Genomic DNA, 113,191 nt, shown 5'->3' on the forward strand with positions numbered 1-113,191 from the left:
CTTCACCCGCATCGGCGCCAGCGACGACCTGGCCAACGGCCGCTCGACCTTCATGGTCGAGATGACCGAATCGGCCGCGATCCTGAACGGCGCCACCGAGCACTCGCTGGTGCTGATGGACGAAGTCGGCCGCGGCACCTCGACCTTCGACGGCCTGGCGCTGGCCTGGGCGATCGCGCGCCACCTGATCGACACCAGCCGCAGCTTCACGCTGTTCGCGACCCACTACTTCGAGCTGACCCAGCTGCCCGAGACCTATCCGAGCGCCGCCAACGTGCACCTGTCGGCGGTCGAGCACAAGGACAGCATCGTGTTCCTGCACGCGGTGCAGGACGGCCCCGCCTCGCAGAGCTACGGCCTGCAGGTGGCGCAGCTGGCGGGCGTGCCGCAACCGGTGATCAAGGCCGCGCGCAAGCACCTGGCGCGCCTCGAAGCGCAGGCGCTGGATGCGACGCCGCAGCTCGACCTTTTCGCGGCGCCAGTTGCCGAGGAAGAGATCGGCGAGGCGCCGGCGCCGGCGCTTGCGGCGGAACCACAAGACGACGGCCTGCGCGACGCGCTCGACGCGATCGATCCGGACGCGCTCACGCCGCGCGAAGCGCTCGAACGTCTCTACGAGCTCAAGCGCCTCGCCGCCTGATGCAAGCACGGCGCCGATCACTGCTGCTGGCAGCCCTCCTGTCCTTCACGTCGCTCGCCGGCGCCAGGGACAAGGTGGACAAGGCAGACAACAGCGCGCACCGGTTCGCGGTGATCGGCAACAGCGCAGGCAGCCAGGGCGACGACGACGGCGAGGCGCGCCTGAAACAGACGCTGGCCGATTCGTCCGAAAAATCGCTGGCCTTCGTCGTCATCAACGGCATCAAGGGCGAGAAGGAAAGCTGCGGCGACCGGCTGTATCAGCAGCGGCGCGACATCATCGAGCGCGCCCGGCGGCCGACCATCGTGTCGCTGGCCGGCAGCGACTGGACCGCCTGCCGCAACTCGGCCAACCGCACCAATGCGATCGAGCGCCTCAATCGCCTGCGCGAACTGTTCCACGGCGAGCCGGAGTCGCTGGGCCGCGTGAAGATCCACCTCACCCAGTTGTCGGCCAGCCCGCGTTTTCGCAGCTACGCCGAGAATGCGCACTGGAAGGTAGGCAAGGTGCTGTACGCCACCATCAATCTCCCGGCCAACAATAACCACTACCTGGAGGCGGCCGGCCGCAACAGCGAGTACGAAGACCGGACGGTCGCCAACCGCTTCTGGCTGAACCGCCTGTTCGCGATCGCGCGCAGCGACAAGGCCGAGGCGCTGGTGCTGTTTTCGGAAGGCGCGGTGCGGCCGTTCTATCTGGACCAGCCGGCGGGACTACGTGGTCTGCTGCGGCGCGATCCGGTGGAGAAGGACGGGTTCGAGGCGGTGCGACGCCAGGTGCAAGCGCGTGCGGTCAAGTTCGAGGGCAAGGTGCTGCTGGTCGACAGCGGCACGCCGCACGGCAAGAAGCCCGGGATCGAGTGGAAGGACAACCTGGGACAGCTGTCGGTGGGGACGAAGGCGGTCGAGGTGAACGTGAAGTTCGGAAAAGAAGCGACGTTCGCGGTCGAAGACGCGAAGCAATGAGCATCCGCGGCCCTGCATGACGCAGGGACCGCGAACGTATCCGTGATTACTGCAGCGGCTGGCTACGGAAGTGGTCGCCTTCTTCGCTGTCATCCATCTCGTGATGATGACCGCCGGCGCCATGCACGTGGCCGTGCTGGATTTCCTCGGCGGTGGCCGCGCGCACGTCGATCACCGACAGCTCGAAGCGCAGCGCCATGCCGGCCAGCGGGTGGTTGCCGTCCAGGACCACCTTGTCTTCGGCGATCTCGGTCACGGTGAAGATCACCGGCTCGTCGTCGCCGCCTTCGGCCACGCCTTCGAACTGCATGCCGACTTCGATCGGCTCCGGCAGGCGCGCGCGGTCTTCGACCTTGACCAGCTCTGGCTCGTAGTCGCCAAACGCATCGTCCGGTTCCACCTGGATCGTCGACGAATAACCGACTTCCTTGCCGTCGAGCTCTTCTTCGATCTTTGGCAGGGTGTTTTCGTAGCCGCCGTGCAGGTAAACCATCGGCTGCACGCCTTCTTCGATCAGGTTGTTCTGGGCATCCGACAGCTTGTAGTTAACCGTCACGACCGTGTCTTTGGCAATCTTCATCGCACATCCTTTCGTTGTAAGGCTCGGATTATACCCCCGATGGGTTCCGTGACTTGTCCGGCTGGTTATAATGACGCATGAAAAAATTACCGCTTCTCGGGAATATCACTCCCGCCGAGTTTCTGCGCGATTATTGGCACAAGAAACCGCTTCTGATCCGTGGCGCCATCCCCGGCTTCAAGCCCCTGCTCAAATTCGAAAAGCTGGCCGAGATGGCGCGCCAGAATCACGTCGAATCGCGCCTGGTCACCCAGAAGGACGGCAACTGGGACATGCAGCACGGTCCCCTGGCCGAGCTCCCTGCGCGCACCGAACCGAACTGGACGATGCTGGTCCAGGGCGTGAACCTCTACGACGAGCGCGCCGACGAGCTGCTGCGCCAGTTCCGCTTCGTGCCCGATGCCCGCCTGGACGACCTGATGGTCAGCTTCGCCACCGACGGCGCCGGCGTCGGTCCCCACTATGACTCGTATGACGTATTCCTTCTGCAGGCCCACGGCAAGCGCCGCTGGAAGATCGGTTCGCAGCAAGACCTGACCCTGGTCGAAGGCTTGCCGCTCAAGATCCTGGCCAATTTCAAGCCCGAAGAAGAATTCGTGCTCGAGCCGGGCGATATGCTGTACCTGCCGCCGCATTATGCCCACGACGGCATTGCCGAAGGCGAATGCATGACGTATTCGATCGGTTTCCGCTCGCCTTCGTTCCAGGAACTGGGCGAAGCCTTCCTGCAATTCATGGCCGATTCCATCGATTTGCCGGGCCGTTATGGCGATCCGGAATTGAAACCAGCCAAGAATCCGGCCGAGATTCCGCGCGATATGCTCGACACCGTCACCGAAGAATTGAACAAGGTGCGCTGGGACCAGGAAGACGTGACCGTCTTCCTGGGCGAAACCATGTCCGAGCCGAAGCACAATGTGTTCTTCACCGGTCCGGCGAAACCGCTGACCGTGGGCCGCTTCATGGAAAGCGCCGCCAAGCGCGGCATCAAGCTGTCCAGCAAGTCCCTGATGCTGTACCGCGGCAAGCATGTCTTCATCAACGGCGAATCGTTCGCCGTCGGCCGCGCCGACAAGGTGGTGCTGGACGTGCTGGCCAACGAGCGCCGCATTGATGGCGCCGTGCTGGACAAGGCCACCGACGACGTGCTCGAAGCCCTGTACACCTGGTATCAGGACGGCTGGGTCGAGCTGGGCTGAAGGACGAGGTGTCGGTGAGCGAACCACGCACGATTGCCTTCGACACCCGTCTCGACTGCGAGACGCACTTTCTCGCTTGCATCGAAGCGGCACAGGCCACCCTGGTCTTTGTCGATCCGGATGCCGCGGTCTTTCCACTCGGCAGCACCAGGACCGATACCGCGCTGCGGGCCTTTCTTGCCCGCGGCGGCCGGCTGCGCCTGGCGCTGCACGATCCCTCCCACGTCGAGCTCCACTATCCGCGCTTCTTGCGCCTGCTACGCGACTACAGCCACCTGTGCGAGTGCCGGCAAACGCCACGCAGCCTGCGCCAGCTCACCGATTCCTTCTGTATCGGCGATGAGCGGCACATCGTACGCCGCTTCCACAGCGACCACATGCGTGGCGAAGCGGCCTTCGCCCATCCTGCCGCCTGCGAACTGTCTCAACACCGCTTCGAGGCGATCTGGCAAGAGTCACATCTCGTATTGCAAACGTCCACTACTGGCTTATGAGCAGCCTCAATCGCTGACTGAAAAACGCCACATAGTTACATATTGCCGTGTTTCTTAGCCACGTTGCATCTTGTAACAATATGAAGCTTATTCGCCCGCAAATTTCTTTCGCTACGGCATGTGTTCGCTATTGCGAAACAGTAAAATTGTCTATAATATCAATCAGGAAGGTTCCGTTGCGTCTATGGCGTTAACGCTATTTGTGAAGGCACGAGAATTCCACAGAGAAATAATTACCGGTAATTATTAATCGCAACAAGTGTTCGACTCTTGTAAATACTAAGGAAAAATCATGAAAAAAACCCTGCTGATCGCCTCCCTGTTCGCTGTGACCCTGGCTGCTTGCGCTAAGAAAGAAGAAGCGCCAGTCGCACCAGCTGCTACCGAAACCCCAGCAGCTGCTGCACCAGCTGACGCAACCGCAACCCCAGCTGCTGACGCAACCGCACCAGCTGCTGCTGACGCTGCTGCCGCTGACGCTGCTGCTGCTGCAACCACCGCAACCGACGCTGCTGCTGCTGCTCAGACCTCGGCTGACCAGGCTGCTGACGCTGCTGCTACCACCAAGTAATTCGTTACTTCGGTAAGAAGAACCGGTCTGCGGACCGGTTTTTTTTCGCCTGTCGATATCACGACGGGGGCGATATCAGGTCGCCCCATGAAAAAACCGGCCACGCAGGCCGGTTTTTTCATGCACGAGGAGAAGGTTACTTCAGCTCGGTATGCAGCAGGTTCAGGATCTTGCCCGCGGTCGGCGAGGTATCCGCCTGGCCTTCGTTGTTCTGCACCGTGACCTTGCTGACGTTGGCGCCCTGCTCGGTCTTGACCAGCACGCGGTAGCGCTGGGCTTCCTTGAGCTCGTCTTCCGACTTGCCGCCCCACGAGAACAGGCGCTTGAAGAAGCCTTCCTTCTGCTCGGCCGCGTCCGGATCGACGTAGCGCACGAAGTAGATGCCCTGCACGCGATCGCGGTCTTCGACGGTGAAGCCAACGCGGTCGAGCGCCAGGCCGACGCGGCGCCAGGCGCGGTCGAAGCCTTCGTCGACCTCGACCGTGTCGCCCACCAGCTTGGCGTGCTGCGGCGCCACCGGTGCGTTGGCGACCGTCGCTTCGGCCGTCGCCACTTCCTTGCTGCCGGTCAGCATCGCGACCATGCGGCCCAGGAATTGCGATTCCAGGCCCGGATCGTTCGGGCGCGAAGTCCAGGTGGTGGTTTCGTTCTGCGGGCCGGTCAGGACTTCCTCGGCGCCGCGGTGGCTGACCCAGACCTCGGTCGAGCCGTCCGGCAGGCGCTCGAGGCGGGTGCGGAACTTGTCGCGCTCGCCAGTCGAGTAGGCGCGGTCGAACACGCGGCCGATGGCGTTACGGATGAAGTCTTGCGGGATCTTCGAACGGTTCTCGACCCAGGCGGTTTCCATGGTGCCGGTCGTGGACGACTCGGTCTCGATGGCGAAGCCCTGCTCTTCCCAGAACTGGCGCAGCTGCGGCCACAGTTGTTCCGGGGTCTGCTTGACCACCAGCCAGCGCTGGTCGCCGTTGCGCTGCACGCTGACGGCGTCGGTCGAGATCGGGCCGATCTGCTGGTTGCTCGCCACGGCGCCAGGCACGAAGCCGCCGCCCGTGCCGGCGGCAGCGGCCGCCTGGCCGGATGCGGTGGCGACGCCACGGCCGTCAGGGATGGCGTAGCGGTTGTCGCGCTGCAGCTTGGTCAGATCGGGCGGCACGTCCAGCGGCGCGGCTTTCTTGGCGCCCTTGTAGTCGACCTTGTCGCCTTCGAAGATGGTGGTGCAGGCCGCCAGGCTGAAAGCGAGCGCGGTCAGCGTCAGCACGCGCGCGGCAGCAGGAGCGGAAACCAGGGGCGAGAAGTTGGAACGCGCGGAGTTGAATCCCGAGTACTTGCTTTTAGTCATGTCGTTCGATATCAGGTCAGGAACCCGAACCCTTGCGGGCCCGGGATTAGGAATGAACGCCGGCTTCCACCAGGGCGGCGCGCACGGTCTCGTGGTACTGGGCGGACAGCGGCGCGAGCGGCAGGCGCAGGCCGGCCGGCATCTTGCCCATGTCGGCCAGCGCCCACTTTACCGGCACCGGGTTCGGTTCGACGAACAGCTTGCCGTGCAGGCCGAGCACGCGGTTGTTGATCTCGACCGCACGGGCGACGTCGCCGGCCATCGCCGCCACGCACAGCTCATGCATCGCGCGCGGGGCGACGTTGGCCGTCACCGAGATATTGCCGGCGCCGCCGCAGAACATCAGGGTCATCGCGCTCGGATCATCGCCCGAATAGACGGCGAACGATTTGTCGACCATCTTGAGCAGCTCGATGCCGCGGCCGATATTGCCGGTGGCGTCCTTGATGCCGACGATGTTCTCGATCGGCGCCAGGCGCGCGACGGTCTCGTTGGCCATGTCGGCCACGGTACGGCCCGGCACGTTGTACAGGATGATCGGCAGGTCCACGCTTTCCGCGATGGCGCGGAAATGGCGGTACATGCCCTCTTGCGTCGGACGGTTGTAATAGGGAACGACCTGCAGCGAGGCGTCGGCGCCGCATTCCTTCGCATGGCGGGTCAGCGCGATCGCTTCCGCGGTCGAGTTGCCGCCGGTGCCTGCGATGACCGGGATGCGGCCGGCGACGTGATCGACGGCCAGCTTGACGAGTTCGCAATGCTCTTCCGGCGACACGGTGGCGGATTCGCCCGTCGTGCCCACGATGACGATCGCGTCCGTGCCTTCCGCGACGTGCCAGTCGATCAGCTTGCGCAAGGAATCGCGGTCAAGACTGCCGTCTTCGAACATCGGAGTGACGAGTGCTACGATACTGCCCTTAATCATAATCTTGGCCGTGCCATTCAATAAAAAATCTGATTGTAGCGGATAGCCCGCCGCTATGGTTCATTCCTGACCACAATATGGTCGAGCCGGGCCTCGGTTTTGGCAAATGCCGGACCGGCCGCGCACAGGCGCTGCACCTGGGCCGGATGCGGCCGTTCCACATGGCCATCCTCGTAGGCCAGCACCTGCAATCCACCGTCTTGCGCCAGCCCCAGCAACTCGCCGGGCGCCAGCAGGAAGGCGGGATTGGATGGCTTGCCGTAAATCTGGTTGCCCTGCGCAAAGGTTTCGTAGATCAGGATGCCATCTGGCCGCAGGCTGGCCGCGATGTGGGCGAACAGGGGCCGGTGCAGGTAGTTGGTGACCACGATCGCCGCAAAACGTCCGGCCTCGAACGGCCAGGGCGAACCCTCGGCCTCGAGGTCATAGGCCATGGTCGTGACGTTGTCGCCCGCGCTGGCGGCCAGCGCCTCGGGCTTGAGGTCCAGCGCCAGCACCTGCAGGCCGCGCGCCGCCAGCAGGCGCGTGTGGCGGCCATTGCCGCACGCCAGGTCGAGCGCCTCGCCCGGCGGCGCCAGGGAAACGAAGCGTTCCACCCACGGCGACGGCGGCAGAGTCTGCATGTTCACGCGTGGCGCGTCGACTGGCATGGCGTCAGAACAGCACGAAAGTGAACGGCAGGACCATCATGTCCACGATCCAGCGGCCCAGCTGCATCACCGGCACCACCCAATAGCCCACCAGTTGCAGGAACACCAGGCCCAGCACGATGAAGAAGCCGTAGGGCTCGATGCGGGCGAATTTCCAGGCCAGGCTGTTGGGCAGCATGCTGGTCAGCACCCGGCCGCCATCCAGCGGCGGGATTGGCAGCAGGTTGAAGGCCATGATCAACAGATTCGTCAGGATGCCGGCTTCGGCCATGCGGCGCGGAAACGCCTCGCTGACGCCGAAGAACACCAGCAGCGCCGCGAACAGCAGCCACAGCGCGGCCATGATCAGGTTGGCGATGGGGCCGGCCAGCGCGACCCAGGCCATGTCGCGCTTCGGATTGCGCAGGCGGCCGAACTCGACCGGCACCGGCTTGGCGTAGCCGAACACGAAGGGCGTGAACAGATACATCATGATGGGGATCACGATGGTGCCCCAGATGTCGACGTGCACCAGCGGATTCAGGCTCATCCGGCCCTGGGAATAGGCGGTGTTATCACCGAAATATTTAGCGGCGTAGGCGTGGGCGGCTTCGTGCAGGGTAATCGCAAAAAGGACGGGCAGCGCGTAGACGGCGATGTTGCGTATCGTTTCATCCATAAGGGGGATTCTATCAGAGGGCGGTACGCACTTGTCCTGTGGAATTCTTAAGCCGGCATTACAGGCCGAAGGCCGCCGGATCGCCCCTGCCCTCGCGCACCAGCTCCGGTTCGGGGCCGGTGAGGTCGATGATGGTGGTCGCCTCCAGCATGCCGGCGCCGCCGTCGATGATCAGCTCGATCTGCTTTTCCAGCCGCTCGCGCACTTCTTCCGGGTCGGACAGCATATGGTCGTCGCCCGGCAGCTGCAGGGTGGTGCCGATCAGCGGCTCGCCCAGTTCCTCGAGCAGGGCCAGCGTGATGCGGTTCTCGGGCACGCGCAGGCCGATGGTCTTGCGCGACGGGTGCGACAGCCGGCGCGGCAGTTCGCGCGTCGCTTCCAGGATCACCGTGTACGGGCCCGGCATCGTGGCCTTGAGCAGGCGATATTGTGAATTGTCCACGCGCGCATATTGCGCGACCTCGGACAGGTCGCGCACCAGCAAGGTCAGGTGATGCTTGTCGTCGACGCCGCGGATGCGGCGCAGCTTGTCGACCGCCGTCTTGTCGTCCAGGCGGCATACCAGCGCATAGGCGGAATCGGTCGGCAAGGCGACGATGCCGCCGCTGCTGACGATCTGCGCCGCCTGCTTGATCAGGCGGGCCTGGGGATTCTCGGGGTGGATCTGGAAATATTGGCCCATCTAAACGTCCTTCATCTGTTAGCGCAGTTGCTGGAGCGCGGCGATGCGCTGCTCCATCGGCGGGTGGGTCGAGAACAGCGCGCCCCAGCCGCCGCCGCTGCCGGAAATGCCCGACGCGGCCATCGTTTTCGGCAGCGCGCCCGGTGCGAAGCCGCCCAGGCGGGCCAGCGCATGCTGCATCGGCACCGGGCTGCCCATCAGTTTCGCGGCGCCGGCGTCGGCGCGGAATTCGCGCTGGCGCGAGAACCAGGCAACGATGATCGAGGCCAGCAGGCCGAACAGGATCTCGAGCACGAACACGCTCGCGTAGTACCCGATGCCGGGGCCTTCGCCCTCCTTGCGGAACAATACCTTGTCGACGAAGAAACCGACCACACGCGCCAGGAACACGACGAAGGTGTTGACCACGCCCTGGATCAGGGTCAGGGTGACCATGTCGCCGTTGGCGATGTGGGCCACCTCGTGGCCGAGGACGGCTTCGACCTCGTCCTGGTTCATGCTCTGCAGCAGGCCGGTGGAGACGGCGACCAGCGCCGAGTTTTTAAAGGCGCCCGTAGCAAACGCGTTGGGCTCGCCGTCATACACGGCGACTTCGGGCATGCCGATGCCAGCGCGCTCGGACAGGCGGCGCACAGTCTGCACCAGCCATTGCTCGGTGGCATTGGCCGGCTGCTCGATGACGCGCGCGCCGGTCGACCACTTGGCCATCGGTTTACTCATCAGCAGCGAAATAAAGGCGCCGGTGAAGCCGATCACCACGGACAATACCGCCAGTTCGCCGACATTGATGCCTTGCGCCGAGACACCTCGGCCCAGGCCGAACAGATTGATCACCAGCGTCAGCACCAGCACGACGGCAAGGTTGGTGGCAAGGAACAGAACGACACGCTTCATGGCAGACATCTCCAGTGAGTTCATGACAGGATGCCAAGATTGGGCTGGACCAGCGAAAAATCAAGGGCACAGCCATTAGCGGACCGGGCCGTGGCGCCTGGGCATTATCTTTGCAGGAAGAACCGCAGCATCTCGCGCGAGGCGCAGGGGCCAAGCGCATCGGTGTGCGAGCCGGCCGCATCGCCACCCGCCCAGGTGTGGCCGGCGCCATGCACGATCCAGTGTTCCGCCATCGCCCTTCCCTCCTCGTCGCGCCAGATGCGCTGGGTAGCGCGGCGTCCGCCCTGCGAGGACTGCGTTTCGCTCGCATGCAGCGGCGTGGCGCGCAGGCCGGCGTGGGCGCCGACGAACTGCTTCAGCACCGCTTCGCCGTTGCCCAGATCGACCACGTGGTCGGCGTCGCCATGGAAGACGATCACCGGCACCGCCTCGCGCAGGCTGCGCGCGCGGCCCGGTTTCTTCATGGCTTGCAGGCCCGTGATCATGTCGCGCGCGCTGCCCGCCGGCAAGCCCGAATGGACGCCGATCGCGGCGAACAGTTCCGGATACTCGGCGCCGAGCACCGCCGCCATCGCGCCGCCGGCCGACATGCCGGCCACGAACACCTGCGACGGCTCGGCATCGTATTCCCGCACCACCTGGCGCGTCATGCCGGCGAGGATGCCGGGCTCGCCCGCGTCGCGCGCCTGGTGGCCCGGCTCGAACCAGTTCCAGCAGTGGGAACGGTTGGCGCGGCCATCCTGCTCGGGGTACAGCACCAGGAAGCCGAACTCTTCGGCCAGCGCGTTCATGCCGGTGCCCACCGCGAAGTCGTCCGGGTTCTGCGTGCAGCCGTGCAGCATGACGACCAGCGGCCGGCGGCCCTCGGCCGGTTTCGCGGGAATGTACAGCTTGTAGCGGCGGCTGCCCGCTTCGCCGCCGTGGCTGCCGGCGATGAAGCGGCCGGGCGCCGTTTTCCTGGACGCCGGTTGGCGGGCAGCGGGCCGGGGCGGGACGGAGCGCCCGGTCGTATGCCGGCTCCAGTCGGGCGCCGGGTTCAGGTCGACGAATTCCGGCTGGCGCGCAAACGCGCTGGCCGACGGGTGCGCCTCCGGGGTGGCGAGGCCCGCCTGCGCCAGCGCCTGCTGGATCACGGCGGTCGCTCCGGACACATCCTTGGCGCGCGCCAGGCGCGCCGATTCCAGCATCTGGCCGATAAAACGATCGAGGTTTTTCATGTCAACTCCCATAACGGGTGTAAATGCGGTCTGCCAGCGCTTGCCGGACCGCCGGAGCGGCAACGAAGGCGCCAAGCACGTGGATCGAGGCGATCGCCTGGACGGCAAGCTCGACCGGGACGTCGTCTTCGATCACGGCCAAACCCAGCACATTGATTTCAAGCTGCTCCCCCTGAGCCACGACCTGCTCGAGTTCGCGCAGCGAATAACGGTGCAAGCCCATGACGTAGCGCTTGCGCACGACGGCCTGGCGGATCACGTCGGCATGTTGCTGCAACAGGTTGCGAATTGCCGCGCGGACGAGGTCGGTACGATTGGAATAAAAACCTTCATCGACCAGCAGGTCGACCTGGGCCAGGTCGACCAGGCCGACATTCACGGTGACCTTGTCGCTGTCTGGCAGCCTTGCTTGTGAAAGTGCGCGCTTTGCCATCCCCACATACTCCTCTTATACTCCAATTGGAGTATCCTATGCCGATAACCGGTGGCGTACAAGCTTTTTCTGGCGCTGCACCGGTCCCCGCGTGCCAGCGGCGCAACATCGTCCTGCGCGCGGCATCGAGTGCATTACTGGTGTTCCGCTGAGCGAAAGTTCCTGGAGCCGGTTGGCGTTGTGAGAGGAATCAAGGTCGCACTCTCTCCTGCATACGCTGTATTGAAGTGCGTCGAGCGGTCCATTAGGCTCTCCTTATCACGTCACTCCGGGGGCTCATCATGGACTGCAAGTCGACTGATCGCATTGCCTTCAAGCAGCAGCTATTTGCCCGTGAAGAACTTTCCCGACGCTGGCCGGCACTGAACAAATACATCAGTTCCACGACCGCGCTCGAAGCGGCCTATGTCAACACCGAACAGCTGGTGGGCAACCGCCTCGACATCTCTCGCGGCACCGCCCAGGAAGCACTCGACTTCTACAACAAGGTGGTGCAAGACGGCCGCTATATCGATCGCCTGCTCGAAGCGCCGCAAGAAGTGGCCGAGAAACTGAAATTGCCGCTGTCCAAAGAAGCCATCGAACGGCTGGTCACCGTCAACCAATTGCTTCCACCCGGAAGCACGGTGATGAACATCGCCGTCGTGGCCGTCGCCGTGGCCGTGACCGTCGTGATCGTCAAGGGCATCGATCCGCTGGAAGAACTCGTCATCGACCAGCGCGGCCTGGTGAGACTGTAGGGCATGGAGACATCGGCGCCGAAGGTCGTGCTGGCCAGCCTGCCGTGGGCTACCTACGCCGAGCCCTCCCTGGGCCTGGCGACATTGAAAGCGGAGCTGGACAGAGCGGGCATTGCCTGCCGGGTTCGCCACTTGAACCTGCGATTGCTGCGGTATGTCAGTGCGCAATCGTGTTCGATGCTGGCCACGTTCTGGGGCATCAATGAGTTCCTGTTCACGGGATTACTCGACGGCGAACTGGACGACGAGCAAGCCGCATGCCTTGCCGAGCGCTGCGCGGTGCATGCGGCGACGGTCCAGCAAGACCGCTACCGCTCGACCGAAGCGCTGCTGCATCTCTGTCTCCGGCTGCGCGACGACGTCATGCCCCAGTACCTGGCCGAGTGCGCCGACGACATCCTGGCCTTGCACCCCACGCTGGTGGGGTTCACCTGCATGTTCGACCAGACCATCGCCTCGGTTGCCCTGGCACGCTTGCTCAAGATGCGGCGCCCCGACCTGCCCGTGATCCTGGGTGGCTATGCGCTCGAAGGGATACCTGGCGATAACGTGCTTCGCAGCTTCCCCTGGATCGATGGCGTGGCGCGCGGGGACGGCGAACCGCAAATCGCGCGCCTGGCCTGGGCTTCGGTGGGGAGGGACGACCTCGCCCGGATTCCCGGCATTCAGGTGCGCGCCGGGCCGGAAATCGTGCCCCCACCCGCCTCCAAAGGGCTGGCGGCTGAACTGAACCGCAATCCGCCCCCCGACTACACCGACTGGTTCGCCGACCTCGATGCCCTTCGGTCCGAAGAATCCATCACCGTCCACAGCAAGGTGTTGCCGGTGGAGGCGTCACGCGGTTGCTGGTGGGGCCAGCACAAGCACTGCGTCTTCTGCGGCATCGACGAGGAGACCCTGCGTTATCGCGCCAAATCGTCCGAACAGGTGCTGGCCATGCTGGACGCCATGCGCCAACGCTATGGCGATCGCATTTATCGTTTCTCTGATTACATCCTTCCGCGCCAGTACTATCACGACATGCTCGATCGGCTGGCGCAGACCTCCCCCCGGCTGCGCCTGATGGGAGAAATCAAGGCCAACCAGAGCGACGAGCGCCTGGGCCGTTTCGCGGCAGCGGGCTTCGTCGAGCTTCAACCCGGCATCGAATCGTTCTCGTCCGAAGTGCTCAAGCTGATGGACAAGGGGGTGCGCGGCATTCACAACGTCCTGACCCTCAAATCCGGCTACCGGCACGGGATTCAGATCAATTACAACATCCTGTATGGTTTACCCGGCGAGCAGGCGGCGTGGTATCGCGCCATGTTGCGTCAATTGCCCAAGCTGTATCACCTGACGCCGCCAGTCAGCCGCACCGAAACGATCGTCACCCGCTTCGCGCCGCTGCAAGCCGACCCGGCGCGCTTCGGCCTGTCGAGCAAGCCGCGCCATCATCGCTGCTATGACGTCATGTTTTCCCAAGCCTTCCAGGAAGAACATGATTTTCGGCTGGACGACTATGCCTATTATTTCGCTCGCGGCTTCGACTACCCGCAAGAACTCGGGACGCTCTATCGGATGCTGGTGGAGCAGGTCGACCACTGGAAGGCACAGCATCGCGACCGGGATGTCCATCTTTATTATGTCGATGATGGCGAAGCGCTGACCGTGCACGACAGCCGCTTCGGCGCCGAATGCACGCGGCGCTTCGACGGCCTCGAGCGGCGCCTGCTGCTGGCCTGCGATGACGCGACCCAGACACTGGATGCGATCGCACTGGCATTGCCCGAATTCCACCGGGACACCATCGCGCCTGCCGCCCAGTTGCTGGCGGACGAGTATCGCCTGCTCTGGCGTGAAGGCGAACACTATCTGTTCCTGGCGGTGCCCGAAGAAGTCTGGCAGCGCCATATCGCGAGCAACTGGCCAAAGAGCTGGACTGCAAACTACTGTTAGCCGGCGCTACCGGTTCACGCCAGCGCCCGTGCCGTCGCACCAGGCGAAGATGCCTGTTTCATTTCCTGACGGTACGGTGCGTGCGGGTGATTTCAGAACCAGTCGTGCCACACCGGCGTCACGCCAGATGGGAGCGGCGGCAGCTCGGCAAACTCGACCCGCGCCTCGCCCGGCGCATGGAAATCAGTGCCCCGCGAGGCCAAAAAGCCGTAGCGCCGCGCTACCTCGGCATAGGTCTGGTACTGGTCCGGCGTGTGGCTGCCGGTGACCACTTCGATGGTCTTGCCGCCCAGCTGGCGGAACTCGTCGAACAGCACGCCTTCGGCGGTGGCGCTGAATTTGTAACGCCCCGGATGCGCGATCACGGGAATGCCGCCGGCGCCGCGGATCCAGCCCATCGCCTCGCTCAGGGTGGCCCAGCGGTGCGGCACATAGCCGGGCCGGCCTTCGGTCAGGAAGCGGCGGAATACTTCGGAAGTGGTGTCGCACACGCCGATCTCGCACAGGAAGCGCGCGAAATGGGTGCGCGACATCAGGTCGGGATTGGCGACGTAGCGCAGCGCGCCCTCGTAGGCGCCGGGAATGCCGGCCTGCTCCAGCTGGGCCGCCATCTCGCGCGCGCGCTTTTCGCGGCCATTGCGGGTCGCGGCCAGGCCGGCGACCAGGGCCGGATTGTCTTCGTCGACCTGCAGGCCGACCACGTGCACGGTCTCGTTGGCCCAGGTGACCGAGATCTCGACCCCGGCCACGAAGCGCATGCCCAGCTCCCCCGCCGCCTTGCGCGCGGCCTTGATGCCGCCGACCTCGTCGTGGTCAGTGAGCGCCCACACGTCGACCCCGCCCTTGCGCGCGTAAGCCGCCACGTCGGAGGGAGCGAGTACGCCGTCGGAGACGGTGGAATGGCAGTGGAGGTCGACTTTCAGCATGGGGAAAATGAGGTATCTGGAACGACACATTGTACGCGCATTTGCCCGCACTTCACCGGCGCCTCACGCCGCGCGCAGCCGCTCGGCGAACGCACGGAATGCCGGCGTCGCGAAGCCGTCGCGCCAGACCAGGCAGGTGTCGAGGCGCCCCAGCGGCAAGGCCTTGAGCGCGGCCGGCGCCCCGCTCAGCGCCAGCACGCTGGCCGGCAGCACCGTCACGCAGGCGCCGGCAGCCACGCAGGCGATCATCGCGTGATACGAGTTCATTTCCTGCACCCGCCAGGCGGTGGCGCCGGCGATGCCCAGCCGCTCTTCGGCGAGGCTGCGGTAGGTGCACCCCTGCGGGAAGGCGGCCAGCGAGCGCGCCCTCACCTGCCGGGCGTCGTCGACGTCCGCCTCGCCGGGCGGAAGCAGCAATGACAATTCCTCGGCCCACACCGGCATCGACCGCAAACCCATCTCGGCAAGGTCTGCGCCATCGTCCGGGAAAGCGGCGAAGGCGCAATCCAGCGCGCCGGCCCTCACCTGCTCGACGATCTGACGCGAGGGGCCGGTGCGCAAGACCAGCTGCGTCGCCGGATGGTCGACGTGGAAGGCAGCGAGCACAGCCGGGAGGCGGCTGGCCGCCGTGCTTTCCATGCTGCCGATCCGCAGGACGCCGCCCGACGCGCCATCCGACACGACCTGGCGCGCCTCGTCTTCCAGCGCCAGCAGCCTCTCGGCATAGGCAAGAAACTGCTCGCCCGCCGTCGACAAGGAGATACGCTTACCCACGCGAACCAGCAGCTCGGCGCCGAGGTCTGCCTCCAGTTGCTGGATGCGTGTCGTCACGTTCGACGGCGCCCGCCCGAGCCGCGCGGCGGCCTGCGTCACACTGAGTTCCGCGGCCACGGCGCAAAAAATCCGTAAAGATTCAGTTTCCATATATCTTTTCTCAAAACAGAATGATACCATCACTTCATTCTCGATTTGAGAATACAAGTCAAGCGCGAAAGGAGCCAGCCATGCAGTCGTCCCACCCATTCTTCAGCCAGCTGTCCATCCAGCATCCGATCATCCAGGCGCCAATGGCGGGCACGTCGACGCCGCGGCTGGCGGCGGCGGTGTCGAATGCCGGTGCACTGGGCTCGCTCGGCATCGGCGCGAGCACGGCTGCGCAGGCGCGCGCGATGATCGAGGAGACCCGGGCGCTGACCGATAAGCCGATCAATGTCAATGTGTTCTGCCATGCGCCGGCCCGGCGCGATGCCGGCGTCGAAGCCGCCTGGCTTGCCCACCTGGCGCCATTGTTCGATGAAGCCGGCGCGGCCCTGCCAGCGTCGCTCGAGGAAATCTATCGCACTTTCAACGATGACGAAGAGAGTTTCCGGATGTTGCTCGCGCTGCGCCCGGAAGTGGTCAGCTTCCACTTCGGCCTGCCCTCGAGCGAGCGCCTGGCGGCGCTGCGCGCGGCCGGCATCCGCACCATGGCCACCGCGACCAACCTGATTGAGGCGCTGAACATCGAACGGGCGGGAGTGGACGCGATCGTGGCGCAAGGCATCGAAGCCGGCGGCCACCGCGGCATGTTCGATCCGGAGGCGACCGACGAACGGCTGAGCATGGCGGTGCTGGTGCGCCTGCTGGTCAAGCGGACAACGCTGCCGGTGATCGCGGCCGGCGGCATCATGGATGGCGCCGGCATCAGGGCGGCGCTGGACCTCGGCGCGGCCGGCGCGCAGCTCGGCACCGCCTTCATCCTGAGTCCGGAATCGGCGGCGAACGACGCCTACCGCGCCAAGCTGCAGAGCGAAGCCGCCGCCACCACCAGCTTGAGCGCGGCGATCTCGGGACGGCCGGCGCGCGGCATCGTCAATCGCTTGAGCGCCCACGGCGCGTCCGGCGTCCCGGCCGCCTACCCGGTCGCCTATGACGCGGCCAAGCAGCTGCACGCAGCGGCGGCAAAGGCGGGCAACCACGAATATGCGGCGCACTGGGCCGGACAAGGCGCGCCGCTCGCGCGGGCCATGCCGGCGGCGGAACTGGTGGAGACGCTGGTGCGCGAACTGCATGCCGCCGGCAACCCGGCCTGATGCGGACCAGCCTGCCCTCGCCCTGCATCTGATGGGCGAGTTGCAGCGCTATCGCGCGCAAGGCGGGCCGGTCGGCCCGGTGGCGCAGCGCTTCGTGTCCGCGATCGGGAGCACGGACGCCGTCTACGGGATCGGGGCGGATGTGCTGGAGCGGATGGCTGCGCTGGCGCTGGCGCCAGAGCCGCTGGAAGAAGCCGCGCTGCGCTGGATGCGCAACCAGTTGCCGGAGATCGTACGACGGGTCGTCTTGTTTAGTCCGGCACCAGCATGGAACGGATCGTCCCCTGCTTCGCCAGCACGTAGTCATGTCCCGCCAGCACCAGATTCGTGGTCGGCTGGATCACCTTGACGTTGATGAAGATGGTGTCGCGCGTCTCGGCATACGAACCCACGACCACCGCCTGCGCATTGTGCGTGCCGGCCACTTCGCCCAGCTCGCGGGTGAGCATCAGCTCGCCCTGGTTGCGCTTCAGGTAGACGCTGTTGCGCAGCTTCATTTCCAGCACCGGCAAGCCGCCCTGGGCCAGGCGGGTGGCGATCTGCTCCGACACCACGCGGCCCAGCATCGAGCTGCGCTCGAGCGCGTCGATGTTGACGAGGGTGGCCATGATCAGGGGCTGGTCGCCGCCCAGCTTGCCGGCCAGCTGGGCCTGCAACGCGTCGGCCGCGCGATAGTTGGCGGCGACGAAATCGTTCGCGCTCACCGAGGTGTAGTTGGGCTGCTCGACCAGCGCGCAGCCGCCCAGCAGCAAGGCCAGGCCCAGCGCGGCCGCCGATAGTTTCAATGTGCGCATAGTCGGCTCAATGGTCCTTGACCGCGAAGGTCTTCGATGCCGGCGCCGGTGGGGCCAGCTTCGCCGCCAGGGCGGCGTCGTACAGCGACACGTCTTCGTCGTTGGTGTAGTAGACCGAGGTATTGCGCGCGTAATAGCGCTGCTCGTCCGCCACCGAGACGGTCACGATCATTTCGGTCTTCGGCGTGTCGCCTGGCGCGAACTGGGCGGTGAACCAGCGATGCGCGTCGTAGCCGTAGATGCCGGCCGTGACGAGCCACTCGGGGCTGTGCTGGATGCTGGTCAGGACCCAGGCGCCGCTGGCCAGCGCGGTCGGCAGGCCGGCGTAGCGGTACTGCGGACGGTCGGCCGAGAAGGCGACCACTTGCGTGTCGAGTTCGATCTTGAGGGCGCCCGGCGCCGGATGCTTGACGACCACGAAGCCATCGTTGACCAGGGCCGTGATCAGATGCGTCTTCACGCCCTCGCCGAAGGTCGACGCTTGCAGCGGCTGCACGTACAGGGAGCGGCTCGGCGCCGTCTTCAGGGTCGGTCCCAGTTCGGTGGCCATATGGCGCGCGATCACGCCCCAATGGGCCGCGGCCTGTACCTTGAGCTGGTGGGTGCTGGGAAAATTGCTGGCCACGGGGGCCGGGCTGTAGGGCATGGCGCAGCCTGCGAGCAGCAAGCCGGCGGCGAGTGCGCAGGCGCCTCGGTAAGCCATCGTGAATCCTGTCGGTCTGTGGTGCGACCGGACTGGCGCACGCTCGGGGGCGACTGTATCACAGCAGTTTCCCACCGGCAATTTATCCCTTGAGGATGAGGTGTGATTACAACGGCAAATAGCGCACAGTCCGTCCCTTCACCGGGAGCGTGCCGATAACAAGCGGCCTTTTGTTGGCTCCACGGTGTGGCATTCGACACGTTAGATATGTGGCATGCATCAATTCACTGTTGAAGAGTTTTTTATTTCTACAATCAAGTAGTATTTATTGCTAACCAAAGGAATTGCCGTGCTAAGCTAATAACACTCTTCAGGACAAGGGGAATCCAAGGTGCACCAGCCGGACAACGCAGCGGGCAGGATATGAACCAGCCGAACCTTGACCCTGTCCGCAGCGGCCCGGCAACGGGGGCAGCCATGGATGCCCCCATCACGGCCAGGCGCCTCCCCTGGCGTGGACTCGCCGCCGCCGTGCTGGCCGGTGTCGCCATCGCTGGCTACTTTGCCTGGCCGCGCGGGCTGGAAGTGGCCCGCGCCGACGTGCACATCGCCACCGCCGAGCTCGGCGCGTTTCGCGACGAGCTGGTGGTGCGGGCCCAGGCGGTATCGCTGACCTCGGTGATGCTCGACTCGACCGAATCGGGCCGGGTCGAGGAAGTGATCGCGCGCGACGGCCTCGTCGTGACCAAAGGCGAACTGCTGTTTCGCCTGTCGAACCCGCAGCGCCACCTCGACTTGCTGGCCCGCCAATCCGAGCACGCCCAGCAGATTTCCAACCTCGCAAGCATGCGGGTCGCGCTCGAAACGAGCCGCGCCGACCACCAGCGCCGCATCTCCGAACTCAGTTATGAAACGGCGCAGGCGGGCAAGCACCACCAGCGCGCCGCCGAACTGGCTGCCAAAGGCTTCCTGTCGCCGGCCCAGGCCGAAGAAGCGTCCGACCGCCTGGCCCAGCAGCGCCACCTGCTGGCCGAGGCCAACAGCGCGGCGCGCACCGACCTGGCCATCAAGCAGGATGTGGTGCGCCAGATGCAAAAGGCGATCGCGGGCCTGGAAACCGGCCTGGCCCTGGTCGGCAACACGGTCAATGCGCTCGCCGTGCGTGCCCCGGTGGCCGGCCGCCTGACCGACTTCCGCCTGCAGGTGGGCGAAACCGTGCGGCCCGACCAGCGCATCGGCCGCATCGACGACCCGGCGCGCTTCAAGCTCACGGCCCAGGTCGACGAGTTCTACCTGACGCGCGTGGCCATCGGCCACCGCGGCAGCGTCGAAGTCGACGGGCGCAACTATCTGGTCGAAGTCAGCCGCATATTCCCGCAGATCAAGGATGGCCGCTTCGTCGTGGAGCTGGTCTTTGCCAAGGCGCAGCCCGGTTCGCTGCGCCCAGGCCAGAGCGCCGATACCCGCATCACCCTCGGCGCGGCCAGCAAGGGCCTGCTGTTGCCCAATAGCGCCTTCGTCAACGACAGCGGCGGCGCCTATGCCTATGTGGTGGCGGGCGATGGCCGCAGCGCCGTGCGGCGACCGATCCGGGTCGGCCGACGCAGCAATAGCCAGATCGAACTGCTCGACGGTATCGCTGCCGGCGAGCGGGTCATCGTGTCGAGTGTCGCCGCGTTCGGCAAGGCCGAACGCCTGCGACTGGTCGACTAGTCTTGCCCCACGCGGCCCGTCCGCATCGTCCAACAGGAGAACACATGCTCAAGCTTGTCAACCTCAGCAAGTCATTCATCGGCGGCGAGGTCAGAACGACCGCCCTGGACCATATTTCGCTCGACATCCAGGCCGGCGAATACGTGGCCATCACCGGCCCGTCCGGGTGCGGAAAATCGACCTTGCTGTCGGTGCTGGGCCTGTTCGAAACCTGTGACAGCGGCCAGTACTGGTTCGATGGCCGGGACGTCGCGGGCCACAGCGAGATGGCGCTCAACGCCTTGCGGCGCGGGCGCATCGGCTTCATTTTCCAGGACTTCAACCTGCTCGAAGAATTGACGGTGGCGGAGAACGTCGAGCTGGCACTCGCTTACACCGGGGTGTCGCGGCCGGAGCGGCGCGAGCGCGTGGCGGCGATCCTGGAAAAACTCGGCGTCGGCCATCGGGCCCGGCACCGCCCATCCCAGCTCTCGGGTGGCCAGCAGCAGCGCGTGGCCATCGCGCGTGCGCTGGTGGCGCGCCCCGCCCTGCTGCTGGCCGACGAACCCACCGGCAACCTCGATACCGGGCACGGCGATGAAGTGATGCGCCTGCTACGCCAGATCAACGAGGAAGGCACTACCGTGGTCATGGTCACCCACTCGCTCGAGCACGCGGCCCAGGCCGGACGCATCGTGCGCCTGCTCGACGGCCGGATCGAAGCCGCCTCCGCTGCCGCTTCCGATGATGCCGTCCTGGCGGAGGTGGCGCCATGAGACTGGATGATTTCCGGATCGGGCTGCGCCACCTGGTGCGCGAGCCGGGCTACAGCGCCATTGCCATCCTGGGCCTTTCCGTCGGCTTCGCGGCCTGCCTGCTGCTGCTCGGCTTTGTCCAGTACTCCTGGCGCTACGACGCCCACGTGCCGCAGGTCGAACAGGTCTACGTCGTCAAGCAGCGCTTCAACGTCGACCCCGTGGCGCCCTGGTTCGACCAGGCCCCGCTGCTGCTGCGCACGATCGCACGCGAGACCCCGGGGGTGGACGACGCTACCGCATTCTTCCGCCCGGACCCGCCGACCGTCAAAGTGGGCGCCACCCTGCACAAGATGCCGAGCCTGCTGGTGCTGCCCCATTTCACCCAGGTGCTGGGGCTGCGCGCGCTCGAGGGCGACCTGGACGCGGCCCTGACCCGGCCCGAAGGCCTGGTGTTGACGGCATCGACCGCCCGGCGCCTGTTCGGCGCCGCGCGTGCGCTCGGCCGGACCGTCCAGGTCGGCGACAAGGTGCTGCGCGTGGCGGCGATCGTGCCCGACCCGCCGGCCAATACCACCATTCCCTTCGAGGCCCTGTACGGCGTGGGCTCCGTCTTGAACGACCCGGGCATGCGCACCGAGCTCCAGACCGGCGAGCATGGCGCCTGGGGCCGCCTCCTGCTCCGCATCGAAAACCCGGATGCGGTGCCGCAAGTGGCGGCGGCGCTCCAGCGCGCGCTCGACACCGCGCCCGCGGTCCAGGGCGTGCCGCCGGACGTGCGCGCGCGCCTGGGCGAACGCAAGGTGATGGACCTGGCGCTATCACCGCTGCGCGAAGCGTATTTCGACCGTGACGTGGCGCGCAATCCCGTCTCGCCGCCCGGCGATCGGGGCGACCGCGCCACGGTGACCGGACTGGCCGTGGTGGCGCTGCTGATCCTAGTCATCGGCGCCATCAATTACGTGAACCTCGCCACGGTGCGCGTCCTGCGGCGCCAGCGCGAAATCGGCATGCGCAAGGTGCTGGGCGCGAGCGTGCGCCGGATCGTGCTGCAATTCATGGCCGAGTCGCTGCTGGTGTCGCTGCTGGCGACCTTGCTGGGCCTGCTGCTGGCCTGGTTCGCCCTGCCCCTGTTCGCCGAACTGGTCAACCGCAAGCTGGATGGGCTGTTCGCGCCCGCCAACGTGGCGGCGGCGCTCCTGATCGGCATCATGCTGGGCGTGGTCGCTGGCCTGCAGCCAACCTGGACGGCGCTGCGTGTGCGCCCCGCCCAGGCCCTGGCCGGACGCGCCAATACCGAGTCGCGCGCCGGTACGCACCTGGCAAAGGCGCTGACCGTGCTGCAGATCGCCACCGCCGTCGGCCTGGCCAGCCTGGCCATGGGCATCGCGCTGCAAACCCGCTTCGCGATCAATGCCTCGCCCGGCTTCGACGCGTCACCGCTGCTGATCGTGGACTTGCCCGAGCGCGGCAAGAAGAACGAGGCCGTGCGCGGCTTCATGACGGCGCTCGGCCAGCAGCCCGGCGTGCACGGCATGGTGCTGTCCGAGCACGTGGTCGGACGCTCCGGCAACGGCCTGATCCAGGACATCAAGCGCGACGGCGGCGCCAGCGTCTCGGCAGAAACGAAGATGGTCGACACCAATTTCTTCGAGGTGTATGACCTGAAACCGGTGGCAGGCCGCCTGTTCGATCCGCGCCTGGACCAGGAAAACGCGGTCGGGCCGGTCGTGATCAATGCCATCGCCGCGCGCCAGCTCGGCTTCGCCACTCCCCAGGCCGCAGTGGGCCAGACCTTGCTGCACCCGGGGGACGACGGCAAGATGATTCCTTATCGCGTGCTCGGCATCGCCCCCGAACTGCGCTTCCGCTCGCTGCACGACGAGCCGCGCGCCACGCTGTATGTGCTCAATACCGACTGGGCCGCCGTGCTCAGCGTGCGCAGCACCGCGTCGATGCCCGACGCCGAGCGCGCCGTGGCGGCGCTATGGAACCGTTACTTCCCGCATGCCATCATGCACACCGAGCGTGCGGGCGACGTACTGGCCGCCAATTATGCCGACGACCGCCGCCTGGCCCGGCTGCTGGCGCTGGCCACCCTGATCGCGCTGGCGATCACGGCCTTCGGCATGGTCGCGCTGTCGGCCTCGATCGTGCAGCGGCGCGCGCGCGAAATCGTGCTGCGCAAGCTCTACGGCGCCGGCCGCGCCCAGATCGCCATGCTGCTTGGACGCGAACTGGGCAGCCTGGTCGGGGTGGCCGCCGTGCTCGGCCTGCCGCTGGCCTTCCTCGCGCTCGGCCATTACCGGGCCGGCTTCGTCGAGCATGCGCCGCGCATGTATTCGATGCCCTGGCTGGCGCTGGCCGGGGTGGCGCTGGTGACCTTGCTGGCCACGCTGCGCCACACCTGGAGTGCGCTGACGATGCGGCCAGGCAAGGTGCTCAGGTGACGGCCAGGAATTCCTCGACCATGCTTGCCAGCAGTTCCGGCTGGTCATGATGCAGCATATGGCCAGCCTGCGGCACCATGCGCGGCGTCACGTCCTTCAGGTAGGCCATCCTGCGGTCGACCTCGGCGCGCGCCTGCTCCTTGGCGCCCATCCAGCGCCACATATCGGTGTCCTCGGCCTCGACCCACAGCACCGGCGCCGTGATCGCGCTCCAGCAAGCCATGATCTCGTCGACGTGGTACAGCAGCGGCGAACTCATTTTATGCGCCGGATCGCCCAGGATCTTCCACAGGCCGTCGCGGTCCTGCTCGGCCCAGTGGGCGGCCAGGAAGGCGGCGCGCTCGGGCGCCAGGCGCGGATTGGTCTTGCGCAGGCGCGCCGCCACTTCCTCCAGGCTGGCATAGCCGCGCATCTCGGGAGGATCGCGCAACTCGTCCAGCCACTTGGCCACGCGGCCCGGATACTGCTTCGGGTGCGTGGTCGGCAGGCCGAAGCCCTCCAGGTTGACCAGCTTCGCGATGCGCTGCGGCCGCACGCCGGCATAGATGCCGGCGATATTGCCGCCCATGCTGTGGCCGAGCAGGTTCACCGCCTCGTCCGGGGCGTAGTGGTCGAGCAGGACGTCGAGGTCGGCCACGTAGTCCGGGAACCAGTAGGTATCGAAGCCCGAACGCGCGCTCTGGCCGAAGCCGCGCCAGTCGGGCGCGATCACGTGCCAGTCGCCTTGCAGGCAGTCGACCATGAACTGGAACGAGGCCGACACGTCCATCCAGCCGTGCAGCATGAACAGCTTGGGCGCGCCGGGCGTGCCCCAGTGGCGTACGTGCATGCGCAGGCCGCGAACGGTCAGGAATTCAGAACGGGAGGGTTTCATGCTGTTCCTAAATTAGTACGGTCGTTCGGATGATTATACGGGCCGGCAGTTGAATTCGCGCGCCGCGGCCCCATCTGCCGGACTTCGGGACAGGACGGTGGCGGTAGAATAGCGGCATTTCCACCTCCGCGAGCACATCCATGGCGATTTACCAGCTGGGCGAGCATGCGCCCGAGATCGATCCGTCGGCCTTTGTCGCCGACACGGCCACCCTGGTGGGCAAGGTCACGCTTGCCGCGAATGCGTCGGTGTGGTTTGGCACCACGCTGCGCGGCGACAACGAGCGCATCACGATCGGCGAGAACAGCAATGTTCAGGAAGGCACCGTGATGCACACCGATCCGGGCTACCCGCTCGACATCGGCAGGAACGTGACGATCGGCCACCAGGCCATGTTGCACGGCTGCACGGTAGGCGACGGATCGCTGATCGGGATCCAGGCCGTGGTGCTCAACGGCGCGCGGATCGGCAAGGGTTGCCTGGTCGGCGCCGGCGCCCTGGTCACGGAAGGCAAGGAATTTCCCGACCACTCGCTGATCCTGGGTTCGCCCGCGAAGGTGGTGCGGACACTGACACAAGAAGACCTGCTGCGCCTGGAAGGCACCGCCGCGAGCTATGTGGCGCGCGGCCAGCTGTTCAAGGCGCAGCTCAAGAAAATCGGATAAAGAATGACGACTACGGATACTGGCACCACCAACAGGGACACCCTGCAAAAATTCATCTTCGACAATGCGGCCGTGCGCGGCGAGCTGGTCGAGATTTCGGACACCTGGCGCGAGATCCAGGCCCGTCATGCTTACCCGAAGGCGGTGCGTTCGGTGCTGGGCGAGATGGTGGCGGCCGGCGCCCTGCTGTCGGCCAACCTCAAGTTCAACGGCGCGATCGTGATGCAGATCCATGGCGACGGTCCGGTGCGCCTGCTGGTGGTCGAGTGCGACGCCGACCTGCGCATGCGCGCCACGGCCAAGCTGGCGCCCGACGTCGAGATCGCCGACGACGCCACCCTGGGCCAGCTGTTCAATGTGAACGGCAAGGGCCGCTTCGTGATCACGCTCGACCCGGCCGACAAGGTCCCGGGCCAGCAGCCCTACCAGGGCGTGGTGCCGCTCGACGGCGACGACATGGCGACCGTGATCGAGAACTACATGCTGCGTTCGGAACAGATGGACACGCGCCTGTGGCTGGCGGCCGACGACCAGGTCGCGCGCGGCCTGCTGCTGCAAAAGCTGCCGCGCCACAGCGGCAAGGAAGACCAGACCAAGCAGGCCACCGAGGCCGAAGACCTGGAAACCTGGAACCGCGCCGCCATGCTGGGCCAGACCGTCAAGCGCGAAGAGCTGCTGTCGACCGACATCTCGACCCTGCTGCACCGCCTGTTCTGGGAAGAGACCATCCGCGTGTTCGACCCGCTGCACCCGCAATTCCACTGCAGCTGCAACCGTGAAAAGGTCGGCAACATGCTCAAGATGCTGGGCCAGGAAGAAGTCGAATCGGCGCTGGCCGAGCTGGGCGAACTGGGCATCAACTGCGATTTCTGCGGTAAGCACTACGCCTTCGACAAGGTCGATTGCGCCCAGCTGTTCGCCAGCGACAGCCCGGTGCAGACCATGATGCCGCCGAGCGGCAGCACGCACTGAGATCGCTTGCGCCGGGAACGCCGGCGCACCGGTCCGGTCAGCGCACCGCGGCGCCCTCGCTCGACGATGTCGACAGCGATCAGTCCACGCCGTGGTGCCGCCGAACATTACGTCGGTTCAAGGGGGCGCATGGCAAATGCATCGAGCTGGGACGCGCTATCGGCTACATCCTGAAACCGTGGGCGAGCGCACCCTGCTCTCCGTGAAGGTGGGCCGCCATGGCGCCAAGCACCTGGCCGATCGTATTCTTGAGATAGACCGAAAACCTGGCGTCGCCCAGCGTCCGTGCACGTTCGCGATCTCCAGCTTGATACGCTGGCGTGGAAGGTCACGCCGCTCGGGAGACGTCTCGACACTGACCTGCCATTTGTCGACACGAACGTTCTCGTAGTCTGGCAGAGCAGCCATTTCCTTGGGTTCCTTAACCTCGACCAAGAGTCCATATCTTCCGCCCAGATGCTTTTCGATACAGGCTTTGATTGCCTGCATTTTTTGCGACGTGAAGTCGCGGCCTCCCGCGAAGTCGAGATCTTCGCTGAACCGGTTCGATCCGCGGCAGAGCCGCAAGGATGTCCCGCCCTGGAAGACCAGGTCATTGAGCAAACCGGCCCGGTCGAGCGAATAAAAGATATCGTAGTGGAGAATCTCTTTCTCGACGACGGGACGCATGGCCGTGCGGCCTGGCTGCTGCATTGCCAGGTCGACCAGATCATTGAAGTTTTCAGGCATCGGAAAGCTCTCTTGCGTCGATCATATTGGTGTTTCGCCCGGAGCGCATGAGGTCGGCAACAGCCGCCCGCCTCGTAGCGATACGCAGCGGGCGCCCTTTCATCGACGTCGTGCGTTTGACGAGTTCCGCTGGCGGGCGCTTGGTATGCGTGAATTCGATGACGCCGTACGGGGTCTCATATACGCCGTTTGCACCTGTCGTCATGAGGGTGATCCGGCTCACGGGAACTTGAGAGATAACACCGTACTCGGACAGCATCGACTCCCTGCTCACATACGAAAAATGACCGCGCCTCAAGACAGACGCGATGTCCTCGATGACCCGCCCCTTCATGGATCTGGCCATGGGATTGATATAGACGCCCTTCGCGACCCGCTCGAGGATTCCATCGGATACCAGTCGTTGCAAGGACTTTTCAAGGGCCTTTTCTTTTTCGCTCGGAAATGCCTTGGCAAGGTCGCTCTTGGAAAAGACGTACACGCCCCGCTGGTCCAGCACAGAAAGTGTCTTGATGGCGTCAATCTTGTTCATCGCTCGATTTTCCTGCCAACGGATCGTAGTGGAGGCAGCCAGGTTGCCAAATAAGTAGGTAGCCAAGAAGCCAGCCAAGCAAGTAGCGGGCAGCGTTAGGTATCATAATACCCTAATAAATATTAGGGTAGCAGACGACTTATCATGGTCCCTCTCCTTGTATCCGACTAGTGATGGTTTGCTGGAGCAGGCTTACTCCGCCTGATGTCCTACGACTTTTTCGCCGAAGTGGTAAGCTGATGCATCTTTGACACTGTTGCATTTTCGAACAGCGACACCATCTAGACATCACTGACTTACGGAGGAAGCACATGAACATCGATATTGGCATCAGCACCGAAGACCGCGCAAAAATCGTCGACTCGCTGTCGCACGTCCTGGCCGACAGCTACATGCTGTACCTGAAGACCCACAACTTCCACTGGAACGTGACCGGCCCGATGTTCCAGACCCTGCACGTGATGTTCCAGGAACAGTACACCGAGCTGTGGAACGCGCTGGACGACATCGCCGAGCGCATCCGCGCCCTGGGCCACTTCGCACCGGGCACCTACAAGCGCTACGCCGAGCTGTCGACCATCAAGGAAGAAGCGGACGTGCCGGGCGCGCAAGAAATGATCCGCCAGCTGGTCGCGGGCCAGGAAGCGGTGGCGCGCACCGCGCGTGCGGCCTTCCGCATCGCCGATGCCGCCGACGACCAGCCGACCGCCGGCATGCTGGCCAATCGCATGGAAGTGCACGAGAAGAATGCGTGGATGCTGCGCGCCTTCCTGGAGCAGGGCGCGGGCCATACCCAGGGTGAAGCGTCGTCGGATTCGAAGAACTGATGATGTGAGGTTGCGGTCCGCAGGGGCCGCAACCAGCGTTGAACCGGACGTGCAAGCGGCTCAATCGCCGCTGCGCCCACCACTCATATGCAAGTCGACCACCTTCATGATCTCGAGCGTGAGATCGAGGTCGAACTCGCCCGACGCCAAGGCAGCGCCCAGCTGCTCGCGCGGCACGCCGACCGCGGCGGCCAGCGCGCCCAATCCCGGCGCCTGCGACACCGCCTTCAACGCCGCGCCGACGACGGCGCCGTCGCCATCTTCGAAGGCATCTGCCAGGCAATCCGCGATCGCATCGAGCGAATCGAGGCCGGCGGAATCAAACGGGGAATGCTGTTCACTCATGGGGATTGACTAGTTGGTCGGGGTCGCGCCATGCTTGGCGCCATCCTTTGCCGGTGGCGGCGGAGGCGGCACGGTCATCGACTCGACCGGCTGCTCGTTCTTGCGCAGCACCTGCACGAAGATCTCGCCCTGCTTGATCATGCCCAGGTCGTAGCGCGCGCGCTCTTCCACCGCCCCCAGGCCTTCGCGCAGGTCTTCGACCTCCGAGGCCAGCTTGGCGTTGCGCGCGGTGAGCTGTTCGGTCTTGAGCCGCGTGGCATCGACCTGGCCCCGCATGTCGGCCACGGACAGCCAGCCGCCCTTGCCGAGCCAGAGTGGGTACTGGATCAGCACGAGCAGTGCGGCGAGGGCGATCGTGATCAGGCGCATGGCGGCAAAAAGGATGCGATCTGGCCGGAGAACAGGAAGCGCAAGCGCCCTCCCCGCCCGCCGGCCAGGTGGATTACTTCAGGTTGTAGAACGCGTCGCGGCCAGGATAGCTGGCGATGTCGCCCAGGTCTTCCTCGATGCGCAGCAGCTGGTTGTACTTGGCCATGCGGTCCGAACGCGACAGCGAGCCGGTCTTGATCTGCAGGGCGTTGGTGCCAACCGCGATGTCGGCGATGGTCGAGTCTTCGGTTTCGCCCGAACGGTGCGAGATCACGGCGGTATAGCCGGCGCGCTTGGCCATCTCGATGGCGGCGAAGGTCTCGGTCAGGGTGCCGATCTGATTGATCTTGATGAGGATCGAGTTGGCGATGCCCTTCTGGATGCCCTCTTTCAGGATCTTGGTGTTGGTAACGAACAGGTCGTCGCCCACCAGCTGCACCTTCTTGCCGAGCGCCGCGGTCAGCGTTGCCCAGCCTTCCCAGTCGCCTTCGGCCATCGCGTCCTCGATCGAGATGATCGGGTACTTGTCGCACCAGGTCGCCAGCATGTTGGTGAAGTCGGCTGCCGACAGGGCCAGGCCGCCTTCGCCTTCGAGCACGTACTTGCCGTCCTTGAAGAATTCGCTGGCGGCGCAGTCCAGGCCCAGGGCGATATCCTGGCCGGCCACGTAGCCGGCCTGCTCGATCGCCTGCATGATCAGCTTGATGGCTTCTTCATGGTTCGCGACCGACGGGGCGAAGCCGCCTTCGTCGCCGACGGCAGTGTTCAGGCCCTTCGAGTGCAGGATCTTTTTCAGGGTGTGGAACACCTCGGCGCCGTAGCGGATCGCTTCCTTGAACGAAGGAGCGCCGACCGGGATGATCATGAATTCCTGGATGTCCAGGTTGTTGTCGGCGTGCGCGCCGCCGTTGATGACGTTCATCATCGGCACCGGCATCTGCATCGCGCCCGAACCGCCGAAGTAGCGGTACAGCGGCAGGCCGGCTTCTTCGGCGGCGGCCTTGGCGACGGCCATCGACACGGCCAGCATGGCGTTGGCGCCCAGGCGGCTCTTGTTTTCGGTGCCGTCGAGATCGATCAGGGTGCGGTCCAGGAAGGCTTGCTCATTGGCGTCCAGGCCCATGATCGCTTCGGAGATCTCGGTGTTGATATTCTCGCAGGCCTGCAGCACGCCCTTGCCGAAGTAACGCTTCGGATCGCCGTCACGCAGTTCGATCGCTTCGCGCGAACCGGTCGAGGCGCCCGACGGCACCGCGGCGCGGCCCATCACGCCCGACTCCAGCAGCACGTCGCATTCGACGGTCGGGTTACCGCGCGAATCAATGACTTCGCGGCCGATAATATCAACGATAGCACTCATGTTTCTCAGTCTCCAGAAAGGGTAGAAATGGGTGACGGGCGCGCGTGCAGTCTGCTGGACCTGCGCGGCGCGCCGAAGTTGCGATTACTTGAACTTGGTTTCCATGAAACCGGTCTTCTTGACGATGCGGTCGATCTCGACGAGCGTGGTCAGGAGTTCCTTCATATGCCCCAGCGGCACGGCGTTCGGGCCATCCGACATCGCATTGGCCGGATCGGGGTGCGTCTCCATGAACAGGCCGGCGATGCCCGCCGCCACGGCGGCGCGCGACAGGACCGGGACGTGCTCGCGCTGGCCGCCGGACGAAGTGCCCTGGCCGCCCGGCAGCTGCACCGAGTGGGTCGCGTCGAACACCACCGGGCAGTTCGACTCGCGCATGATGGCCAGACCGCGCATGTCCGACACCAGGTTGTTGTAGCCGAACGAGGCGCCGCGTTCGCAGGCCATGAAGTTATCTTCCGGCAGGCCGGCTTCGCGCGCGGCGGCGCGCGCCTTGTCGATCACGTTCTTCATGTCGCCCGGGGCCAGGAACTGGCCCTTCTTGATGTTGACCGGCTTGCCCGAACGCGCGCAGGCGTTGATGAAGTCGGTCTGGCGGCACAGGAAGGCCGGGGTCTGCAGCACGTCGACGACGCTCGCCACTTCGGGGATCATCTCTTCGTCGTGCACGTCGGTCAGGACCGGCACGCCGATTTCGCGGCGCACATCGGCCAGGATCTCCAGGCCCTTTTCGCGGCCAGGGCCCCGGAACGATTTGCCCGACGAGCGATTGGCCTTGTCGAACGACGATTTATAGATGAACGGGATGCCCAGCGCCGAGGTGATCTCTTTCAGCGTGCCGGCGGTGTCCATCGCCATCTGGCGCGATTCGATCACGCAGGTGCCGGCGATCAGGAAGATCGGGTGCTCGAGGCCGACGTCGAATCCAGCGAGTTTCATGCTGCATCTCCTTGCAGTGCGGGCGCCGCATTGGCCGCGCCTGCTGCGGTATTGGTGTTGGAAGCCTGGTGCGCCAGCGCCGCCCGGATGAACGAGGTGAACAGCGGATGGCCATTGCGCGGCGTCGACTTGAACTCGGGGTGGAACTGCACGCCCATGTACCACGGGTGGACGTCACGCGGGAGTTCCATGATCTCGCACAGGTCTTCGTTCGGGGTACGCGCCGACACGGTCAGGCCGGCCGCTTCGACTTTCGGCAGGTAGTAATTGTTGCCTTCGTAGCGATGGCGGTGACGCTCGGTCACGACGTTGCCGTAGATCTCGGCCGCCAGCGTGCCCGGATTGACGGCGCAGGTCTGGGCGCCCAGGCGCATGGTGCCGCCCAGGTCCGAACTCACGTCGCGCTTCTCGACCTTGCCGTCGTGGTTCTGCCACTCGGTGATCAGGGCCACGACCGGCTGGTCGGTTTCCGGATCGAACTCGGTCGAGTTCGCGTTCGGCAGGCCGGCCATATTGCGGGCGTACTCGATCAGCGCGACCTGCATGCCCAGGCAGATGCCGAGGTAAGGGATCTTGTTTTCGCGGGCGTAGCGCGCGGCCATGATCTTGCCTTCCACGCCGCGCTTGCCGAAGCCGCCCGGCACCAGGATGGCGTCGTACTTGGCCAGGTGCTCGCAGCCGCGGGTTTCGATCTCTTCCGAATCGAGGTACTCGATATTGACCCGGCTCTCGGTGTGGATGCCGGCGTGGCGCAGCGCCTCGGTCAGCGACTTATAGGATTCGATCAGGTCGACGTACTTGCCGACCATGCCGATGGTGATCTCGTGCTTCGGATTTTCCAGCGTGTGAATCAGCTTGGTCCACATCGACAGGTCGGCCTTCGGCGCTTCGAGGCCCAGGGCTTCGAGGATGATGTCGTCCAGGCCCTGGTCGCACAGCACTTGCGGCACCTTGTAGATGGTGTCCACGTCCCACACCGAGATCACGGCCTGCTCTTCGACGTTGGCGAACAGCGAGATCTTGGCGCGTTCGTCGTCCGGGATGCGGCGGTCGGCGCGGCACAGCAGCGCGTTCGGCGAGATGCCGATCTCGCGCAGCTTCTGCACGCTGTGCTGGGTCGGCTTGGTCTTGAGTTCGCCGGCCGATGCGATGTACGGCACCAGGGTCAGGTGCACGAAAGCGGCGCCCTTGCGGCCCGAGCGCAGCGACAGCTGGCGCGCGGCTTCCAGGAACGGCAGCGATTCGATGTCGCCCACGGTGCCGCCGATCTCGACCAGCGCGACGTCGACGCCTTCGGCGCCGCGGCGGATGTAATCCTGGATCTCGTTGGTGATGTGCGGGATGACCTGCACGGTCTTGCCGAGGTATTCGCCGCGACGCTCCTTGCGGATCACCGATTCATAGATCTGGCCGGTGGTGAAGTTGTTCACCTTCTTCATGCGCGTGCTGATGAAGCGCTCGTAGTGGCCGAGGTCGAGGTCGGTCTCGGCGCCATCGTCGGTGACGAACACTTCGCCGTGCTGGGTCGGGCTCATGGTGCCCGGGTCGACGTTGATGTAGGGATCGAGCTTGAGCAGGGTGACTTTGAGGCCGCGGCTCTCGAGGATCGCGGCGAGGGAGGCGGCCGCGATCCCTTTGCCCAGGGAAGACACGACGCCGCCAGTGACGAATACGAATTTGGTCATTGTGCTGATGGTGCCGAATGGCACGCGCGGGAAATAGAAATTATACCTTAATCCTGCAAATACTTCTTCATATCAAGACGGCAAGTTCCCAAAAAACAGTGTCGTGGACCGTTCACAAAACCACTATTCCGAGTGCATTTTCGTTTCAGTTGGGCAATAATTGTAACCGGTCGGACGAGACAATATTTTACCGACAACATTTGTACAGACAGTTCTGGTGTCATAAGACAAACGCCGCACGGATGCCGCCATTCCGGCGGAAAAACCCTATCTCAATTACACAAAACATGGGCAATTTCATCAAACTCAACATCGGTACGCGCCTGGCCGCCGGCTTCGCCCTGACGCTTCTGATGACCGTCATCATCGCTACCGTCGGCGTCTGGCGCCTGAACCAGGTCGCCCACGAGACAGAGGCGATTCTGGCAGAACCGCTGGCGAAGGAGCGCATGATCGCCGAGTGGTATACCCAGATCTTCGCCGCCGTGCGCCGCACCGCCGCCATCGTCAAGAGCAGCGACCCGTCGCTGACCGAGTTCTTCAAGGAAGACTCGGCCGCCACCGGCAAGCTGTCGGCCGACCTGGTCAAGCAGATCGAACCGTTGATCAGCGGCGACGACGAGACCGCCCTGTTCAAGTCGGTGATGGAACACCGCGCCGCCTACAGCAAGGCGCGCGATGGCGCGGTCAAGGCCAAGGCCGAAGGTAACGTCGAACTGGCCGAACAGATCCTGACCCAGCAATTCAACCCGACCGCCAAGGCCTACCAGGAACGCGTGAAGGAACTGGTCGACCTGCAGCACAAGCGCATCGCCGCCAGCGCCGGGCTGATCGCCAGCACCGCGGCCCGCGGCAACGTCGTGATCGGCTCGCTGGCCGCCGGCGCCCTGCTGCTGGGCGGCGTGTTCGCCTGGCTGCTCACCCGCTCGATCACCCGCCCGCTGCGCCAGGCGGTGCACGCGGCCGAACAGGTGGCGGCCGGCGACCTGACGGTCGAGATCGACACCAGGGCGACCGATGAAACCGGCGCCCTGCTGCGCGCGCTGGGCCATATGAATACGTCCCTGTCGAAGATCGTCGACGAAGTGCGCAGCGGCACCCAGACCATCAGCGGCGCCTCGAGCGAGATCGCGGCCGGCAGCTTCGACCTGTCCAGCCGCACCGAACAGCAAGCCGCGGCGCTGGAAGAAACCGCCGCCTCGATGGAAGAACTGACCGGCACCGTGCGCCAGAACGCCGACAACGCGCGCCAGGCCAACCAGCTGGCGATCGCCGCCTCGAGCGTGGCCACCCAGGCCGGCCAGGCGGTCGACCAGGTGGTCGCCACCATGGGCTCGATCAACGATTCGTCGCGCAAGATCGTCGACATCATCGCGGTCATCGACGGCATCGCCTTCCAGACCAATATCCTGGCGCTGAACGCGGCCGTCGAAGCGGCGCGCGCCGGGGAGCAGGGCCGCGGCTTCGCGGTCGTGGCCTCGGAAGTGCGCACGCTGGCGCAGCGCTCGGCCGCCGCCGCCAAGGAAATCAAGCAACTGATCGGCGACTCGGTCGAAAAGGTCGACACCGGCACCAGGCTGGTCGACCACACCGGCGCGACGATGCGCGAAGTGGTCGACTCGATCCAGCGCGTGACCGACATCATGGGCGAGATTTCGTCGGCCAGCCAGGAACAGATCACCGGCATCGACCAGGTCAACCAGGCCATGGGCCAGATGGACAATGCGACCCAGCAGAACGCGGCGCTGGTCGAGGAAGCCACCGCCGCCACCGCGGCGCTGCAGGATCAGGCGCAGCGCCTGGCGCAGGTGGTCGATGTGTTCAAGCTCGATGCGCGGTATGTGAGCCCGGCGGCGCCGGTGGTTGCGGTGAAGCGTCCGCCCGCACGGCCGGCGTTGGCCAAGCCGGTGGCGCGTGCGGCGGCCAAGCCAGCACCTGTCGCCAAGCCGGCAGCCGCCAAGGCCACCGGCAAGCCTACTGCACCAGCCAAGGTCAATGAGGCAGAATGGGAAGAGTTCTGACCGTCTCTCGCCGCTAAATGAAGCCGCCGTCCCTTTTCAGGCACGGCGGCTTTTTCATTGGCTCCGGCTTTCCAGCTGTTCCCTCACGTAGGCCAGCCACCTGTCGTCTGGATTGGGCTGGCCGCGCACGGTTTCGATGTACTCGAAGCTGCGCCAGGTGGCGGGCCTGCCGCGGAAAATCAAATACATTTCGCCGATCTCGAAGTTCGGTCGCAGCACGCAGTCGGAATCGTTGTACAGGCGTCCCCCTCCACGTTCCCAGAACTTTTCATCACTGTGGTCAAGGGATGACGGCGGCGATCGCGTCTCTCCCGCCGCGCCAACGATAATGAACCGCTGTGCGGGGAAGCCCCGGATGCGCTCTTGCACTTCGAATTCGTATTCAACGGTCAGGCGTCCTCCACCTCCGCGGATCGATGTGGGCGTCGCTCTGACGACTTTGGCGACGGAGACATCCGTGGCCATGGCGATCTGCGCTTCAGGTGTGACCATCTGCTCGCGTGGAGGCGCGTAACAGGCGAGGCTGGATGGACTTGCCAGGATGCCGAGCAGCAAAGTAGCGTACAGTTGGCTCTTCAAGAAAGTTGTTGATGGCGGTGCGAACACTTTGCCTCTCCTGCTGGCTGGACAGTTCATGCTAGCAGTCGTCTGCCTCATCAAGATGCGCACACTGTCACATCCCGGCTGAAACAGACGCAACGCGTGTGTTGACATTCCATTCACCCCGCCGCATACTTGCCGCTGATGTTAGCGTTATCATTCAAGGCACGGTGGACGTTTCCTCTCCGTCGTCGCACAAAAATATACACGGAGACAAACCATGCTCAAGCGCGCGCCTGAAGCCCTGGTTCCTGAAGAAAAAAGCATCGGTCATGCTCTCGGCTGGCGCGAAAAGCTCAGCTATGGCGTAGCCGATATGGGCTTCAATTTCTATTGGGCCAATATCGCGACCTTCCTGCTGATTTTCTACACCGACACCTTCGGCATCTCGGCGGCCCAGGCTGCCACCCTGCTCGCCTCGATCAAGCTGATCAACGCCTTCACCGACCCGCTGATCGGCGCCGCCGCCGACCGCACCAGCACCCGCTTCGGCAAGTTCCGCCCCTATCTGGTCTGGATGTCGATCCCGCTCGGCGCCGCCGCCGTGCTCACCTACACCACGCCCGACCTCGACGCCGACGGCAAACTCGTCTGGGCCTACGCCAGCTACCTGGCGATGATGGTGTTCTACACCTGCGTCAACATCCCCTATAACGCGCTGTCCGGCGTGATGTCGGCCGACCCGCAGGAGCGCTCGACCATCAACGGCCTGCGCTTCATCTTCGCCTTCGCCGGCTCCACCCTGGTAACGGCCGCCACGCCGGCCATGGTGGGGTGGCTGGGCGGCGGCGACGATGAACGCGGCTGGCAGCTGACCATGGTCGCCTGGAGCATCGCCGCCGCCCTGATGTTCCTGATCACCTTCGCCAACACGCGCGAGCGGATCGCCCCGCCGCCCGGCCAGAAGAGCGACGTGCTGCGCGACATTCGCGACCTGGCCGCCAACCGTCCCTGGGTGGTGCTGTTCGTGCTGGCCCTGGTGATCATGGTGACCATCACCCTGCGCACCACCACCTCGGCCTATTACTTCAAGTATGTGGTCGAACGCCCCGAGCTGATGGCGAGCTTCGTGCCGACCTATATGATCTTCGCCGCCATCGGCGCCGCCTGCACGCCGCTCATGACCCGCTTCGTCGACAAGAAACTGCTCATGATCGTGCTGATGAGCGCGACCGCCGTTTTCTCGGCCGCCTTCTTCCTGATTCCCAGCGACCGCATCGACCTGATGTTCGCGCTGCAGGCGGCCACCGGCTTCGTGCTCGGCCCCAAGTCGCCGCTGGCGTTCTCGATGTATGCCGACACCGCCGACTACAACGAATGGACCACCGGCCGCCGCGCCACCGCCATGACCTTCGCCGCCGCCACTTTCTCGCAAAAGCTCGGCACCGCGGTCGCGGTGAGCGTGATCGGCGCCGTGTTCACCGCGCTGGGCTACGTGCCCAATGCCGCGCAGACGACCGGCTCGCAGGCCGGCATCGTGTGGCTGATGTCCTTCGTGCCGGCCTCGTTCGCCCTGATGGCGGTGCTGGTCATGTGCTTCTATCACCTCGACGGCAAGCTGCTGGCGCGCATCCAGCTCGAGCTGGCGGCGCGCAAGGCGGCGCCATGAAAACATTGGAGACTCCATCCATGCTGCACCCGCAAGACGACCGCTACGTGCTCACCAGCCCCACCGCGATGCCGCAGGCCGGCGGCTTCCTGTGGAACCGCAGGATGATGATCCAGTCGACCTGCCGCGGCTATGCCACCGCCCAGTTCATGCAGCCGGAGCCGAGCAAGTATTCGCATGCGCCGAACATGCAGGCCAAGTCCTTCATGCAGCCGGAGCAGCACTACTACGCCCACCATCCGGGCCGCTTCTTCTACGTGAAGGACGAAGACACGGGCGAGCTGTTCTCGGCGCCCTACGAACCGGTGCGCGGTGGCGTCGACCGCTTCGAATTCTCGGTCGGCCGCCACGACCTGCGCTGGACCGTCGAGAAGTTCGGCATCCGCATCGAACTCGTGCTCGGCCTGCCGGTGGACGACGTCGCCGAGCTGTGGTCGATGGAAGTGACGAACCTGTCGGACCGCCCGCGCCGCATCAGCGTCTATCCCTATTTCACGATCGGCTACATGTCGTGGATGTACCAGTCGGCCGAGTACCGCCACGACCTGGGAGGCATCGTCGCCTCCAGCGTCACGCCCTACCAGAAGCTGGAAGATTATTTCAAGAACCGCCTGTTCAAGGACCGCACGGTGCTGCTGTGCGAACAGGCGCCGGACGCCTGGGAAGTCGGGCAGATCGCCTTCGAGGGCGAAGGCGGCCTGCATGCGCCGTCCGCGCTGGCCGGCGAACGCCTGGGCTGCGGCGACGCGCGCTACGAGACGCCGGCCGCCGTGGTCCAGTACCGGCTGGCGCTGGCGCCAAACGAAGCGGCCACGCGGCGCTTCCTGTTCGGCCCCGCCTTCGACGATGCCGAGATCGCGTCCCTGCGCGACACATACCTGAGCGAACAGGGTTTCGCCGCCGCCGCGCGCGACTACGCGGCCTATATCCTGGAGGGCGAAGGCGTGCTGCGGATCGCGACCCCGGACCGCGAGCTCGACAACTTCGTCAACACCTGGCTCGCGCGCCAGGTCTATTACCACGGCGACGTCAACCGCCTCTCCACCGACCCGCAGACCCGCAACTACCTGCAGGACAATATGGGCATGGCCTTCGTCAAGCCGGCGGCGGCGCGCGCCGCCTTCCTGCATGCGCTGAGCCAGCAGGAAGCCAATGGCGCGATGCCGGACGGGATCCTGCTGTTCGAAGGCGCCGAACTGAAATACATCAACCAGATCCCGCACACCGACCACTGCGTGTGGCTGCCGGTATGCCTGCGCGCCTACCTCGACGAGACCGGCGACGACGCCATCCTCGATGCGCCGGTCGCCACCCACGACGGCGACGTGAAAACCGCGTTCGAACGCATCTCGCTGGCGATGGACTGGCTGTTGCAGCGGCGCGATGCGCGCGGCCTGTCCTATATCGAGCAAGGCGACTGGTGCGACCCGATGAATATGGTCGGCTACAAGGGCCGCGGCGTCTCGGGCTGGCTGACGGTGGCGGCGGCTTATGCGCTGAACCTGTGGGCCGACGTGTGCGCGGCGCGCGGCGACGCCGCTTCGCTGACGCGCTACCGCGCCGGCGCCGAAGCGATGAACGGCGCCGCCGAAGCCCATCTGTGGGACGGCGCCTGGTTCGCACGCGGCATCACCGACGACGACGTCAAGTTCGGCGTCGCCAGCGACACCGAAGGCCGCATCTACCTGAACCCGCAAAGCTGGGCCTTCCTGTCGGGCGCCGCCAGCGCCGATCGACGCGCGCTGATGTTGAATGCGATCGACGAGCAGTTGCGCACGCCCTACGGCGTGCAGATGTTCGCGCCGCCCTACAGCGGCATGCGCGAGGACGTCGGCCGCGTCACGCAGAAGCATCCCGGCTCGGCCGAGAACGGCGCCGTGTACAACCACGCCGCGGTGTTCTACATCTACAGCCTGTACACGATCGGCGAAGCCGACCGCGCCTTCGACGCGCTGCGCAAGATGATCCCCGGCCCCGGCCTGGACGACTACCTGCAGCGCGGCCAGCTGCCGGTGTTCATCCCCAATTACTACCGCGGCGCCTACAAGGAGTATCCGCGCACCGCCGGGCGCTCGAGCCAGCTGTTCAACACCGGCACCGTGGCCTGGGTCTACCGCTGCCTGATCGAGGGGCTGTGCGGCCTGAAGGGCGACCTGAAAGGCCTGACGGTGGCGCCGCAACTGCCGTCTGGCTGGGACGCCATGACGGTGACGCGGCGCTTCCGCGGCGCGACCTTCGAGGTCGACATCAGGCGCGGCGCGGTCGACCGGGTCGAGGTGACATGCGATGGTGTGGCCCTGCCTGCGGCCCGCATCGACAACATCGAAGCGGGCCGCACATACCGGCTCGAGGTAAGCGTGCCCTAAATTACTGCATCGTGTGCGTCTGCTGCTGCGTATCCACCGCGAACCCGCGTTGCGCGTCCCAGTAGGTGAACCAGTACCGCACCACGTCCCCGATCTTCAGCCCGCCCGCCGTGTACGTGTTGTTGGCGCCGCTGAGCTGCATCCGGACGTTCTGCTGCGGCCCATTGTTGACGGTGTAGTGCACGTCGGCCCAGCCGCCGGTGGTGGTGCGGAACTGCAGCATCGTCGACGAGGTCTGGCTGACCGAGGTCGGGCCGCTCGGCTCCGGCTGCGGCGTGGCGCCGCCGCCGCCCGATTCCCACACGATGTCGTCGATCGCGAACTGGAAGCTCGATGACGGCAGCGCGCCGTCGATGCTCGATATCATGAAGATGTCGTGGATCGACTGCGCCGCGACCAGGGGCCCGAGCAGGGTCGAGACAGGAATCGAGGCCTGCGCCCACTGCCCGTTGCGCGTCAATCCATAGGCCGTGGTATTGGCCGGGAAGTTGACCCAGTTCTGGTTCGTGTAGGTGTCGCCGATGCCGATCCTGAAGCCGACGTTGGCCGGGATCCGGATGCGGAACTTGACGGTGCCGTTGGCGCGGTAGTTGCTCAGGTTGCGCGCCTGGCGCGCCTGGATGCCGCCGCCGAACCACTGGCCCGGCGTGGTGTAGTTCCAGGCGATGACGTTGCTGCCTTCGAACGGCGCGGTGTTGCCGGCGCCGGTGGAGGCGACGTTCCACAGGAAGATGTCGGAACTCGTCCCCGCCACCAGCTTGTTGTTGACCGCCGTGGTGTCGGTGAACACGCCGAACTTGCCGGCTACTTCGGGCACGGTCTGGTCGCCCAGCTTCACCTGGCCCTTGCCGTCCATCTGATACACGCGCACGTAGTCGACGTACATGGTGGCGGGCAGCGGCGCCGTGACCTGGCCCGGGTTGGCGGCGTCGGTGAAGTTGCCGCCCACGGCCATGTTCAGCAGCAGGTAGAACGGCGCCTGCAGCGCGCTCGAATTGACCGGCAGCGGCGCGTTGTACATATTGTGCTCGACGCCGTTGTCGACCGTCGTGAAGCGCATCTGGCTCTCGTCCCAATAGAAGCGGTAGGTGACGAAGCGGTTCGCGAGCGAGTTCTGGGGCACGTACCAGTTCTTGGTCTGCCACGCGGTCGAGGCGGCGCAGCTTTCGTTGCCGGGCACGCAGGCGGCCTGCTGCCAGGTGATCACGTTCGAGCCGACGAAGTGGTTCGACGACGGCGCCCCGCCCTCGGCGCGGCCGGACGCCTTGTGGCCCATCTCCATGATGTCGATCTCGCCGTTGCGCGGCCAGGTCTGCGGACTGACGCCCAGCATCCACGCGGCCGGCCACAAGCCGGTGCCGAGGTTCGGCGTGGCCATGCGCACCTCGATCATCCCGTACTGCACCTGCACCTTGTTCTTGGTGTCGAGCCGGGCCGAGGTGAAGACATTGCTGCCGATCGTCTGGCTGCGCGCCTGGATCGCCAGCGCGCGCGTGCCCGATTCGAAAGGCACGTTGACGATGCTGGCGTTGTTGGGGCTGTAGTACTGCAGCTCGGCGTTGCCGTAGCCGCACAGGCCGATCTGGCAGCCGTTACCGTCCTGCAGGTTCCACACGCCAGTGTTCACGCTGCTGCCATTGAATTCCTCGGACCACAGCAGCTGGCCGATGACCGGATTGGTGACGCTGGCCGCGGCCTGCGCTGCACAGGCCAGCAGAGCACCTGTGACAAGCGCTGCGGGAAGCGAATGGAAAGGTTTCCATCTCGAGCGATGTTTCTGGTTCTGGTTGTTCACGTCGACTCCTCTTGTTCTCACTACAAGAAAATGCGGCCGTGCCAGGATGGCCGTGCCGCGCCTCGCCAACTTGCCGTTGGTCTCGAATGCATGCGGATTCGTGCGGAATAAGGAAATTGGAAACCTTTCCAAACAGGAAAGAAAAATATAGTCCGATTCCCGCAAGGCGTCAAACGGATGTGAACGTTTCGTGTGCGATTACCCCGCCGGCATATGCATGCGACGGGGTGGACGGCGGCGGGTCAAGACCGCGCGCTGGCGAGGATTTGCGCGACCAGCTGTTCCTGGGTGTCGCGGATGTCGAGGGTGATGCCGGCTTCGTCCGGCTGCAGGGGTTCGAGCGTATCCAGCTGGCTGTCGAGCAGCGATGGCGGCATGTAGTGGCCGGGGCGGTTGCTGACGCGCTCCAGAAGCAGGCCGCGCTCGCCGGCCAGGTGGGCGAAGCGCACGTCGCCGCCGGCGCTGCGCAGCAGGTCGCGATAGGCGCGCTTGAGCGAGGAACACGACAGCACTGCCCCGCCCTCGCGTGTGGCGAGCTTGTCGCGCAGGGTCAGGAGCCAGTCGCGGCGGTCGTCGTCGGTCAGCGCGATGCCGGCCGTCATCTTGGCGATATTGGCCTGCGAATGGAAGGCGTCGCCCTCGATGAAGGGCACGCCAAGCGCGGCGGCCAGCCTTTCGCCGATGCTGGTCTTGCCGCAGCCGCTTACGCCCATGACTACCCAGGCTGTCCCCTTGTTGCCGTCTTGCGCTTGTGTCGTCATTTCTTCATGTTAACGCTAACATCGATAAGGGCGATTGTAGCGTCTGCGCACGAAGGATGTAAAGCGGTCATGCACCACGGTTGGGCGGATGCGCGGCGCCGGTGCCTGTTAGTGAAAATCGCAGGCGTCGCCCTGCCGACGCTGGTCAGCCCAAAAAGCGCATTTCGTCTTTGAAATGAATGGCTTACCCCGACGCGATTCCAGATGGCACAGGTCTTGCTGTTGACAATGCTCAAGCATGGTCATGCCTGCCTCGCCGTTTCATTTTTTGCGTCATCACCACTACCAGGGGTCTTCGCCAATGAAAGATGAGAATCTGTACCGTCCTTATTCGCCCGAATCTTCCCTGACCGGCTGCGGCTGCGCTTGCGGCAGGCATGGTTCCCAGGACGAGCACGATCGCGAAGCGCAAGCCGCCAGGCTGCGGCGCGCCGGCGATGCCGAAGCGCTGTCCGGTGACTTCGTCGAGGCGGCAGCGGTGCGCGCCCTGTTTCCGCATGAAGCGACGCGCCGCAACCTGATCAAGGCGGTGGGCGCGCCGACGCTGATGGCGGCGATCGGTTCGCTGCTGCCGCTGGCCAGCCTGCAGGCCAATGCGATGGAAAAAACGGGCGCGCTCGAGAAGAAGGACCTCAAGATCGGCTTCATCCCGATCAACTGCGCCACGCCCCTGATCATGGCCGACCCGATGGGCATGTACAAGGCGCAGGGCCTGAACGTCACCCTCAGCAAGACCGCCGGCTGGGCGCTGGTGCGCGACCAGATGATCAACCGCGAGCTCGACGCCTCGCACTTCCTGGCGCCGATGCCGCTGGCGATGTCGATCGGCCAGGGCGGCACGCCGCAGCCGATGCGCGTCGCCACCATCCAGAACATCAACGGCCAGGCGATCACGCTCGGCCTCAAGCACAAGAACAACCGCGACCCGCGCAACTGGAAGGGTTTCAAGTTCGCGATCCCCTTCGAGTACTCGGTCCACAACTTCCTGCTGCGCTACTACCTGGCCGAGCACGGGCTTGACCCGGACCGCGACGTCCAGCTGCGCGTGACGCCGCCGCCCGAGATGGTCGCCAACCTGCGCGCCGGGAACATCGACGGCTTCCTCGGCCCCGATCCGTTCAACCAGCGCGCCGTGTTCGACCAGATCGGCTTCATCCACATTCTCACCAAGGACATCTGGAACGGCCATCCCTGCTGCGCCTTCGGCGCCTCGCAGGCCTTCATCGACCAGAACCCGAACACCTTCGCCGCGCTGTACCGCGCCATCCTGAATGCCACCGCGATGGCGCACAAGGCCGGGAACCGGGCCGAGATCGCCAAGGCGATCAGCAAGCCGGCCTACCTGAACCAGCCCGAGACCGTGGTGCTGCAGGCGCTCTCCGGCCGCTTCGCCGACGGCCTGGGCAAGGTGCGCAACGAGCCGGACCGCGCCGACTTCGACGCCCTGCCCTGGTATTCGATGGCGACCTGGATGCTGACGCAGATGAAGCGCTGGGGCTACCTGAAGGGCGACGTCAACTACAAGGCGCTGGCCGAGCAGGTGTTCCTGCTGACCGATGCGCGCAAGCAGATGGCGGCCCTCGGCATGCCGGCGCCGGCCGCCGCGGCAAGCGGCTACCGACCGTTCACGATCATGGGCAAGACCTACGACCCGGCCAAGCCGCAGGCCTACCTGGACAGCTTCGCGATCAAGCGCGCCTGAGTTGGAACGAAAGAATCCATGCACAAGCAAATGAAGTTCAAGGCGGCGCTGCTGTCGCTGGCGCTGCTGCTGGTCTTGCTCGGCGTCTGGCATATCGCCACCGCGCCGCGCGCCGCGGCGCCGGTGGCGGCGATGAGCGCCGAGGAAGCCGAGTACGCGGCCCTGATGGGACAGGCGCCGGTGGCCGCCGCGGATCCGGCGCCTGCCGCCGGCAGCGGCTTTCCCACGCCGTCGCAGTTCGCGCAGATAGCGGGCGGCCACCTGGCCGACCCGTTCTACGATCGCGGCCCGAACGACCGCGGCGTCGGCATCCAGCTGGCGCATTCTCTGGTGCGCGTCGCCCTGGGCTATCTGCTGGCGATGCTGGTGGCGATCCCGCTGGGCTTCGTGATCGGCATGTCGCCGCTGCTGTACCGCGCGATCGATCCGTTCATCCAGGTGCTCAAGCCGATCTCGCCGCTGGCCTGGATGCCGATCGCGCTCTACACGATCAAGGATTCGTCGATCTCGGGCATCTTCGTGATCTTCATCTGCTCGATCTGGCCGATGCTGATCAACACCGCCTTCGGCGTGGCCGGCGTGCGCAAGGACTGGCTCAACGTCGCGCGCACGCTCGAAGTGTCGCCGCTGCGCAAGGCCTTCCTGGTGATCCTGCCGGCGGCGGCGCCGACCATCATCACCGGCATGCGCATCTCGATGGGCATCGCCTGGCTGGTGATCGTCGCCGCCGAAATGCTGATCGGCGGGAACGGCATCGGCTACTTCCTGTGGAACGAATGGAACAACCTGTCGCTGGCGAACGTGCTCTTCGCCGTGCTCATGATCGGCGTCGTGGGCATGGCGCTGGACCTGATGTTCGCCGCCCTGCAAAAGAAGGTGACCTATGCCGAATGATCGCTTCGTCCAGGTCGACGGCCTGGCCAAGACCTACCGCGCCGGCCAGCCGCCGGTGTTCGAACAGGTGTCGTTCGCGATCGAGCGCGGAGAATTCATCTGCATCATCGGCCATTCGGGCTGCGGCAAGAGCACCATCCTGAACGTGCTGGCCGGGCTCGAAGCGGCCAGCGCCGGCACCGTGATCATGGACGGCCGCGAAGTGACCGGCCCCGGCCTGGACCGCGGCGTGGTGTTCCAGAACCACGCCCTGCTGCCGTGGCTGAGCGTGGAAGACAATATCGGCTTCGCCGTGCGTTCGCGCCATCCCGACTGGCCGCGCGACAAGGTGCGCGAGCACGGCGCGCGCTTCATCGAGATGGTGGGCCTGAGCGGCGCGGCGCGCAAGAAGCCGGCCGAGCTCTCGGGCGGCATGAAGCAGCGGGTGGGCATCGCGCGCGCCTTCGCGGTCGAACCCAAGATGCTGCTGCTGGACGAACCGTTCGGCGCGCTCGACGCCCTCACCCGCGGCACGATCCAGGACGAGCTGCTCGGCATCTGCGCGGCCACACGCCAGACCGTCTTCATGATCACCCATGACGTCGACGAGGCGATCTTGCTGGCCGACCGCATTTTCTTGATGAGCAACGGCCCCCGGGCGCGGATCGCCGAGATCGTCGTCAACACGCTGCCGGCCGACCGCAGCCGCGCCACGATCCACCGCGATCCCCAGTTCTACAAGATCCGCAACCACCTGGTCGACTTCCTGGTGCGCCGTTCGAAGATGCTGCAGCAGTCCGGCGCCGAGGGCGCCGAGCCCTCGGCGACGCGCATCGTACGTCCCGGCCTGGAAGACGATGCGCAGCCCCCTGTCCCCGACCATTACCGCGCACAGGCTTCGGCCTGAGCAACCGCCTTTACCACCACCACATCGATGGAGCCCAATATGATTTCATGCCGTGAAGACGTCACCAACATGATCTTGTCCGCCAAGGTCCGCAAGGGCATCAAATGGCGCGACGTGACCGAGGCCACCGGCCTGTCGAAGGAATGGACCACCGCCGCCTGCCTGGGCCAGATGACGCTGGACAAGCAGCAGGCCGAGGCGGTCGGCAAGATCTTCGAGCTGTCCGACGAAGCCATCGCCTGGCTGCAGATCGTGCCTTATAAGGGTTCGCTGCCCACGGCGGTGCCGACCGATCCGCTGATCTACCGCTGGTACGAGCTGGTGAACGTGTACGGCACCACGATCAAGGAACTGATCCATGAGGAGTTCGGCGACGGCATCATGAGCGCCATCGATTTTTCGATGGACATCCAGCGCGCCGAAGACCCGAAGGGTGATCGCGTCAACGTGGTCTTGTCGGGCAAATTCCTGCCCTATAAGACCTACTAGCGCTCGTCGGCTCAGGCGCTCTCGCGCTCGCGCAGGGTAAATCCCAGGTCGATGCGCTTGCGTTCGGGCTCCTGGCCCTTGATCACCTGCAGCAGCAGGCTGGCGGCCTCGAAGCCGACCTGGTAGCGCGGCGTGTCGATGGTGGTCAGCGACGGCATCATCCATGCCGATGCAGGGAGGTCGTTGAAACCGCAGACGGCGATCTCCTGCGGGATCTGGACGCCGTGGCGCTGGCAGTGATAGACGGCGCCGTGGGCCAGGTCGTCGTTGCAGCAGAAGACGGCATCGCAGTCGGGCATGTTCGCCATCATCTGCCCCATCAACTCGGCGCCGAGCGCGATCGTGGAGCGTTCCGGCACCATCAGCTCGAGCCGCGGGTCGGCCAGGCCGGCCTCGACCATCGCGGCCCGATAGCCGTCGGCGCGCCGCAGCGTACGCTCGTCGAGCTGGGCGCCGATGAAGCCGATGCGGCGGTAGCCTTTCTTGAGGAGGTGGCGCGTCATCTCCATGCCGGCCTCGAACTGCGAGAAGCCGACCGACAGGGCGCCGGGTTCGTCCGACAGGTCCATCATCGACACCGACGGCACCTGCGACGCTTCCAGCATCCTGGTCACGGCCGGGCTGTGGGCCTGGCTCGAGAACAGGATGCCGTCCGGGCTCGATTGCAGATAGGTGCGCAGCAGCTTTTCTTCCTCGGCCTGCGAGTAATAGGTATTGCCGATCAGGAGCTGGTACTGGCCCGGCGCGACGGCGTCGTGGATGCCCTCGAGGACGGCGGTGAACACGGCGTTGGAAAACGACGGCACCAGCACCACGATCACGTGCGACTGCGACGAGGCCAGCGCGCGCGCCGCGCGGTTGGGCACGTAGCCGAGTTCCGCCACCGCACGCTCCACCTTGACCCGGGTGACCTCGGAGACCATCTGCGGCTGGCTCAGCGCGCGCGAGGCGGTCATGATCGACACGCCCGCCATGCCCGCCACCTGCTCGAGCGTCGCGCGCCCCGTTCCCCTGCCCCTGCTGCGGCCCGTCTTATCCATTGTCATCCTGTCGTAGCGTTCTTCATCCCTGGTTCCATTCTATCAACAACGGACGGGCCTTTCGTGGCTGCCTTGGCCAGCGCAAAAAAGCGACCGAAAAGTCATCTATTGACTTTACTGATTTTATTGTTGTTTTTTTGCTGAATTATGCTTCGCCGCCGCAGACGACCTCCTCGGCCATGGCTATACTTTTCCTGCTATGTTGCCCTAATGAAAGAATTGCATGCGCCTGAACACCCCGGTCACCAATACCGAATACCAGCTCGCCGACGGCAAGACCATCGTCTCGACCACGGATTTGCAGGGCAATATCCGTTACGCGAACCCTTATTTCGTGCAGGTGAGCGGCTTTACCGAGGAAGAGCTGATCGGCGCGCCGCAGAATATCCTGCGCCATCCGGACATGCCGGTGGAGGCCTTCGCCGACATGTGGCAGGCGATCCGCGCCGGACGGCCGTGGAGCGGCATGGTCAAGAACCGCTGCAAGAACGGCGATTATTACTGGGTGTACGCCAACGTGACGCCGGTGCTCGAGAACGGCCAGGCGACCGGCTATATGTCGGTGCGCACCAAACCGACCCGCGAGCAGATAGCAGAGGCGACGGCGCTGTACGGCGAATTCAAGGCCGGCAACCCGCGCGGCCTGGTCTTGCGCAACGGCCGCGTCGAACACGGCGGCCTGCGCGGCCGCCTGGCGGCGCTGGGCCGGCTGCCGCTGCGCACCCAGGTCAACGGCGGCATGGGCCTGTTGACGTTGCTGCTGGCGGCGATCACGCTCCAGTGCTGGCGCGACGGCCTGCCGGCATGGGTCTTGTTGTCGCTGGCCGCTTCTCTGGCCATGGTGCTGGGCCTGTGGGCCAGCCTGCGCCGCAACGTGCTGGCGCCGCTGGCCGATGCATCCGGCTTCGCGCGCCGCCTGGCCGGCGGCGACCTCACCTGCCGCCTGGCGCCGCGCCGCGACGACGAGATGGGCCAGCTGGTGGCGGCCCTGCGCCAGTCGGCCGTGAACCTGTTCAGCGTGATCGGCGACGTGCGCGCCAACTTCGACGAGATCCGCCACGCCACCGGCGACATCGCGACCGGCAACCTGGACCTGTCGAGCCGCACCGAGACGCAAGCGTCGAGCTTGCAGGAGACGGCGGCCAGCATGGAGCAGCTCACTCACAACGTGGCGCAGAGCGCCGACAGCGTGAACGCGGCCAGCGACCTCGCGCGCCGCGCCGCCGCGACGGCCGGCAACGGCCAGCGCACCGTCACCGAGGTAGTGAGCACGATGGAAGCGATCAGCGCCTCGTCGCACAAGGTGCTCGACATCGTCGGCATGATCGACGGCATCGCCTTCCAGACCAATATCCTGGCCCTGAACGCCGCCGTGGAAGCGGCGCGCGCGGGCGAACAGGGCCGCGGCTTTGCGGTGGTGGCGGGCGAGGTGCGCACGCTGGCCCAGCGCAGCGCGGGGGCGGCCAAGGAGATCAAGGCGCTGATCGACGCGTCGATCCTCGACGTCGACAACGGCAACCGCCTGAGCGTGGCGGCCGGCGCGGCGATCCAGGAAGTGGTGGGCGCGGTCGACCAGGTCACCCGCGTGATGGACGAAATCGCGGGCGCGACGCGCGAACAGTCGGGCGGCATCGGCCAGGTGAACCAGGCGGTGACCCAGCTCGACGCGATCACGCAGCAGAACGCTGCGCTGGTGGAAGAAGCGGCCGCCGCGACGGCGACCTTGGCGCGGCAGACCGACGAGGTGTCGCAGGCCTTGCAGGTGTTTCAGTTGCAGGCAAACGCGCCGGGACGCAGCGCCCGCGCGGCCGCCGGCAAACACGCCATGAAATTGGCCGCGGCCTGATCAACAAAAATCCCTGCTGCGCGCATCCAGCCCGCCCAGCAGGTGCGACATATCGACCAGCCGCTTGGCCACCAGGTGGCGCACCTCTCCCTGGCGCTGCCAGATGCCGTACACCCCGAGCAGCGGCGCATTGAGCACCTCGCGCCGCTGCTGTTCGACCAGGGTCGGCCACACGATCACATTGACGTTGCCGGTCTCGTCTTCCAGCGTCATGAACAGCACGCCCTTGGCCGTGCCGGGACGCTGGCGCACCGTGACCAGGCCGCAGGCGCGCGCCAGCTGGCCGTCCTGGAAGTCCATCAGGCTTGAAGCCGGCATGAAGCGCTGCTTGAGCAGGCGCTCACGCAGCAGCGCCAGCGGATGGCGGCCGAGCGTCAATCCCTGCGCGCGGTAGTCGCCGACGATCTCTTCGCCTTCGCTCGGCGCCTGCAATGCCGGCGTCTCTTCGCGCGGCACGGTCGGGCGCAACAGATCCTTGTCGGGCGCCGCGCCCGAGGCCTGCCACAGGGCTTCGCGCCGGTGCCCGGCCAGCGACCGCAGGGCGTTGGACGCGGCCAGCACCTGCAGGTCGCCCCGGTCGAGATGCGCGCGCCGCGCCAGGTCGGCCACGCTGTCGAACGGCCGTATGGCGCGCGCCTGCTCGATGCGCTCGGCCGCCTCCTGCTTCAATCCGCGTTGCAGCGAGAAGCCCAGCCGCACCGCCGGCTGGCGCGAGCGGTCGACGGGGTCGTACTCTTCCAGCGCCGAATCCCAGCCGCTGACGGCGACGTCGACCGGCCGCACCTCGATGCCGTGGCGGCGCGCATCCTGCACCAGTTGCGAGGGACTATAAAAGCCCATCGGCTGGCTGTTGAGCAGCGCGCAGAGAAAAGCGGCCGGCTCGTGGCACTTGAGCCACGAACTCGCATACGCCAGCAGCGCGAAGCTGGCCGCGTGCGATTCGGGAAAGCCATACTCGCCGAAGCCCTGGATCTGGCTGAAGATTGCCTCGGCGAATTCCTGCTTGTAGCCGCGTTCGAGCATGCCGCCCACGATGCGCTCGTAGTATTTTTCGAGGCCGCCCTTGCGCTTCCAGGCCGCCATCGCGCGCCGCAGTTGATCCGCCTCGCCCGGCGTGAAGCCGGCGCCCAGGATCGCCACCTGCATCACCTGCTCCTGGAAGATCGGCACGCCCAGGGTGCGCCCGAGCGCGACCTTCATCTCAGGGCTCGGATATTCGATCGGCTCCAGCCCCTGGCGCCGGCGCAGGTAGGGATGGACCATGCCGCCCTGGATCGGGCCGGGACGCACCACCGCCACCTCGATCACCAGGTCATAGAAGCGGCGCGGCAGCATGCGCGGCAACATGCTCATCTGCGCGCGCGACTCGATCTGGAACACGCCGATGGTGTCGGCCTGGCAGATCATGTCGTAGGTGGCGCTGTCCTCGAGCGGGATGTCCTGCATCTCGAACACGTCGCCATAGCGCTGGCCGACCAGCTCCAGGCCGCGCCGCATCATCGACAGCATGCCCAGCGCCAGCACGTCGACCTTCATCAGGCCCAGTTCTTCGAGGTCGTTCTTGTCCCACTGGATGACGCTGCGATCGACCATCGTCGCGTTCTCGATCGGCACCAGGCGCGAAAGTTTTCCTTTCGCGATCACGAAGCCGCCCGGGTGTTGAGAAAGGTGGCGCGGGAAGTTCAGCAGCGACTGCGCCAGCGTGGCCCACTGGCGCGACAGCGGCGCCTCGGGATCGAGGCCGCTTTCGGCCAGGCGGCCCAGCAGATCCGCGCGGCTGTCGAACCAGTGGTGGGTCTTGGCCACCTTCTCGACGATGGCGAGATCGATGCCGAGCGCGCGCCCGCTGTCGCGCAGCGCGCTCTTGGGCCGGTAGCTGATCACCACCGCCGCCAGCGCCGCCCGCTGGCGGCCGTACTTGTTGTAGATGTACTGGATGACTTCTTCGCGCCGCTGGTGTTCGAAGTCGACGTCGATGTCGGGCGGCTCGTTGCGCTCGCGCGAAATGAAACGCTCGAACAGCAGGCTGGCGCGGGCCGGGTCGACCTCGGTGATGCCGAGGCAGTAGCACACCGCCGAATTGGCGGCCGAGCCGCGGCCCTGGCACAGGATGTGTTGCGAGCGCGCGTAGCGCACGATGTCATACACCGTCAGGAAGTAGTGTTCGTAGCCCATGTCGGCGATCAGTTCGAGCTCGTACTCGATCTGGGCCTGCACCTTGGCCGGCACGCCGTCGCGGAAGCGCCGGTGCGCGCCGATCCAGGTTTCGCTGCGCAGGTAGCTGCTGGCATCGTGGCCTTCGGGAACCACCTCATCCGGGTATTCGTAGCGCAGCTCGTCGAGCGAGAAGGTGCACAGGCGCGCGATGCGCACTGTCTCCGCCAGCGCCTCGCGCGAATAGATATTGGCCAGGCGCAGGCGCGCGCGCAGGTGCTGCTCGGCGTTCTGCGCCAGGCCGTAGCCGCAGGCGCCCACCGGCTTGCCAATGCGGGTCGCGCTCAGGGTGTCCTGCAAGGGTTTACGCGAGCGCACGTGCATGCAGACGTGGCCCAGCGCGACGATCGGCAGGCCATGCTGCCAGCCCACCTCTTCCACCGTGGCGCGGTGGGCGTCGTCGAAAGCGCGGTGCAGCTGGGTGAGGCCGAGCCAGGCGCGGCCCGGGAAGGTGGTGGCCATCCATGCCGCCTGGGCGTGCAGGCGGTCGACGTCCTGGGCTTCGTGGCCGGGGTATGGCGGCAGCAGGATCGCCAGGCAGTCGGGCATGTGCTGCAGGTGCGCGTATTCCTGGACGGGATTGGCCAGGTCGTCGGGCGTGAGCAGGTAGGTGCCCTTCTCGCTGCGCGTGCGGCCGATCGTGATCAGTTCGGACAGGTTGCCGTAGCCGTTGCGGTTTTGCGCCAGCAGGATCAGGGAGGGTGCCGGCGTCAGAGCGTCGTCGAGGCTCTTGAGGTGGAAGTGGGCGCCGATGATCAGGGGCAGGCCGGCGTTTTTCGCTTCGGCATGGGCGCGCACGACGCCGGCCAGCGAGCATTCATCGGTGAGCGCCAGCGCGAAGTAACCCAGCTGCACCGCGCGCGCGACCAGCTCCTCGGCGTGCGAGGCCCCTTGCAGGAACGAGAAGTTCGAGAGGCAGAACAACTCGGCGTAGGGGGGCAGCGCCTGGGGGGATGGGGGCTGGGCGGGGGTGGGCTTGGTCACGCTGGTGGGCTGTCAAACAGCCAATACTGTATAAAAACACAGTATAACCGAGCCGACCACGTCGGCGAAAAAACCTACGACTCAGGCTACTCAGGCGTGTGTGGGAAAGGGGCGCGGCATGGGTCCGAGGGACGCCCCTGAAGGATCTTGCACTCCCATCCGCGCACGCAGACTGGACACGCCACCACCGTGCGCACGGCGCATGACCTGCTGGTCGGCGCCAATCATGCGCTCATACGCCAGCATCAATGCCGTACCGCCCATTGAATTGATGTAATCGAGCATATCCATCGTGGTCTCGTAAGCCCAGCCAGAAAAGCTCTCGCCCAGTTCGCCCCCCGCCGCCGCACCGGCACTCGTGACGCCGCCCTGCACTTTCGTCAGGATCGTGACGATGGCCCACGAAATCGCCATCCATCCAGTCGTCGCAAGCGTCATGCGCAGCACCGGCATGAGAATGCCCGCTTCGTGGATCGCCTTGAGCACGCCGAGCAAGGCGCCGGCCGGCATTGCGCGGTTGCAGTCGATGGTTGCGATCAGGAACGCGATCTTGTTCATCACGCCAGGATAGCGCCGCAGAAAGCGGTACAAGGCAGGACCGATCTGCTGCTGGTCGCCAAGCAGCCGACCAAGACCGGCCGCTAGAAAGCAGCCGCCAGTGAGCTTCCACACCACTTTCACCAGCTTCATGTCGACCGGACCATCCATCATCGTCGCGCTGGCGAAGGTTTGCAGATGGCTGCCATTGCCGGCATGCGTAGGGCTCAGCAGCAGATTGAAGCAGGTGGAAAAATTGGGGTCGTAGCTGCCGTCCACCGCGATGGCGCCGCTCGCCGTCACCGCGATGAACGGCGCTACCGCTCCACCGACGACGCCGATATTGATGGCGCCATTGGCCTGGAGCGATGCCATCAACTGGAGTGCCTCCTGCGCGCTGCCGCCTGCACGCAGGAGGCCGTCGCTATTCGCGATCACGTAGCTGCCGTCACGGCATTGCAGGGTGATGGCGGCGGCATCCTGGGCCTCGGGTACGCCGATGGTAAACACCTCGGCCGCATCGCTCGAGGTCTCGAGCGCCGTGATCTGGCCGTCGGCGGCGATCGACCAGTAACCGCCTGCCGCGGTCTGGAGCTTGATCTCGTCGCCGGCGGCGAGCAGCCCGGCCAGCGAGACGTAGTTTCTGTCAGTGGTGAACGCGGGCTCGGGCTGCGTGATCGAGACCGGCGTATCTTCGGGCACGTTAACGCTCGAAACGGCCGCCACGCCCCAGCTATAGACCATCGAGAACGACTTGACGGCGGCCGGCCAGGTGTCGCCGAAGGTCAGGCTGTCGGCCGTGAACGACAGGCTTGCGTTTTCCACCAGCGCGGCGACCTTCTCCGTGACGTCGACCGGTCCGTAGGCGGCGGCGATGATGTTCAGGGCGCGGGGGTCGAGCGACGCCTGCCCGGCGGGAGCGGCCGGGTCGTAGTCGATGTGGAGAATCTGGTTCTCGGTGGTCGCGGCCATTTGCGGCTTGCGGTCGGCGTACTGGTAGACCACGTGCAGGGTCTTGCGCATGGCCGGCCAGCCATCGCCGAATACGCTGCTGGATGCGGCGACCGACAGCCTGCGCCGGCTCACGCTGGCGCGGACGATGTCGGTGACGTCCTTCAGGCCGTAGAAGGCGCTCAGGATGTGCAGCGGGGGACGGTAGCTGAGCGCATAGGGATTGCCCTCGACGACGATGTCGACGAACGGCACCTGGCCGCTGTAGCTGGCCACGATGACGAAGGTGTTGCGCTTCTCCTTGCTGGTTTCGCCGAGGGTGGTGCTGTCGGCGACCAGGGACAAGCTTCCGGTCGAATGGTCGGCCAGGTTGCGCACTGTCGCGCTTACGTCGGCGGAGCCGAAGCTGGCGCCCCACACGGTCAGCGCCGGCTGGGCGGTGCTGTCTTCCGAGGTTGAGGCAGGGGTTCGGATGGCTTGCTCGAACTGCTGTGCGCCGATGTTCAGCGTCTGGCCTTCCGAAGCCGTTGCCACGAACGTCGGGCCGCCGTCATAACGATAAACGACCGTCAGCGTCTTTTCGTGGCCAATCCAGGTGTCGCCGAACGCCCGATTGCTCGCCAAAACACACAGGGTTTCTGGAAAAGACTGACGGTTGACTTGCTTGATGACCTGAGCGGTAACCTGCTTGAGTCCGTAAGCCGCGCCAACGATCTGCAGAACGCCTGTGCTTTGGATAGCCATACTTGAATCTTCTTTCCGGAATGAATAATGCTTTGCGACAATTGCGATGGCAGGCGCGACGATCTTCCGTTACGCCCCCATTGTTGATACGCAATAGTTTGCAAACTCCGTGCCACGTTGAAACATGGTGTAGAAGCAACAGAATCGAGGATTTAGTCGACTAGCTATGCCTGTTGGGTGTAAAACAGCGGGTGTTTTTACATGTCAACGAAGAAGTTGACACGCCGGTTGCCTGAATCGCGAAGCTAGGAATGTGTATTCGGCAAGTTTCTTTCCCTGTAGTATTTACGGCGCCTGCGCCGACCAAACGAGCCGCAAATGACCTCCTCGCCTGACCTGCTTGCCAACCCCAGCACCGAGCGATATCGCCTCGGTAAGTTGCTTGGCAATGGCGGCTTCGGTGACGTGCATGAGGCGTGGGACCCGGCGCTGCAGCGCAGCGTTGCCATCAAGCGCCTGAAGCCTGACCTGGTGCGCGACCAGCCGGATAACCTGCTTCAGGAGGCGCGCCTGGCGGCCTCGCTGCGGCATCCTGCTTTCATCCAGATCTATTCGCTCGAAGACGACGGCCATAGCAAGTCGATCGTGATGGAGCTGGTTGGGGGGAAGACGCTGCATCAGCTGCTGGCCACGACCAAGCTGGCGTGGGATCAGATACTCGATATCGTTTGCCAGTTGGCGGATGCGATGGCGCAGGCGCATGCGGCTGGGTTGATTCATGGTGATTTGAAGCCGGCTAATCTGATGATCGAGCCGTCGGGGCAGGTCCGCATCATGGATTTTGGGCTGGCGCGCAAGATCGATCCGCTGGCGACCGAGTCGGGGGATGTGCTGCAGACGCAAGGGACGATTGCTTATCTAGCGCCTGAAATCTTGAATGGCAAGCATCCAAATACGCTCAGCGATATTTATGCTGTCGGTGTGCTGATGTACGAGATGATGCATGGGGAGAGGCCGTTTGCGCATCTGCATGGACTGGCCCTGGCCGCAGCTCAGGTACAGTCATCCTGTTCACAATGGAATTTTGCGGCAGACGCCGATCAAGGTATGGTCGCTTTAGTGCGTGCGATGTGCGCGCCAGACCCAGCTATGCGCATCCCAACAATGGAAGCAGTCAAGCAGGCTGCACAAACATTGCGCCAACCGGGTGCTAAAACGTCAAAATTATCTTCATCACCTACGACGACTAATACACCCGTGTCGCCACATGGTATTTGGCGGAGAGTCGGATTTGGCTTGGTAGCATTTATGCTCGTACTGGGAGGGACATATTTTGCACGCGTGGATAACTCGAGGCCCCAGTGGTTACCTCCAGCATCTAACGCTGCAAAAATGTCGAATGGCATGACAGCATTACGTCACTTCGACCGTGACGGCAGCTTAGATATCGCAATTGCAAATTTTAGTGGTATCTTGGAGAAGCAACCCAATCATGCCGCTGCAGCTGCAGGTATAGCGCTCGCATATGCTTTACGCTATTCGGGTGATCGTGGGGATGCAACTTGGCTAAAACGAGCAGACGCCAGTTCACAAGTAGCTCTCTCACTCGACGATCAGTTGGCACTTGGCTATGCCGCTATGTCTCACGTACGCGGACAGCAAGGTCGTTACGAAGAAAGCCTGCAACTTACTCAGCAAGCACTGCAGCTTGATCCATCCAATTTATTTGCCCTTAACTCCAGAGGTGAGGTGTTGATGCGAATGCAGCGCTACACAGAGGCTGAGCGCAACATTGAAATTGCACATAATGCATATCCAACGGAACGCTTGTTTGTCGATCAGTTAGGGGAGTTGCATGCGCGTAAAGGGGATTACATTAAGGCAGAGCAGGCCTTCCGGGATAGCATTCGATTGGAACCGGACGCAGTTTATGCTTATGCAAATTTGAGCGCAGTGCTGCAGCGACAAGGACGCGAGAAGGAAGCATTACAAGTGCTACAAGAAGGATTACAAGTTCGGCCGAGCGGAGTTCTTTATAACAATCTTGGAAATGCACTGTTCAATCGAGGCGATTACGTCGGCGCAGCAAAAGCATTTGAACATGCTGTCTCCGCCTCGAAAGGCAACAACATCGCATATTTACGATGGGCTAATCTTGCTGACACTTTACGCTGGATTCCAGGACGCGAGCGCGACTCTCAACAGGCCTATCGCAATGCAGCAATTCTAATGAAACCCCTACTCGAACACGCTCCAGACAACGCCACACTAACCTCGCGTATGGGGTTGTATTCCGCCAAGCTAGGTGACAAGGCCGCTGCATTAACTTTGAGTAAACAAGCAGTACTTGCCAAACCTGACAATCCAGATATCCGTTTCCGAGCGGCTGTCGCATACGAAGTAACAGGCAAGCGTGAGGCCGCATTGGCTGAACTAGCCAACGCGCAGCAACTTGGCTATCCGACAACACTGATCAGTACCGAACCTGATTTGTTGGCGCTGCGGAGTGATCCGCGGTTTGATTTACTTCGAATGGAAAGGAAATAATGACACAACCATTAATGACGTTGACCGCACGCTTCGATGTCAACCAAATAGACGACGGGGTCGATTGGGTTTTTGCTGATCTTGACTCGGCCATTGAAGCCCTTCACTCCCCAATTGAGGCACAATGGAATCGCGACATCCAGTTCTCAGCTGGCCAAGAATTCAAGATCGCCATTACAGCAAGCGATAAGGACAAAACTGGATTTGAGTCGTTAGAGGTCGTGGATTGCTGCCTGATTACCCGCCCCCATATCCTGTCCTGCGGACCGAATCAGCGCACCCGTTACGCTCCTCCTTCCCTCTTTGCATCCAGCAGCAGTCAGCAGCTCGGCGCCCTCTATAGAATTGAACCTTCGGCATTCACCGTACACAGTTCGGGGATCGATCCAGCGAAAGGAAAACGGATTACTCTACTATGGGACGGAAACTTGACTATAGGGCCTTATAACGGCCTGTGGGAATTGTCTTTTTATTTGACAGTTCGCATCAAGCGAAGTGGTGATGAGACTGAACAGCTGCGGGTATTTTACTTCGATCCTGAAACCGAGATTGGTAACGGTACATTCCCTCCAAACTAGTATCGAAAGATTTAAACTCTTTCGCTCAGACCTAACAGGCCAACATGACGCCGTAACGCCTCCGCCGGCGTCATAAGCCGCGAAGCACACCGCTGGAGATCCCCCTCACAAGCCTCCCAGGCCGCACGAATCTCTTCCTCCGAAATATTGGCAGGAAAACGAATCCGAGGGTGAGCCTCCAGCAATTTATAAACCGTCGGCCGCGAAATCCCCAGCATCCTGGAAGCAGCCAGAATTTGCCAATGACTCTTTTCCATCGCCTCCACAAGATCGTCATCGCTCAGCTCTGACACCTTGCGCCGCACCGGCCTTAAAGCAGCAGACGAAGAAGTTACAGCAGCATCGGGAGGAGCGACTACCTCCGCCACCACAGGCAGCCCCACCGCCTGTTCCAACACCGGCACATTCCCCGCTTGCAAATCCAGCGTCACCCGCCGCATCGCATGCCCCAGCTGCCGCACATTCCCCGGCCAGTCCCCATTGAACACCTGGCTCAGCAACTCGAACGGCAGATTCCACCCATCCCCTGGCGCCTCGGCCTCCAGAAAATGCCGCACCAACACACCAAGATCCTCACGCCGCTCACGTAACGCCGGCACCCGAATCACGAACGCCTCGAGACGCCGCCGCAAGGCCTGATTGAACCCACCCTCTCCCAGATCCTGGTCGGTCGCCGCAACGATCCGCGCATTCGACCTCGCATCCGCGCCCGCCCCAAGCGGCCGATACTCGCCGCTCTCCAGCACGCGGAGCAGCATGGCCTGCACCGACGCCGGCGTATCCCCGACCTCGTCCAGGAACAACGTGCCATCCTCGGCCTCGGCAAACCACCCGCGCCGAGCACTGGTCGCCCCGGTGTACGCCCCCTTGACCGCGCCAAACAATTCGGCCGCCGCCAGCGACTCATTCAAGGTCGCCATATTGATTGCAACAAACCGCCCGCTCCGACGCCCACTGAGGGCATGAATCGCCTGCGCCGCCACCTCCTTGCCGCTGCCGGTCTCGCCCAGCAACAGCACCGGCATGCTGGTCCCGGCCACCTGCGCAATCGCTTCGCGCATCTTGATCGCCCCGTCGCCAACGCCGATCAGTCCCGGCACGTTCGCCGCGCGCGGCAGGCTGCGCATCAGATGCAGGCACACGAAGATCTGGCTCCCCAGCCCGATCACGATGCCGCGCTCGAGTTCACCCGCCGTGAAGCGGTCGGTCCCGTTCGACGGCCGCCCATTGAGTTCCAGCCCCATCTTGCCGCGCACGTGATCGATCTGGATGCCGCCCTCGGCGACGAAGCGGATATGCACCGGCTCGCGTGTGATCGAACGCTCGCCCAGCGGCGTTCCTTCATGCCCCGCGCCAGGGCGTACGGAAAGCGGCGCGAACAGCGGCGCAAACCGGTTCAGCGCGATCGCGCCGCCCGCGGCTGGCCCCAGCATCTGTTCGCCGATGCGTTCGCGTTGCGGGTGCCACAGGATCGTGATGCCGAGCACCGGCGCCGATGCGAAGTCCTCGGCCATCCCATAGCTGGTCAGTGTCGCGTCGGGATCGCTCACGCTTGTCCACTCACGAAGTAAGCGCCGAGGGCATCGAGATATTCCTGAAACATGGGCTAAATGGGCACAATCCGCCTGATGAAAGATATACACAAATTCTAACCGATCGGAACGCTTCGGCGGCCTCTGGAAACCCAGCAAATTGTCGTGATCCGGCCAGCCCCTGACAGGCCAATCCAGCTATGATCCATCCAGCCTCGAGCGCCATGCCCGACAAGAAGGAGACCCATGCACATCCACACCCTGCGCTGCTTCGGCGTCACCGCCAACACGGGCAACCCCGCCATCGTCATCAAAGGCGATCCGTCACATCTAGATGCACGCCAGGCCTTCGCGCGCGAGCGCAACACCACCTGCGTCTGGATCGATCCGCCGAAGGACAAGGGCATGGCGGCCATCGTCGACTTCTACTATCCGCACATGCGCAGTCCCCTGTGCCTGCACGCCACGCTGGCCGCCGCTGCGCGGCTGTTCGCCCGCCCAGGCGCCAATCCACCATTAACGGTGAAGACCGCCATGCACGGCCTGCCGCTCGCACTGACCCGCGAAGCAGAACACCTGTTCGTGCGCCTGGCGCCGCAGCCCGCCCCGCAACCGGCACTTTCGCCGGAGCTACCGGCACGCCTGCTCGGCATCCCTACGTCAGCCATCGTCGCAGCGCCGCAAGTCGCCTCGGTCGGCAGCCCGAAACTGCTGGTGCGGGTGCGCGACCCGGCCACCCTGCACGCGCTGGCGCCCGACCTGGAAGCGATCGCGCAGTGGGGCAAGGAACACGGCGTCAACGGCCTGTACGCCTACGCAGGCGACGCCGATGCGCAGGCCTTTGAAGGCCGCAACTTCAACCACCTCGACCCACGGCTCGAAGACAGCGCCACCGGCGTCGCGGCCGGCGCCCTCACCGTCCTGCTCGGCCACGCATTGACCGTGCGCCAGGGCCACGCCACCGGCCACGATTGCCTGATCCGCACGCGGATCGAAGATGGCGCGATACTGGTCGGCGGCCGTGTCGAGATGATTTGACAAGCAGAATTGTCATGCTTTGTCATCACTTGGTCGAATAAGTTTTAGCTATAGCAGCACACCGTTGTGTTATTGCTACATTACGATGGTTACCGAAGAAACAATTGAGTAATATCCGAATTTCCTTCGGAGAAAATTGTGATTAAACTCAAAATAATGTCTGGTTCGGTGCTATTGGCCTTATATGGTAGCGCCGCCCTGCTTTCCCTCGTCCCCGCTACCGCCCACGCGCAGACCGCGCCAGGCGTCGCCAGCGGCGATGTGATCCCCAGCGTCAGCGTGGTCGGCTCGCGCCGCGTCGGCGCCGCATCGAGCACCGATACCCCGGTGGCGATCGACTTCATTCCGATGACCAAGGCCGCCGAGCAAAGCGGCCAGTTCGACCTGGCCCAGGTGCTGACCAATCTGTCGCCCTCGTTCAACTCGACCCGTCAAACGGGCGCCGACGGCGCCGACCTGATCGACTCGGCCGCCCTGCGTGGGCTGGGTTCGGACCAGACCCTGGTGCTGGTCAACGGCAAGCGCCGCCACACGGTGGCGCTTGTGAACCTGTTCGGCGCGCGCAACCGCGGCAATACCGGCACCGACATGAACGCGATCCCCGTGATGGCGATCCGCGAAGTGCAGGTGCTGCGCGATGGCGCCGCCGCCCAATACGGCTCGGACGCGATCGCCGGCGTGATCAACATCGACCTCAAACGCAGCCTGGGCTGCGAATCGGTGCTCGGCTACGGCCAGTACACCGCGGGCGACGGCGAGAACTGGCTGGCGTCGGCCTATTGCGGCGTGGCGGTGGCCGGCGGCGTGCTGGGCATCACCGGCGAATACTACGATCGCGGCCGCTCCAACCGCTCCGAACCGGGCAATCCGCGCATCATCGGCGACACCAAGTCCGAGAACCAGACTGTCTACCTGAACGGCGAATTCCCCACTGGCCCCGGCAAGCTGTATTTCACGGCCGGCGCGCAAAAACGCGACGCCTCCTCGGCCGCCTGGGCGCGCGAAGGCATCGGTTCCGAAGACATCCCGTCGCGTAACTCGGCGGCGATGTACCCGGACGGCTTCGTCCCCTTCATCGACGGCGACGTCGACGACCGCTGGGGCACCGTCGGCTACCGCTGGGCGGTCGGCGAATGGAATGCCGACGTCTCGCAAACCTATGGCTACAACCGCCTGAAGTACGACATCAACAATACCCTCAACGCCTCGATCGCCAACCTCGATTTGATCAACGGCGGCCAGGGCGTCAGCGCCAGCCGCTTCTACGCCGGCGGCTTCTCGTTCCAGCAGTCGACCACCAATCTCGACATCAGCCGCTTCTACGGCGACGTACTGAAGGGCATGAACGTGGCCTTCGGCCTCGAGCACCGCCGCGAGAACTACAAGATCTTCGCCGGCGAGGCCGGCTCGTGGATCGACGCCGACGGCGTGGGCATAGGGGGCAACGCCGGCAGCCAGGGCTTCCCGGGCTTCCAGCCGGGCGACGAGACCGACGCCGACCGCCATAGCAACGCCGCCTACCTCGACATCGAAACCGACGTGACCGACCGCTTCAAGGTGCAGACCGCGCTGCGCCACGAACGCTATTCGGACTTCGGCTCGACCACCACCGGCAAGCTGGCCGGCGCCTACCGCGTGGCGCCGAACGTGCTGCTGCGCGGCTCGGCCAGCACGGGCTTCCGTGCGCCGTCGCTGCAGCAGATGTACTTCTCGTCGACCTTCACCGACTTCGTCGGCGGCCAGCCGCTGGACGTGGTGCTGGCGCCGAACGGCGGCCCGGTCGCCAATGCCGCCGGCATCCCGCAGCTCAAGGACGAGGAATCGAAGAGCTACACGCTGGGCCTGACCTGGTCGCCGACCGGCGCCACCTCGGTGACGGCCGACCTGTACCGCATCGACATCGACGACCGCATCGTGCTGTCGGGCCGCTTCGACGCCGACAACTACCCGGCGCTGGGCGCCACCCTGCAGCAGCTCGGCGTGGGCCAGGCGCAGTTCTTCGTCAACTCGGTCGACACCAAGACGCAAGGCCTGGACCTGACCGTGTCCAACCGCCGCAAGGTGGGCATCGGCAACCTGACCACCTTCCTGGCCGTGAACTTCAGCAAGACCGAAGTGCAGCGCGTGAAGGCGCCGGCGGCGCTGGCAGGCTTCGAAGACGTGCTGCTGTCGGAACGCGAGCGCCTGTTCATCGAGGAAGGCGCGCCGCGCCGCAAGGCCACGCTGGGCCTCGACTGGACCCAAGGCCAGCTCGAAACCTCGCTGCGCGTGATCCACTTCGGTCCGCAGACCCTGGGCACCTTCTCGGGTCCGCCGGTGCCGAACCAGCACTATGAGGCGAAGACCTCGGCCGACCTGTCGTTCACCTGGGCCTTCACCGAGAAGACCCGCCTGACCGTGGGCGGCACCAATATCTTCGACGTCAAGCCGACCCGCCAGGATCCGAACGAGACCGACAACGGCTTCAAGTACGAGAGCGTGCAGTTCGGCCTGAACGGCGCATCGATGTTCGCGCGCCTGGCGCACAAGTTCTGATCGCCCCCTGATCGGACAGCAACGGCCCGCGATCATCGCGGGCCGTTTTCATTTGGAACGCCCCACCGCTCGGCCGGCGGGCGAGATATCATGCTTTTCTTTTGATGCTCTAAGAATGACATGCAAAAACTGATCGCCGAACTGATGCGGCTTTACCTTCCCGCCGACGCCCCACCGGCCGACGTGCTGACCCTGCACGTGCTCGGCCAGCAGAACGTGCCGATCAGCCTGACGAGCGGCGACGGCCAGACGCGCGCCATGATGATCCCTTTTCGCAAGACCAAGGGCCTCGAGGGCGACGCCCACTGGCTGCGGCTGTGCGAGGTCGCCAACACGCTGCAGGAAACGCTCGGCCTGCCCGCGCCGGCGGTGAGCATTTCGGGCGGCGACGCCTATTACCTGTGGCTGTCGCTGGCAGAGCCGGTGCCGGCCCACCAGGCCCAGACCTTCCTCGAACGCCTGCGCGACGCGTACTTCCCCGAAATCGAACTGGACACGGACGCGGTGCGCGCACCGATCGCGCTGCCGCCCTGCCTGCATCCGCGCACCGGCAAGTGGGCGGCGTTCATCCATCCGGGCATGGGCGCCTCGTTCGCCGACGAGCCGGGGCTGGACCTGGCGCCGCCGCCGCTGGGCCAGGCCGCCTTTCTCGAAGGGCTGGAAAGCATCGGCAAGGAACAGTTCGAGCAGGTCTTCCAGGCGCTCGAGGCGGCGCCGCAACCCATGCCCGCGCATGTGCCCGTGGTGGTTGCCGCGCCGGCTCCTTCGCTCGCGCCGCACACGCCGATGCCAGGCCTGCTGCTCAAGGATGCGACGCTGGAAGACATCGTGCGTCACCTGCATGCGATGAACATCGAACCGACGTTCCGCCACCTGATTCCACCGCCGCACCGCGACTGACGGCGCTTCCCAAGCGGGACGCCGCCCGATCGGCCGTCATGCGACACTGGCCATCCTGAATCCTGCATGTGAAGGAGAGCCTCATGACGACAGACCAGCAAAAGCCGGAACAGCCGCCGACCGTCCAGCCGGCCGATACCGATGGACTGAAGAACAAGAAACCCGAAGAGTTGACGCCGGAAGAACTGCGCCTGATGGCGGATACGATGCCCGGCGAGGGACCGGGAGACTGAAGCAAACAGGCCCGCAGTGCGACGCTGCGGGCCTGCTACTGTTTACTTCGTGACGGTCAGCAGCGAACGCTTGCCGCCCTTGAAGGTGTACAGCGTGATCGTGCCGTCGCGGATATCGCCGCGCTGGTCGAAGGCGATCGGGCCGGTCACGCCCTTGTACTGGATCTTCGCCAGCACCGGCAGATACTTGGCCGGCGCCGCCGAGCCGGCCTTCACCATCGCCTCGGCCATGGCCATCGTCGCGTCGTAGGCATACGGCGCATTGATCTGCACGTCGATGCCGAAGCGCTTCTTGTAGTCGGCGCGGAACTTGTCCATGCCGGCCTTGGCGTCGCCCTGCACGCCACCCGCTTCCGCGCACACTACCTGGCCATCCGCCATGGTGCCGCCCGACAGCTTGTAGATCTCGTCCGAGCAGATGCCGTCGCCGCCCATCATGCGCACGTTCATGCCCAGCTGTTTCATCTGGCGCAGCATCGGGCCGGCGGTCGCGTTCATGCCGCCGAAGAACACCAGGTCCGGCTTGGTGGCGCGGATGCGGGTGACGATGGCGCTGAAGTCGGTCGCCTTGTCGTTGGTGAATTCGCGCGCGACGACGCTGCCGCCGGCTTTTTGCAGGCTGCGCGAGAACTCGGTCGCCAGGCCCTGGCCGTAGGCGGTGCGGTCGTCCACCACCGCCACCCGCTTCGCCTTCATGGTGCCGGTGGCGTAGCGGCCCAGGGCCTGCCCCAGCTGCACGTCGTTGGCGATCACGCGGAAGGCCGTGTTGAAACCCTGCTGGGTGTATTTCGGGCTGGTGCTCGAGTGCGAGATCTGCGGGATGCCCGCAGTGTTGTAGATCTTGGAGGCCGGGATCGTGGTGCCCGAGGTCTGGTGACCGATCACGCCGTTCACCTTGGCGTCGACCAGCTTCTGGGCCACGCTGGTGGCTTGCTTCGGATCGGCCGCGTCGTCCTCGGCCACCAGCTGGAAGGTGACCTTCTTGCCGCCGATGGTCACGCCGCGCGCGTTGAGCGCCTCGATCGCCATGCGCGCGCCGTTCTCGGTGTCCTTGCCAAAATAGGCGACCGGGCCGGTCAATCCCGCCACGTGGGCGATCCGCACCACTTCCTGGCTCGAGGCCACGCCGGCCAGGGTCGACAGCACGGCTGCCATGATTATCTTCTTGTTCATCGATTCCTCATCCATTGCGATGCGGGCCAAGACCATGGTTGGCCCGCGGAACCGATCATTCTACCGCGAGGACGAACTGAACGTGACGACCGCCTTCAATCCACCCAGACGCGTCGATGCGTCCAGCATCAGCGTCGCCCCGTGGCGCTCGGCGATCGCCTTGATGATGGCCAGGCCCAGGCCGCTGCCGGCGGCATCGCTGCCGGCCACGCGGTAGAAGCGGTCGAACACGCGCTCGCGTTCCTCCGGCGGGATGCCCGGCCCGCTGTCCTCGACCTGCACCACGATCTTTTGCCCATCGTGCTGGACCGAGATGTCGACCGTGCCGTCGCCCGGCGTGTACTTGACCGCATTGTCCACCAGGTTGCGCAGCAGGATCTGCAGCGCGTCGGGCTGGCCAAGGACGGTGGCCGGATCGGCCTGCTGCACGCCCAGGTCGACGCCCTTGGCGGCGGCCACGCCGGCCAGGTCGGCCACGGTGCGGCGCGCCAGGTCGGCCAGGTCGACCGGGCGCGCGACCGCACCCTCGGCCGCCGTCGCCTCTTGCCGCGCCAGCACCAGCAGCTGCTCGACCAGGCGCGTGGCGCGGTCGATGCCGGCGGTCAGGCGCGCCACCGCGACGCGGCGCGCTTCCGGGTTGTCGGCGCGGTCCAGGCTCTGCGCCTGCAGGCGCAGAGCGGCCAGCGGCGTGCGCAGTTCGTGCGCGGCGTCGGCCACGAAATGCTGTTGGGCCTCGAAGGCGGTCTTGACGCGGCCGAACAGCAGGTTCAGCTCCTGCACCAGCGGGCGCACCTCGTCGGGCAAGCCGTTGTCGGACACCGGCGACAGGTCGTCGGCCTGGCGCGCGGCCACCTGCGAGCGCACCCGCGCCACCGGCTGCAGCGAGCCGCTCACGACCCACCACACCACCAGCATCAGGATCGGCATCATCACCGCGATCGGGCCCAGGGTGCGCAGGGCCAGATTGCCGGCCATGTTGCGACGCACGGCCAGGTCTTGCGCGACCTGCACGGTCTGGTTCGAGGTCTGGATCGAGAACACGCGGTAGGTGGTGCCGTTGGCGCGCACATTCGAAAAGCCCAGCACCGCGCGCTGCGGCAGGCGCGCGCGAGAGACGCTGTGGAACATCTGCACGCCGTCGGGAGACCACATCTGCACCACCATGTCGTCGTTGCCGCTGGCGCTGCTCTCGGCTTCCATGCGCGCGCGCGCCTCGTCGTTCGACAGCGGCGTGCCGGAGCGCAGCGACAACGCCATCTGCTGCATGTGGTAGTCGAAGATCTGGTCGGCGTCGTGCAGCGCGGTGCGGTAGGCGATCGTCGCCTGCGCCACCGCCGCCAGGGTAATCGCCGCGAGCAGGAACCAGAGCAGGCGCCCGCGCAGCGAGTGCGTCATTTTCATGCCTTGGGCACCATGTAGCCGACGCCGCGCACGTTCTGGATCAGGTCACTGCCCAGTTTCTTGCGCAGGCCGTGGATATACACTTCGACCGCGTTGCTGGAGACTTCGTCGCGCCAGCTGTACAACTTCTCTTCCAGCTGCGCGCGCGACAGCACCGCGCCGGGCCGGGCCACCAGCGCCTCGAGCACCGCCCATTCGCGCGCCGACAGCGACACCTGCGTGCCATCGACCAGCACTTCTCGGGTGGCCGGATTGATGCTGATGTTGCGGTATTCGAAGATCGGCTCGGCGCGGCCGGCGGCGCGGCGCAGCAGCGCGCGGATGCGCGCCAGCAGCTCGTCGAGGTCGTAGGGCTTGAGGACGTAATCGTCGGCGCCGGCGTCGAGGCCGGCGATGCGCTGCTGGACCGAGTCGCGCGCGGTGGCGACCAGCACCGGGGTGCGGTCCTTGCGCGTGCGCATCGAGCGCAGCACTTCGAGGCCGTCCTTGCGCGGCAGCCCCAGGTCGAGCAGCACCAGGTCGTAGTTCTGGTTCTGCAGCAGGGCCGTGTCGGCCATCTCGCCGTCCTTGACCCAGTCGACGGCGTAGTGCTCGGCCCTGAGCAGGTCGAGCACCACTTCGCCGATCATCGTATCGTCTTCCACCAGCAGTAGCCGCATGTGTTTCCCTAATATGAAGCCCGTGCGGGTCGAGGACGCTTTTTAGCCGATCCGCACCGGAATGAAGATTTTGTCACCACCGCGCTGGATCAGCAAGGCCACCGACTTGCTGGCCTTGGACACCATGTCGCGCACCTGCTCGACCGAATTGACCTGACGGCCGTTGACCGAGATGAGCACGTCGCCCGGCTCGATGCCGGCCATCATGGCGGCGCCGGAGGCGTCCTCGATCACCAGGCCCGACGGGATGCCGCTCTGGCGGCGCTCGACCGGGGCCAACGGCCGCAGGGTCAGGCCCAGCTTGGCGCTGTTGTCGGCCACCTCGGCCAGTTCCTGTTCACGACGCGGCTTGTCGGCGGCATTGCCCAGGGTCGCATCGATACGCACCAGTTTACCTTCGCGCCAGACATCGAGCGCCACCTTGTCGCCTGGCTTGGCCAGGGTCAGCATGGCCGGCAGCTCGATCGACGAGACGATGTTCTTGCCGTTGGCACGGCGGATCACGTCGCCCGACTTCAGGCCAGCGCGTTCGGCCGGGCCGCCGCGTTCGACGCTGAAGACCAGGGCGCCTTCGACCGTCTCGAGCTTGAACGAGTCTGCGAAGGCCTGGCTGACCTCCTGCACGCCCACGCCCAGCTTGGCATGTTGCACCTTGCCGGTGGCGACGATCTGGTCCTTGATGCGCACCGCGAGGTCGATCGGGATCGAGAACGACAGGCCCTGGTAGCCGCCGGTCATGCTGTAGATCTGCGAGTTGATGCCGACGACTTCGCCGCGGGTATTGAACAGCGGGCCGCCCGAGTTGCCGGGGTTGACGGCGACGTCGGTCTGGATGAACGGCACGTTGGAATCGCCCTGGATCGAACGGCCGGTGGCGCTGACCACGCCGGCGGTGACGGTGCTTTCCAGGCCGAACGGCGAACCGATGGCCAGCACCCATTCGCCCACCAGCAGCGACTGCGATTTGCCGATCGGCGCCACGGGCAGGCCCTTGGCGTCGATTTTCAGCACGGCCACGTCGGTGCGCGGGTCGGAGCCCAGGACCTTGGCGCGGAATTCGCGGCGGTCCTGCAGCTTGACGGTCACTTCGTCGGCGCCTTGCACGACGTGGGCGTTGGTGAGGATGACGCCGTCCGGGCTTACGATGAAGCCCGATCCGGCGCCGAAAACGGGAGTCCCACGATCGCCGCCGCGTTCACCGCGTGGATCCTGGAACTGTCGGAAAAATTCATAGAACGGATGGCTCGGGTCGAGGTTCGGCAAGCCGCCGCGGTTGGCGGTCTTGGTGCCGCCGACGACGCGGATGTTGACCACCGCCTTGCCCTGCTGGGCGGCGATGCGGGTAAAGTCTGGCAGGGCCACGGTCGACGCTGGAGCGCCCGCGGCGGCGGCCGGCGCAGGTGATGGGGCCGGCGCGGCAGCTGCAACGGCAGGCGCGCTTTCGGCCGCGGCACTGGCGACGGCATTATTGTGATTGACAGCGATGGCACCGACCGCGCCACCGATGACGCCCGCGGCACCCAGGGCCAGCATGAGGCGTTTGGCAGTGATGGCAGTAACGGCACTTGGGTTCGACATGGTGTGTGCTCCTGGTGAAAATGTGTTGAATCGATGTTGAGCATCGATGGACGTATCTTCGCGCAACCGCCTTAGATCATGCTTAAGTTGACAAGGCGTGGGGCTTAGGCGCGCCTTAAGGATCAGCGAACGCGGGCGGCCCGGACGTACGAAGGGCGCCCCGACTGCGAGCGCCCTTCTTTCAAACGACTACCGGGCCGTTACCGTTGCTGGCATTGCCAAGCCTTAGGCGGCTTCGCGCTGTTCCAGGGTCTTGACGTTGTCGCCGCTGATGACGCCGGCGGCGTCGCCGATGGCGATCTTGCGCGGCTTCAGGGCTTCCGGCACTTCGCGCACCAGTTCGATGGTGAGCATGCCGTTGTCGAACGACGCGGTGGTGACCTTCACGTGGTTGGCCAGCTGGAAGCGCTGCTCGAAATCGCGCGCGGCGATACCGCGGTGCAGGAAGGTGCGCTGGACGTCATCCTTCTGCTTGCGGCCGGTGACGTGCAGGCTGTCACGCTCGGTGACGATCTCGATCTCGTCGCGGCTGAAGCCGGCGAGCGCCATCACGATACGGTATTGGTCTTCGCTCACCAGTTCGATGTTGTACGGCGGGTAGCTCGGCTGCGCTTCGGCGCGTTGCTCGAGCAGGCTGGCCAGGCGATCGAAACCGATGGCGGAACGGTACAGGGGAGTCAGGTCGAAAGTACGCATGATGTCATATCCTTTTGAAAGTTAAGCGATAAGGGACGGAACCTCTGTTGAGCATTCCGTTGAGACCAATCTAATGTCACGCCAAACGATTTTCAAGTCATACGAAATACGGATTTTTAAGCATTTTTGCAAATTTTATTTGCATGATGTATCAACGGAAATTTGTGTTGGAATGCGGTGCTACACTCGCCGGTTCCCCTCAGCTTTCCCGCTCCACGATGACTGCCTTCCCCTTCCTCGCCCGCGCCGCCCGTCAGGCAGGCGCCCTCGCTTTCGCGCTCGCGCTTGCCCTGCCCGCTTCCGCCCAGGTCCCTGCCGTCGGCAACGCCCCGTATCCGGGCACGATCGCGCTGCACGTCGACGCCAGCAACCTGTCGCAGCAGATCTTCAGCATGCGGCTGTCGATGCCGGCGCAAGCGGGTCCGATGACCCTGCTCTATCCCCAGTGGGCGCCGGGCAACCACGGCCCCAATATTCCGCTGACCCAGCTGGCCGGCCTGAAGTTCAGCGCGGGCGGCAAGCCGCTCGAGTGGACGCGCGACCCGGTGCAGGTCCACGCCTTTCATGTGACGGTGCCGGAAGGCGCCACCGAACTGGTGGCCGAATACCAGTTCCTGTCGCCGCTGGACACCAGCCAGGGCCGCATCACGATGACCGACGACATCCTCGGCGTGCAGTGGCAATCGGTGGCGCTGTACCCGGCCGGCTACCACGCGCGCCGCATCACGGTGCAGCCGACGCTCACCCTGCCCGCCGGCTGGCAGTTCGCCAGCTCGCTGGCGGTGGAAAGCCGCACCGGCGACGAGGTGCGCTTCAAGCCGCACGACCTCGACACCCTGGTCGATTCGCCGCTGTTCGCCGGCCGCTATTTCAAGCGCATCGACCTGGCGCCGGGCGCCAGGAATCCGGTGATGCTGAACGTGGTGGCCGACAATCCCGAGAACCTGGAAGCGAAGCCCGAGCAGGTCGCGCTGCACCGCGCGATGGTCGGCCAGGCCATCAAGCTGTTCGGCTCGCGCCACTACAAGCAGTACGACTTCCTGTTCGCGATCTCGGACGAATTCGGCGGCATCGGCCGCGAGCACCAGCAGTCGAGCGAGAACGGCGTGCGGCTCGGCTACTTCACCGACTGGGGCCGCAACGAAGCCGGCCGCGAACTGCTGCCGCATGAATTCGTGCACTCGTGGAACGGCAAGTTCCGCCGTCCCGCGGGCCAGGACGTGGCCAACTTCAACACCCCGCTGCAGAACGAGCTGCTGTGGGTGTACGAGGGCCAGACCCAGTTCTGGGGCAAGGTGCTGGCGGCGCGTTCCGGCCTGGTGTCGCAGAACCATGCGCGCGAAGCGCTGGCGATCGACGCGGCGCGCTACGACAACACGCAGGGCCGCGACTGGCGCGCAGTGCAGGACACGGTCAACGATCCGATCATCAACGGGCGCAAGCCGATCGGCTGGGGCAACTGGCAGCGCAGCGAGGACTACTACACCGAGGGCATGCTGATCTGGCTCGACGTCGACACCAGGATCCGCGAACTCTCGGGCGACAAGCGCAGCCTGGAAGACTTCGCGCGCGCCTTCTTCGGCGTCGAGGACGGCAGCATCGAGACGATGTACTACACCTTCGACGACGTGGTGGCCGCATTGACCAAGGTGCAGAAGTTCGACTGGGCGCCGTTCCTGCGCGCGCGCCTGGACGGCCATGGTCCGGGCGCGCCGCTCGACGGCCTGGCCCGCGCCGGCTGGAAGCTGGTGTACGGCGACACCCCGAGCAATGCCGTGCGCGCTGTCGAAGAACGCAGCCGCAGCGCCGACTTCACCTATTCGCTCGGCTTCTCGGTGCGCAGCAATGGCGACGTCACCGGCGTGGTGTGGGACGGCGTGGGCTTCCGCGCCGGCCTGGCGGCCAACACCACCATCGTGGCCGTCAACAACCGCGTGTACAAGGGCGACGTGCTGAAGGCGGCGGTGCGCGCCAACAAGGACGGCAAGGCGCCGATCGCGCTCCTGGTACGCAAGGGAGACAACCTGCGCACCATCACGCTCGACTATCGCGACGGCCTGCGCTATCCGAAGCTGGAGCGCATTCCAGGCACGAAGGATCGCCTGGACGCCTTGTTCAAGGCCGTCAAATAATCTTGACCTGTCTTTGCCGCTGCGGCTAAGATGGACTCATGACTTTCATCGTGACCTCCCCTGCCAGCTATTACGCCTACCGCACCTCGCGGCGGTAGGGGCTGTCACGCAACCCGGTCCGCCTCAGGCGGACCACGCATGGGCAATCGGTCATCCTGGGGCGTTCCACCACCAGGAAACCACATGACCCACACTTCCGACCTGCCTGATTTGCTGCAGCTGCTGCAAGAACGCGGCTTCATCCACCAGTGCACCGACGCGACCGGACTGCGCCACGCCCTGGCCAGGCCGCTCACCGCCTACCTCGGCTTCGACGCCACCGCCGACAGCCTGCACGTCGGCCACCTGCAGGGCCTGATGCTGATGCGCTGGCTGCAGCGCGCCGGCCATCGTCCGATGCTGCTGATCGGCGGCGCCACCACCCGCATCGGCGACCCGAGCTTTCGCGACACCTCGCGCCCGGTGCTGGACGGCGCCGCCATCGACGCCAATAGCGCCGGCATCAAGGGCGCCTTCACGCGCTACCTGGGTTCGGATGTCAGCGTGGTCGACAACGCCGAGTGGCTGGACGGCCTGGGCTACCTCGACTTTCTCGGACAGGTCGGACGCCACTTCAGCGTCAACCGCATGCTGACCTTCGACGCGATCCGCTCGCGCCTCGAACACTCGCTGTCCTTCCTCGAATTCGGCTACACCCTGCTGCAGGCCTACGATTTCGTCGAACTGGCGCGCCGCCACGGTTGCACGCTGCAGATCGGCGGCGCCGACCAGTGGGCCAATATCATCAACGGCATCGATCTCGGGCGACGCCAGTCCGGGCTCGACCTGTACGGCCTGACGATGCCGCTGCTGGCCACCAGCGATGGCAAGAAGATGGGCAAGTCGCTTGATGGCGCGGTGTGGCTGAACGCCGATCGCCTGTCGCCCTACGGCTTCTGGCAATTCTGGCGCAATGTCGACGATCGCGACGTCGGACGCTTCCTGGCGCTGTTCACCGAGCTGCCGATGCACGAGGTGCGCCGACTCGGCGCACTGCAGGAGGCGGAGCTGAACGAGGCCAAGATCGTGCTGGCCAACGAGGCGACGCGGCTGGCGCACGGGCAGGATGCGCTCGATGGAGCGCAGCGCGCGGCGGCAGCGGCCTTCGGCGGCGCGGATCGGGGCGATATGCCGACGCATGCGATCGCCGCGGCGCGCCGCGGCGCGGGCGTGACGCTGGCGGAACTGGCGGTGGAAGCGGGACTGGCGGCATCGCGCGGCGCAGCGCGCCGCCTCGCTGCTGGCGGGGGCCTGCGGCTGGACGACGTGGCGATGATGGATGCCGATGTGCCGCTGGCGAGCGATCGCGCCGAATGGGTGTTGTCCGCGGGCCGCAAGCAGCACGTGCGCATCGTGGTCGCCGCCGCGGAACAGGAAATCCGCTAGGTGCGCACGCTGTGGCACACTGGCGGCACGCATTCTTCTGTCATCGCTCATGAACAAGTTCGCCGCCAAACCCTACCTGCAGCGCGTCTGGCCCGATTTCGGCGACGACGTCGATTTCGACGCCTTCCCGTTCAACATCCCGGCCGTGCGCGACCTGCAGGCGATCGAGTTCCATGCCGACGTGACGTTCTTCGTCGGCGAGAACGGCAGTGGCAAGTCGACGATCCTGGAAGCGATCGCACTGGCGCTGGGCTTCGGGGTCGAAGGCGGCACCATGGCCGTCCAGCTGCTCAATACCCAAGGAGAGAGGTCGCCGCTGGCCAGGCATGTGCGCATGTCGCGCAGCGTGCGCCGCCCCAGGGACAGCTATTTCATGCGCGCAGAAAGTTTTTATAACGTCGCCACCTATATGGACCAGCAGATCGGTTCAGCCAGTTATGGCGGCAACCTGCATGCACGCTCGCACGGCGAGGCCTTCATGAGCGTCCTGCTCGACAAATTCAAGGGCAACGGCCTGTACCTGCTGGACGAACCCGAGGCGGCGCTGTCGCCCAATCGCCAGCTGGCCGCCCTGCGCGCGATCCACCAGCTGGTGCAGCAGCAGTCGCAGTTCATCATCGTGACCCACTCGCCGATCCTGCTGGCCTATCCGGGCGCGAAGATCCTCGCCTTCGACGCATCCGGCATCACCGAGATGGCGTACGAGGACACCGAGCACTATGCGGTGACGCGCGACTTCCTGAACCACTATCCGCGCCGGATCGATCAGTTGCTGGCGCCGGAGTGAGTTCAGGCCGGGATCACTTCCATTCGCCGCGCTGGTTCACCAGCGTCTTCCTGCCTTCGGTGACCACCAGGCGGCCGTCTGCGAAGACGGTATAGCTCACGCGGCCGGGCTTGAACACATAGCCCTGGAAGGCGCCGGGCGTGACGCCGTCGGCAGCAAGCGAGTGCATGGTCTTGCCGCGCAGGGTGATCGCCTTGCCCGACTTCTTGCTGGTGCCGACGTAGCGCACGTCGTCACAGGTGACGTTGCCCTCTTCGCACTGCTGCGTGATCCTGACGGTGAAGCCCGGCGTTTCCAGGGTCTGCTCCGCCTGGGCGTGGGCATGGGTCGACGCGGCCAGCGTCAGGGCAGCGATGGCTGCCAGGTTCGTGAGTCGCTTCATGGTTCCTCCGGTCGGCTTCGATGGGCGGATTATGCCTTACCAGGACGGCGCGACCGTTCGCCAGGTCTCTCATGGCTCGACGCGGCCCAGCCTGTGCAAGGTGGCGGCCACGTGCCGGCCGAACATGCGGGCGGTCTTGATATCGCCCGGAGGGAAGTCATGCGCCGGTGCGCCGTGTCCGGCCTGGGCCATCATGCCCGTCCACGATCCGAGCCGGTTCGCCGCTTCTGCCTCCGGCACGCCGGCATGTTGCTCGGGCAGGATGGGGTTGCCGGCCCAGAGCATCCCGTGCTGCATGCAGAAAGTGAGCATCGACAGCAGCGTGGACTGCTTGTCGCCGGCCGGCAGCGAAGACACGGTGAAGCCGGCCGCCAGCCGGCCTGCAAGGCGGCGCGAACGCCACAGTCCTCCGGTCGCATCCATGAACAGCTTGAACGGGCCGGAAACGCCGCCCAGATAGGTGGGCGAGCCGAAGATATAGCCGTCGTACTCGACCAGCATGGCGCTCTCGCGCGCCACGTCGCTGGCTTGCAGGAGCACGGCGCTGGTGCCGGGGACGGACTCGGCGCCGGCGGCCACATGGCTGGCGATGTGCGCGGTGTGGCCATGTCCGCTGTGGTAGACCACGGCGAGCGTGCGGGCCGCTGGGGCGGACGACGGCGCTTGCGGCATCATCGCGCCACCCCGGCCACGAGCCTGGCGCACAGGTAGAGGGCGAAGCCGAACAGGATGTGGTTGACGACACTGCGCAGGCAGTTGCGCAGCGGCGTCGGCGTCCTGGAGGCGGCGATGCCGGCGCCCATGGCCGGCTGCATCACGAACAAGGGCGCCACCACCGTGACGAAGCCGAAGGCCAGCGCCGGCGCCAGCTTGGGGTCGTGCAGCCAGTCGATGCCGGCCAGCGCCACCAGGGCGGCGGCGAAGCCGATGCCGATCGCGTAGTGCGCGATCCAGCCGAAGGCCGTTTCATGGCGCACCGGATGCGCCTTGCCGATCGCCGCATGCCGTACGCGGCCGCGCAGCAGATGGCCGATCCAGCGTCCCAGCAGCGCCATGCCGAGCGTCGGCGTGCCGAGCCGGCGCAGCAGCGCCAGCCAGGCGTCGAGCAGCGCGGTGGCGCCGCAGCCGATGAGCACGATCGCGATGATCTCGTTCATGTTGATTCTCCTTCGTGGTTGACGGGGCAAGCGATGCGTCTCACTATAGAAGTTGAAGTCAACTTCAAGTCAAGAGGGATTGCGTGGATATTGCTGAGGTCGCGAAACGAACGGGCGTGCCGGCATCGACGCTGCGTTACTACGACAAGCGGGGCCTGATCGTTTCAAATGGACGGCAGGGATTGCGGCGCACGTTCACGCCCGAGGTGCTCGACCGGCTGGCGCTGATCGCGCTGGGACAGGCTGCGGGTTTGTCGCTGGACGAGATACAGGCGATGTTCGGGGCAGGCGCCCAGCCGGAGATCGACCGGCGCATGCTGGCGGCAAAGGCCGACGAGATCGACGCGCTGGTGCTGCGATTGACGGCGATGAGCAAGGGCTTGCGGCATGCGGCGGCTTGCCCGGCGCCGAGGCATATGGAATGCCCGACGTTCAAGCGGCTGCTGGCGGCGGCGGGATCGGGCGCCCTGGAGCGGCGGCATCGACTCGCGACATCGCTCCCGCGAAAGCTTTCATCACCCGAATAATCCATGCAGGAACCAGCGCGGCGCGGCATCCTCGCCGGTGCCGTTGATGCGCTCGCGATAGATCCAGTACAGCGCGTGGTCTTGCCCCTCGGCGATGAAGTAGTCGCGCGTTTGCGTCTGGCTCCACCATCCGGCCTCGATGCGTTCGGGATTGGACGCCACCCGCAGCGGCGAACCGTAGAACGGCCGGTGGTCGCGCATCAGCAGCGCGATCGGCTTGGCCAGCAGCCAGGTCGGGCGTGGCAGGCTGCGCACATCGGGCGGCATCTGCGCCGCGCGCGCGGCGGCGCTCACCTTCTGCTGCACCGGCACCCAGGCATTGGCGACTTCGGGCCGGTAATCGGCCATCGGCAGCGCCTGCAAGACATTGTCTGCCCCCAGGCGCGCCACCAGCAGCTCGATCATGCGCATCCGGTCTTCCTCGCTGCCGCCGGGATCGGGGAACAGCGAATCGGTCGGCGGCGCCATCGCCTGCAATTGCTGCGCCTCCAGGCCGATGCCGATCACGGGCGCCTCGAGTTCGAGCTTGGCCAGGCGCTCGCGCAGCAGGCGCAGCAGGTGCTCGTCGCGCCAGGTGGGTTCGGCCAGCGCCACCTCGACCAGGGTCGGTGGACGCGCCATGCGGCCGCGCTCGTGATCGAGCGACAGCCGGATGCGCTCGACCGCCAGCTGGCGCGCGCACAGCCAGCCCGTCATCTGCAGCACCAGGCGATGGGCGCCGGCCAGCAGCAGTTCGGCCTGTTCGAGCCGGTCGAACAATTCGAGCCGCGCATGGAAACGCTCGGGCGGCGCGACCCACTGGAACAACTCGGCGTGCATGCCATAGGCGGCGTCGAGCATGTCGAGCAAGGCCCGCCCGCAGCGCCGCTGCAGGCCGGGCCGCGGCAGGCGCCGCAGCTCGTCCAGGCGGCGGCAGCCGATGCCCTCGAACCAGCCGGCGAACGGCCGCGCCGGCGGCAGCAAGCCCACCGGCAGGCGGTCGAGGCGCCGCACCAGCGAGTCCATGGTGAGGGCGCGCCCCGCATTACGGCGCGCCAGCAGCCAGGCCCCGCGCGCGGTGGGCGCGCAGGCGATGCAGGCCGTGAAGCCGAGCGCCGCCATATTGGCGCGCACCCGCTCGCACAGGCGCCGGATGCCGCCGAACAGGCGCAAACTGGCGCCGATATCGAGCAGCAGCGTCGCTTCTTCGGCCAGCGCCACCTGCGGCGTGTACTGCAGCATGGTCATGGCCACCGCCTCCATGGCCTCGGCCTCGCGCTCGTGGCTGCGCAGTTCGATGCGCGCCTCGGGCATCAGCATCAGCACGCCGCCGCGGCGCATGCCGATCTGCACGCCGGCAGCGCGCGCCGCCGGCGACAGCGCCATCACCCGCTCCTGCTCGAGGATGACGCTGCCATGGTCGCGGCCCGGACCGCCATGGCCATCAGCGCCAGGCGCGCTGCCATCCGATCCGCCAGCCGGGCCAACAGCCGGGCCAACCGCCGGATCAACAACCGAGCCAACTACCAGCCCCCCAATCGGGCCACCGACAACGCCGCCGGCCTCGCTCGCCTCACTGAACCAGCGTGGGCTGAAGACCTCGAGCGGTAGCTGGGGCAAATACAGGCCGATCCAGAGGCGCATGGCGTTGCAGTAGTGAAGATCCAAGAGGAAGGAACAGCGGCGCCTCGCGCTGCGGTCCCCGGCGTTTGACGAAGTCGATATTCATGCCGCCGGCCGCCGGCCGCAACGCAAGACGCAAAGGCGCGGGAGATGCATCTTGCGCCGCGGCCAGCGGGCGGAGCATGAAAAACAGCGTTTCGCCACCTTGCGCCGCCAGGTGCAGGCGGCGCAGATTGTCGTTACGCATATGGTTGGCCCAGAACAGCAAGGCGCCGCAACTGCCGCTACGCAACACCTGCTCGGCCGCCCAGAGTGCATCCGCGGTGCGCGTCGTGCGCAGCCACAGCAACTGGGATGGCTCCAGGCCGAGCGCGGCAAGCGCCAGGGCCTGGGGTGGATGGGGCGGTTGCAGCAGCACGATGCGGCGTTCGGCGCAGGCGGCCAGGGCCGGCCGCAGCAGGCGCATCTCGCCGATGCCGGGCTGCTGCAGGTGCAGGTCGACCAGGGTGCCGCCGGGCCAGCCGCCGCCGGGAAGCTGGCTCGAGAGCGTCGCGTGGCCGGTGTCGATGCAGCGCGTGTCGGCATGCGCCAGCTGCGACGCGCGCCACAGCGATGGGTGCACTGCCTCGGGTGCGGCAAGGATGGCTGAATGGGTCATGTCAGGCTTATCAGACAAATACTGTATAAACGTACAGTACTCGCTGAAGTCGCGTTTTGCAAGACCTATTCGTTTTGGCTATACCAATTGGGTCACTGGTATTGACTAAAATTAAACGTCCTGTTGCTTATTCACTCGCCCGAGCCGCAGCGCCCTCGCTGTGCGCCACCATTCCAGCGCCCACACGACGGCCCAGGCATACAGCGCGAGCGCGATGAACAAGCTCACCCGCACGAGCGAGGCGTGGCCGACGTCCTTCCCCACCACGCTGTCCTCGATGGCCGGGCCCAGCAAGATCAGCATGGTCACCAGGGCATTGCTCCAGAACGAGGGCGGCAGCGCCGAGGCCTTCAGGCCGAAGATCCGGGCCCCGCTCCACAGCGCCGCGGCGGCCATCCACAGCACCAGCATCCACAGGGTCGGCAACACCGCCAGGCCGAACCAGGCCAGGGTCGCCATGCCCGCGCCCGCCAGGGTCGAACCGACCAGTATCCGCCCCGCCGAACGGGCGCCGGTGGAGCCGGCCTGCTGGCCCAGCAGCACCGACTTGATGATGGCCGACAGATAGAAGGCCGGGTTGACCAGGGCCAGCACCAGCACCGGCATCACCACCAGCGTGGCCTGCACGGCGCGCCATCTGGCCGTGTGCGCGGCAACGGCGGGGGGCGCCGGCCTGGCGGCGGGGTCCGCTCCATCCGGGAACAAGGCATGCGACAGGCTGCCGACCAGCACGCCGACAAACAGCCCCAGCGCGATGGCGGTGCTGATCGCCGGCACCAGGGCCTGGTCGACCACCCCGGCCACCGGAATCAGGGTGAAAGCAATCGCCACGATATTCGCCAGCGGGCTGCCGCTTTGCAGGCCGATGAAGAATACCGTGTACAGCAGCAGCGCCGTCAACACCAGCGCGACGCTGGCGTAATGCTCCAGCAGCGGCACCATCAGCACGCCGGCCGCCAGCACCGCGGCGACCAGCAGGGCCACCACCATCCCCTTGAGCAAGGGCATCGGCGGCCCCGGCTTGCTCAACATCAGCACGGTCATGACGCACAGCACGAACGGCGACGACAGCGCCAGGCCATAGGCGAGCAGCACGGCCAGCGCCAGGCCGATCGCCAGCCGCAAGACCGCCTTGTCAGCGCGCTCCATCGTCAATAAAGATAAGAAAGGTAGCTCATCAGGCGGATGAAGACGGCGCCCAGCCAGTTCATCACCGTGTAGTCATCCGTATACACCAGCACGTCGGCCTGCCCGCCGATCCTGGCCGCGCGCAGCTGCGCGCGTTCGGAAGGGTCGAACTCCACGGCGACCGGGAAGCGCTGCGCCTGCCGCAGCCAGTCGCGGCTGTTGTCGATCTCGGGCAAGGTGCCGGCCTTGGCCTCCCGGCCCGCATTGACCCCGCTGCCCACGCTGCGCACCCGACCCTTCAAGACCTGGCCCGGCACCACGTCGAGCACGATCGCGACCTCGTCGCCCGGCGCGATATTGCCGAGGTTATTCTCGGTCATGTCGGCGCTGATCCAGAGGTCGTGCACGGCGATCAGGGTCATCGCCGCCGAACCGGCCTGCACGACCTGGCCGACATCGGTGCGCAAGTCGGTCACCAGACCGCGCGCGGGTGCGGTCACGGCCGTACGCTCCAGATCGAGCTCGGCCTTCTCGACCGCCGCGCGGGCGCTGAGCAGCTGCGCATTGCGCTCCCCTTCATCGCCGGCCGCCTCCTCGGCGCGGCGCAGCTCCGCCTGGGCGGCGATTTCCTGGCTGCGCGCCGTGGCCAGCGACGCGCGCGCATTCTGCACCCGGCGGATCGACAGCGCGCCGGGGTCTTCGGCAAAGATCTGTTCCAGCCGGCCCGCATCCTGCTTGGCGAACACGTGCATGGCCCTGGCGGCCTGCAGCGCCGCATCGGCCGCCTTGACCGCCAGCGCCGAGGCATTCACCGAACGCCGCACCGATTCATAGTCCGCCAGGCTGCGCCGCAGGGCGATGCGGTAGGTGCTGGGGTCGATATGGAACAGGAGCTGCCCTTCCTCCACCTCGTCGTTGTTCTTGACGTAGACCTCCTGCACCATGCCCGTCACCTCGGACGCGACCGGCACCACGAAGGCTTGCACCCGGGCCTGCGAGGTGTATGGCGTCAGGCGATCCGCCACCAGATACCAGCCCAGGCTGGCCACGATCAGCGCCAGCACGATGGTCAAGCCCAGCCGGCTTTTCCTGCCCGGCCGCGCCGGCGCCGGCGCGCCCGATGCGGCCGGGATGGGCGTCGGCGCCGCGTCGCCGGGCGGCGCCGTCTGTTCGAGCTTGACCGGGTCCGGACTCATGGGTTGCGCTCCCCGCCGGGCGCCGGCAAGGGCGCGCGCAGGACGTCCTTCCAGTCGCTGCGCCGCTCCATGACGGCGCGGGTCGCCTCGTCCACCGGCGGCCGGCTCCTGCCCTGTTCCCAGCCGCCGCCCATTGCTTTATAGAGGGCGATCAGGTTCTGCACCAGGCTGCCCCGGGTCGTGGCCAGGAGCTCCTGCTGGCTATACAGGACGCGCTGCGAATCGAGCACGCGCTGGAAATCGGTCAAGCCCTCGCGATACTGGAAGCTGGCGATATCCAGCGACCGCTGGGCGGCCTTGACGCCATCGGCCAGCAGCACGATCTGCGCGCCCGTCCGGGCAAAGCCGGCGGCCGCATCGTCGACCTCGCGCGCCGCATTCAGCACCGCGCCCTGGTACTGCTCATAGAGCTGCTGGAAGCGGGCATCCTGCACCAGCACGCCGTTGCTCAGGCGGCCATGGTCGAACACATTCCACAGCAGGCCCGATCCGAGCGCCCAGTTCAGCACCCGCGGCGCGCCATCGAGCGAGGTGGCCGACAGGCCCACCGATCCCAGCAGCGAGATCGAGGGATAGAGCTCGGCCGCGCTCACGCCGATCAGGGCCGACTGGGCCGCAAGCTGCATCTCCACCGCCCGCACATCCGGCCGCCGCCGCAGCAGATCGGCGGGCAGCTCGGTGATCAGGTCGGCCGCCACGTCGACCGGCAGCCTGGTCATCGTGTGCCGGCCCGCCTCACTTGTGTTCATCTCGGGCAGCGGGCCGGGCGCGCGCGCCAGCAGCGTGCTCAGGGCGTTCTGCGCCTGGCGCAGGCCGATCTCGAGCGGAGGGATCGTGGCGAGGGTGCCCAGGTACAAGGTCCGGGCCTGCTGCACATCCAGCTCGGCCTCGTTACCGCCGCGGAACAGCAGCTCGGTGATCTGCAGGCTGCGTAATTGCAAGGCCGCATTGTCGCGCGCGATCGCCAGCCGCGCCTCGGTGGTGAGGATCGTGTAATACAGGCTGGCCACCTGGGCCGCCATCAAGACCTGCACGTCGTCGTAGCGGGCGATGCTGGCCAGGTAGCCGGCGTCGGCCGCCTCGATGCCGCGCTTGAACTTGCCCCAGAAATCAAGCTCCCAACTGATGTCGACACTGGTGTTGAAGTCGGTCAGGCTGCTGTCCCGCCCTCCTGCCCGCCGCTGTCCCACGCGCAGCAACTCGCTCCTGAACTGCTGCCCCTGCGGATAGAGCGTGCTGCCGGCGATCCCGAGCTCGGCGCGTGCTTCCATGATGCGCAGGCCGGCGGCGCGCACCGTGGGGTTCACGCGCTGCGCCTCGGCGATCAGCGCGTCGAGCACGGCATCATCGAAGCTGCGCCACCATTGCTGGACCGATGCGCTCCCCTGCGCGCCGGCGCGCGGGTTCAGGGAGGCCAGCGAGCCGCCGTCCCAGCTGGCCAGCGCGGCCGGCATGGCGGGGCGTTCGAAGTCGGGCCCGACCGTCGTGCAGGCGCCCAGCAGCGCCGCGCCCGCCAGCGCCAGCGCGCCCCTGCCCGACCGCTTCCCGACGCCGCACACGGCTACTCCGGCGGCGCCGCCGCAGGCACGGACACAGGCGCCGGCGCAGGCGCTGGCGGCGCCACGGCATCGGGGCTGTTCGCCACCCACCACATGAAGGCCTGGTAGCTCAGGGCAAAGAAGACCGCGCCGACGAACATGCCCAGCAGGCCGGCGCTGGCCAGGCCGCCCAGCGCGCCGAGCAGGATCACGGGCATCGGCGCATCCACGCCGCGTCCCAGCAGAAGCGGCTTGAGCACATTGTCGAGCGAGCCGGCGACCAGGAGCAGCACGGAATACGTGACCGCCTGCGTGCCGCTATAGCCGCCGCTGGTCCAGATATAGATAATCACCGGCAGGGTCGCCAGGATGGCGGGCACCTGCACGATGCCCAGCACCAGGATGAGCAGGGACAGCAGGCCGGCGAACGGCACGCCGGCGATGATGAACACCAGCCCGATCACGATGGCCTGGATGAAGGCCACGCCCAGCACCCCCAGGGCGACGGCCCGGATGGTCGCCGTGCACAGCACGGCGAACTCTTCGCCGCGCTCGAAGCCCACCATGCGCACGAAGATGGCCCGGATGCCGTTGGCGCTGGCCCGGCCCCAGGCCATGATGATGCCGGCGACGATGAACGAGAACAGGAACAGCAGCATCGCGCCGGCGATGCTGGCCACCACCTGCAGCGCCCTCCTGGTCAGGTCCGCCACTTGCGCATGCCTGCTGCGCAGCAGCGCCGGCAAGTCGGTATAGGCCTCCGACCACACTTCGTGGATGCGCTTGCCGACCAGCGGCCATTCGGCCACATTGGGCGACGGCGCGGGCACCTTCAGGGTGCCGGCGCGGACGCTGGCGACGGCGTTCTGCAGCGATTCGCCGAGCGAGGTCATCAGGATCGCCGTCGGCACCCCGATCACCACGATGGCGACCAGCACCAGCAGCGTGGCCGCCAGCCCCTGCTTGCCGCGCAGGCGCTGCGCCAGCTTCTGGTGCGCCGGATACAGGGTCACCGCCAGGATGATCGACCAGGCCACCAGCGCCAGGAAGGGAGCGAAGATGCGATAGCTCAGCAGCGCCAGCCCGAACACGATGCCGGCCCGGATGAACACATCCAGCAGCTTCCTCGACAGGCGTTCTTCGAGGTTGCTATCGAGCTCGTAGGGTGCGTTCACGGGGCGGTCCTTTTCTATCGTTGCCTACTCCATGAACCACCCATGGCTCACGATCAGCGACTGGCCGGTGAGCGCATTCGAGGGGAAGGCGGCGAAGAACAGCGCAACCCGGGCCACGTCCTGGACCGTCGTGAACTCGCCGTCGACGGTTTCCTTGAGCATGACGTTCTTGATGACCTCGTCCTCGGAGATGCCCAGCTCGCGCGCCTGCTCCGGAATCTGCTTGTCGACCAGCGGCGTGCGCACGAAACCCGGCGCGATCAGATTGGCGCGCACGCCGTGCTTCGCGCCTTCCTTGGCCACGACCTTGGTCAGGCCTTCCAGTCCATGCTTGGCCGTGACATAGGCCGACTTGAGCACCGACGCTTCTTTCGAGTGCACGGAACCGATATAGATGATGCTGCCGCCACGGCCGCCCGCGTACATATGCCGCACGCAGGCGCGCGTGGCGAGGAAGGCGCCGTCGAGGTGGATCGCCAACATCTTGCGCCAGTCGATGAACGGAAACGCCTCGATCGGATGCACGATCTGGATGCCCGCATTGCTCACCAGGATATCGATGCCGCCCCATTGCGCGACCACCGCCTCGATGCCGGCCTCGACCTGGGCTTCATTGGCGACATCCATGCCCACGCCCAGCGCCTGGTGGCCGGCGTCGCGCATCCCGGCTGCGGCAAGCTCGGCCGCCTCCAGGTCGAGGTCGGCGATGGCGATGCGCGCGCCTTCGCGCGCATAGGTGAGCGCGATTTCCTTGCCGATGCCGCTGGCGGCGCCGGTGATGACAGCAACCTTTCCTTCGAGCTTCATGAGGCCTCCGTGGAATGTCTGTCACATGCTCGACCGCTCGCACGGTTCAGACAATTGGACCTTGGTCGCATGATCCGGACAAGACGGGCGCCGCGCCTTGTTGTTTGACGTACTGGCACCATCTGCATGGTTTGCCCCTTGTTGGGCGCACGATGACCACCGAAAACGGAGGCGCCATGGATGACGACATTCTGATCAGCAAGGCCGGCACCATCGAACGCTGCTGCCGGCGTGCCCGCGACGAGTATGAAAAAGACCCAAATACTTTCCCTGATGACATCACGCGCCAGGATGCCGCCACCCTGAACGTGATTCGCGCCTGGGAAGCGGCGATCGAGATGGGCGACTATGTGATCGGCAACGCCCGCCTCGGCCTGCCGCAGGACGAGCGCGAAGTCATCACCTTGCTGGCAGAACATGGCTGGATCACGCCCACCCTGGCCGAAGACCTCAAACGCACCGGCGAGTTCTGCCGCGCCGAATGGGATCATCAGGCGTCGCCGCTGCCGGCGCTGGTGACCATCATCAAACGCGGCCTCGACGATTTCACCGATTATTCGGCCGCCCTGGTGGGCGGTGTACGACTCATCGAATAAACTTATCCCCCAGTTGTCGGCGCGAAAAACAGGCGCCAACTGGTATGATTCGCCTTTTTCCGGGGGTGGCTCTCCCATTGTCCGACATGACAGGCAGCCATCCCGCACCTGATTACCAAGAAAAAAATGAGCACACCTTCCAATCTGCCTGGCTTCTTCAGCCGCCTGTCGATCGCCTTCGGCGCCCTGTTCAAGTCGCTCGGCGACGCCGAGTTCGCCGCGCGCGTGCGCGATGACGGCGTCGGCCCGACCGCCGCGCCAGCCCCGGCGCCTGCCCCCGTCCCGACACCAACTCCAGCACCTACCCCGGCCCCGGCGCCACTGCGCGCCCCGACCCCGGATTCGGCCCTGCAACTGCTGAGCCTCTTCCAGCGCGAAGCGCGCCTGATCGACTTCGCCCACGAAAACCTGTCCGCCTATTCGGACGCCGACATCGGCGCCGCCGCCCGCGTCGTGCACGAAGGCTGCGCGCGCGTGCTGCGCGAGCATTTCGCCATCGAACCGGTGCGCAACGAAGCCGAAGGCAGCCGCGTCACCCTCAACGAAGGCTTCGACGCCGCCAGCGTGCGCCTGACCGGCAACGTGGTCGGCAAGGCGCCGTTCACCGGCACCTTGAGCCATCGCGGCTGGCGCGCTTCCAAAGTCACGCTGCCGCAGCTGGCCGAGAGCCACGATGCGCGCGTGCTGGCCCCGGCGGAGGTGGAACTGTGAGCCAGCTTGACAACGCACGCTATGCCATCGGCATCGACCTGGGCACCACCCACAGCGCCCTCTCCTATGTCGACCTGCAGGCCAGCGACGGCGAGAAGGCCGTCGAGTCGGTGCTGCCGATCCCGCAGCTGACCGCGCCCGGCACGATCGAGGCGCTGCCGCTGCTGCCGTCCTTCCTCTACCTGCCGCACCCGGACGAGATGCCGGCCGGCGAACGCGCCCTGCCCTGGAGCCAGGGCGAAGAAACCGCGGTGGCGGGCGAGATGGCGCGCAGCCGCGGCGCCACCACGCCGATCCGCCTGGTGTCGTCGGCCAAGAGCTGGCTGTGCCACCCTGGCGTGGACCGCCGCGCCGCGATCCTGCCGCAGGACGCGCCGGACGAAGTGCCGCGCGTCTCGCCGCTGGCTGCATCGACCCGCTACCTCGAACACCTGCGCCAGGCCTGGAACGCGGCGCATCCGCAAGCGCCGTTCGACCAGCAATCGGTCACGGTCACCATCCCCGCCTCGTTCGACCCGGCCGCGCGTGAACTGACCGCGGAAGCGGCGCGCCAGGCCGGCTTCGCGCCCACCCTGCTGGAAGAGCCGCAGGCGGCCCTGTACAGCTGGATCCAGGGCAGCGGCGGCCGCTGGCGCAAGCAAGTGCAGCCGGGCGACATCATCCTGGTGGTCGACGTCGGCGGCGGCACCAGCGACTTCTCGCTGATCGCGATCCTGGAACGCGACGGCAAGCTCGAACCGCACCGCGTGGCCGTGGGCGACCACATCCTGCTGGGCGGCGACAATATGGACCTGGCACTGGCCCACTTCGTGGCGCGCAAGCTCGCCACCAACGGCACGCAACTGGATGCCTGGCAGATGCGCGCCCTCACCTATGGCTGCCGCAGCGCCAAGGAAGAACTGCTGGCCAACCCCAACGCCACCACCCATCCGATCGTGGTGCCGAGCCGCGGCTCGAAGCTGATCGGCGGCTCGATCCGCACCGAACTCACGCGTGAAGAAGTCACCTCTTTCATTACCGACGGTTTCTTCCCGCGCGTCGAAGCATCGGCGCGTCCAGCCGTGCGCGCCCGCGCCGGCCTGACCCAGCTCGGCCTGCCGTATGCGCAGGACGCCGCGATCACGCGCCACCTGGCCGCCTTCCTGGCGCGCCAGGCCGGCGCCACCGCCGAACTCGAAGGTTTCCAGGGCCGCGTGAACGCGGAACATACCTTCCTGCATCCGAGCGCGGTGCTGTTCAACGGCGGCGTGTTCAAGTCCGGCATCCTGGCCCAGCGCGTGATGGACACCATCAACGACTGGCTGTACATGGAAGGCGCGGAGCCAGCGCGCATGCTCGAAGGCGCCGACCTCGACCTGGCAGTGGCGCGCGGCGCGGCCTATTTCAGCTACGCGCGGCGCGGCGGCGGCGTGCGCATCCGCGGCGGCACGGCGCGTTCCTACTACGTCGGCGTCGAATCGTCGATGCCGGCCATCCCCGGCATGGAGCCACCGCTGGAAGCCTTGTGCGTGGCGCCGTTCGGCATGGAAGAAGGCAGCGAGCTCGAACTGCCCGGCCAGGAATTCGGCCTGGTGATCGGCGAGCCGGTGACCTTCCGCTTCTTCGGTTCGACCGTGCGCCGCCAGGACCGCATCGGCGAGGTGCTGGAATTCTGGGGCCCGGACGAGCTGCAGGAACTGAACGAGATCCAGGCCACCTTGCCGGCAGAAGGCCGTGTGGCCGGCGAAGTCGTGCAGGTCAAACTGCATGCGCTGGCGACTGACGCGGGCACGCTGGAACTGGCGGCCGTCGCCCGTGACGGCCAGCGCTGGAAGGTCGAGTTCGACGTTCGACCCGCCTCCGACGCACAGTGACGTACCTGGTAGGCATCGACCTTGGCACCACGAATACGGTGCTGGCCTTTGCCCATGACGGCAAGGGCGCGATCGAGCTGTTTTCGGTCGACCAGCTGGTGGCGCCCGGCGAAGTCGCCGGCGCGCCGCTGCTGCCGTCGATGCGCTACCACCCGGGCGCGGACGAACTCGCGCCCGGCGAGCTGCAACTCCCCTGGCATGCCCTCGATGTCGCCGGCGTCGAACGCGTCGCCCTCGGCCGCCTGGCGCGCGCACTCGGCGCGGCCACGCCGGGGCGCCTGGTGGCCAGCGCCAAGAGCTGGCTGTCGCATACTGGCGTGGACCGCATGGCGCCGATCCTGCCCTGGGGCGCCGAAGGTGACGTGGCCAAGGTGTCGCCGGTGGCGGCCAGCGCCAGCTACCTGGCCCACCTGCGCGCCGCATGGAACACGCGCTTCCCCAAGCAGCCGCTGGAACGCCAGCAGATCGTGCTCACGGTTCCCGCCTCGTTCGACGAAGGCGCGCGGGCGCTGACGCTGGAGGCGGCGAAGCAGGCCGGCCTGCCGGACGTGCGTCTGCTGGAAGAACCGCAGGCCGCGCTGTACGACTGGCTGTACCGGCATCGCGCCGACCTGGCGCAAGATCTCGGTGATGCGCGCCTGGTGCTGGTGGCCGACGTCGGCGGCGGCACCACCGACTTCAGCCTGGTCAAGGTCGAGGCCAGGGATGGCGAGCCGCTGCTCACCCGCATCGGCGTGGGCAACCACCTGATCCTGGGCGGCGACAATATGGACCTGGCGCTGGCCCACCTGGTCGAAGCGCGCATGGCGGAACAAGCCGGCGAAGACGCCACGCGCAGCCGCCTGTCGAGCGCGCGCCTGGCCCAGCTCACCGAACGCTGCCGCGCCGCGAAAGAACAGCTGCTGGCCGACGATGCGCCCGACCACGTCACCGTCACCCTGCTCGGCGCCGGCAGCCGCCTGATCGGCGCCAGCCGCAAGGCCGACTTGCGGCGCGCGGACATTGAACGCATCGTGCTCGATGGCTTCTTCCCGCTCAATGCGGCGCAAGAGGACGCCAAACGCGCGCGCGCCGGCATCGTCGAATTCGGCCTGCCGTATGCGAGCGACCCGGCCATCACGCGCCACCTGGCGGGCTTCCTGCGCCAGCACGCGGCCGCCGCGCGCGAGGCGCTTGGCCTGCCCGACGATGGCGCGCTGCCGGTGCCCGACACCGTGCTGCTCAACGGCGGCGTGTTCCGCGGCGCGGCGCTGGCGCAGCGGCTGGTCGATACCCTGGCGGCATGGCGTGGCGCGCCAATGCGCGTGCTGCACAACGACAACCCCGACATCGCCGTCGCCCGCGGCGCCGTGGCCTATACGCTGGCGCGCCAGGGCCTGGCGCCGGCCATCGAAAGCGGCGCCGCGCGCAGCTATTACCTGCTGCTCGATGGCGAGGCGCAAGGAGACAAGCTGCGCACCGTCTGCCTGCTCCCGCGCGGCACGCCGGCCGCGCTCGAGGTGGCGCTGGCGGACCGCAGCTTCGCGCTGCGCGTCGGCCGTCCGGTGCGCTTCCACCTGGTGTCGACCATCGCCGACAGCGGCGCGCCGCCGCAGGCCGGCGACCTGGTCGACCTCGATCCGTCCGAGGTGGTGCGCCTGCCGGCGATCGCCACCGTGCTGCGCGCCGCGCGCGGCGCGCCAAGCGAGACCCCGGTGCGGCTGGTCACGACGCTGAGCGAAGTCGGCACGCTCGACGTGCATTGCGTGGCCGAGGATGGCGGCCAGCGCTGGCAGCTCGCCTTCCAGTTGCGCGGCGAAGATGACAGCGATACGCAGGAAGAGGTGCTGCCTCTGGAGCTGGATGCCGCCGTCGACAAGATCGAGCGTGTGTTCGGCGCCCGCTCGAAACAGGTCGATCCGAAGGAAGTGAAACAGCTGCGCGCCGGCCTGGAGCATCTGCTGGGCGCGCGCGAACGCTGGACCACGCCCCTGCTGCGGCGCCTGTTCGACGCCCTGCTGGCGCGCGCGAAAGGCCGGCGGCGCTCGGTCGAGCACGAGCGCGCCTGGCTGAACCTGGCCGGCTACTGCCTGCGCCCCGGCTTCGGCCATCCGCTCGACGAATGGCGCATGGAGCAGCTGTGGGCGATGTTCGAGGGCGGCGTCCAGCACCACAAGGACAGCCAGGTGCGCGCCGAATGGTGGACGCTGTGGCGCCGGGTGGCGGGCGGCCTGTCGACCGCATCGCAGCTGCGCGTGCTGGACGATTTCGCCTTCAACCTGCAGGCCGACGAATCGGAGCGCGGACGCCGTCCGGTCACCCTGGTCGACGGCAGCGAAGAAGACATGCTGCGCGTGGGCGCCTCGCTCGAACGCATTCCGTCGGCCTACAAGGCGGAGATCGGTGAATGGCTGCTGGGCCAGATCGAGGGCATCCCGTCCGGCGGCAAGCTCGATGCGCGCGCCAGCGCGCGCTATGGCCGCTATCTGTGGGCCCTGGGCCGGGTTGGCGCGCGCCAGTCGTTCCAGTCGAGCGCCCACGAAGTGGCCCCGCCCGAGGTGGCCGAAAGCTGGCTGGTAAAACTGCTGCAACTGGACTGGCGCAAGGTGGAGCCGGCCGGCTTCGCCGCCGCCCACATCGCGCGCATGACGGGCGACCGCTCGCGCGATATTGGCCAAGCGGTGCGCGAAGACGTGCTGCGGCGCCTGGCCGCCAGCGGCGCGCCGCCGATGTGGACGGCGATGGTGCGCGAGGTGGTGGAGCTGGACCAGGCGGTCGAGACGCGCCTGCTGGGCGATGCGCTGCCGCCGGGGCTGAAGCTGCTGCACTAGGAACGCTGTGAGTATTGGTTAGCCTTTTTTCAATCCATGGGTTTATCATAACTAGTTCATCAACGGCTACTTGGCAATCCTGTCGACACCAATTTTCGACAACAGTCAAAATGAAGAAAAAAACAAATGCGTTTTTTTGGATAATTTCTCCGACTTATAAATTTGCAGAGAGAAATAAAATAAATCTATCCCAAAAACCCGATGGGAAGACCAAAATTACAGATGGCATAAAAAAATACAATGTTTATTATTTGAGGGTAAGCATTGCACTAATACTACCGATAGAGGTGTTTTTTCAACTAACCTCTACGAGTGAAAACTGGAAACTCGAAAAATACTTCATTACTGTATTTTTAGGCTGGCTTATATTTTCAAGATCGATTGAGATTTTTAAAGCATTCTTAGACGATGCGGTAGAAAAATTAAACGGACTACCTTCCACCAGCAAGCTGAATTTTGGCGACCGACTACGTTTAGCATTTAACAGCTATATCGAATTAGTCATCAGTTTCGGCATTTTATACTACATACTACCATCAACTTTCTTTAAAGGAAGTGCTTCACCATTTTTCTTTGAGAACATTTTCGAAGCCATATATTTCAGCGGTGTTACGATGACAACTATAGGCTACGGCGATATAAGTCCTGCCAATTGGTTTACTCAAATAATGATTTTATTTCAAGTATTCTGTGGGCTAACTTTGGCATTGGTTTCCTTTACTGTCTACACTAGCTTAGCACTTTCAAATCCAAAAACGACTGATGCAGAGGAATAGATTATGGCAGATGAGATAAGCGCAGTCCTTAACACAGAAAATGGGCCAATCGCAACGAGAGATCTTTCCTATTTCCTCTATCTCTTTCGTGCCGCTTATGTAGCCGCGCACCAAGAAATTAATTCACAACAGCATGTAGAACTAGCAACGGACTACCAAGCACTTGAGTTTTCGAAAACAATAAAAGCTCGCATCGCTAATTTCCACTGGTCCTCCATTCGTGATCTGGCCTTATACGAACTACACCCTAAAGACGAGCTATCTATAATTGATATATCCCGAAGAAACCCTCTTGACATTGTATTTGCCGCAACCCCTCCCGCACTTATAGTTGCAGTAATTATTGCTGGTGGATCCTTCCAGTTTAACTCTGGCAGAATAATTTTACCCTCTCTAAAAAATGCGATAACCAATATGAGAGTAGCATTTGGCCAGCAACCTCAGCAAAAAATTACTCCACCGAGAGAAGATCAGCCATAGGCTGCAGGGTAAAATATCAAGATTGACATAATTGAGCATGGGCTAGCAAGTGCCGCTCTCGCAAAGTCAACTTATGTAATTAAAAAGCCGCACAGGATCAACGACGCCGGCTTGCCCTTGCGCAGATGCAGCGGTTCGCTTATCTCGACCACGCGCAGGCCATGCCGCTCGAACGGCGCAATCCAACTCAAAATCGTGCGGAAGTACCAAGGCGGCGCGTCTTGGAAATCGTCGCTGCAGCCGGCCTGGCTCTCTGAGCGCCAGCCGTCGACATAGGGGCGCGTCGCCGCAGGCCCATCAAGGGGTGACGGTCCGCACGATCAGCGTTCCGCCGGCGCGCACATAAGTCGGCGCGGCGGCGAACAGGCCGTCGACCGCTTCATGTCCGATCAGCGAGAACTTCGAACGCATTCCGTCGGCCAGCAAGCTCAATGCGCGTGCCAGCGCGCGTTATGGCCGCTACCTATGTGTTGGACCAGGCGGTCGAGACGCGCCTGCTGGGCGATGCACTGCCGCCGGGATTGAAACTGCTGCGCTGACGCCGCCATACCCAAGCATCGGGGTCGGGATTCGTTGATGACCAAAACTTACTATGCTAAGTTTTGCTCATCAGGTAATCAGGGAGCTGTTTCCTTGCATGTCCATGACCACGTCCTCCATCCCTTCCACGCCGGTCGCAGACTGGCATGCGATGCCGGCCGACGCCGTCCTGCGCCAGCTGGCTTCGATCCCCGACGGACTCGCACCGGATGAAGCGGCGCGGCGCCTGGCGCTGCACGGCCCCAACACGCTGCCATCGCCACCGCGCACGCCCGCCCTCCTGCGCTTTCTGCTGCAATTCAATAACGCGCTGATCCTGTTCCTGCTCGCCGCCGCGGCACTGGCCGCCGTGCTCGAACACTGGGTCGACGCGGCCGTGATCGTCGGCGTGGTCACCGTGAACGCCATCGTCGGCTTCGTCCAGGAAGGCAAGGCGGAGCAAGCCCTCGGCGCCCTGCAAGCCATGCTGGCGCCCACTGCGCGCGTCGTGCGCGCCGGCCAGCACGCGACCGTCCCGGTGGCCACGCTGGCGCCGGGCGACGTGGTGCTGCTCGAAGCCGGCGACCGCGTCCCCGCCGACCTGCGCCTGCTGCGCGCCCGCGCCCTGCTGGTCGACGAAGCGATCCTCACCGGCGAATCGGTGGCCAGCGTCAAGACCGGTCACGCCGTCGACGCCGGTGCGGCGCTGGGCGACCGCGAAGGCATGGCGTATTCAGGCACGCTGGTCGCCGCCGGCCAGGGCCTCGGCCTGGTGGTCGCCACCGGCAGCCATACCGAGATCGGCCGCATCAGCACCATGCTCGGCAAGGTCGAGCCGCTCACCACGCCCCTGCTGCGCCAGATCAACGGCTTCGGGCGGCGCTTCACGGTGCTGTCGATCGCCGTCGCCGCGCTGCTGTTCGCCTATGCGGTCGGCTTGAAGGGGATGGACTGGGTCGAGGCGCTGATGATGGTGGTGGCGATCGCGGTGGCGCTGGTGCCCGAAGGCTTGCCGGCGGTGATCACCATCACCCTCGCCATCGGCGTGCAGCGCATGGCCGCGCGCCACGCCATCGTGCGCCGCCTGCCGGCGGTGGAGACGCTGGGCGCGACCACCGTGATCTGTTCCGACAAGACCGGCACCCTGACCCGCAACGAGATGACGGCCTGCCGCGTGGTGACCGGTGCGGGCAGCATCGGCGTGAGCGGCGCCGGCTATGCGCCGCTGGGCGCGTTCGCGCTGCCCGAGGACGGCGCCGGCCTGCCGGCCAATGCGCGCCGCCTGGTCGAAGCCGGCCTGCTGTGCAACGACGCCCACCTGCGCCTGGCTGCGGGCGGCTGGCATGTGGACGGCGATCCGATGGAAGGCGCGCTGGTGGCGCTGGCAATGAAGGCCGGGCTCGAGCCGGACGCCCTGCGCGCCGGCCATCCGCGCGCCGACGAGATCCCGTTCGACGCCCAGCACCGTTTCATGGCCACGCTGCACGGCCTGGCCGACGGCGGCGCCGAGCTGTTCGTCAAGGGCGCGCCGGAACGCGTGCTGGCCATGAGCGGCGCGCAACTCGACGTGTCCGGGGCAAGCATGCCGCTGGATACCGCTTGCTGGGAAGGCCACGTCGCGGCGGCGGCCTCCAGCGGCGAGCGCGTGCTGGGCTTCGCCCTGCGGCGCTTCGCGCATGCGCCGCCGCAGCTGGACTTCGAAGCCGTGGACGAGCTGGTGTTCCTGGGCCTGGTCGGCTTCATCGATCCGCCGCGGCCCGAGGCGCTGGCCGCGATCGCCGATTGCCGCAGCGCCGGCATCGCGGTCAAGATGATCACCGGCGACCATGGCGCGACCGCCGCCGCCATCGCCGCGCAACTCGGCCTGGCCGAGCAGCCGGTGGTGGCGACCGGCCAGGACGTCGACGCCGTCTCCGACGCCGAGCTGCGGACCCTGGCGCGCCGCACCCACGTCTTCGCCCGCACCAATCCCGCCCACAAGCTGCGCGTGGTGCGCGCGCTGCAGGCCGAGGGCGAGGTGGTCGCGATGACCGGCGACGGCGTCAACGATGCCCCGTCGCTGAAGCAGGCCAACGTCGGCATCGCCATGGGCAACAAGGGCACCGAGGCGGCCAAGGAAGCGGCCCAGATCGTGCTGGCCGACGACAACTTCGCTTCCATCGTGGCGGCCGTGAGCGAGGGACGCACCGTCTACGACAACATCCGCAAGGTCATCGCCTGGACCCTGCCGACCAATGGCGGTGAGGTGCTGGCGATCGTCGCGGCGCTGGTGCTGGGGTTGACCCTGCCGATGACGCCGCCGCAGATCCTGTGGATCAACATGATCCTGACCATCACGCTCGGCCTGGTGCTGGCCTTCGAGCCGGCCGAGCCGGGCGTGATGGCGCGCCGGCCGCGCGATCCGCTAGCGCCGCTGCTGTCGCCCTTCATGCTGTGGCGGGTGGCGTTCGTGTCGGTGCTGTTCACCGCCGGCGTGTTCGCCGTGATGGCCTGGGCCGAACGCCGCGGCCTGGACACCGAGACGGCGCGCACGATGGTGGTCGACACGCTGTGCGTGCTGGAGATCTTTTACCTGTTCAACGTGCGCTACCTGCACATGCGCTCGTTCACCTGGCGCGGCGCGCGCGGCACGCCGGCGGTGCTGTGGGCGATCCTTGTCGTGGTGGTCGCGCAGCTGGCGTTCACCTACCTGCCGTGGATGCAGGCGCTGTTCGATACCCGCGCCGTAGCGCTCATCGACGGCGTGGCGATCCTCGGCATCGGGCTGGCGTTCATGGTGGTGCTCGAATTCGAGAAGCTGCTGCTGCGGCGCTGGGGCGTGTTCGCGGACATCAGCTAGACAATGCGCCAGGGTGGTTCCGTCCAGGCCTCGGCATGCGCATGCGTGGCAAGGCCTGGCAGCCGGGACCACGACTGCCGGGCTGACACCGCAGGCAAGGTCATTTATATTGCTCGGATTACAAAGTCAATGTGGCGGCGATGGATACGATCGATACGCAGGCAAGGCAATGTTTGGCGACCGGCGTGACCGCCGAGGGACAGGCTGCGCCATTTCTGGTGGCAATCCCGGATGCCGGCCCCGCATCCCGCGAAACGCTGGGCGGAAAGGCGTGGTCGCTGCATCGGCTTGCAGCGTCGGGATTCAATGTGCCGCCGGCCCATGTGCTGACAACCGCCTTCTTCGCGCCCTGGATCGCAAGGCTGCGCGCCACGCCGGCCTGGCAGACATTGACTCAGGCGGAGCAACCGGACTGGCCTACGGCCTGCGCCGCACTACGCATCCACGTGGACGGCCTCGAATGGGACGCCGACCAGCGGCGCGCCATCGACCTCCTGGCGAGCCAATGCCAGGCGCATGAACCCGGCGTGCGGTTCGCGGTGCGCTCTTCGTCGCCCGACGAAGACCTCGCCGCCGCCTCGTTCGCCGGCGTGTACCGCACCTGCCTGGGCGTGCCCGCTTCCCGGCTCGAGGAAGCGATCCGCGACTGCTTCGCCTCTTGCCTGGCCGTCCCGGCATTCGCCTACAAGAGCGCGCGTGCGATGCCGGTGTTCGAGCCGGCGATGGCCGTCATCGTCCAGCGGCAGGTCGAGAGCGAAGTCTCCGGCGTGGGCTTTTCCATCAATCCCCTGACGAACGACCTGGACGAAGCGCTCGTCAATGCAAGCTGGGGGCTGGGAGATGCGCTGGTCGATGGGCAGGTCGTGCCGGACCAGTTCGTGCTCGACAAGGCGAGCGGACGCCTGCTCGAAGGCACGCCGGGCAGCAAGGCATGCCCCGCGCCGCATGGCGCGGGCTTCTGTCTCGATCCAGCGCAACTGGCCGAGGTGACGGCGACGCTGGCCAGCGTCGAAGCATTGTTCGGCGCTCCTGTCGACATGGAGTTCGCCTACGCCGCGGGAACGCTGCATCTGCTGCAGGCGCGCCCGGTCACGGCATACACGCCGCTTACGCCGGACATGACTTCCCGCCCCGGCACGCCACGGACCCTGTACATGGACATCTCTCTCGCCAAGGGCATGACGATCAATGCGCCGGTGTCGCCCATGGGCCAGGACTGGCTGAAACACACCATCGCGCACCTGATCCGCCACTGCGCCGGTCCGGTCGACCTGCCGCTGGACCGGGCCGACGGATGGCTGTGCATCCAGGGTGGGCGCATGTACCTGAATCTTTCCCGCGTCCTGTGGCTGGCGACGCCCCTGCAACTCGCGCACAGCAATGCGCCGACCGACCAGCTTCTCGCGGAAACCCTGGCCACCATCGATGCCACCCGCTACCGCTCTGCGACACGGCCATCGCTGTTGCCGCTCCTGCGCGTCGTGCCCGGCGCGCTTTGGAGGCTGCGGCGCGCATTGTGGCGCAGCCTGCATGCATTCATCGCGCCGGACCATGCGCGGCGCCTGCATCGTCTGCGCGAACGCGACGCCATGGCGCGCCTGTCGGCGCCGGGCGGCAAGGACTCGACACTGCCGCAGCTGCAGCAACGGCTCGGCGCGGTGGCGATCGAGGCCATCGTCGACGTCGCCCTGCCGGCGATGCTCGCCGGCGTCGGCGCCACCGCGACGCTGGCGCGCCTGGCGCGCAGGCATTGCGACGACGAGCGGCGTCTGCTCGCCAGCCTGACGCGCGGCGCTGGCGGCAACCTGGTGGTGGAAATGGGCATCGCCATGGTCCGCCTGGCGCGCATGCTGGCGCCCGCCGACTACGCCGATACGGATTCGCTGGCTGCCCGCATCGCGCGCCGCGAGATGCCGGCAGCCTTCCTGGCCGAGTGGGACCGGTTCCTCGCTGTCTATGGCTGCCGCGGCCCGGGAGAAATGGACCTCGCCAATGCCAGCTACCGGGACGATCCCGCCATCCTGCTGCGCCAGATGTCCTTCCTCGCCGGCGTGTCCGATGAGCGCGATCCGGCAGCCGCCCATCGCCGGCTGGCGCAGGAACGGGAACGAGCCTACACGGCACTGCTGCGCAGGTTCGGGCCCGTGCGCCGCCTGCTGCTCAAACGCCTGTACGCGGTGTCGACCGCGTTTGCCGGCAGCCGCGACACACCGAAGCATATCAACCTGATGTTCCGCCAAAGCATGCGAACCCAGGCGCTGGCGCTTGGCGCAAAGCTGGTGGCAGAGGGGCGCCTGGACGATCCGCACGATATCTTCGGCCTCTACTATGCCGACCTGGAGCCGGCACACGCTGACCGGCCTGACTTGCGCGAGCGACGGCGCATGCGGACCGGCTTTCTGCAAGTGCTGGCGCGACAAGTGCACGTCTTTCCCTCATTGATCGACTCGCGTGGTCGCATCCTGCGCGCGCCGCGGCGGGACGACCGGACCGGCGGATTGCTTGGCGTAGGGATATCGCCCGGGGTAGCAAGGGGCCGCGTCAAGTGCCTGCGCAACGCGCACGAAAAGTCGCTTGCGCCGGGCGAAATCCTGGTCGCTTTCACCACAGATCCGGGATGGACGCCGCTGTTCGTCAACGCCGCCGCCATCGTCCTCGAAATCGGCGGCGCGCTGCAGCATGGCGCATTGGTCGCGCGGGAGTTCAACAAGCCCTGCGTGGTAGGCATCGGTGACGTCTTCCAGCGACTGCGCGATGGCCAGCTGGTCGAGGTCGACGGAGAGCGCGGCATCGTGCTCGTCATCGACGAGCAGGCTAAAGACAGCGTGTCCTGAAGGTCGCCTGCCATCGAGGGCAGCCGCCGTCAGCCGGGGCGATCCGGCGAATCCGGCATGACGCCGGCCAGAATGAGCGACACCGGCTTGCCGGTATGCGGATGCAGCGGCTCGCGCATCTCCACCACGCGCAGGCCGTGCCGTTCGAACAGCGCGATCCAGCTCGAGATCGTGCGGAAGTACCAGGGCGGCGCGTCCTGGAAGTCAGTGCTGAAGCCGGCCCAGCTGCCCGCACGCCAGCCGTCGACATAGGGGGCATCGCCGCAGGCCATCAAGGGGTGGACGGTCTGCACGATCAGCGTTCCACCGGCCCGCAGATAAGTCGGCGCGGCGGCGAACAGGCCGTCGACCGGTTCATGTCCGATCAGCGAGAAGTTGGCGACGGCGACGTCAACCGACAATGCCAGCTCGCCGGCCGCGATCCGTTCATACGACAGCACGCGGAAGTCGCCGCCGCCGACCGCCCGCGCCTGCCGGATAAGGCCGTCGATCGCATCCACGCCGACCATCTCCACCTCGGGCAGCGCGCGCACCAGCCAGCCTTCGCCGCAGCCGAGATCGACGCCTGTGCGCGGCGCGCGCGCGCGCACCGCCTCGACGATGGCGGCATTGGTCACCAGGGTGCGGCTTTCGATTTCTCCGCTGCGCACGGCGCTGGTCCAGGGAGTCGCATTGCGCGACCAGGATTCGAGGATTGCTGCGTCGGTATGGCTGCTCATATTCCCTCCTTGACGCCGATTATGCACCAACCGAACGCGTCGTCCCGGCATGGCGGTCGTGGTTTTCAGTGAACCTTTTTCATCGCCGGCACGAGATAATGCAGGGTCGATTCCGGATGATGCCTGCCCATGCCCCGATCAAGATACGCCTGCCTGATTGCCCTCACCTTCTTCGCCACCGCGGCCAGCGCCGCCGACGAGGCCACTCGGGTGTTCGTCGAGAACGGCGAGCTGCATTATTCCGGCTACCTGGACGACGACGCCAACCAGCGCCTGTTCGCGCTATACGACAGCCTGGCCATCAAACCGACGGTGCTCGCCATCGAGAGCAAGGGCGGCATCGTCGACTTCGGCCTCGACCTGGGCGACTGGGTGTACCGGAAGGGCCTGGACGTCAAGGTGAGCGCGTACTGCCTGTCTTCCTGCGCCAACTACGTGTTCACCGCCGCGCCGCGCAAGACCGTCAGCAACGTGGCCGTCATCGGCTTCCACGGAGGCATCAGCAGCGCGACGTTCAACCTTGGAGGTGAACGGAAAGCCGCCTACGATGCCATGACGAAGGAACAGCAGGACGCATTCTGGGCCGGCCATCGGAAGGAAATCCAGCCGCTGCTCCAGCGCGAGACCGATTTCTTCAAGAAGATCGGCGTCAGGCAGTACATCACGACGTATGGACAGGCGAGCCGCTTCGACCTGCCCGATATGGACGGATGGACCTTCACCAGGGAAGACTTCGCCCGCTTCGGCGTCGATCGCATCGAGGTGATCGACGGACCATGGCGACCGGCAATGCCGGGCAAGGCCATCACGATCACCACGATCGAGGTCGACTAGGCGCCTATCCCGGCGCTGGGGGGCGTCGGCCATCGGCTGGATCGGGTAGACTGGCCGCCGTCGCTTCCACGCACCTGCCATCGCCGTCCCATGACATCTCCGCAACGCCTGCCGATCCTGCTCGTCGCCGTCACCGCCGCCGCCATCATCTTCGCCTTCATCAAGAAGCCGGCCGAGCAGGTGGCGCCACCGCCGCCGCTGATTTCGCTGGAAAAAATGGGGCACCTCGTCTCGCTCAAGATGAACTACGCGGACGTCATCGAGTTCACGCAACCGAACGCGGTCGATATCCCCTGGTCGCAATGGGAAGTACGGCTGGGCAGCACCCGCGTGCTGCTGGTCGCGCGCGGCGATTGCACCATCGCAACCGACCTGCGCCAAGCGCGCTACGAAGACATCGACGAGCGAGCGCGCACCCTCACCATCGTGCTGCCGCCGCCGACTCCGCTGCAGGCGCGCATCAGCCACGAGGCGCGCAACCGGGGCGGCTCCTATTTCTATGCGGTCACCGAACAGGGGCTGCAAGCCTTCATTCCTTCCGCCCAGACACGCACCACGGCGATGAACAATGCGCTGGGCACGGCGCAGAAGGCGGTGCAGGCGGCCTGCAGCCAGCCGGCCGTGCTGAACACGGCCAAGGAAAACGCGGCCACCGTCATGCAGGCCACCCTGGCCGCCACCGGCTGGATGCCGACCGTCATCTGGGAACCGCTGTCGGGCGCCAGGCCCTGAGCGGCCGCGCCTATCCGCCCACCAGCGCGACGAAGCGCGCGAGTTCCTCGTCCACGAAGGCTTCCACCGGCTTGACCGGGTTGAAGGCCCACCACAGCAAAGCGCCCTGCCACTGGCTCGCCATGAACCTGCCGACGCCGGCGGGCGCGCCGGGCGTCGCGGCGAAACAGGCATCCAGCGCGACATTCAGGGTATTGCCCCAGGCGGCGCCGCGCTCGCGCAGCAGCGGGTCGCGCAGGTCTTCGCGTAGCAGCAGCAAGCCCTGGGCGTAGGCTTCGATGCCGCCATAGTCGCGCGACAGGCCGACCAGCAGCCGGCGCGCGCCAAGTGGCGTGCGCTCCATCGAGCCGATCAGATCGGCGGTGCGCTGTTCCAGCACGTCCCATGCATGCAGCAAGGCGCGCTGACGCAGCCCGGCCTTGCTGCTGAAGCGCTGCACCAGGGTCGCGCCGGACAGGCCGGTCGCCGCTGACAGGCTGGCGAAGGTCAGGTGGTCCGGGCCGCTGCCGTGCATCAGCGCGACCGCCTGGTCGAGGACCGCCAGGTCGGGAAGGGTCTTGGTGCGTGCCATGCCGGCATTATCCCATAAGCGAACAATCATTTATAATTGATTTATAAATGAACGTTTGTTTATAAATCTACCCAAGGAGATGCATATGGATCTGAACGACAGGATCGCCCTGGTGGCGGGCGGCACACGCGGCGCCGGCCGCGGCATTGCCATCGAACTCGGCGCGGCCGGCGCCACCGTCTACGTCACCGGCCGCACCACGCGCGCGCAGCAATCCGAATACGCGCGGCCGGAGACGATCGAAGAGACAGCCGAGCTGGTGACGGCGGCCGGCGGCCGCGGGATCGCGCTGCAGGTCGACCATCTCGATCCGCGCCAGGTGCAGGCGCTGGTGGAACGCATCCGCCGCGAGGCTGGCCGGCTGGACATCCTGGTCAACGACATCTGGGGCGGAGAGAACCTCAACGAGTGGGAAAAGCCGGTCTGGGAACACGACCTCGACAAGGGCTTGCGCATGCTGCGCCTGGCCATCGACACCCACCTGATCACGGCTCACCACGCCCTGCCCCTGATGCTCGAGCATGCGGGCGGCCTGCTGGTGGAGATCACCGACGGCACCGCCGCCTACAACGCCGACCACTACCGCCTGAATCCCTTCTATGACCTGGCCAAGACGGCGGTCAACCGCATGGCCTGGGCCCATGGACGCGACCTCGGCCCGCGCGGCGCCACCGCGGTCTGCCTCACGCCGGGCTGGATGCGCTCTGAAATCATGCTCGAAACCTTCGGGGTTGGCGAGGACAACTGGCGCGCGGCGCAGGAGCCGCACTTCGTGATCTCGGAAACGCCGCGCTTCGTCGGCCGCGCCGTCGCCGCCATCGCAGCCGACCCGGAACGCGCGCGCTGGAACGGGCAATCGCTGTCGAGCGGCGAGCTGGCCAAGGTCTACGGCTTCACCGACCTGGATGGCTCGCGGCCCGATGCCTGGCGCTACATGGTCGAGGTCGTCGACGCAGGCAAGCTGGCCGATGCGATCGGCTATCGATAAAGGCAGTCGATAAATTTCGTTACTATCTATCACTATTGATAGACAATACTCGCTCCCTTTTTTTGACCGGATTTCACATGCTTGCACGCTTGCTCCATCGTCTGACCTTGTCGACGATCCTCGCCAGCGCCATCCTGGCGCCGGCCTTCGCCCAGAAACCCGAAAGCCGCGCCGAGGCGGTCAAGATTGTCGCCGACATGCGGCGCCTGGTCATGCCGGGCGCCATCGAGCGTCTTGAAGCGGTGCGCATCGGCGGCATCGACCAGTGGATCTCGGTGCGCGGCGTCGACCGCCGCAATCCGGTGCTGCTGATGATCCACGGCGGCCCGGGCTATGTGTCGATGCCCACCAGCTGGTATTTCCAGCGCGGCTGGGAAGACTTCTTCACCGTGGTGCAATGGGACCAGCGCGGCGCCGGCAAGACCTACGCCGCCAACGATCCGGCCATCGTGGCGCCGACCATGAAGCGCGCCCGCATGCTCGCCGACGCCGAGGAAATGGTGCAATGGCTGCGGCGCGAGTTCGGCAAGGAGCGCATCTTCGTGCTCGGCCACTCCTGGGGCAGCTCGCTCGGCATCGAGCTGGCCAGCAAGCACCCGGAATGGCTGCACGCCTACATCGGCATGGGCCAGGCCACCAACGGGCCGGAGGGCGAACGGCGCGGCCTGCGCTTCGCGCTCGACGCCGCGCGGCGCGACAACAACGCCAAGGCGGTGCAGGAGCTCGAATCGCTCGGCCCCTACGCAACGCCGGGCCGCCCGATCGTGCTCAAGGACATGTACCTGCAGCGCAAGTGGCTGGGCTATTACGGCGGCGCCATTCACGGCCGCAAGGACTTCGCCCACGAAGGCGCGGCGGCGCGCCTGTCGCCCGAATACACGGACGCCGACCTGCGCACGATCTGGAAAGCCAACGATTTCTCGCAGGAACACCTGCTGGCCGAAGTCATCTCGACCGACTTCAGCGGCTACAAGCGCTTCGACTGCCCGATCATCATCTTCAATGGCCGCTACGACTACAACGTCTCGTCGACCGTGACCGCCGAGTGGTTTGAGACCGTGAAGGCGCCGCACAAGAAGCTGGTGTGGTTCGAGCACTCGGGCCACGAGATGTTCAACGAAGAACCGGGCAAGATGCTCGATTCGCTGCTGCGCCATGTGCGGCCGATCGCCGAGAAGGCCGGCGACGTGGCGCCCTGAAGCCAGCCTGCCTGCGCCAGCCGGGCGCGCCGGTCAGCCATCAGGACGCGGGGATCGACTGAAGCAACGCATCGCGCGCGTCCTTGTACTGCCTGGATCCCTTCAGGCGCTCCAGGTAACGGATTGGCCGCCGCTTGTCCATGCCGATCTCGTAATTGAGGCTGCCGCGCGCACCGCAATAGGCCTCGCAAGTACGCCCGGCATTGGGAGGAGACCGATCGGTCAGCGTCAGCATGCCGTCCTTCTCTCCAACTTTGAGCACGCACGGAAAATCACCCACGATCGGCGGCGCTGGATCGCGATAGACGAACATGCCGTCCTCGAAGCGCGCCATGCCGTAAATGCCGCAGCTATGGCCATTGAAGAAATCGAGGTGCACGCGCAGGTACACATGATCGCGGTCGTACGGGACGATCTCGACGATGTCCTCGGCCTGGTAGGACTCTGTTTCGTCCTTGCCCGGCACGATGACTCCACTCATGAAACGGTGCTTGTACACGCCAGCAATGCGCTTCATCGCCTGCACTGCCGGCGAGGCCGGCGTAGCGGCAATGGCGGCGCCGGCAAGGATGATGCCGGCCAGGAAAAAGCCTGTATATTTCATTTCCAGCCTCGAATCGTAAGTACACACAACACTTTACAGGACAACGAAAGGCCCACGTACTACTACGTACGCAATCCGCATGAGCATTCGTGTAAAATCGTTTCAGCAGGTTATCGAATCATTCGCGAAATAATCAACTATATAGGTGACAAAACCATGCGAGTCTTCCCGTCCAAAGGAAAATCCCTCGTGTTCGCTCTCGCAGCAACCGTCCTCTCCGCCAGCGCCTTCGCCCAGAACTGGCCAACCGGCACCGTGACCGTGGTCGTGCCATGGCCGGCCGGCGGCCCGTCCGACATCGCTGCGCGCCCGCTGGCGAAAGGCCTGACTACCGACCTGAAACAGTCGTTCGTGATCGATAACCGCGGCGGCGGCGGCGGCAATATCGGCACCCTGGCCGTGACCCGCGCCAAGCCGGACGGCCAGACCCTCCTGATCACCTCGAGCGCGCCGATCGTGATCAACCCGAGCCTGTACAAGAAGATGGCCTTCGACCCGGCCAAGGACCTGATTCCGGTCACCAACCTGCTGCGCGCGCCGCTGGTGCTGGTCGCCCACCCATCGGTGCCGGCCAAGAACGTCAAGGAACTGCTGGCCCACATCCAGTCGAAGAAAGGCCAGTTCTCGTACGCGTCGGCCGGCAACGGCACCCCGCAGCACCTGACCGGTGAACTGTTCCGCGGCGTGACCAAGCTCGACATGGTGCACGTGCCGTACAAGGGCTCGGCGCCGGCGATCTCCGACCTGCTGGGCGGTCACATCCCGATCATGTTCGACTCGACCATCGCGATCATGCCGCACATCAAGAGCGGCAAGGTCAAGCCGATCGCCATCTCGGGCAACAAGCGCTCGCCGCTGCTGCCGGACGTGCCGACCTTCGCCGAAGCGGGCCTGAACATCGAGTCCTACGCCTGGTACGGCCTGTTCGTGCCGGCCAAGACCCCGAAAGCCATCGTCGACAAGATCAACGCCGAATCGCAGAAAGTCATGAAGCAGCCGGACTTCCAGCGCGTGCTGGCCGACACCGGCACCGAGTACGTGGGCGATACGCCTGAGAACTTCGCCAAGTTCGTGCAGGCCGAAAGCGCGAAATGGTCGAAGATCGTGAAGGACAGCGGCGCGACCGTCGACTGATCCACTCGATCCTGTAGTACCCCACTAAAACGGGTGACGCGGCATGGCCGGTCACCCGTTTCTTCATCAAGCCCGCTTTTCCGTCAGCGTCACGCGGTGGAAGTGCGACGACGTCAGCCCGACGCCCGCCGCATCGAACACGTCCAGCACGTTCTGGTGCAGATGGTTGCGCACCTCGGCCCGCCCGCGCGGGCTGTCGGCCGAGGAATGCGCGCACAGCCGGTATTCGACATAGAAATCCGACAGCGCCGCCTGCACGATGAAGGGTTTCGGTTCGGCCGCGATGCCTGGCGTCGCCGCGGCAGCCTGTTCGAGCAGCGCGTGCGCGGTGCGCCACGGCGTCTCGTAGGCGAGCGTCACCTTGACCTCGGTGACGAAACCGTCCTCGATCACGCCGTCGCGCGAGAAGTTGCTGGTGGTGTTGGACAGCACCCAGGCGTTGGGCATCAGGACTTCTTCGCCGCTGCCGGTGCGCAGGCGCGTCTCGAACATGCCCATGTCGACCACGGTACCCTCCTTGTCGCCCACGCGCACGTATTCTCCCTTGCGCAGCGAGCGGGTGTACATCAGGATCAGGCCAGCGGCGCCCTGCGCCACGATGCTCGAGGCGCCGATCGACACCATCAGGCCGGCCAGCACCGTCACGCCCTGGAAGGCGGCCGTGTGCGAGCCGGGCAGGTAGGGATAGGACATCGCCAGCGCGAACAGCCCGATCACCAGGTTGACCAGGCGCCGGGTCGGCGCCGCCGTGTCCTGGTCCAGCCAGCCTACCTGCAATTCGCCGCTCTCGACCCGCTTGAACACCGAGGCCGCGGTCAGCATCACCAGGCGCGCCAGCGCGGCGATGACCAGCACCACCAGCAGGCCGGGAATGGCGGCCGCCATCGACTGACCGATCCCCACCGCCAGCTCCACCAGGTAACCCTTGAGCCACTCGCCCCAGCTGCGGGTGTAGGCGAATTCGCCGAGCAGGAAGCTGATCCAGATATAGGTGGCCAGCAGGCGCAGGCCCCATACCACCGCCATCGTCACCTGGCGCAGGAAGCTCACATACAGCTGGGCGTCGAGCAGGCGCACGTTGCGAAAGCTCACCCGCGCCAGGCGCACGCCGAGCAGGCGCTCGAAGCGGGTCTTGACCGCGCTGCGCAGCAGCACCAGCGCGCGCAGCACGACGACGTAGGCCAGGGTGGCGGCGACGCACAGCGCGGCGGCTTCGATCAGCACGCGCGGGTCGCTCGCCTCGCGCCGCGCGGCCAGCGCGCGCTCCAGCTTGCCCGCGCTGTCGTGCGCCACGTCCTGGGGCGTGTCGCCGGCCAGCACGTTGACGTCGGCCGGCGTCACCAGGAACAGCGGCGCGCCGTCGAGCAGCACCTGGCTGCCCTCCGCCAAGCCGTTGACGGTGACGCGCTGCGGGCCCTTGCCCGACAGGGCCTTGTCGAGGCGCCGCTGGGCCGCTTCGAGGCGGTCTTGCGGCGAGTGGCCGGCCAGGGTGGCGCGAAACACGAAGACCTTGCGGGTGGCGACGGTGAAGTCGGCGCGCGCGGTCGGCTGGGCCGGCGCGGCCGCAGCCGCGGCGGCCGACACAGTGTCGGCCTGGGCGGCCTGGGCGAAGGAATACAGCCCCAGCAAGGCAAGGACAAGGAATGCGCGGATGATTGCCATGGGAAAACACAAATCGGTAAAAACGAAATGTTACCCCAGATCACTTCTACTCAGCAGGCAAAGTACCCACTTACAACAGCCCAGCACCAGATCTTGCCAACAAGCTACCGTGTTCCGTGTCTTTTCGATAACGACTAACATCTTCGCCACTACCTGGCTGCGTTGGCAGCCCCACCCCATCAAGGAGCAAGCATGAGTTCGGAAGACCAGAAGCCAGAAGGCGTGACGCCGTCGCGTCGCCGCTTCGTCAGCACCGTTGCCGCGGGCGTGGCCGCCTCGGCCGCCGCCGTCCCGGCCCTGGCCCAGCAGGCGGGCGGCGGCAACCAGCCGGCGCCGGGCGCGATGCGCGAAGCGGCCAAGCGCTATCCGCGTCCGCCCTTCCCCAAGCAGGACCAGCCGTGGCCGGCCCTGGCCAGCAAGATGACGCCGCGTCCCGATCATGGTGAAACGACGTATCGCGGCAGCGGCCGCCTGGCGGGACGCAAGGCCCTGATCACCGGCGGCGACTCGGGCATCGGCCGCGCCGCCGCGATCGCCTATGCGCGCGAAGGCGCCGACGTCGCCATCGGCTACCTGCCGGCCGAGGAACCCGATGCGCGCGAAGTCATGCAGCTGATCCGCGACGCGGGCCGCAAGGCGGTGGCCATTCCCGGCGACATCCGCGACGAGGCCTTCTGCAAGAAACTAGTGGAAACGGCGGTGCGCGAACTGGGCGGCCTGGACATCCTGGTCAACAATGCCGCGCGCCAGCAGAACAACGCCTCGATCCTCGACATCACCAGCGAGCAGTTCGACTGGACCATCAAGACCAATATCTACGCCGTGTTCTGGATCACCAAGGCGGCGATTCCGCATATGTCGGCCGGCAGCGTCATCATCAATACCTCGTCGCAGACGGCCTACGATCCGCCGGAAAAACTGCTCGACTATTCGGGCACCAAGGCCTTCGAGGTGGCGTTTACGAAGTCGCTGGCCAAGCAGATGGCATCGAAGGGAATCCGCGTGAATGCGGTGGCGCCGGGTCCGGTGTGGACGCCGCTGCAGCTGGCGGGCGGCAATTCGCCGGAGGGGCGCGAGAAGTTCGGCGAGGACACGCCGATGAAGCGTCCGGGCCAGCCGGCCGAGCTGGCGACGATCTACGTCACGCTGGCCTCGGACGATGCGAGCTACACCACCGGCCACGTGTATGGCGCGGCGGGCGGAGGCGGGCAGCCGTAAGCACTTGCTTCGGCCTGCCCGGTGCTGCCGGGCGGGCTTCAGCCGCGACGCAGCAGGCGCGTCAGCAGCGAAACGAAGGAACGGGTGCGGATCTGCTGGCCCAGCGGGCCGGCATTGGTGCAGCGTGCAATGACGGTCATCTCATTTCCTCCTAGACATAGCTTGGCAGATTAGCCATGCCACGCGTACTCATCTGTGCGCTGGATCGCATAAGGCTCCAGCCTGCTCGACGCTAGCGCGCGCGCCCCGATCCGGTAGCGTCCTATGATGAACCCTTCGTAGGGCGAGGGTCTGCTCCAATCGGAGTGACTGTCGCATTGTTCGCAACGTCAATAGACAAGGAGGAACATATGGGCTACGCAGACCGCGATAAATACGGTATCTACAAGGACAGCACCAGCGCAGGTCCGGGACCGTCCCTGATGGGCGCCGACACCTTGATCGGCGACAGCGTCGTCAATGCCGCCGAGGAAGACCTGGGCGACATCAAGGAAATCATGCTCGACATGCAGACCGGCCAGGTGGCCTATGCCGTGCTGGCTTTCGGCGGCTTTCTGGGCGTGGGCGAAAAACTGTTCGCCGTGCCCTGGCAGGCGCTGCACCTCGACACGGTCAACAAGCGCTTCGTGCTCAACGTCGAGAAAGACCGCCTGAAATCAGCGCCGGGCTTCGACAAGGATGCCTGGCCGGACATGAGCGACCTGAGCTGGGCCAGCGGTATCCACAGCTTCTATGGCACCGACCCGAACCGTTCGGGCGCACCGACCATGGGGCCGGGCGTGCCGATGGGCGGCATGGTCGGCGGCGCCGGCACCGGAAGCAGCACCTATGCGGGCGGCGCGATGGGTTCGAGCGTTGGCGCCGGGCACGCCGGTTCCAGCAGCCTGGGCGGCGCAGGCGCCGGCATGGGCGATTCGCGGGCGAACCAGGGCCCGGGGTCCAGCATCGATCCACGCTCGGGCAACCTGGGCGATGACGACGACCTGAGCCGTATCCGCGGCAGCAATATAGGATAAGGCCGGGCTGAATGAGGAGGTGTCGGCACGAGGAGAGCATCAGCGTCCCCTCGTGTCGAGACCATAGGCCCGCGGCGCCAAGCCGTCATAGTCCATGAGTACCATGTTGACGGCAGAGTCTGCACTCTACTTGGCGAGCAGATACCTCGCCGATTTCGCAAGGCACGCCACCGTGATCATGATCCAGACATGATCGACTGCTTTTGAAGACGTGAGCAAACATGCTCAGCGTATTCCTTCCTGCCCCGAATCGTCCTATTGACCGTATTCGTACCTGACAGGCGTGACTTTCCCGCCTGCCACTAGCAGACGCCAGCAGCAGTGTCTGACGTCGCCGTCAAACTCGCCACGGGTAGCGCCGTTTCACCGTACAGGCATTGGTGGCGAACCCTCTTCTATCACTTCTTTCATTAAACCGGTACTGACGGACGGTATGCGTTACTTTATTGCCGCTTGGGTTTCGCGGCACAAGTAAGCATTTTCGATGATGTCCTCCGAGCTTATATGATGCAGACACCAGATACTGACTGAAGTTCCGTTTAATACGCACAGACATCTGCCATGGGCGTGAAACAACGTCCAAAAATGACGGACAACGTCAGTTGTGCCCCGTCCAAGTCACAAGCAATTACCGCAACATCGACTCCCACACCTTCTGCAGCCGCTTGGCCGACACCGGCATCGGCGTCCTCAGCTCCTGCGCGAACAGCGACACCCGCAGCTCTTCCAGCATCCACCTGAACTCGACCATGCGCGGATCGTTGTTCTTGCCCGCCATATTCTTGAGCGTGCGCTGGAACTGGCTGGCCGCGTTCTGCCACTCGGCCATCAGCTGCGCGTCGCGCGACGGATTGCCGCGCAACTTCTCGAGACGGACGTTGATCGCCTTCAGATAGCGCGCGAAATGCGCCAGCTGACTATATTCGTTGTCGGCGATGAAGCGCTTGTGCACCAGCGCCTGCAGCTGCGCCTGGATATCCGACGCCACTGCCGAAGGCAGGGCCTGCACGCGCTTGGGCAGGCCGTGGTACTCGCCCAGGATCTGGCCCGCCAGGCGCGCCACCTCGTTGATGAGCAGGCCGATGCGGCCCTTGCCCTCGTCCTTGCGTTTGTTGAACGACGCCGCATCGACCGGCAGCGGATCCTGCAGGCAGGCGATGTCGATCGCCTTGGCCACGATCTGGTCGCGCAGGTCTTCCTGCGAGCCGATGTTCATGAACTGCATGCCCATGCCCTGCAGGCCGGGGATGTTCTTCTCGGCGAACTTCAGCTGCTCCTTGAACTGCAGCGCGAACAGCCGGCGCAGGCCCACGCGGTGGGTGCGCGCGGCCACGTTCGGATCGTCGAACACCTCCAGGTCGCAATGGGTGCCCTTGTCGACCAGCGCCGGGAAGCCGATCAGGGTCAGCTTGCCCTGGTTGATCTCCAGCAGCTCCGGCAGCTCGCCGAAGATCCAGCTGGTGAGACCCGTGTGCTGGCGGCCCGATGCCGCTTCTTGCGCAGGCGCTGAAGCCGGCGCGGTCTGCGGCGCATTGCCCTTCCCTTTGCCTGCTGGCGCGGACGGCGCCGCTGGCGCAGCCGCCACCGGCCGCGCCGCCTGCGCACGCCCATTGGCGGCAGAGGGCGTCGCTTCCGCCATCTTCTGGAAGCTCTGGCGCGCCTGTCCGCCCAGCTCGGCCTGGAGCGTCGCGAGATTGCGCCCCATCTCCAGCTGGCGGCCATGCTCGTCGATGACCTTGAAGTTCATGAACATGTGCGCCGGCAGGGTCTCGAGCTTGAAGTCAGCGGTCTTCACCGCCACGCCCGTCTGCGCGCGCACGTCCATGATCAAGACGTCGACCAGGTCGCCGCGCCCGAAGGCGTTCGCCGCATGGATGCGATCGACGAACTTGGCCGCGTATTCCGGCAGCGGCACGCAGTGGCGGCGCAGCTTCTGCGGCAAGGATTTGAGCAGCAGGTGCACCTTTTCCTTGATCATCCCCGGCACCAGCCAGGCCGGCCGCTCTTGCGGAATCTGGTTCAGCGCGAACAGCGGCACGGCGAGCGTGACGCCATCGCGCACGCTGCCCGGCTCGAAGTGGTACGTCAGGCCCATCTCGATGCCGGTGACGACCATCGTCTTCGGGAACAGCTCGGTGGTGACGCCGGCCGCCTCGTGCCGCATCAGTTCTTCGCGGTTCAGGTACAGCAGTTTCGGGTTGTCGCGCGCATGGTCCTTGTACCACTTCTCGAAACCGGCGCCGTTGACGACGTCGAGCGGAATCTCCTTGTCGTAGAAGGCCGCGATCAGCTGGTCGTCGACCAGCACGTCCTGGCGACGCGACTTGTGCTCGAGGTTCTCGATGTCCTTCACCAACTTGTGGTTGTGGATGTAGAACGGCAGTCGGGTCTCGAAGTCGCCCGCCACCAGCGCGTCGCGGATGAAGATCTCGCGCGCCTCACGTGGATTGCGCTGGCCGTAGTTGATGCGCCGGCCGCCATAGATGACGATGCCGTACAGGGTCGCGCGCTCGAGCGCCGTGACTTGCGCCTGCTTCTTTTCCCAGCGCGGCTCGCCCCACGATTTCTTGAGCAGGTGGCCGCCGATCTTTTCCACCCACTCGGGCTGGATCTGGGCGATGGTGCGCGCGTACAGGCGCGTGGTCTCGACCAGTTCGGCCGCCATGACCCAGCGTCCGGCCTTCTTGCCGAGCGTCGAGCCGGGCCAGATGTGGAACTTGATGCCGCGCGCGCCAAGATAGACGCCGCCCTGCTCGTCCTCGGACTTGAAACCGATATTGCCAAGCAGGCCAGTGAGCAGCGCCAGGTGCAGCTGTTCGTAGGTGGCCGGCGACTCGTTCAGGCGCCAGCCCTGCTCGCGCACGATGGTCAACAGCTGCGAATGCACGTCGCGCCACTCGCGCAGGCGCAGCTGCGACAGGAAGTTGGCGCGGCAGTTGTCTTGCAGCTGGCGATTGGTCTTCTTGTGCGCGATCGCGTCCTCGAACCAGGCCCAGATCTTCAGGTAGCTCAGGAATTCGGATTTCTCGTCCGCGAACTTCTTGTGCTTCTCGTCGGCCTGCTGCTGGTATTCGATCGGGCGGTCGCGCGGGTCTTGCGTCGACAGGGCCGAGGCCACGATCAGCATCTCGGTCAGGCAGTGATTGTCGAGCGCGGCCAGGATCATGCGGCCCACACGCGGGTCGAGCGGCAGCTTGGCCAGCTTGCGGCCCAGCGGGGTCAGCTCGTTGTTGTCGTCGACCGCGCCGACTTCCTGCAGCAGCTGGTAGCCGTCGGCGATCGCGCGGCCCTGCGGCGCCTCGATGAAGGGGAAGGTCTCGACGTCGGTCAGGCGCAGGGACTTCATGCGCAGGATGACGGCCGCCAGCGACGAACGCAGGATCTCCGGTTCGGTGAACTTAGGGCGCTTCTGAAAATCGTCTTCCTCGAACAGGCGGATGCAGACGCCGTCGGCCACGCGGCCGCAACGGCCGGCGCGCTGGTTGGCCGCCGATTGCGCGATCGGCTCGACCTGCAGCTGCTCGACCTTGTTCCGGAAGCTGTAGCGCTTGACGCGCGCCAGGCCGGTATCGACCACGTAGCGGATGCCCGGCACGGTCAGCGAGGTCTCGGCCACGTTGGTGGCCAGGACGATGCGGCGCGCGTTGCCGCTCGGCCGGAACACGCGGTCCTGCTCTTCCACCGACAGGCGGGCGAACAGCGGCAGGATGTCGACGTGCGGCGGATGGTGCTTGCGCAGCGCCTCGGCGCAGTCGCGGATCTCGCGCTCGCCCGGCAGGAACACCAGCACGTCGCCCGAGCCGATGCGGCACAGCTCATCGACCGCGTCGACCACGCCATCCATCAGGTCGCGCTTCTCGCGCGCGGCCTGGGCCTTCGGCAGCGGCTTGGTCGGATCGACGGCAGGGGCGCCCGGCACCGGGTCGCGGTCGATCGGACGATAACGCACCTCGACCTGGTACAGGCGGCCCGAGACCTCGATCACCGGCGCCGGCTTGTCGTTGGCGGCGAAGTGGCGCGCGAAGCGCTCGGCGTCGATGGTCGCCGAGGTGATGATCACTTTCAGGTCCGGCCGGCGCGGCAGCAGCTGCTTGAGGTAGCCGAGCAGGAAGTCGATGTTCAGGCTGCGCTCGTGCGCCTCGTCGATGATGATCGTGTCGTAGTTGCGCAGCAGCGGATCGGTTTGCGTCTCTGCCAGCAGGATACCGTCGGTCATCAGCTTGACCGACGCCCCTTTTTGCAAGGTGTCGTTGAAGCGCACCTTGAAGCCGACGTGCTCGCCCAGCGGCGAGCCGAGTTCCTGCGCGATGCGCTTGGCGGTCGACGACGCGGCGATCCGGCGCGGCTGGGTGTGGCCGATCAGCCCCTTGCCGCCGCGGCCCAGTTCGAGGCAGATCTTCGGCAGCTGGGTGGTCTTGCCCGAACCGGTCTCGCCCGAGACGATGACCACCTGGTTCTCGAGAATGGCTTTCGCGATCTCGGCGCGGCGGCCCGATACTGGCAGGTCTTCGGGGAAGGTAATCGGGGGCAGCGGATTGCGCACCACCGGCGCTTCTTCGCGCGGCGCGCGTTCCTGGCGTGGACGCGACTCGCCGCGCTCGCCCTGTGCACCCGGTGCACGACGGGGACGGCGTTCGGCGGAGGCTGCGTTGGCGGTGGCGCTCGCTTCGCGCGCCGGCTGTTGCGAAGGCTTGTTACTCTGTTCAGACATTGATTTTTACAAGGATTTGGTGCGCACAACGCGCAGCGAATTATAATGCGGCAAATGGAAACTCCTACCCAATTCGTCCAGTGGCTGCGCTCGGTCGCGCCGTATATTCATGCGTTCGGTGGCAAGACCTTCGTGGTCGCCTTCCCGGGCGAACTGGTCGCCTCCGGCGCCCTGCCGGTGCTGGCGCAAGACTTGTCGCTGCTGGTCGGCCTCGGCATCCGCATCGTGCTGGTGCACGGTTCGCGGCCGCAGGTGGCCGAGCAGCTGGCGCTGCGCAACGTCGAAGGCCGCTTCCACGACGGCGTGCGCATCACCGACACCGCCGCGCTGGAATGCGCCAAGGAAGCCGCCGGCGAGCTGCGCCTCGACATCGAAGCCGCCTTCAGCCAGGGCCTGCCCAACACGCCGATGTCGAACGCCCAGATCAGCATCGTCTCGGGCAACTTCGTGGTGGCCCGCCCGCTGGGCGTGATCGACGGCGTCGACTTCGAACTCACCGGCGTCACCCGCAAGATCGCCGCCGAGAAGATCCACCCGATCCTGCAGACCGAAGACAACCTGGTGCTGCTGTCGCCGCTGGGCTTCTCGCCGACCGGCGAGATCTTCAACCTGACCATGGAAGACGTGGCCGCGTCTGCCGCGATCGCCCTGCATGCCGACAAGCTGATCTTCATCACCGAATCGCCGATGATGAAGGATGCCGGCGGCGCCGAGCTGCGCGAATTGTCGTCGCACATGGCCGAGGCCGTGCTGCAGGCGGGCTTCCTGTCCGATTCCGCCGCGTTCTACCTGCAGCACGCGATCAAAGCCTGCAACGCCGGCGTCGACCGCGCCCACATCATCCCCTACGAGATGGACGGTTCGGCCCTGCTCGAAGTGTTCACCCACGACGGCGTGGGCACCATGATCAGCCACGAGAACCTGGAAAGCCTGCGCCAGGCCACAATTGAGGACGTCGGCGGAATTATCAAGCTCATCGAACCGCTGGAAGCCGATGGCACGCTGGTGTATCGTGGCCGCGAGCTGATCGAGCGCGAGATCGACCAGTTCTCGGTGATCGACCACGACGGC

97 protein-coding genes (2 of these 97 only partly in view) are annotated in these 113,191 nt (G+C 65.6%); 48 read left to right on the forward strand and 49 right to left on the reverse strand.

Annotation, left to right across the window (positions count from 1 at the left end; translation table 11 throughout):
* Window positions 1–640, forward strand: the end of a protein-coding gene (gene mutS / locus HMPREF9710_RS00255; RefSeq protein WP_005662762.1) for a DNA mismatch repair protein MutS. 2,033 nt of this gene lie to the left of the window's left edge; the window shows 640 of its 2,673 coding nt (coding positions 2,034–2,673); its start codon lies off the left edge, out of view; its stop codon occupies window positions 638–640.
* Window positions 640–1,605, forward strand: coding sequence for a hypothetical protein (locus HMPREF9710_RS00260; RefSeq protein WP_005662764.1), 966 nt, complete (start codon window positions 640–642; stop codon window positions 1,603–1,605). Before mutS ends, HMPREF9710_RS00260 begins: the two co-directional genes overlap by 1 nt.
* Before the next feature lie 46 nt (window positions 1,606–1,651).
* Here the strand turns inward: HMPREF9710_RS00260 and HMPREF9710_RS00265 are convergent, their stop codons facing one another.
* Window positions 1,652–2,185, reverse strand: a complete 534-nt coding sequence (locus tag HMPREF9710_RS00265) for an FKBP-type peptidyl-prolyl cis-trans isomerase (protein ID WP_005662765.1) — start codon at window positions 2,183–2,185, stop codon at window positions 1,652–1,654.
* Window positions 2,186–2,262: 77 nt separating this feature from the next.
* Here HMPREF9710_RS00265 and HMPREF9710_RS00270 point away from each other — a divergent pair, with 77 nt between their 5' ends.
* The 3 genes from HMPREF9710_RS00270 (at window position 2,263) to HMPREF9710_RS26840 (ending at window position 4,449) form a co-directional block, all read left to right on the forward strand.
* Complete coding sequence (locus tag HMPREF9710_RS00270; protein ID WP_005662766.1) at window positions 2,263–3,384, forward strand: cupin domain-containing protein; 1,122 nt, start codon at window positions 2,263–2,265, stop codon at window positions 3,382–3,384.
* Between the two features lie 14 nt (window positions 3,385–3,398).
* Window positions 3,399–3,878 (forward strand): DUF7931 domain-containing protein, encoded by a 480-nt coding sequence (locus HMPREF9710_RS00275; protein WP_005662768.1) that lies wholly within the window; start codon window positions 3,399–3,401, stop codon window positions 3,876–3,878.
* Window positions 3,879–4,170: 292 nt separating this feature from the next.
* On the forward strand, window positions 4,171–4,449 hold the full coding sequence (locus HMPREF9710_RS26840; RefSeq protein ID WP_081589823.1) for a hypothetical protein: 279 nt from the start codon (window positions 4,171–4,173) through the stop codon (window positions 4,447–4,449).
* A 136-nt stretch (window positions 4,450–4,585) separates the two neighbouring features.
* Here the strand turns inward: HMPREF9710_RS26840 and bamC are convergent, their stop codons facing one another.
* From bamC to HMPREF9710_RS00315, 8 genes are all read right to left on the reverse strand, one after another.
* Window positions 4,586–5,788 (reverse strand): NlpB/DapX family lipoprotein, encoded by a 1,203-nt coding sequence (gene bamC, locus HMPREF9710_RS00280; RefSeq protein WP_005662770.1) that lies wholly within the window; start codon window positions 5,786–5,788, stop codon window positions 4,586–4,588.
* Between the two features lie 46 nt (window positions 5,789–5,834).
* The gene (gene dapA, locus HMPREF9710_RS00285; protein ID WP_005662772.1) at window positions 5,835–6,713 is read right to left on the reverse strand and encodes a 4-hydroxy-tetrahydrodipicolinate synthase; all 879 of its coding nucleotides are present in this window, start codon (window positions 6,711–6,713) and stop codon (window positions 5,835–5,837) included.
* Between the two features lie 53 nt (window positions 6,714–6,766).
* Entirely contained in the window at window positions 6,767–7,336 is a 570-nt protein-coding gene (locus HMPREF9710_RS00290; RefSeq protein ID WP_040774812.1) for a class I SAM-dependent methyltransferase, read from the reverse strand.
* Window positions 7,337–7,367: 31 nt separating this feature from the next.
* Entirely contained in the window at window positions 7,368–8,021 is a 654-nt protein-coding gene (locus HMPREF9710_RS00295; protein WP_005662776.1) for a site-2 protease family protein, read from the reverse strand.
* A gap of 58 nt (window positions 8,022–8,079) precedes the next feature.
* A complete protein-coding gene (locus HMPREF9710_RS00300) occupies window positions 8,080–8,703 on the reverse strand; it encodes an L-threonylcarbamoyladenylate synthase (RefSeq protein ID WP_005662778.1) in 624 nt (207 codons plus the stop codon).
* An 18-nt stretch (window positions 8,704–8,721) separates the two neighbouring features.
* Complete coding sequence (htpX, locus tag HMPREF9710_RS00305) at window positions 8,722–9,597, reverse strand: protease HtpX (protein WP_005662780.1); 876 nt, start codon at window positions 9,595–9,597, stop codon at window positions 8,722–8,724.
* Between the two features lie 104 nt (window positions 9,598–9,701).
* Window positions 9,702–10,814: an extracellular catalytic domain type 1 short-chain-length polyhydroxyalkanoate depolymerase gene (locus HMPREF9710_RS00310; protein ID WP_005662782.1), complete on the reverse strand. Its 1,113-nt coding sequence runs from the start codon at window positions 10,812–10,814 to the stop codon at window positions 9,702–9,704.
* Window position 10,815: 1 nt separating this feature from the next.
* Complete coding sequence (locus HMPREF9710_RS00315) at window positions 10,816–11,247, reverse strand: ribbon-helix-helix domain-containing protein (protein ID WP_005662784.1); 432 nt, start codon at window positions 11,245–11,247, stop codon at window positions 10,816–10,818.
* 281 nt (window positions 11,248–11,528) lie between these two features.
* Here HMPREF9710_RS00315 and HMPREF9710_RS00320 point away from each other — a divergent pair, with 281 nt between their 5' ends.
* Complete coding sequence (locus HMPREF9710_RS00320) at window positions 11,529–11,987, forward strand: hypothetical protein (RefSeq protein ID WP_005662786.1); 459 nt, start codon at window positions 11,529–11,531, stop codon at window positions 11,985–11,987.
* 3 nt (window positions 11,988–11,990) lie between these two features.
* On the forward strand, window positions 11,991–13,922 hold the full coding sequence (locus tag HMPREF9710_RS00325) for a RiPP maturation radical SAM C-methyltransferase (RefSeq protein WP_005662787.1): 1,932 nt from the start codon (window positions 11,991–11,993) through the stop codon (window positions 13,920–13,922).
* A 92-nt stretch (window positions 13,923–14,014) separates the two neighbouring features.
* Here HMPREF9710_RS00325 and HMPREF9710_RS00330 read toward each other — a convergent pair whose 3' ends face one another.
* A complete protein-coding gene (locus HMPREF9710_RS00330) occupies window positions 14,015–14,848 on the reverse strand; it encodes a 3',5'-nucleoside bisphosphate phosphatase (RefSeq protein ID WP_005662789.1) in 834 nt (277 codons plus the stop codon).
* Window positions 14,849–14,911: 63 nt separating this feature from the next.
* Entirely contained in the window at window positions 14,912–15,772 is an 861-nt protein-coding gene (locus tag HMPREF9710_RS00335) for a LysR substrate-binding domain-containing protein (RefSeq protein ID WP_040774817.1), read from the reverse strand.
* Between the two features lie 80 nt (window positions 15,773–15,852).
* On the opposite strand from HMPREF9710_RS00335, the gene HMPREF9710_RS00340 reads away from it, so the two are divergent.
* The gene (locus tag HMPREF9710_RS00340; protein ID WP_005662792.1) at window positions 15,853–16,920 is read left to right on the forward strand and encodes an NAD(P)H-dependent flavin oxidoreductase; all 1,068 of its coding nucleotides are present in this window, start codon (window positions 15,853–15,855) and stop codon (window positions 16,918–16,920) included.
* Window positions 16,921–17,171: 251 nt separating this feature from the next.
* Here the strand turns inward: HMPREF9710_RS00340 and HMPREF9710_RS00345 are convergent, their stop codons facing one another.
* Window positions 17,172–17,714, reverse strand: a complete 543-nt coding sequence (locus HMPREF9710_RS00345) for a FlgO family outer membrane protein (protein WP_005662794.1) — start codon at window positions 17,712–17,714, stop codon at window positions 17,172–17,174.
* A gap of 7 nt (window positions 17,715–17,721) precedes the next feature.
* On the reverse strand, window positions 17,722–18,417 hold the full coding sequence (locus HMPREF9710_RS00350) for a hypothetical protein (protein WP_005662795.1): 696 nt from the start codon (window positions 18,415–18,417) through the stop codon (window positions 17,722–17,724).
* A 417-nt stretch (window positions 18,418–18,834) separates the two neighbouring features.
* On the opposite strand from HMPREF9710_RS00350, the gene HMPREF9710_RS00355 reads away from it, so the two are divergent.
* From HMPREF9710_RS00355 to HMPREF9710_RS00365, 3 genes are read left to right on the forward strand one after another with little or no spacing between them, the layout of a single operon-like run.
* The gene (locus HMPREF9710_RS00355) at window positions 18,835–20,070 is read left to right on the forward strand and encodes an efflux RND transporter periplasmic adaptor subunit (RefSeq protein ID WP_157225395.1); all 1,236 of its coding nucleotides are present in this window, start codon (window positions 18,835–18,837) and stop codon (window positions 20,068–20,070) included.
* Between the two features lie 44 nt (window positions 20,071–20,114).
* The gene (locus HMPREF9710_RS00360) at window positions 20,115–20,825 is read left to right on the forward strand and encodes an ABC transporter ATP-binding protein (protein ID WP_005662799.1); all 711 of its coding nucleotides are present in this window, start codon (window positions 20,115–20,117) and stop codon (window positions 20,823–20,825) included.
* Window positions 20,822–23,254 carry an ABC transporter permease gene (locus HMPREF9710_RS00365; protein ID WP_005662802.1) on the forward strand — a complete coding sequence of 811 codons (2,433 nt, stop codon included), beginning with the start codon at window positions 20,822–20,824 and terminating at the stop codon, window positions 23,252–23,254. The genes HMPREF9710_RS00360 and HMPREF9710_RS00365 overlap by 4 nt, the downstream gene beginning before the upstream one ends.
* On the opposite strand, the gene HMPREF9710_RS00370 is transcribed toward HMPREF9710_RS00365, so the two are convergent.
* The gene (locus HMPREF9710_RS00370) at window positions 23,247–24,128 is read right to left on the reverse strand and encodes an alpha/beta fold hydrolase (RefSeq protein WP_005662804.1); all 882 of its coding nucleotides are present in this window, start codon (window positions 24,126–24,128) and stop codon (window positions 23,247–23,249) included. The genes HMPREF9710_RS00365 and HMPREF9710_RS00370 overlap by 8 nt on opposite strands.
* 140 nt (window positions 24,129–24,268) lie before the next feature.
* Between HMPREF9710_RS00370 and HMPREF9710_RS00375 the strand changes: the two genes are divergently transcribed.
* Together HMPREF9710_RS00375 and hslO are read left to right on the forward strand one after the other, a co-directional pair.
* Window positions 24,269–24,793 (forward strand): gamma carbonic anhydrase family protein, encoded by a 525-nt coding sequence (locus HMPREF9710_RS00375; protein ID WP_005662807.1) that lies wholly within the window; start codon window positions 24,269–24,271, stop codon window positions 24,791–24,793.
* Window positions 24,794–24,796: 3 nt separating this feature from the next.
* Window positions 24,797–25,765: an Hsp33 family molecular chaperone HslO gene (hslO, locus tag HMPREF9710_RS00380; protein WP_005662809.1), complete on the forward strand. Its 969-nt coding sequence runs from the start codon at window positions 24,797–24,799 to the stop codon at window positions 25,763–25,765.
* A gap of 156 nt (window positions 25,766–25,921) precedes the next feature.
* On the opposite strand, the gene HMPREF9710_RS00385 is transcribed toward hslO, so the two are convergent.
* Both HMPREF9710_RS00385 and abiEi read right to left on the reverse strand, forming a co-directional pair.
* The gene (locus HMPREF9710_RS00385; RefSeq protein ID WP_051205000.1) at window positions 25,922–26,494 is read right to left on the reverse strand and encodes a nucleotidyl transferase AbiEii/AbiGii toxin family protein; all 573 of its coding nucleotides are present in this window, start codon (window positions 26,492–26,494) and stop codon (window positions 25,922–25,924) included.
* On the reverse strand, window positions 26,487–27,026 hold the full coding sequence (gene abiEi / locus HMPREF9710_RS00390; protein WP_005662812.1) for a type IV toxin-antitoxin system AbiEi family antitoxin: 540 nt from the start codon (window positions 27,024–27,026) through the stop codon (window positions 26,487–26,489). Before abiEi ends, HMPREF9710_RS00385 begins: the two co-directional genes overlap by 8 nt.
* 311 nt (window positions 27,027–27,337) lie before the next feature.
* Between abiEi and HMPREF9710_RS00395 the strand changes: the two genes are divergently transcribed.
* Entirely contained in the window at window positions 27,338–27,853 is a 516-nt protein-coding gene (locus tag HMPREF9710_RS00395; RefSeq protein ID WP_005662814.1) for a Dps family protein, read from the forward strand.
* Between the two features lie 60 nt (window positions 27,854–27,913).
* Here the strand turns inward: HMPREF9710_RS00395 and HMPREF9710_RS00400 are convergent, their stop codons facing one another.
* The 5 genes from HMPREF9710_RS00400 to pyrG all read right to left on the reverse strand — a co-directional run bounded on the left by HMPREF9710_RS00400 (window position 27,914) and on the right by pyrG (window position 32,551).
* Window positions 27,914–28,198, reverse strand: a complete 285-nt coding sequence (locus HMPREF9710_RS00400; RefSeq protein WP_005662816.1) for a helix-turn-helix domain-containing protein — start codon at window positions 28,196–28,198, stop codon at window positions 27,914–27,916.
* Window positions 28,199–28,207: 9 nt separating this feature from the next.
* A complete protein-coding gene (ftsB, locus tag HMPREF9710_RS00405; protein WP_005662818.1) occupies window positions 28,208–28,567 on the reverse strand; it encodes a cell division protein FtsB in 360 nt (119 codons plus the stop codon).
* A 73-nt stretch (window positions 28,568–28,640) separates the two neighbouring features.
* Window positions 28,641–29,927 carry a phosphopyruvate hydratase gene (gene eno, locus HMPREF9710_RS00410; RefSeq protein WP_005662820.1) on the reverse strand — a complete coding sequence of 429 codons (1,287 nt, stop codon included), beginning with the start codon at window positions 29,925–29,927 and terminating at the stop codon, window positions 28,641–28,643.
* Window positions 29,928–30,011: 84 nt separating this feature from the next.
* Complete coding sequence (gene kdsA / locus HMPREF9710_RS00415; RefSeq protein WP_005662822.1) at window positions 30,012–30,866, reverse strand: 3-deoxy-8-phosphooctulonate synthase; 855 nt, start codon at window positions 30,864–30,866, stop codon at window positions 30,012–30,014.
* Window positions 30,863–32,551: a CTP synthase gene (gene pyrG / locus HMPREF9710_RS00420; protein ID WP_005662823.1), complete on the reverse strand. Its 1,689-nt coding sequence runs from the start codon at window positions 32,549–32,551 to the stop codon at window positions 30,863–30,865. Before pyrG ends, kdsA begins: the two co-directional genes overlap by 4 nt.
* 287 nt (window positions 32,552–32,838) lie before the next feature.
* Here pyrG and HMPREF9710_RS00425 point away from each other — a divergent pair, with 287 nt between their 5' ends.
* Window positions 32,839–34,572 carry a methyl-accepting chemotaxis protein gene (locus HMPREF9710_RS00425; protein ID WP_005662825.1) on the forward strand — a complete coding sequence of 578 codons (1,734 nt, stop codon included), beginning with the start codon at window positions 32,839–32,841 and terminating at the stop codon, window positions 34,570–34,572.
* A gap of 54 nt (window positions 34,573–34,626) precedes the next feature.
* On the opposite strand, the gene HMPREF9710_RS00430 is transcribed toward HMPREF9710_RS00425, so the two are convergent.
* Window positions 34,627–35,178, reverse strand: coding sequence for a hypothetical protein (locus tag HMPREF9710_RS00430; protein ID WP_005662826.1), 552 nt, complete (start codon window positions 35,176–35,178; stop codon window positions 34,627–34,629).
* Window positions 35,179–35,392: 214 nt separating this feature from the next.
* On the opposite strand from HMPREF9710_RS00430, the gene HMPREF9710_RS00435 reads away from it, so the two are divergent.
* Window positions 35,393–36,781, forward strand: coding sequence for an MFS transporter (locus HMPREF9710_RS00435; RefSeq protein ID WP_005662828.1), 1,389 nt, complete (start codon window positions 35,393–35,395; stop codon window positions 36,779–36,781).
* Window positions 36,778–39,147, forward strand: coding sequence for a GH36-type glycosyl hydrolase domain-containing protein (locus HMPREF9710_RS00440; protein ID WP_229409696.1), 2,370 nt, complete (start codon window positions 36,778–36,780; stop codon window positions 39,145–39,147). The genes HMPREF9710_RS00435 and HMPREF9710_RS00440 overlap by 4 nt, the downstream gene beginning before the upstream one ends.
* A 1-nt stretch (window position 39,148) precedes the next feature.
* Here the strand turns inward: HMPREF9710_RS00440 and HMPREF9710_RS00445 are convergent, their stop codons facing one another.
* Both HMPREF9710_RS00445 and HMPREF9710_RS00450 read right to left on the reverse strand, forming a co-directional pair.
* Complete coding sequence (locus HMPREF9710_RS00445; RefSeq protein WP_005662830.1) at window positions 39,149–40,942, reverse strand: glycoside hydrolase family 16 protein; 1,794 nt, start codon at window positions 40,940–40,942, stop codon at window positions 39,149–39,151.
* Between the two features lie 242 nt (window positions 40,943–41,184).
* Entirely contained in the window at window positions 41,185–41,703 is a 519-nt protein-coding gene (locus HMPREF9710_RS00450) for a gluconokinase (protein WP_005662831.1), read from the reverse strand.
* Window positions 41,704–42,004: 301 nt separating this feature from the next.
* Between HMPREF9710_RS00450 and HMPREF9710_RS00455 the strand changes: the two genes are divergently transcribed.
* Genes HMPREF9710_RS00455 through cynS form a run of 4 tightly spaced genes read left to right on the forward strand, consistent with a single transcriptional unit; the run spans window position 42,005 to window position 45,674 of the window.
* A complete protein-coding gene (locus tag HMPREF9710_RS00455; RefSeq protein ID WP_005662833.1) occupies window positions 42,005–43,405 on the forward strand; it encodes a CmpA/NrtA family ABC transporter substrate-binding protein in 1,401 nt (466 codons plus the stop codon).
* Window positions 43,406–43,423: 18 nt separating this feature from the next.
* Complete coding sequence (ntrB, locus tag HMPREF9710_RS00460) at window positions 43,424–44,299, forward strand: nitrate ABC transporter permease (protein WP_005662834.1); 876 nt, start codon at window positions 43,424–43,426, stop codon at window positions 44,297–44,299.
* The gene (locus HMPREF9710_RS00465) at window positions 44,289–45,185 is read left to right on the forward strand and encodes an ABC transporter ATP-binding protein (RefSeq protein ID WP_005662836.1); all 897 of its coding nucleotides are present in this window, start codon (window positions 44,289–44,291) and stop codon (window positions 45,183–45,185) included. The genes ntrB and HMPREF9710_RS00465 overlap by 11 nt, the downstream gene beginning before the upstream one ends.
* A gap of 39 nt (window positions 45,186–45,224) precedes the next feature.
* Window positions 45,225–45,674, forward strand: coding sequence for a cyanase (gene cynS, locus HMPREF9710_RS00470; RefSeq protein ID WP_005662838.1), 450 nt, complete (start codon window positions 45,225–45,227; stop codon window positions 45,672–45,674).
* 11 nt (window positions 45,675–45,685) lie between these two features.
* Here the strand turns inward: cynS and gntR are convergent, their stop codons facing one another.
* On the reverse strand, window positions 45,686–46,714 hold the full coding sequence (gene gntR / locus HMPREF9710_RS00475; RefSeq protein WP_005662839.1) for an HTH-type transcriptional regulator GntR: 1,029 nt from the start codon (window positions 46,712–46,714) through the stop codon (window positions 45,686–45,688).
* A 223-nt stretch (window positions 46,715–46,937) separates the two neighbouring features.
* On the opposite strand from gntR, the gene HMPREF9710_RS00480 reads away from it, so the two are divergent.
* Window positions 46,938–48,560: a methyl-accepting chemotaxis protein gene (locus HMPREF9710_RS00480; RefSeq protein ID WP_005662841.1), complete on the forward strand. Its 1,623-nt coding sequence runs from the start codon at window positions 46,938–46,940 to the stop codon at window positions 48,558–48,560.
* On the opposite strand, the gene HMPREF9710_RS00485 is transcribed toward HMPREF9710_RS00480, so the two are convergent.
* Together HMPREF9710_RS00485 and HMPREF9710_RS00490 are read right to left on the reverse strand one after the other, a co-directional pair.
* Window positions 48,561–51,758 (reverse strand): error-prone DNA polymerase, encoded by a 3,198-nt coding sequence (locus tag HMPREF9710_RS00485; protein ID WP_005662842.1) that lies wholly within the window; start codon window positions 51,756–51,758, stop codon window positions 48,561–48,563.
* A gap of 90 nt (window positions 51,759–51,848) precedes the next feature.
* Window positions 51,849–53,990, reverse strand: a complete 2,142-nt coding sequence (locus HMPREF9710_RS00490; RefSeq protein WP_005662843.1) for a hypothetical protein — start codon at window positions 53,988–53,990, stop codon at window positions 51,849–51,851.
* 318 nt (window positions 53,991–54,308) lie between these two features.
* On the opposite strand from HMPREF9710_RS00490, the gene HMPREF9710_RS26845 reads away from it, so the two are divergent.
* On the forward strand, window positions 54,309–56,477 hold the full coding sequence (locus tag HMPREF9710_RS26845; protein WP_005662844.1) for a serine/threonine-protein kinase: 2,169 nt from the start codon (window positions 54,309–54,311) through the stop codon (window positions 56,475–56,477).
* Window positions 56,477–57,055, forward strand: a complete 579-nt coding sequence (locus HMPREF9710_RS27600; protein WP_157225396.1) for a hypothetical protein — start codon at window positions 56,477–56,479, stop codon at window positions 57,053–57,055. The genes HMPREF9710_RS26845 and HMPREF9710_RS27600 overlap by 1 nt, the downstream gene beginning before the upstream one ends.
* 11 nt (window positions 57,056–57,066) lie before the next feature.
* Here HMPREF9710_RS27600 and HMPREF9710_RS00505 read toward each other — a convergent pair whose 3' ends face one another.
* Window positions 57,067–58,605, reverse strand: a complete 1,539-nt coding sequence (locus HMPREF9710_RS00505) for a sigma 54-interacting transcriptional regulator (protein ID WP_005662846.1) — start codon at window positions 58,603–58,605, stop codon at window positions 57,067–57,069.
* A gap of 228 nt (window positions 58,606–58,833) precedes the next feature.
* On the opposite strand from HMPREF9710_RS00505, the gene HMPREF9710_RS00510 reads away from it, so the two are divergent.
* From HMPREF9710_RS00510 to HMPREF9710_RS27605, 4 genes are all read left to right on the forward strand, one after another.
* Entirely contained in the window at window positions 58,834–59,625 is a 792-nt protein-coding gene (locus HMPREF9710_RS00510) for a PhzF family phenazine biosynthesis protein (protein WP_005662847.1), read from the forward strand.
* Between the two features lie 156 nt (window positions 59,626–59,781).
* Entirely contained in the window at window positions 59,782–62,160 is a 2,379-nt protein-coding gene (locus tag HMPREF9710_RS00515; RefSeq protein ID WP_040774830.1) for a TonB-dependent receptor plug domain-containing protein, read from the forward strand.
* 120 nt (window positions 62,161–62,280) lie between these two features.
* Window positions 62,281–63,060 (forward strand): hypothetical protein, encoded by a 780-nt coding sequence (locus HMPREF9710_RS00520; protein ID WP_005662850.1) that lies wholly within the window; start codon window positions 62,281–62,283, stop codon window positions 63,058–63,060.
* Between the two features lie 83 nt (window positions 63,061–63,143).
* Complete coding sequence (locus HMPREF9710_RS27605) at window positions 63,144–63,293, forward strand: hypothetical protein (RefSeq protein WP_005662852.1); 150 nt, start codon at window positions 63,144–63,146, stop codon at window positions 63,291–63,293.
* A gap of 42 nt (window positions 63,294–63,335) precedes the next feature.
* Here HMPREF9710_RS27605 and HMPREF9710_RS00525 read toward each other — a convergent pair whose 3' ends face one another.
* The 5 genes from HMPREF9710_RS00525 to HMPREF9710_RS00545 all read right to left on the reverse strand — a co-directional run bounded on the left by HMPREF9710_RS00525 (window position 63,336) and on the right by HMPREF9710_RS00545 (window position 68,800).
* Entirely contained in the window at window positions 63,336–64,466 is a 1,131-nt protein-coding gene (locus HMPREF9710_RS00525) for a branched-chain amino acid ABC transporter substrate-binding protein (RefSeq protein ID WP_040775333.1), read from the reverse strand.
* Window positions 64,467–64,526: 60 nt separating this feature from the next.
* Complete coding sequence (locus HMPREF9710_RS00530; protein WP_005662854.1) at window positions 64,527–65,867, reverse strand: ATP-binding protein; 1,341 nt, start codon at window positions 65,865–65,867, stop codon at window positions 64,527–64,529.
* Window positions 65,864–66,526, reverse strand: a complete 663-nt coding sequence (locus HMPREF9710_RS00535) for a response regulator (protein ID WP_005662855.1) — start codon at window positions 66,524–66,526, stop codon at window positions 65,864–65,866. Before HMPREF9710_RS00535 ends, HMPREF9710_RS00530 begins: the two co-directional genes overlap by 4 nt.
* A 42-nt stretch (window positions 66,527–66,568) precedes the next feature.
* On the reverse strand, window positions 66,569–68,104 hold the full coding sequence (locus HMPREF9710_RS00540) for a Do family serine endopeptidase (protein ID WP_005662856.1): 1,536 nt from the start codon (window positions 68,102–68,104) through the stop codon (window positions 66,569–66,571).
* 225 nt (window positions 68,105–68,329) lie between these two features.
* Complete coding sequence (locus tag HMPREF9710_RS00545; RefSeq protein ID WP_005662858.1) at window positions 68,330–68,800, reverse strand: Hsp20 family protein; 471 nt, start codon at window positions 68,798–68,800, stop codon at window positions 68,330–68,332.
* Between the two features lie 218 nt (window positions 68,801–69,018).
* Here HMPREF9710_RS00545 and HMPREF9710_RS00550 point away from each other — a divergent pair, with 218 nt between their 5' ends.
* From HMPREF9710_RS00550 to HMPREF9710_RS00560, 3 genes are all read left to right on the forward strand, one after another.
* Window positions 69,019–70,932: a M61 family metallopeptidase gene (locus HMPREF9710_RS00550; protein ID WP_005662860.1), complete on the forward strand. Its 1,914-nt coding sequence runs from the start codon at window positions 69,019–69,021 to the stop codon at window positions 70,930–70,932.
* 183 nt (window positions 70,933–71,115) lie between these two features.
* Window positions 71,116–72,357: a tyrosine--tRNA ligase gene (tyrS, locus tag HMPREF9710_RS00555; RefSeq protein ID WP_005662862.1), complete on the forward strand. Its 1,242-nt coding sequence runs from the start codon at window positions 71,116–71,118 to the stop codon at window positions 72,355–72,357.
* Between the two features lie 49 nt (window positions 72,358–72,406).
* On the forward strand, window positions 72,407–73,144 hold the full coding sequence (locus HMPREF9710_RS00560; protein WP_005662864.1) for an AAA family ATPase: 738 nt from the start codon (window positions 72,407–72,409) through the stop codon (window positions 73,142–73,144).
* 13 nt (window positions 73,145–73,157) lie between these two features.
* On the opposite strand, the gene HMPREF9710_RS00565 is transcribed toward HMPREF9710_RS00560, so the two are convergent.
* The 3 genes from HMPREF9710_RS00565 to HMPREF9710_RS00575 form a co-directional block, all read right to left on the reverse strand.
* A complete protein-coding gene (locus tag HMPREF9710_RS00565; protein ID WP_005662865.1) occupies window positions 73,158–73,526 on the reverse strand; it encodes a hypothetical protein in 369 nt (122 codons plus the stop codon).
* A gap of 69 nt (window positions 73,527–73,595) precedes the next feature.
* Window positions 73,596–74,201 carry a flavodoxin family protein gene (locus HMPREF9710_RS00570; protein ID WP_005662867.1) on the reverse strand — a complete coding sequence of 202 codons (606 nt, stop codon included), beginning with the start codon at window positions 74,199–74,201 and terminating at the stop codon, window positions 73,596–73,598.
* Window positions 74,198–74,683 carry a DUF2938 domain-containing protein gene (locus HMPREF9710_RS00575; RefSeq protein WP_005662869.1) on the reverse strand — a complete coding sequence of 162 codons (486 nt, stop codon included), beginning with the start codon at window positions 74,681–74,683 and terminating at the stop codon, window positions 74,198–74,200. Before HMPREF9710_RS00575 ends, HMPREF9710_RS00570 begins: the two co-directional genes overlap by 4 nt.
* A gap of 83 nt (window positions 74,684–74,766) precedes the next feature.
* Between HMPREF9710_RS00575 and HMPREF9710_RS00580 the strand changes: the two genes are divergently transcribed.
* Complete coding sequence (locus HMPREF9710_RS00580; RefSeq protein WP_005662871.1) at window positions 74,767–75,210, forward strand: helix-turn-helix domain-containing protein; 444 nt, start codon at window positions 74,767–74,769, stop codon at window positions 75,208–75,210.
* Here the strand turns inward: HMPREF9710_RS00580 and HMPREF9710_RS00585 are convergent.
* From HMPREF9710_RS00585 to HMPREF9710_RS00615, 7 genes are all read right to left on the reverse strand, one after another.
* Window positions 75,199–76,833 carry a Y-family DNA polymerase gene (locus HMPREF9710_RS00585; RefSeq protein WP_229409698.1) on the reverse strand — a complete coding sequence of 545 codons (1,635 nt, stop codon included), beginning with the start codon at window positions 76,831–76,833 and terminating at the stop codon, window positions 75,199–75,201. The two genes, HMPREF9710_RS00580 and HMPREF9710_RS00585, sit on opposite strands and share 12 nt — an antisense overlap.
* Entirely contained in the window at window positions 76,763–77,470 is a 708-nt protein-coding gene (imuA, locus tag HMPREF9710_RS00590) for a translesion DNA synthesis-associated protein ImuA (RefSeq protein ID WP_005662877.1), read from the reverse strand. The genes HMPREF9710_RS00585 and imuA overlap by 71 nt, the downstream gene beginning before the upstream one ends.
* A gap of 111 nt (window positions 77,471–77,581) precedes the next feature.
* A complete protein-coding gene (locus tag HMPREF9710_RS00595) occupies window positions 77,582–78,619 on the reverse strand; it encodes a DUF2955 domain-containing protein (RefSeq protein ID WP_005662878.1) in 1,038 nt (345 codons plus the stop codon).
* A gap of 2 nt (window positions 78,620–78,621) precedes the next feature.
* Window positions 78,622–79,794, reverse strand: a complete 1,173-nt coding sequence (locus HMPREF9710_RS00600; protein WP_005662880.1) for an HlyD family secretion protein — start codon at window positions 79,792–79,794, stop codon at window positions 78,622–78,624.
* Complete coding sequence (locus tag HMPREF9710_RS00605) at window positions 79,791–81,353, reverse strand: efflux transporter outer membrane subunit (RefSeq protein ID WP_005662882.1); 1,563 nt, start codon at window positions 81,351–81,353, stop codon at window positions 79,791–79,793. The genes HMPREF9710_RS00600 and HMPREF9710_RS00605 overlap by 4 nt, the downstream gene beginning before the upstream one ends.
* Window positions 81,354–81,355: 2 nt before the next feature.
* Window positions 81,356–82,507, reverse strand: a complete 1,152-nt coding sequence (locus HMPREF9710_RS00610) for an AI-2E family transporter (protein ID WP_005662884.1) — start codon at window positions 82,505–82,507, stop codon at window positions 81,356–81,358.
* 24 nt (window positions 82,508–82,531) lie between these two features.
* A complete protein-coding gene (locus HMPREF9710_RS00615) occupies window positions 82,532–83,314 on the reverse strand; it encodes a 3-hydroxybutyrate dehydrogenase (RefSeq protein ID WP_005662886.1) in 783 nt (260 codons plus the stop codon).
* A gap of 176 nt (window positions 83,315–83,490) precedes the next feature.
* On the opposite strand from HMPREF9710_RS00615, the gene hepT reads away from it, so the two are divergent.
* The 6 genes from hepT (at window position 83,491) to HMPREF9710_RS27610 (ending at window position 90,540) form a co-directional block, all read left to right on the forward strand.
* On the forward strand, window positions 83,491–83,910 hold the full coding sequence (gene hepT / locus HMPREF9710_RS00620) for a type VII toxin-antitoxin system HepT family RNase toxin (protein ID WP_005662888.1): 420 nt from the start codon (window positions 83,491–83,493) through the stop codon (window positions 83,908–83,910).
* Between the two features lie 126 nt (window positions 83,911–84,036).
* Entirely contained in the window at window positions 84,037–84,621 is a 585-nt protein-coding gene (locus HMPREF9710_RS00625) for a DUF2760 domain-containing protein (protein WP_005662890.1), read from the forward strand.
* On the forward strand, window positions 84,618–86,474 hold the full coding sequence (locus HMPREF9710_RS00630) for an Hsp70 family protein (RefSeq protein ID WP_005662893.1): 1,857 nt from the start codon (window positions 84,618–84,620) through the stop codon (window positions 86,472–86,474). Before HMPREF9710_RS00625 ends, HMPREF9710_RS00630 begins: the two co-directional genes overlap by 4 nt.
* Window positions 86,471–89,284, forward strand: a complete 2,814-nt coding sequence (locus HMPREF9710_RS00635; RefSeq protein ID WP_005662895.1) for an Hsp70 family protein — start codon at window positions 86,471–86,473, stop codon at window positions 89,282–89,284. Before HMPREF9710_RS00630 ends, HMPREF9710_RS00635 begins: the two co-directional genes overlap by 4 nt.
* A 110-nt stretch (window positions 89,285–89,394) precedes the next feature.
* Complete coding sequence (locus tag HMPREF9710_RS26850; protein WP_081589824.1) at window positions 89,395–90,060, forward strand: potassium channel family protein; 666 nt, start codon at window positions 89,395–89,397, stop codon at window positions 90,058–90,060.
* Window positions 90,061–90,063: 3 nt separating this feature from the next.
* On the forward strand, window positions 90,064–90,540 hold the full coding sequence (locus HMPREF9710_RS27610; protein ID WP_157225397.1) for a hypothetical protein: 477 nt from the start codon (window positions 90,064–90,066) through the stop codon (window positions 90,538–90,540).
* Window positions 90,541–90,837: 297 nt separating this feature from the next.
* On the opposite strand, the gene HMPREF9710_RS28740 is transcribed toward HMPREF9710_RS27610, so the two are convergent.
* The gene (locus tag HMPREF9710_RS28740; RefSeq protein ID WP_267871907.1) at window positions 90,838–90,972 is read right to left on the reverse strand and encodes a hypothetical protein; all 135 of its coding nucleotides are present in this window, start codon (window positions 90,970–90,972) and stop codon (window positions 90,838–90,840) included.
* 205 nt (window positions 90,973–91,177) lie between these two features.
* Here HMPREF9710_RS28740 and HMPREF9710_RS00645 point away from each other — a divergent pair, with 205 nt between their 5' ends.
* Both HMPREF9710_RS00645 and HMPREF9710_RS00650 read left to right on the forward strand, forming a co-directional pair.
* Window positions 91,178–93,898, forward strand: coding sequence for an HAD-IC family P-type ATPase (locus HMPREF9710_RS00645; protein ID WP_005662897.1), 2,721 nt, complete (start codon window positions 91,178–91,180; stop codon window positions 93,896–93,898).
* 140 nt (window positions 93,899–94,038) lie between these two features.
* Window positions 94,039–96,732 carry a PEP/pyruvate-binding domain-containing protein gene (locus HMPREF9710_RS00650; RefSeq protein WP_005662899.1) on the forward strand — a complete coding sequence of 898 codons (2,694 nt, stop codon included), beginning with the start codon at window positions 94,039–94,041 and terminating at the stop codon, window positions 96,730–96,732.
* Window positions 96,733–96,761: 29 nt separating this feature from the next.
* On the opposite strand, the gene HMPREF9710_RS00655 is transcribed toward HMPREF9710_RS00650, so the two are convergent.
* A complete protein-coding gene (locus HMPREF9710_RS00655; RefSeq protein WP_005662901.1) occupies window positions 96,762–97,451 on the reverse strand; it encodes a class I SAM-dependent methyltransferase in 690 nt (229 codons plus the stop codon).
* 129 nt (window positions 97,452–97,580) lie between these two features.
* On the opposite strand from HMPREF9710_RS00655, the gene HMPREF9710_RS00660 reads away from it, so the two are divergent.
* Together HMPREF9710_RS00660 and HMPREF9710_RS00665 are read left to right on the forward strand one after the other, a co-directional pair.
* On the forward strand, window positions 97,581–98,285 hold the full coding sequence (locus tag HMPREF9710_RS00660; RefSeq protein WP_005662903.1) for a hypothetical protein: 705 nt from the start codon (window positions 97,581–97,583) through the stop codon (window positions 98,283–98,285).
* Window positions 98,286–98,375: 90 nt separating this feature from the next.
* Window positions 98,376–99,017 carry a DUF4230 domain-containing protein gene (locus tag HMPREF9710_RS00665; protein ID WP_005662905.1) on the forward strand — a complete coding sequence of 214 codons (642 nt, stop codon included), beginning with the start codon at window positions 98,376–98,378 and terminating at the stop codon, window positions 99,015–99,017.
* Between the two features lie 10 nt (window positions 99,018–99,027).
* Here the strand turns inward: HMPREF9710_RS00665 and HMPREF9710_RS00670 are convergent, their stop codons facing one another.
* Window positions 99,028–99,588, reverse strand: a complete 561-nt coding sequence (locus HMPREF9710_RS00670; protein ID WP_005662907.1) for a TetR family transcriptional regulator — start codon at window positions 99,586–99,588, stop codon at window positions 99,028–99,030.
* A gap of 85 nt (window positions 99,589–99,673) precedes the next feature.
* Here HMPREF9710_RS00670 and HMPREF9710_RS00675 point away from each other — a divergent pair, with 85 nt between their 5' ends.
* Both HMPREF9710_RS00675 and HMPREF9710_RS00680 read left to right on the forward strand, forming a co-directional pair.
* Window positions 99,674–100,576: an SDR family oxidoreductase gene (locus HMPREF9710_RS00675; protein ID WP_005662909.1), complete on the forward strand. Its 903-nt coding sequence runs from the start codon at window positions 99,674–99,676 to the stop codon at window positions 100,574–100,576.
* A 77-nt stretch (window positions 100,577–100,653) separates the two neighbouring features.
* Window positions 100,654–101,775 (forward strand): alpha/beta fold hydrolase, encoded by a 1,122-nt coding sequence (locus tag HMPREF9710_RS00680; protein WP_005662911.1) that lies wholly within the window; start codon window positions 100,654–100,656, stop codon window positions 101,773–101,775.
* 40 nt (window positions 101,776–101,815) lie between these two features.
* Here the strand turns inward: HMPREF9710_RS00680 and HMPREF9710_RS00685 are convergent, their stop codons facing one another.
* Window positions 101,816–102,379 (reverse strand): hypothetical protein, encoded by a 564-nt coding sequence (locus HMPREF9710_RS00685; RefSeq protein ID WP_005662913.1) that lies wholly within the window; start codon window positions 102,377–102,379, stop codon window positions 101,816–101,818.
* Between the two features lie 189 nt (window positions 102,380–102,568).
* Here HMPREF9710_RS00685 and HMPREF9710_RS00690 point away from each other — a divergent pair, with 189 nt between their 5' ends.
* The gene (locus HMPREF9710_RS00690; RefSeq protein ID WP_229409699.1) at window positions 102,569–103,513 is read left to right on the forward strand and encodes a Bug family tripartite tricarboxylate transporter substrate binding protein; all 945 of its coding nucleotides are present in this window, start codon (window positions 102,569–102,571) and stop codon (window positions 103,511–103,513) included.
* A 66-nt stretch (window positions 103,514–103,579) separates the two neighbouring features.
* Here HMPREF9710_RS00690 and HMPREF9710_RS00695 read toward each other — a convergent pair whose 3' ends face one another.
* On the reverse strand, window positions 103,580–105,175 hold the full coding sequence (locus tag HMPREF9710_RS00695; RefSeq protein WP_005662917.1) for a mechanosensitive ion channel family protein: 1,596 nt from the start codon (window positions 105,173–105,175) through the stop codon (window positions 103,580–103,582).
* Window positions 105,176–105,367: 192 nt separating this feature from the next.
* Between HMPREF9710_RS00695 and HMPREF9710_RS00700 the strand changes: the two genes are divergently transcribed.
* Together HMPREF9710_RS00700 and HMPREF9710_RS00705 are read left to right on the forward strand one after the other, a co-directional pair.
* Window positions 105,368–106,393 (forward strand): SDR family oxidoreductase, encoded by a 1,026-nt coding sequence (locus tag HMPREF9710_RS00700; protein WP_005662919.1) that lies wholly within the window; start codon window positions 105,368–105,370, stop codon window positions 106,391–106,393.
* 350 nt (window positions 106,394–106,743) lie between these two features.
* Window positions 106,744–107,409 (forward strand): PRC-barrel domain-containing protein, encoded by a 666-nt coding sequence (locus HMPREF9710_RS00705; protein ID WP_005662923.1) that lies wholly within the window; start codon window positions 106,744–106,746, stop codon window positions 107,407–107,409.
* 628 nt (window positions 107,410–108,037) lie between these two features.
* Here HMPREF9710_RS00705 and hrpA read toward each other — a convergent pair.
* Entirely contained in the window at window positions 108,038–112,120 is a 4,083-nt protein-coding gene (hrpA, locus tag HMPREF9710_RS00710; RefSeq protein ID WP_005662925.1) for an ATP-dependent RNA helicase HrpA, read from the reverse strand.
* A gap of 54 nt (window positions 112,121–112,174) precedes the next feature.
* Between hrpA and argA the strand changes: the two genes are divergently transcribed.
* A protein-coding gene (gene argA, locus HMPREF9710_RS00715) for an amino-acid N-acetyltransferase (protein WP_040774841.1) crosses the window boundary here: on the forward strand, window positions 112,175–113,191 show its 5' portion. It continues 297 nt past the right edge of the window; only the first 1,017 of its 1,314 coding nucleotides appear in the window; it begins with the start codon at window positions 112,175–112,177; its stop codon lies off the right edge, out of view.

The sequence above is a fragment of the Massilia timonae CCUG 45783 genome (assembly GCF_000315425.1).
Taxonomy (GTDB): Bacteria; Pseudomonadota; Gammaproteobacteria; order Burkholderiales; family Burkholderiaceae_D; genus Telluria; species Telluria timonae.

What these genes read in the sequence shown, in the direction of transcription:
- pyrG (WP_005662823.1), bottom strand. Translation starts at nt 32,551, where the DNA reads ATGACCAAATTCGTATTCGTCACTGGCGGCGTCGTGTCTTCCCTGGGC.
- ntrB (WP_005662834.1), top strand. Translation starts at nt 43,424, where the DNA reads ATGCACAAGCAAATGAAGTTCAAGGCGGCGCTGCTGTCGCTGGCGCTG.
- HMPREF9710_RS00290 (WP_040774812.1), bottom strand. Translation starts at nt 7,336, where the DNA reads ATGCAGACTCTGCCGCCGTCGCCGTGGGTGGAACGCTTCGTTTCCCTG.
- HMPREF9710_RS00295 (WP_005662776.1), bottom strand. Translation starts at nt 8,021, where the DNA reads ATGGATGAAACGATACGCAACATCGCCGTCTACGCGCTGCCCGTCCTT.
- HMPREF9710_RS00260 (WP_005662764.1), top strand. Translation starts at nt 640, where the DNA reads ATGCAAGCACGGCGCCGATCACTGCTGCTGGCAGCCCTCCTGTCCTTC.
- HMPREF9710_RS00310 (WP_005662782.1), bottom strand. Translation starts at nt 10,814, where the DNA reads ATGAAAAACCTCGATCGTTTTATCGGCCAGATGCTGGAATCGGCGCGC.
- HMPREF9710_RS00570 (WP_005662867.1), bottom strand. Translation starts at nt 74,201, where the DNA reads ATGATGCCGCAAGCGCCGTCGTCCGCCCCAGCGGCCCGCACGCTCGCC.
- HMPREF9710_RS00355 (WP_157225395.1), top strand. Translation starts at nt 18,835, where the DNA reads ATGGATGCCCCCATCACGGCCAGGCGCCTCCCCTGGCGTGGACTCGCC.
- HMPREF9710_RS00520 (WP_005662850.1), top strand. Translation starts at nt 62,281, where the DNA reads ATGCAAAAACTGATCGCCGAACTGATGCGGCTTTACCTTCCCGCCGAC.
- HMPREF9710_RS00370 (WP_005662804.1), bottom strand. Translation starts at nt 24,128, where the DNA reads ATGAAACCCTCCCGTTCTGAATTCCTGACCGTTCGCGGCCTGCGCATG.
- HMPREF9710_RS00480 (WP_005662841.1), top strand. Translation starts at nt 46,938, where the DNA reads ATGCGCCTGAACACCCCGGTCACCAATACCGAATACCAGCTCGCCGAC.
- HMPREF9710_RS00665 (WP_005662905.1), top strand. Translation starts at nt 98,376, where the DNA reads ATGACATCTCCGCAACGCCTGCCGATCCTGCTCGTCGCCGTCACCGCC.
- HMPREF9710_RS00650 (WP_005662899.1), top strand. Translation starts at nt 94,039, where the DNA reads ATGGATACGATCGATACGCAGGCAAGGCAATGTTTGGCGACCGGCGTG.
- HMPREF9710_RS00685 (WP_005662913.1), bottom strand. Translation starts at nt 102,379, where the DNA reads ATGAAATATACAGGCTTTTTCCTGGCCGGCATCATCCTTGCCGGCGCC.
- HMPREF9710_RS00550 (WP_005662860.1), top strand. Translation starts at nt 69,019, where the DNA reads ATGACTGCCTTCCCCTTCCTCGCCCGCGCCGCCCGTCAGGCAGGCGCC.
- HMPREF9710_RS00535 (WP_005662855.1), bottom strand. Translation starts at nt 66,526, where the DNA reads ATGCGGCTACTGCTGGTGGAAGACGATACGATGATCGGCGAAGTGGTG.
- HMPREF9710_RS00700 (WP_005662919.1), top strand. Translation starts at nt 105,368, where the DNA reads ATGAGTTCGGAAGACCAGAAGCCAGAAGGCGTGACGCCGTCGCGTCGC.
- HMPREF9710_RS00645 (WP_005662897.1), top strand. Translation starts at nt 91,178, where the DNA reads ATGTCCATGACCACGTCCTCCATCCCTTCCACGCCGGTCGCAGACTGG.
- HMPREF9710_RS26840 (WP_081589823.1), top strand. Translation starts at nt 4,171, where the DNA reads ATGAAAAAAACCCTGCTGATCGCCTCCCTGTTCGCTGTGACCCTGGCT.
- bamC (WP_005662770.1), bottom strand. Translation starts at nt 5,788, where the DNA reads ATGACTAAAAGCAAGTACTCGGGATTCAACTCCGCGCGTTCCAACTTC.
- HMPREF9710_RS00545 (WP_005662858.1), bottom strand. Translation starts at nt 68,800, where the DNA reads ATGCGTACTTTCGACCTGACTCCCCTGTACCGTTCCGCCATCGGTTTC.
- HMPREF9710_RS26850 (WP_081589824.1), top strand. Translation starts at nt 89,395, where the DNA reads ATGAAGAAAAAAACAAATGCGTTTTTTTGGATAATTTCTCCGACTTAT.
- HMPREF9710_RS00385 (WP_051205000.1), bottom strand. Translation starts at nt 26,494, where the DNA reads ATGCCTGAAAACTTCAATGATCTGGTCGACCTGGCAATGCAGCAGCCA.
- HMPREF9710_RS00325 (WP_005662787.1), top strand. Translation starts at nt 11,991, where the DNA reads ATGGAGACATCGGCGCCGAAGGTCGTGCTGGCCAGCCTGCCGTGGGCT.
- HMPREF9710_RS00320 (WP_005662786.1), top strand. Translation starts at nt 11,529, where the DNA reads ATGGACTGCAAGTCGACTGATCGCATTGCCTTCAAGCAGCAGCTATTT.
- eno (WP_005662820.1), bottom strand. Translation starts at nt 29,927, where the DNA reads ATGAGTGCTATCGTTGATATTATCGGCCGCGAAGTCATTGATTCGCGC.
- HMPREF9710_RS00540 (WP_005662856.1), bottom strand. Translation starts at nt 68,104, where the DNA reads ATGTCGAACCCAAGTGCCGTTACTGCCATCACTGCCAAACGCCTCATG.
- abiEi (WP_005662812.1), bottom strand. Translation starts at nt 27,026, where the DNA reads ATGAACAAGATTGACGCCATCAAGACACTTTCTGTGCTGGACCAGCGG.
- HMPREF9710_RS00615 (WP_005662886.1), bottom strand. Translation starts at nt 83,314, where the DNA reads ATGAAGCTCGAAGGAAAGGTTGCTGTCATCACCGGCGCCGCCAGCGGC.
- dapA (WP_005662772.1), bottom strand. Translation starts at nt 6,713, where the DNA reads ATGATTAAGGGCAGTATCGTAGCACTCGTCACTCCGATGTTCGAAGAC.
- HMPREF9710_RS00655 (WP_005662901.1), bottom strand. Translation starts at nt 97,451, where the DNA reads ATGAGCAGCCATACCGACGCAGCAATCCTCGAATCCTGGTCGCGCAAT.
- HMPREF9710_RS00330 (WP_005662789.1), bottom strand. Translation starts at nt 14,848, where the DNA reads ATGCTGAAAGTCGACCTCCACTGCCATTCCACCGTCTCCGACGGCGTA.
- HMPREF9710_RS00565 (WP_005662865.1), bottom strand. Translation starts at nt 73,526, where the DNA reads ATGAAGCGACTCACGAACCTGGCAGCCATCGCTGCCCTGACGCTGGCC.
- HMPREF9710_RS00585 (WP_229409698.1), bottom strand. Translation starts at nt 76,833, where the DNA reads ATGCGCCTCTGGATCGGCCTGTATTTGCCCCAGCTACCGCTCGAGGTC.
- HMPREF9710_RS00560 (WP_005662864.1), top strand. Translation starts at nt 72,407, where the DNA reads ATGAACAAGTTCGCCGCCAAACCCTACCTGCAGCGCGTCTGGCCCGAT.
- HMPREF9710_RS00360 (WP_005662799.1), top strand. Translation starts at nt 20,115, where the DNA reads ATGCTCAAGCTTGTCAACCTCAGCAAGTCATTCATCGGCGGCGAGGTC.
- HMPREF9710_RS00670 (WP_005662907.1), bottom strand. Translation starts at nt 99,588, where the DNA reads ATGGCACGCACCAAGACCCTTCCCGACCTGGCGGTCCTCGACCAGGCG.
- HMPREF9710_RS27600 (WP_157225396.1), top strand. Translation starts at nt 56,477, where the DNA reads ATGACACAACCATTAATGACGTTGACCGCACGCTTCGATGTCAACCAA.
- HMPREF9710_RS00365 (WP_005662802.1), top strand. Translation starts at nt 20,822, where the DNA reads ATGAGACTGGATGATTTCCGGATCGGGCTGCGCCACCTGGTGCGCGAG.
- HMPREF9710_RS00660 (WP_005662903.1), top strand. Translation starts at nt 97,581, where the DNA reads ATGCCCCGATCAAGATACGCCTGCCTGATTGCCCTCACCTTCTTCGCC.
- HMPREF9710_RS00335 (WP_040774817.1), bottom strand. Translation starts at nt 15,772, where the DNA reads ATGGAAACTGAATCTTTACGGATTTTTTGCGCCGTGGCCGCGGAACTC.
- HMPREF9710_RS00440 (WP_229409696.1), top strand. Translation starts at nt 36,778, where the DNA reads ATGAAAACATTGGAGACTCCATCCATGCTGCACCCGCAAGACGACCGC.
- HMPREF9710_RS00315 (WP_005662784.1), bottom strand. Translation starts at nt 11,247, where the DNA reads ATGGCAAAGCGCGCACTTTCACAAGCAAGGCTGCCAGACAGCGACAAG.
- HMPREF9710_RS00680 (WP_005662911.1), top strand. Translation starts at nt 100,654, where the DNA reads ATGCTTGCACGCTTGCTCCATCGTCTGACCTTGTCGACGATCCTCGCC.
- ftsB (WP_005662818.1), bottom strand. Translation starts at nt 28,567, where the DNA reads ATGCGCCTGATCACGATCGCCCTCGCCGCACTGCTCGTGCTGATCCAG.
- HMPREF9710_RS00695 (WP_005662917.1), bottom strand. Translation starts at nt 105,175, where the DNA reads ATGGCAATCATCCGCGCATTCCTTGTCCTTGCCTTGCTGGGGCTGTAT.
- HMPREF9710_RS00455 (WP_005662833.1), top strand. Translation starts at nt 42,005, where the DNA reads ATGAAAGATGAGAATCTGTACCGTCCTTATTCGCCCGAATCTTCCCTG.
- HMPREF9710_RS00625 (WP_005662890.1), top strand. Translation starts at nt 84,037, where the DNA reads ATGAGCACACCTTCCAATCTGCCTGGCTTCTTCAGCCGCCTGTCGATC.
- HMPREF9710_RS00600 (WP_005662880.1), bottom strand. Translation starts at nt 79,794, where the DNA reads ATGAGTCCGGACCCGGTCAAGCTCGAACAGACGGCGCCGCCCGGCGAC.
- HMPREF9710_RS00465 (WP_005662836.1), top strand. Translation starts at nt 44,289, where the DNA reads ATGCCGAATGATCGCTTCGTCCAGGTCGACGGCCTGGCCAAGACCTAC.
- htpX (WP_005662780.1), bottom strand. Translation starts at nt 9,597, where the DNA reads ATGAAGCGTGTCGTTCTGTTCCTTGCCACCAACCTTGCCGTCGTGCTG.
- HMPREF9710_RS00350 (WP_005662795.1), bottom strand. Translation starts at nt 18,417, where the DNA reads ATGGCTTACCGAGGCGCCTGCGCACTCGCCGCCGGCTTGCTGCTCGCA.
- HMPREF9710_RS00490 (WP_005662843.1), bottom strand. Translation starts at nt 53,990, where the DNA reads ATGGCTATCCAAAGCACAGGCGTTCTGCAGATCGTTGGCGCGGCTTAC.
- HMPREF9710_RS00525 (WP_040775333.1), bottom strand. Translation starts at nt 64,466, where the DNA reads ATGAACAAGAAGATAATCATGGCAGCCGTGCTGTCGACCCTGGCCGGC.
- HMPREF9710_RS00345 (WP_005662794.1), bottom strand. Translation starts at nt 17,714, where the DNA reads ATGCGCACATTGAAACTATCGGCGGCCGCGCTGGGCCTGGCCTTGCTG.
- HMPREF9710_RS00435 (WP_005662828.1), top strand. Translation starts at nt 35,393, where the DNA reads ATGCTCAAGCGCGCGCCTGAAGCCCTGGTTCCTGAAGAAAAAAGCATC.
- HMPREF9710_RS00425 (WP_005662825.1), top strand. Translation starts at nt 32,839, where the DNA reads ATGGGCAATTTCATCAAACTCAACATCGGTACGCGCCTGGCCGCCGGC.
- HMPREF9710_RS00395 (WP_005662814.1), top strand. Translation starts at nt 27,338, where the DNA reads ATGAACATCGATATTGGCATCAGCACCGAAGACCGCGCAAAAATCGTC.
- HMPREF9710_RS00265 (WP_005662765.1), bottom strand. Translation starts at nt 2,185, where the DNA reads ATGAAGATTGCCAAAGACACGGTCGTGACGGTTAACTACAAGCTGTCG.
- HMPREF9710_RS00705 (WP_005662923.1), top strand. Translation starts at nt 106,744, where the DNA reads ATGGGCTACGCAGACCGCGATAAATACGGTATCTACAAGGACAGCACC.
- HMPREF9710_RS00530 (WP_005662854.1), bottom strand. Translation starts at nt 65,867, where the DNA reads ATGAAAATGACGCACTCGCTGCGCGGGCGCCTGCTCTGGTTCCTGCTC.
- HMPREF9710_RS00400 (WP_005662816.1), bottom strand. Translation starts at nt 28,198, where the DNA reads ATGAGTGAACAGCATTCCCCGTTTGATTCCGCCGGCCTCGATTCGCTC.
- hrpA (WP_005662925.1), bottom strand. Translation starts at nt 112,120, where the DNA reads ATGTCTGAACAGAGTAACAAGCCTTCGCAACAGCCGGCGCGCGAAGCG.
- HMPREF9710_RS00270 (WP_005662766.1), top strand. Translation starts at nt 2,263, where the DNA reads ATGAAAAAATTACCGCTTCTCGGGAATATCACTCCCGCCGAGTTTCTG.
- HMPREF9710_RS00450 (WP_005662831.1), bottom strand. Translation starts at nt 41,703, where the DNA reads ATGACGACACAAGCGCAAGACGGCAACAAGGGGACAGCCTGGGTAGTC.
- imuA (WP_005662877.1), bottom strand. Translation starts at nt 77,470, where the DNA reads ATGACCCATTCAGCCATCCTTGCCGCACCCGAGGCAGTGCACCCATCG.
- hslO (WP_005662809.1), top strand. Translation starts at nt 24,797, where the DNA reads ATGACGACTACGGATACTGGCACCACCAACAGGGACACCCTGCAAAAA.
- HMPREF9710_RS27605 (WP_005662852.1), top strand. Translation starts at nt 63,144, where the DNA reads ATGACGACAGACCAGCAAAAGCCGGAACAGCCGCCGACCGTCCAGCCG.
- HMPREF9710_RS00575 (WP_005662869.1), bottom strand. Translation starts at nt 74,683, where the DNA reads ATGAACGAGATCATCGCGATCGTGCTCATCGGCTGCGGCGCCACCGCG.
- HMPREF9710_RS00595 (WP_005662878.1), bottom strand. Translation starts at nt 78,619, where the DNA reads ATGGAGCGCGCTGACAAGGCGGTCTTGCGGCTGGCGATCGGCCTGGCG.
- kdsA (WP_005662822.1), bottom strand. Translation starts at nt 30,866, where the DNA reads ATGAAACTCGCTGGATTCGACGTCGGCCTCGAGCACCCGATCTTCCTG.
- HMPREF9710_RS00675 (WP_005662909.1), top strand. Translation starts at nt 99,674, where the DNA reads ATGGATCTGAACGACAGGATCGCCCTGGTGGCGGGCGGCACACGCGGC.
- HMPREF9710_RS26845 (WP_005662844.1), top strand. Translation starts at nt 54,309, where the DNA reads ATGACCTCCTCGCCTGACCTGCTTGCCAACCCCAGCACCGAGCGATAT.
- HMPREF9710_RS00300 (WP_005662778.1), bottom strand. Translation starts at nt 8,703, where the DNA reads ATGGGCCAATATTTCCAGATCCACCCCGAGAATCCCCAGGCCCGCCTG.
- tyrS (WP_005662862.1), top strand. Translation starts at nt 71,116, where the DNA reads ATGACCCACACTTCCGACCTGCCTGATTTGCTGCAGCTGCTGCAAGAA.
- hepT (WP_005662888.1), top strand. Translation starts at nt 83,491, where the DNA reads ATGGATGACGACATTCTGATCAGCAAGGCCGGCACCATCGAACGCTGC.
- HMPREF9710_RS00510 (WP_005662847.1), top strand. Translation starts at nt 58,834, where the DNA reads ATGCACATCCACACCCTGCGCTGCTTCGGCGTCACCGCCAACACGGGC.
- cynS (WP_005662838.1), top strand. Translation starts at nt 45,225, where the DNA reads ATGATTTCATGCCGTGAAGACGTCACCAACATGATCTTGTCCGCCAAG.
- HMPREF9710_RS00375 (WP_005662807.1), top strand. Translation starts at nt 24,269, where the DNA reads ATGGCGATTTACCAGCTGGGCGAGCATGCGCCCGAGATCGATCCGTCG.
- HMPREF9710_RS27610 (WP_157225397.1), top strand. Translation starts at nt 90,064, where the DNA reads ATGGCAGATGAGATAAGCGCAGTCCTTAACACAGAAAATGGGCCAATC.
- HMPREF9710_RS00340 (WP_005662792.1), top strand. Translation starts at nt 15,853, where the DNA reads ATGCAGTCGTCCCACCCATTCTTCAGCCAGCTGTCCATCCAGCATCCG.
- gntR (WP_005662839.1), bottom strand. Translation starts at nt 46,714, where the DNA reads ATGGATAAGACGGGCCGCAGCAGGGGCAGGGGAACGGGGCGCGCGACG.
- HMPREF9710_RS00515 (WP_040774830.1), top strand. Translation starts at nt 59,782, where the DNA reads ATGTCTGGTTCGGTGCTATTGGCCTTATATGGTAGCGCCGCCCTGCTT.